This is a genomic window from Butyrivibrio sp. X503 (genome assembly GCF_003625475.1).
Lineage (GTDB): Bacteria > Bacillota > Clostridia > Lachnospirales > Lachnospiraceae > Butyrivibrio.
Genome location: NZ_RAIQ01000004.1, coordinates 115,343 through 230,685 on the forward strand (window position 1 = coordinate 115,343; position 115,343 = coordinate 230,685).

Annotated in this window: 118 protein-coding genes, 1 tRNA gene and 1 other RNA gene (2 of these 120 running past the window's edge); 27 read left to right on the plus strand and 93 right to left on the minus strand. The window is 42.5% G+C overall.

Going from position 1 to position 115,343, the window contains the following annotated elements:
• Positions 1-1,999: the 3' portion of a collagen binding domain-containing protein gene (locus D6853_RS08295; RefSeq protein ID WP_120657545.1), read on the plus strand. The gene continues 1,334 nt to the left of window position 1, outside the view; the window shows 1,999 of its 3,333 coding nt (coding positions 1,335-3,333); its start codon lies beyond the left edge, outside the window; its stop codon occupies positions 1,997-1,999.
• On the plus strand, positions 1,996-2,619 hold the full coding sequence (locus tag D6853_RS08300) for a sortase (protein ID WP_120657546.1): 624 nt from the start codon (positions 1,996-1,998) through the stop codon (positions 2,617-2,619). Before D6853_RS08295 ends, D6853_RS08300 begins: the two co-directional genes overlap by 4 nt.
• Here the strand turns inward: D6853_RS08300 and D6853_RS08305 are convergent.
• Both D6853_RS08305 and D6853_RS08310 read right to left on the minus strand, forming a co-directional pair.
• A complete protein-coding gene (locus tag D6853_RS08305) occupies positions 2,616-3,665 on the minus strand; it encodes a CPBP family intramembrane glutamic endopeptidase (protein WP_120657547.1) in 1,050 nt (349 codons plus the stop codon). The two genes, D6853_RS08300 and D6853_RS08305, sit on opposite strands and share 4 nt — an antisense overlap.
• 148 nt (positions 3,666-3,813) lie before the next feature.
• The gene (locus tag D6853_RS08310; protein ID WP_120657548.1) at positions 3,814-4,164 is read right to left on the minus strand and encodes a PilZ domain-containing protein; all 351 of its coding nucleotides are present in this window, start codon (positions 4,162-4,164) and stop codon (positions 3,814-3,816) included.
• 188 nt (positions 4,165-4,352) lie between these two features.
• On the opposite strand from D6853_RS08310, the gene D6853_RS08315 reads away from it, so the two are divergent.
• Positions 4,353-4,841, plus strand: a complete 489-nt coding sequence (locus tag D6853_RS08315; protein ID WP_120657549.1) for a hypothetical protein — start codon at positions 4,353-4,355, stop codon at positions 4,839-4,841.
• Positions 4,842-5,065: 224 nt separating this feature from the next.
• Here the strand turns inward: D6853_RS08315 and queA are convergent, their stop codons facing one another.
• The 6 genes from queA to D6853_RS08345 all read right to left on the minus strand — a co-directional run bounded on the left by queA (position 5,066) and on the right by D6853_RS08345 (position 12,457).
• Positions 5,066-6,121 carry a tRNA preQ1(34) S-adenosylmethionine ribosyltransferase-isomerase QueA gene (queA, locus tag D6853_RS08325; RefSeq protein ID WP_120657551.1) on the minus strand — a complete coding sequence of 352 codons (1,056 nt, stop codon included), beginning with the start codon at positions 6,119-6,121 and terminating at the stop codon, positions 5,066-5,068.
• A gap of 9 nt (positions 6,122-6,130) precedes the next feature.
• Positions 6,131-7,624, minus strand: a complete 1,494-nt coding sequence (locus tag D6853_RS08330) for an aminopeptidase (RefSeq protein WP_120657552.1) — start codon at positions 7,622-7,624, stop codon at positions 6,131-6,133.
• Between the two features lie 38 nt (positions 7,625-7,662).
• Positions 7,663-10,086, minus strand: coding sequence for a phenylalanine--tRNA ligase subunit beta (pheT, locus tag D6853_RS08335; RefSeq protein WP_120657553.1), 2,424 nt, complete (start codon positions 10,084-10,086; stop codon positions 7,663-7,665).
• 214 nt (positions 10,087-10,300) lie between these two features.
• Positions 10,301-11,323 carry a phenylalanine--tRNA ligase subunit alpha gene (gene pheS / locus D6853_RS08340; protein WP_330541927.1) on the minus strand — a complete coding sequence of 341 codons (1,023 nt, stop codon included), beginning with the start codon at positions 11,321-11,323 and terminating at the stop codon, positions 10,301-10,303.
• Between the two features lie 363 nt (positions 11,324-11,686).
• On the minus strand, positions 11,687-11,809 hold the full coding sequence (locus D6853_RS15540) for a hypothetical protein (RefSeq protein ID WP_256372399.1): 123 nt from the start codon (positions 11,807-11,809) through the stop codon (positions 11,687-11,689).
• Between the two features lie 72 nt (positions 11,810-11,881).
• On the minus strand, positions 11,882-12,457 hold the full coding sequence (locus D6853_RS08345) for a hypothetical protein (RefSeq protein ID WP_120657554.1): 576 nt from the start codon (positions 12,455-12,457) through the stop codon (positions 11,882-11,884).
• A 301-nt stretch (positions 12,458-12,758) separates the two neighbouring features.
• Here D6853_RS08345 and D6853_RS08350 point away from each other — a divergent pair, with 301 nt between their 5' ends.
• Both D6853_RS08350 and D6853_RS08355 read left to right on the plus strand, forming a co-directional pair.
• Entirely contained in the window at positions 12,759-13,808 is a 1,050-nt protein-coding gene (locus D6853_RS08350; RefSeq protein WP_120657555.1) for a PD-(D/E)XK nuclease family transposase, read from the plus strand.
• 15 nt (positions 13,809-13,823) lie between these two features.
• Positions 13,824-14,108 (plus strand): hypothetical protein, encoded by a 285-nt coding sequence (locus tag D6853_RS08355; RefSeq protein WP_120657556.1) that lies wholly within the window; start codon positions 13,824-13,826, stop codon positions 14,106-14,108.
• 72 nt (positions 14,109-14,180) lie between these two features.
• Here the strand turns inward: D6853_RS08355 and D6853_RS08360 are convergent, their stop codons facing one another.
• The 9 genes from D6853_RS08360 to D6853_RS08400 all read right to left on the minus strand — a co-directional run bounded on the left by D6853_RS08360 (position 14,181) and on the right by D6853_RS08400 (position 21,070).
• The gene (locus D6853_RS08360; protein ID WP_120657557.1) at positions 14,181-14,534 is read right to left on the minus strand and encodes a hypothetical protein; all 354 of its coding nucleotides are present in this window, start codon (positions 14,532-14,534) and stop codon (positions 14,181-14,183) included.
• A gap of 40 nt (positions 14,535-14,574) precedes the next feature.
• Positions 14,575-15,009 (minus strand): hypothetical protein, encoded by a 435-nt coding sequence (locus tag D6853_RS08365; RefSeq protein ID WP_120657558.1) that lies wholly within the window; start codon positions 15,007-15,009, stop codon positions 14,575-14,577.
• 329 nt (positions 15,010-15,338) lie between these two features.
• Positions 15,339-15,530 carry a helix-turn-helix transcriptional regulator gene (locus tag D6853_RS08370; protein ID WP_120657559.1) on the minus strand — a complete coding sequence of 64 codons (192 nt, stop codon included), beginning with the start codon at positions 15,528-15,530 and terminating at the stop codon, positions 15,339-15,341.
• Positions 15,520-15,759 (minus strand): hypothetical protein, encoded by a 240-nt coding sequence (locus D6853_RS08375; protein WP_120657560.1) that lies wholly within the window; start codon positions 15,757-15,759, stop codon positions 15,520-15,522. The genes D6853_RS08370 and D6853_RS08375 overlap by 11 nt, the downstream gene beginning before the upstream one ends.
• A 370-nt stretch (positions 15,760-16,129) precedes the next feature.
• The gene (locus D6853_RS08380; RefSeq protein ID WP_207667213.1) at positions 16,130-17,986 is read right to left on the minus strand and encodes a lectin-like protein; all 1,857 of its coding nucleotides are present in this window, start codon (positions 17,984-17,986) and stop codon (positions 16,130-16,132) included.
• 281 nt (positions 17,987-18,267) lie between these two features.
• Entirely contained in the window at positions 18,268-18,969 is a 702-nt protein-coding gene (locus D6853_RS15405; RefSeq protein WP_199713015.1) for a hypothetical protein, read from the minus strand.
• 321 nt (positions 18,970-19,290) lie between these two features.
• Positions 19,291-19,533, minus strand: coding sequence for a GIY-YIG nuclease family protein (locus D6853_RS08390; protein WP_120657562.1), 243 nt, complete (start codon positions 19,531-19,533; stop codon positions 19,291-19,293).
• Between the two features lie 26 nt (positions 19,534-19,559).
• Complete coding sequence (locus D6853_RS08395) at positions 19,560-20,309, minus strand: SIMPL domain-containing protein (RefSeq protein ID WP_120657563.1); 750 nt, start codon at positions 20,307-20,309, stop codon at positions 19,560-19,562.
• A 131-nt stretch (positions 20,310-20,440) separates the two neighbouring features.
• Positions 20,441-21,070: a manganese efflux pump MntP gene (locus D6853_RS08400; protein ID WP_120657564.1), complete on the minus strand. Its 630-nt coding sequence runs from the start codon at positions 21,068-21,070 to the stop codon at positions 20,441-20,443.
• 543 nt (positions 21,071-21,613) lie between these two features.
• Between D6853_RS08400 and D6853_RS08405 the strand changes: the two genes are divergently transcribed.
• Positions 21,614-22,501 (plus strand): DegV family protein, encoded by an 888-nt coding sequence (locus D6853_RS08405; RefSeq protein WP_120657565.1) that lies wholly within the window; start codon positions 21,614-21,616, stop codon positions 22,499-22,501.
• A 275-nt stretch (positions 22,502-22,776) separates the two neighbouring features.
• On the opposite strand, the gene D6853_RS08410 is transcribed toward D6853_RS08405, so the two are convergent.
• The 21 genes from D6853_RS08410 to D6853_RS08510 form a co-directional block, all read right to left on the minus strand.
• On the minus strand, positions 22,777-23,097 hold the full coding sequence (locus tag D6853_RS08410) for a type II toxin-antitoxin system Phd/YefM family antitoxin (protein ID WP_120685498.1): 321 nt from the start codon (positions 23,095-23,097) through the stop codon (positions 22,777-22,779).
• A 225-nt stretch (positions 23,098-23,322) separates the two neighbouring features.
• Positions 23,323-24,048 (minus strand): DUF4097 family beta strand repeat-containing protein, encoded by a 726-nt coding sequence (locus D6853_RS08415; RefSeq protein WP_120657567.1) that lies wholly within the window; start codon positions 24,046-24,048, stop codon positions 23,323-23,325.
• 37 nt (positions 24,049-24,085) lie between these two features.
• Complete coding sequence (locus D6853_RS08420; protein ID WP_120657568.1) at positions 24,086-24,868, minus strand: alpha/beta fold hydrolase; 783 nt, start codon at positions 24,866-24,868, stop codon at positions 24,086-24,088.
• A 36-nt stretch (positions 24,869-24,904) separates the two neighbouring features.
• Entirely contained in the window at positions 24,905-25,837 is a 933-nt protein-coding gene (locus D6853_RS08425; RefSeq protein ID WP_120657569.1) for an alpha/beta fold hydrolase, read from the minus strand.
• A 21-nt stretch (positions 25,838-25,858) separates the two neighbouring features.
• The gene (locus D6853_RS08430; RefSeq protein WP_120657570.1) at positions 25,859-26,797 is read right to left on the minus strand and encodes an alpha/beta fold hydrolase; all 939 of its coding nucleotides are present in this window, start codon (positions 26,795-26,797) and stop codon (positions 25,859-25,861) included.
• Positions 26,798-26,833: 36 nt separating this feature from the next.
• Positions 26,834-27,784: an alpha/beta fold hydrolase gene (locus tag D6853_RS08435; RefSeq protein ID WP_120657571.1), complete on the minus strand. Its 951-nt coding sequence runs from the start codon at positions 27,782-27,784 to the stop codon at positions 26,834-26,836.
• A gap of 34 nt (positions 27,785-27,818) precedes the next feature.
• Positions 27,819-28,898, minus strand: a complete 1,080-nt coding sequence (locus D6853_RS08440; protein WP_120657572.1) for an alpha/beta hydrolase — start codon at positions 28,896-28,898, stop codon at positions 27,819-27,821.
• Positions 28,898-29,638 carry an ABC transporter permease gene (locus D6853_RS08445; protein ID WP_120657573.1) on the minus strand — a complete coding sequence of 247 codons (741 nt, stop codon included), beginning with the start codon at positions 29,636-29,638 and terminating at the stop codon, positions 28,898-28,900. The genes D6853_RS08440 and D6853_RS08445 overlap by 1 nt, the downstream gene beginning before the upstream one ends.
• Complete coding sequence (locus D6853_RS08450) at positions 29,632-30,354, minus strand: ABC transporter ATP-binding protein (protein WP_243108321.1); 723 nt, start codon at positions 30,352-30,354, stop codon at positions 29,632-29,634. The genes D6853_RS08445 and D6853_RS08450 overlap by 7 nt, the downstream gene beginning before the upstream one ends.
• Positions 30,355-30,606: 252 nt before the next feature.
• On the minus strand, positions 30,607-32,757 hold the full coding sequence (locus D6853_RS08455; protein ID WP_120657575.1) for a M13-type metalloendopeptidase: 2,151 nt from the start codon (positions 32,755-32,757) through the stop codon (positions 30,607-30,609).
• 123 nt (positions 32,758-32,880) lie between these two features.
• Positions 32,881-35,025, minus strand: a complete 2,145-nt coding sequence (locus D6853_RS08460; protein WP_120657576.1) for a M13 family metallopeptidase — start codon at positions 35,023-35,025, stop codon at positions 32,881-32,883.
• A 20-nt stretch (positions 35,026-35,045) separates the two neighbouring features.
• Positions 35,046-36,665, minus strand: coding sequence for a hypothetical protein (locus D6853_RS08465; protein ID WP_120657577.1), 1,620 nt, complete (start codon positions 36,663-36,665; stop codon positions 35,046-35,048).
• A 303-nt stretch (positions 36,666-36,968) separates the two neighbouring features.
• Positions 36,969-38,630: a putative bifunctional diguanylate cyclase/phosphodiesterase gene (locus tag D6853_RS08470; RefSeq protein WP_158588702.1), complete on the minus strand. Its 1,662-nt coding sequence runs from the start codon at positions 38,628-38,630 to the stop codon at positions 36,969-36,971.
• A gap of 187 nt (positions 38,631-38,817) precedes the next feature.
• A complete protein-coding gene (locus D6853_RS08475; RefSeq protein ID WP_120657579.1) occupies positions 38,818-39,096 on the minus strand; it encodes an HU family DNA-binding protein in 279 nt (92 codons plus the stop codon).
• 142 nt (positions 39,097-39,238) lie between these two features.
• Positions 39,239-40,498 carry a 6-phosphofructokinase gene (locus tag D6853_RS08480; RefSeq protein WP_092250237.1) on the minus strand — a complete coding sequence of 420 codons (1,260 nt, stop codon included), beginning with the start codon at positions 40,496-40,498 and terminating at the stop codon, positions 39,239-39,241.
• Positions 40,499-40,668: 170 nt separating this feature from the next.
• Positions 40,669-40,872 carry a hypothetical protein gene (locus D6853_RS08485; protein WP_120657580.1) on the minus strand — a complete coding sequence of 68 codons (204 nt, stop codon included), beginning with the start codon at positions 40,870-40,872 and terminating at the stop codon, positions 40,669-40,671.
• A 261-nt stretch (positions 40,873-41,133) separates the two neighbouring features.
• The gene (locus D6853_RS08490) at positions 41,134-42,279 is read right to left on the minus strand and encodes an AI-2E family transporter (protein WP_120657581.1); all 1,146 of its coding nucleotides are present in this window, start codon (positions 42,277-42,279) and stop codon (positions 41,134-41,136) included.
• The gene (locus D6853_RS08495) at positions 42,276-43,037 is read right to left on the minus strand and encodes a YihY/virulence factor BrkB family protein (protein ID WP_120657904.1); all 762 of its coding nucleotides are present in this window, start codon (positions 43,035-43,037) and stop codon (positions 42,276-42,278) included. The genes D6853_RS08490 and D6853_RS08495 overlap by 4 nt, the downstream gene beginning before the upstream one ends.
• 159 nt (positions 43,038-43,196) lie before the next feature.
• A non-coding RNA gene (gene ssrS, locus D6853_RS08500) (6S RNA) lies at positions 43,197-43,404 on the minus strand.
• Between the two features lie 187 nt (positions 43,405-43,591).
• Positions 43,592-45,412 (minus strand): aminopeptidase P family protein, encoded by a 1,821-nt coding sequence (locus D6853_RS08505; RefSeq protein ID WP_120657582.1) that lies wholly within the window; start codon positions 45,410-45,412, stop codon positions 43,592-43,594.
• Positions 45,413-45,430: 18 nt separating this feature from the next.
• On the minus strand, positions 45,431-46,504 hold the full coding sequence (locus D6853_RS08510) for a GGDEF domain-containing protein (RefSeq protein WP_158588703.1): 1,074 nt from the start codon (positions 46,502-46,504) through the stop codon (positions 45,431-45,433).
• 122 nt (positions 46,505-46,626) lie between these two features.
• Here D6853_RS08510 and deoC point away from each other — a divergent pair, with 122 nt between their 5' ends.
• Positions 46,627-47,286, plus strand: a complete 660-nt coding sequence (gene deoC / locus D6853_RS08515) for a deoxyribose-phosphate aldolase (RefSeq protein ID WP_120657584.1) — start codon at positions 46,627-46,629, stop codon at positions 47,284-47,286.
• A gap of 91 nt (positions 47,287-47,377) precedes the next feature.
• Here the strand turns inward: deoC and D6853_RS08520 are convergent, their stop codons facing one another.
• The 3 genes from D6853_RS08520 to thrC form a co-directional block, all read right to left on the minus strand.
• On the minus strand, positions 47,378-48,595 hold the full coding sequence (locus D6853_RS08520; protein ID WP_120657585.1) for an iron-containing alcohol dehydrogenase: 1,218 nt from the start codon (positions 48,593-48,595) through the stop codon (positions 47,378-47,380).
• A gap of 247 nt (positions 48,596-48,842) precedes the next feature.
• The gene (locus D6853_RS08525; protein WP_120657586.1) at positions 48,843-50,216 is read right to left on the minus strand and encodes a citrate/2-methylcitrate synthase; all 1,374 of its coding nucleotides are present in this window, start codon (positions 50,214-50,216) and stop codon (positions 48,843-48,845) included.
• A gap of 73 nt (positions 50,217-50,289) precedes the next feature.
• Entirely contained in the window at positions 50,290-51,783 is a 1,494-nt protein-coding gene (gene thrC, locus D6853_RS08530) for a threonine synthase (RefSeq protein ID WP_120657587.1), read from the minus strand.
• A gap of 64 nt (positions 51,784-51,847) precedes the next feature.
• On the opposite strand from thrC, the gene D6853_RS08535 reads away from it, so the two are divergent.
• The 10 genes from D6853_RS08535 to D6853_RS08580 all read left to right on the plus strand — a co-directional run bounded on the left by D6853_RS08535 (position 51,848) and on the right by D6853_RS08580 (position 58,907).
• The gene (locus D6853_RS08535; RefSeq protein WP_120657588.1) at positions 51,848-52,645 is read left to right on the plus strand and encodes a hypothetical protein; all 798 of its coding nucleotides are present in this window, start codon (positions 51,848-51,850) and stop codon (positions 52,643-52,645) included.
• 153 nt (positions 52,646-52,798) lie between these two features.
• The gene (locus D6853_RS08540; protein ID WP_120657589.1) at positions 52,799-53,404 is read left to right on the plus strand and encodes a hypothetical protein; all 606 of its coding nucleotides are present in this window, start codon (positions 52,799-52,801) and stop codon (positions 53,402-53,404) included.
• A 64-nt stretch (positions 53,405-53,468) separates the two neighbouring features.
• Positions 53,469-54,140 carry a hypothetical protein gene (locus D6853_RS08545; protein ID WP_120657590.1) on the plus strand — a complete coding sequence of 224 codons (672 nt, stop codon included), beginning with the start codon at positions 53,469-53,471 and terminating at the stop codon, positions 54,138-54,140.
• A gap of 41 nt (positions 54,141-54,181) precedes the next feature.
• Positions 54,182-54,754 carry a hypothetical protein gene (locus tag D6853_RS08550; RefSeq protein WP_120657591.1) on the plus strand — a complete coding sequence of 191 codons (573 nt, stop codon included), beginning with the start codon at positions 54,182-54,184 and terminating at the stop codon, positions 54,752-54,754.
• Positions 54,755-54,829: 75 nt separating this feature from the next.
• Positions 54,830-55,477: a hypothetical protein gene (locus tag D6853_RS08555; protein WP_120657592.1), complete on the plus strand. Its 648-nt coding sequence runs from the start codon at positions 54,830-54,832 to the stop codon at positions 55,475-55,477.
• Positions 55,478-55,526: 49 nt separating this feature from the next.
• Entirely contained in the window at positions 55,527-56,150 is a 624-nt protein-coding gene (locus D6853_RS08560) for a hypothetical protein (RefSeq protein ID WP_120657593.1), read from the plus strand.
• Positions 56,151-56,179: 29 nt separating this feature from the next.
• Entirely contained in the window at positions 56,180-56,851 is a 672-nt protein-coding gene (locus tag D6853_RS08565; RefSeq protein ID WP_120657594.1) for a hypothetical protein, read from the plus strand.
• A gap of 27 nt (positions 56,852-56,878) precedes the next feature.
• Entirely contained in the window at positions 56,879-57,523 is a 645-nt protein-coding gene (locus tag D6853_RS08570; RefSeq protein ID WP_120657595.1) for a hypothetical protein, read from the plus strand.
• A 27-nt stretch (positions 57,524-57,550) separates the two neighbouring features.
• Entirely contained in the window at positions 57,551-58,216 is a 666-nt protein-coding gene (locus D6853_RS08575; protein ID WP_120657596.1) for a hypothetical protein, read from the plus strand.
• Positions 58,217-58,244: 28 nt separating this feature from the next.
• Complete coding sequence (locus D6853_RS08580) at positions 58,245-58,907, plus strand: hypothetical protein (protein ID WP_120657597.1); 663 nt, start codon at positions 58,245-58,247, stop codon at positions 58,905-58,907.
• 154 nt (positions 58,908-59,061) lie between these two features.
• Here D6853_RS08580 and D6853_RS08585 read toward each other — a convergent pair whose 3' ends face one another.
• From D6853_RS08585 to glyA, 5 genes are all read right to left on the minus strand, one after another.
• Positions 59,062-59,871 carry a hypothetical protein gene (locus D6853_RS08585; protein WP_120657598.1) on the minus strand — a complete coding sequence of 270 codons (810 nt, stop codon included), beginning with the start codon at positions 59,869-59,871 and terminating at the stop codon, positions 59,062-59,064.
• Positions 59,872-60,022: 151 nt separating this feature from the next.
• A complete protein-coding gene (locus tag D6853_RS08590) occupies positions 60,023-60,694 on the minus strand; it encodes a DUF4956 domain-containing protein (protein ID WP_120657599.1) in 672 nt (223 codons plus the stop codon).
• Positions 60,691-61,416 carry a polyphosphate polymerase domain-containing protein gene (locus D6853_RS08595; protein WP_120657600.1) on the minus strand — a complete coding sequence of 242 codons (726 nt, stop codon included), beginning with the start codon at positions 61,414-61,416 and terminating at the stop codon, positions 60,691-60,693. The genes D6853_RS08590 and D6853_RS08595 overlap by 4 nt, the downstream gene beginning before the upstream one ends.
• 11 nt (positions 61,417-61,427) lie before the next feature.
• Positions 61,428-62,717, minus strand: a complete 1,290-nt coding sequence (locus D6853_RS08600; protein WP_120657601.1) for a glycoside hydrolase family 3 N-terminal domain-containing protein — start codon at positions 62,715-62,717, stop codon at positions 61,428-61,430.
• A 698-nt stretch (positions 62,718-63,415) separates the two neighbouring features.
• The gene (glyA, locus tag D6853_RS08605; RefSeq protein WP_092250860.1) at positions 63,416-64,654 is read right to left on the minus strand and encodes a serine hydroxymethyltransferase; all 1,239 of its coding nucleotides are present in this window, start codon (positions 64,652-64,654) and stop codon (positions 63,416-63,418) included.
• A gap of 132 nt (positions 64,655-64,786) precedes the next feature.
• Between glyA and D6853_RS08610 the strand changes: the two genes are divergently transcribed.
• Positions 64,787-65,761, plus strand: a complete 975-nt coding sequence (locus tag D6853_RS08610; RefSeq protein ID WP_120657602.1) for a diacylglycerol/lipid kinase family protein — start codon at positions 64,787-64,789, stop codon at positions 65,759-65,761.
• 71 nt (positions 65,762-65,832) lie between these two features.
• Here D6853_RS08610 and D6853_RS08615 read toward each other — a convergent pair whose 3' ends face one another.
• The 4 genes from D6853_RS08615 to holA all read right to left on the minus strand — a co-directional run bounded on the left by D6853_RS08615 (position 65,833) and on the right by holA (position 69,301).
• Positions 65,833-66,510, minus strand: a complete 678-nt coding sequence (locus tag D6853_RS08615; RefSeq protein ID WP_120657603.1) for a phosphatase PAP2 family protein — start codon at positions 66,508-66,510, stop codon at positions 65,833-65,835.
• A 33-nt stretch (positions 66,511-66,543) separates the two neighbouring features.
• On the minus strand, positions 66,544-67,569 hold the full coding sequence (locus D6853_RS08620; protein ID WP_120657604.1) for a glycosyltransferase family 2 protein: 1,026 nt from the start codon (positions 67,567-67,569) through the stop codon (positions 66,544-66,546).
• Between the two features lie 8 nt (positions 67,570-67,577).
• The gene (locus tag D6853_RS08625; RefSeq protein ID WP_442861342.1) at positions 67,578-68,174 is read right to left on the minus strand and encodes a DUF1653 domain-containing protein; all 597 of its coding nucleotides are present in this window, start codon (positions 68,172-68,174) and stop codon (positions 67,578-67,580) included.
• A gap of 113 nt (positions 68,175-68,287) precedes the next feature.
• Positions 68,288-69,301: a DNA polymerase III subunit delta gene (holA, locus tag D6853_RS08630; RefSeq protein ID WP_120657606.1), complete on the minus strand. Its 1,014-nt coding sequence runs from the start codon at positions 69,299-69,301 to the stop codon at positions 68,288-68,290.
• A 110-nt stretch (positions 69,302-69,411) separates the two neighbouring features.
• On the opposite strand from holA, the gene D6853_RS08635 reads away from it, so the two are divergent.
• Together D6853_RS08635 and D6853_RS08640 are read left to right on the plus strand one after the other, a co-directional pair.
• On the plus strand, positions 69,412-69,801 hold the full coding sequence (locus D6853_RS08635; RefSeq protein ID WP_120657607.1) for a DUF2752 domain-containing protein: 390 nt from the start codon (positions 69,412-69,414) through the stop codon (positions 69,799-69,801).
• A gap of 10 nt (positions 69,802-69,811) precedes the next feature.
• Complete coding sequence (locus D6853_RS08640) at positions 69,812-70,420, plus strand: DUF4234 domain-containing protein (RefSeq protein WP_120657608.1); 609 nt, start codon at positions 69,812-69,814, stop codon at positions 70,418-70,420.
• A gap of 106 nt (positions 70,421-70,526) precedes the next feature.
• On the opposite strand, the gene D6853_RS08645 is transcribed toward D6853_RS08640, so the two are convergent.
• From D6853_RS08645 to argC, 11 genes are all read right to left on the minus strand, one after another.
• Entirely contained in the window at positions 70,527-72,794 is a 2,268-nt protein-coding gene (locus D6853_RS08645; protein WP_207667215.1) for a DNA internalization-related competence protein ComEC/Rec2, read from the minus strand.
• A gap of 41 nt (positions 72,795-72,835) precedes the next feature.
• Positions 72,836-73,771: a GerMN domain-containing protein gene (locus tag D6853_RS08650; RefSeq protein WP_120657610.1), complete on the minus strand. Its 936-nt coding sequence runs from the start codon at positions 73,769-73,771 to the stop codon at positions 72,836-72,838.
• 14 nt (positions 73,772-73,785) lie between these two features.
• Positions 73,786-75,297, minus strand: a complete 1,512-nt coding sequence (locus D6853_RS08655; protein ID WP_120657611.1) for a sensor histidine kinase — start codon at positions 75,295-75,297, stop codon at positions 73,786-73,788.
• A 6-nt stretch (positions 75,298-75,303) separates the two neighbouring features.
• Entirely contained in the window at positions 75,304-75,987 is a 684-nt protein-coding gene (locus tag D6853_RS08660; RefSeq protein ID WP_120657612.1) for a response regulator transcription factor, read from the minus strand.
• A 31-nt stretch (positions 75,988-76,018) separates the two neighbouring features.
• Entirely contained in the window at positions 76,019-76,675 is a 657-nt protein-coding gene (locus D6853_RS08665) for a ComEA family DNA-binding protein (protein ID WP_120657613.1), read from the minus strand.
• Positions 76,676-76,766: 91 nt separating this feature from the next.
• Positions 76,767-78,269: a sugar ABC transporter substrate-binding protein gene (locus D6853_RS08670; protein WP_120657614.1), complete on the minus strand. Its 1,503-nt coding sequence runs from the start codon at positions 78,267-78,269 to the stop codon at positions 76,767-76,769.
• Positions 78,266-79,465: an aspartate aminotransferase family protein gene (locus tag D6853_RS08675; protein ID WP_330541953.1), complete on the minus strand. Its 1,200-nt coding sequence runs from the start codon at positions 79,463-79,465 to the stop codon at positions 78,266-78,268. Before D6853_RS08675 ends, D6853_RS08670 begins: the two co-directional genes overlap by 4 nt.
• Positions 79,466-79,513: 48 nt before the next feature.
• Positions 79,514-80,410, minus strand: coding sequence for an acetylglutamate kinase (gene argB, locus D6853_RS08680; protein ID WP_120657615.1), 897 nt, complete (start codon positions 80,408-80,410; stop codon positions 79,514-79,516).
• 4 nt (positions 80,411-80,414) lie between these two features.
• Positions 80,415-81,638, minus strand: a complete 1,224-nt coding sequence (argJ, locus tag D6853_RS08685) for a bifunctional glutamate N-acetyltransferase/amino-acid acetyltransferase ArgJ (RefSeq protein WP_120657616.1) — start codon at positions 81,636-81,638, stop codon at positions 80,415-80,417.
• Positions 81,639-81,680: 42 nt separating this feature from the next.
• Positions 81,681-82,124: a GNAT family N-acetyltransferase gene (locus D6853_RS08690; RefSeq protein WP_120657617.1), complete on the minus strand. Its 444-nt coding sequence runs from the start codon at positions 82,122-82,124 to the stop codon at positions 81,681-81,683.
• Between the two features lie 25 nt (positions 82,125-82,149).
• Positions 82,150-83,202: an N-acetyl-gamma-glutamyl-phosphate reductase gene (argC, locus tag D6853_RS08695; protein WP_120657618.1), complete on the minus strand. Its 1,053-nt coding sequence runs from the start codon at positions 83,200-83,202 to the stop codon at positions 82,150-82,152.
• 269 nt (positions 83,203-83,471) lie between these two features.
• Here argC and D6853_RS08700 point away from each other — a divergent pair, with 269 nt between their 5' ends.
• From D6853_RS08700 to D6853_RS08715, 4 genes are all read left to right on the plus strand, one after another.
• The gene (locus D6853_RS08700) at positions 83,472-84,695 is read left to right on the plus strand and encodes an argininosuccinate synthase (protein ID WP_092249867.1); all 1,224 of its coding nucleotides are present in this window, start codon (positions 83,472-83,474) and stop codon (positions 84,693-84,695) included.
• A 3-nt stretch (positions 84,696-84,698) separates the two neighbouring features.
• A complete protein-coding gene (locus D6853_RS08705; RefSeq protein ID WP_120657619.1) occupies positions 84,699-84,992 on the plus strand; it encodes a DUF1294 domain-containing protein in 294 nt (97 codons plus the stop codon).
• Positions 84,993-85,007: 15 nt separating this feature from the next.
• Positions 85,008-85,748: a LytR/AlgR family response regulator transcription factor gene (locus D6853_RS08710; protein ID WP_120657620.1), complete on the plus strand. Its 741-nt coding sequence runs from the start codon at positions 85,008-85,010 to the stop codon at positions 85,746-85,748.
• Positions 85,749-85,829: 81 nt separating this feature from the next.
• The gene (locus D6853_RS08715) at positions 85,830-86,666 is read left to right on the plus strand and encodes a DegV family protein (protein WP_120657621.1); all 837 of its coding nucleotides are present in this window, start codon (positions 85,830-85,832) and stop codon (positions 86,664-86,666) included.
• A gap of 50 nt (positions 86,667-86,716) precedes the next feature.
• Here the strand turns inward: D6853_RS08715 and D6853_RS08720 are convergent, their stop codons facing one another.
• On the minus strand, positions 86,717-87,742 hold the full coding sequence (locus tag D6853_RS08720) for a substrate-binding domain-containing protein (RefSeq protein ID WP_120657622.1): 1,026 nt from the start codon (positions 87,740-87,742) through the stop codon (positions 86,717-86,719).
• Between the two features lie 163 nt (positions 87,743-87,905).
• On the opposite strand from D6853_RS08720, the gene D6853_RS08725 reads away from it, so the two are divergent.
• Positions 87,906-88,403 carry a DUF5721 family protein gene (locus D6853_RS08725; RefSeq protein ID WP_120657623.1) on the plus strand — a complete coding sequence of 166 codons (498 nt, stop codon included), beginning with the start codon at positions 87,906-87,908 and terminating at the stop codon, positions 88,401-88,403.
• On the opposite strand, the gene D6853_RS08730 is transcribed toward D6853_RS08725, so the two are convergent.
• The 20 genes from D6853_RS08730 to D6853_RS08825 form a co-directional block, all read right to left on the minus strand.
• Positions 88,384-88,752: an Hpt domain-containing protein gene (locus D6853_RS08730; RefSeq protein WP_120657624.1), complete on the minus strand. Its 369-nt coding sequence runs from the start codon at positions 88,750-88,752 to the stop codon at positions 88,384-88,386. The two genes, D6853_RS08725 and D6853_RS08730, sit on opposite strands and share 20 nt — an antisense overlap.
• Positions 88,753-88,838: 86 nt before the next feature.
• Positions 88,839-89,906 carry a peptide chain release factor 1 gene (prfA, locus tag D6853_RS08735; protein WP_120657625.1) on the minus strand — a complete coding sequence of 356 codons (1,068 nt, stop codon included), beginning with the start codon at positions 89,904-89,906 and terminating at the stop codon, positions 88,839-88,841.
• 56 nt (positions 89,907-89,962) lie between these two features.
• Positions 89,963-90,805 carry a peptide chain release factor N(5)-glutamine methyltransferase gene (gene prmC, locus D6853_RS08740; protein ID WP_120657626.1) on the minus strand — a complete coding sequence of 281 codons (843 nt, stop codon included), beginning with the start codon at positions 90,803-90,805 and terminating at the stop codon, positions 89,963-89,965.
• Positions 90,806-90,842: 37 nt separating this feature from the next.
• The gene (locus D6853_RS08745) at positions 90,843-91,826 is read right to left on the minus strand and encodes a DUF1385 domain-containing protein (protein WP_120657627.1); all 984 of its coding nucleotides are present in this window, start codon (positions 91,824-91,826) and stop codon (positions 90,843-90,845) included.
• 79 nt (positions 91,827-91,905) lie between these two features.
• Positions 91,906-92,112, minus strand: coding sequence for a 50S ribosomal protein L31 (gene rpmE, locus D6853_RS08750; RefSeq protein ID WP_092249897.1), 207 nt, complete (start codon positions 92,110-92,112; stop codon positions 91,906-91,908).
• A gap of 122 nt (positions 92,113-92,234) precedes the next feature.
• Positions 92,235-92,846 (minus strand): zinc-ribbon domain-containing protein, encoded by a 612-nt coding sequence (locus D6853_RS08755; protein WP_120657628.1) that lies wholly within the window; start codon positions 92,844-92,846, stop codon positions 92,235-92,237.
• A 238-nt stretch (positions 92,847-93,084) separates the two neighbouring features.
• Positions 93,085-94,059 carry a hypothetical protein gene (locus D6853_RS08760; RefSeq protein ID WP_120657629.1) on the minus strand — a complete coding sequence of 325 codons (975 nt, stop codon included), beginning with the start codon at positions 94,057-94,059 and terminating at the stop codon, positions 93,085-93,087.
• 285 nt (positions 94,060-94,344) lie between these two features.
• On the minus strand, positions 94,345-94,971 hold the full coding sequence (sigH, locus tag D6853_RS08765; protein WP_120657630.1) for an RNA polymerase sporulation sigma factor SigH: 627 nt from the start codon (positions 94,969-94,971) through the stop codon (positions 94,345-94,347).
• Between the two features lie 3 nt (positions 94,972-94,974).
• A complete protein-coding gene (gene rlmB, locus D6853_RS08770; RefSeq protein ID WP_120657631.1) occupies positions 94,975-95,724 on the minus strand; it encodes a 23S rRNA (guanosine(2251)-2'-O)-methyltransferase RlmB in 750 nt (249 codons plus the stop codon).
• 53 nt (positions 95,725-95,777) lie between these two features.
• The gene (locus D6853_RS08775; RefSeq protein ID WP_120657632.1) at positions 95,778-96,218 is read right to left on the minus strand and encodes a Mini-ribonuclease 3; all 441 of its coding nucleotides are present in this window, start codon (positions 96,216-96,218) and stop codon (positions 95,778-95,780) included.
• The gene (gene cysS, locus D6853_RS08780) at positions 96,203-97,624 is read right to left on the minus strand and encodes a cysteine--tRNA ligase (RefSeq protein ID WP_092250054.1); all 1,422 of its coding nucleotides are present in this window, start codon (positions 97,622-97,624) and stop codon (positions 96,203-96,205) included. The genes D6853_RS08775 and cysS overlap by 16 nt, the downstream gene beginning before the upstream one ends.
• 48 nt (positions 97,625-97,672) lie before the next feature.
• On the minus strand, positions 97,673-98,224 hold the full coding sequence (gene ispF, locus D6853_RS08785) for a 2-C-methyl-D-erythritol 2,4-cyclodiphosphate synthase (RefSeq protein WP_120657633.1): 552 nt from the start codon (positions 98,222-98,224) through the stop codon (positions 97,673-97,675).
• Between the two features lie 60 nt (positions 98,225-98,284).
• Complete coding sequence (locus D6853_RS08790) at positions 98,285-98,590, minus strand: AzlD domain-containing protein (protein WP_120657634.1); 306 nt, start codon at positions 98,588-98,590, stop codon at positions 98,285-98,287.
• The gene (locus D6853_RS08795; RefSeq protein ID WP_120657635.1) at positions 98,583-99,299 is read right to left on the minus strand and encodes an AzlC family ABC transporter permease; all 717 of its coding nucleotides are present in this window, start codon (positions 99,297-99,299) and stop codon (positions 98,583-98,585) included. Before D6853_RS08795 ends, D6853_RS08790 begins: the two co-directional genes overlap by 8 nt.
• Before the next feature lie 28 nt (positions 99,300-99,327).
• Complete coding sequence (locus D6853_RS08800; RefSeq protein WP_158588704.1) at positions 99,328-100,521, minus strand: alanyl-tRNA editing protein; 1,194 nt, start codon at positions 100,519-100,521, stop codon at positions 99,328-99,330.
• A gap of 72 nt (positions 100,522-100,593) precedes the next feature.
• Positions 100,594-101,112 (minus strand): CarD family transcriptional regulator, encoded by a 519-nt coding sequence (locus D6853_RS08805; protein WP_120657637.1) that lies wholly within the window; start codon positions 101,110-101,112, stop codon positions 100,594-100,596.
• Positions 101,113-101,222: 110 nt separating this feature from the next.
• Positions 101,223-101,786 carry a GNAT family N-acetyltransferase gene (locus D6853_RS08810; RefSeq protein WP_120657638.1) on the minus strand — a complete coding sequence of 188 codons (564 nt, stop codon included), beginning with the start codon at positions 101,784-101,786 and terminating at the stop codon, positions 101,223-101,225.
• A 1-nt stretch (position 101,787) separates the two neighbouring features.
• Positions 101,788-102,225 carry a hypothetical protein gene (locus tag D6853_RS08815; RefSeq protein ID WP_120657639.1) on the minus strand — a complete coding sequence of 146 codons (438 nt, stop codon included), beginning with the start codon at positions 102,223-102,225 and terminating at the stop codon, positions 101,788-101,790.
• Positions 102,222-104,123 (minus strand): EAL domain-containing protein, encoded by a 1,902-nt coding sequence (locus D6853_RS08820; RefSeq protein WP_120657640.1) that lies wholly within the window; start codon positions 104,121-104,123, stop codon positions 102,222-102,224. The genes D6853_RS08815 and D6853_RS08820 overlap by 4 nt, the downstream gene beginning before the upstream one ends.
• A 71-nt stretch (positions 104,124-104,194) precedes the next feature.
• Complete coding sequence (locus tag D6853_RS08825; RefSeq protein ID WP_120657641.1) at positions 104,195-105,505, minus strand: alpha-amylase family glycosyl hydrolase; 1,311 nt, start codon at positions 105,503-105,505, stop codon at positions 104,195-104,197.
• Between the two features lie 156 nt (positions 105,506-105,661).
• Here D6853_RS08825 and D6853_RS08830 point away from each other — a divergent pair.
• Together D6853_RS08830 and D6853_RS08835 are read left to right on the plus strand one after the other, a co-directional pair.
• A tRNA-Met gene (locus D6853_RS08830) sits at positions 105,662-105,735 on the plus strand.
• Positions 105,736-105,829: 94 nt separating this feature from the next.
• The gene (locus tag D6853_RS08835; protein WP_120657642.1) at positions 105,830-106,237 is read left to right on the plus strand and encodes a hypothetical protein; all 408 of its coding nucleotides are present in this window, start codon (positions 105,830-105,832) and stop codon (positions 106,235-106,237) included.
• A gap of 51 nt (positions 106,238-106,288) precedes the next feature.
• On the opposite strand, the gene D6853_RS08840 is transcribed toward D6853_RS08835, so the two are convergent.
• The 11 genes from D6853_RS08840 to D6853_RS08895 all read right to left on the minus strand — a co-directional run.
• Complete coding sequence (locus D6853_RS08840; RefSeq protein WP_120657643.1) at positions 106,289-106,582, minus strand: hypothetical protein; 294 nt, start codon at positions 106,580-106,582, stop codon at positions 106,289-106,291.
• A gap of 43 nt (positions 106,583-106,625) precedes the next feature.
• Entirely contained in the window at positions 106,626-107,978 is a 1,353-nt protein-coding gene (locus D6853_RS08845) for an MATE family efflux transporter (protein ID WP_120657644.1), read from the minus strand.
• Positions 107,979-108,277: 299 nt separating this feature from the next.
• Positions 108,278-110,047 carry an arginine--tRNA ligase gene (gene argS, locus D6853_RS08850; RefSeq protein WP_120657645.1) on the minus strand — a complete coding sequence of 590 codons (1,770 nt, stop codon included), beginning with the start codon at positions 110,045-110,047 and terminating at the stop codon, positions 108,278-108,280.
• 91 nt (positions 110,048-110,138) lie between these two features.
• Positions 110,139-110,774 carry a hypothetical protein gene (locus D6853_RS08855; RefSeq protein WP_120657646.1) on the minus strand — a complete coding sequence of 212 codons (636 nt, stop codon included), beginning with the start codon at positions 110,772-110,774 and terminating at the stop codon, positions 110,139-110,141.
• Between the two features lie 2 nt (positions 110,775-110,776).
• A complete protein-coding gene (locus tag D6853_RS08860) occupies positions 110,777-111,463 on the minus strand; it encodes an epoxyqueuosine reductase QueH (protein WP_120657647.1) in 687 nt (228 codons plus the stop codon).
• Entirely contained in the window at positions 111,456-112,862 is a 1,407-nt protein-coding gene (aroE, locus tag D6853_RS08865) for a shikimate dehydrogenase (protein ID WP_120657648.1), read from the minus strand. The genes D6853_RS08860 and aroE overlap by 8 nt, the downstream gene beginning before the upstream one ends.
• Positions 112,863-112,951: 89 nt before the next feature.
• The gene (locus tag D6853_RS08870; RefSeq protein ID WP_120657649.1) at positions 112,952-113,374 is read right to left on the minus strand and encodes a hypothetical protein; all 423 of its coding nucleotides are present in this window, start codon (positions 113,372-113,374) and stop codon (positions 112,952-112,954) included.
• A 117-nt stretch (positions 113,375-113,491) separates the two neighbouring features.
• A complete protein-coding gene (locus D6853_RS08875) occupies positions 113,492-113,950 on the minus strand; it encodes an Imm30 family immunity protein (protein WP_120657650.1) in 459 nt (152 codons plus the stop codon).
• Between the two features lie 331 nt (positions 113,951-114,281).
• Positions 114,282-114,776 (minus strand): ankyrin repeat domain-containing protein, encoded by a 495-nt coding sequence (locus D6853_RS08885; protein WP_120657652.1) that lies wholly within the window; start codon positions 114,774-114,776, stop codon positions 114,282-114,284.
• Positions 114,769-115,113 (minus strand): hypothetical protein, encoded by a 345-nt coding sequence (locus tag D6853_RS08890; RefSeq protein WP_120657653.1) that lies wholly within the window; start codon positions 115,111-115,113, stop codon positions 114,769-114,771. The genes D6853_RS08885 and D6853_RS08890 overlap by 8 nt, the downstream gene beginning before the upstream one ends.
• Before the next feature lie 12 nt (positions 115,114-115,125).
• A protein-coding gene (locus D6853_RS08895; RefSeq protein ID WP_120657654.1) for a hypothetical protein crosses the window boundary here: on the minus strand, positions 115,126-115,343 show its 3' portion. Its footprint extends 85 nt past the window's final position; the window shows 218 of its 303 coding nt (coding positions 86-303); its start codon lies beyond the right edge, outside the window; it ends in the stop codon at positions 115,126-115,128.

Here is a 115,343-nt window from a genome sequence, read left to right on the forward strand (position 1 = left end):
CAATGACATTAAAGAAAAAACATTGGAATTTGATGTAGTCACTGAGCTTTTGGAATCAGAAAAAGAGTTCTATTCAGGAAATAAAGAGCAAAAATACAAAAATAAAGTTGTCATGAACTCCTATGAAATGAAAAACGTAAGTGACGAAATCGAAAAGACATGTAAAAGTGAAGTCCTTACAAAAAGAATCGTAGGAAATTACAACTACGAGACTCATGAGTTCCAGTACGAAATTGTTGCCAACAAAAATAAGATGGCAATGTCCAAGATAAGTGTAAAAGACGGACTTTCAGAAAGCGGTCTTGAACTTATTATTGCGACAGACAAGCCAATCATGATGAACGGCGTGGAAATACCTAAGGGTTCAGATGATAACCCAACAAGACCGTGCTATACATACAATAACGGTCTTCTTACCGTATATCCCGAAAATACTGTTGCCGGCGAAGCCGATTCAATGAAAACAATCACATTCACCGCAAGAGTTAAAGACGAAAAATACCTTGATAACATTACAAGTTCAAGTATCAGCATCGCCAACAATGCATCAATCGAAACCGAGGATTATCCTACAACTACTATTGAGTCAAAAGATGCAAAACGCGAGATCAAGAACTCAATGTTCAATAAAAAGGGCGAAGTTATCAACGATAAGACTCAGGCCGGATATACTATTTATGTCAATGGTTCACAGCAGGAGTTACGCGACGGCTGTAAAGTAAGAGATATTCTCGGAGCAAACCTCGACCTCGAGGAAAGCTCGGTAAAACTGTACGTCGCCAACATCAATCCTGCTACCGGCGATCTTTCCGAAGGTGAAGAAGCAACAGGCTATAAAACAGATGTTAAGACCAATACCAACGGAACAACGCAGTTGGAAGTTACTCTTCCCAAGAATACCGGAAAGACCAGCTATGTACTTAAATATATAGCTACTCCGGATCTTCCTAAGGTTGCAGGCGGCGATTACTCCAACAGTGCTGAACTTTTGGATTCCGGTATAGATGCTGAATTCAAATCAAATATCGATCTTAGCAATGCTAAATTCAGCTCAGGAAGCTCAACCGGTAAAGCATCACTTACAATAACAAAGGCCGATGACGAAGACTCTTCTGTTCTTCTCAAAGGAGCCGTATTCTCGATCATAGATAAGGCTACTCAAGAAGAAGTTGCACAGCTCACAACAGGAGAAAACGGAAGCGGAAAAGTCGGTCTTCCGAAAGGTAAAGAATATATTGTAAAAGAGATTAAAGCTCCCGACGGATATGAGCTCAATGAAGAGCCATATGAATTTAACACAAATAAAGGACGTGTAAATCTTAACTTTACCAACAAGAAAAAGGAACCCGAGCCGGATGTACCGAATCCCGGAAACGACGACGAAAATAAAGACGATAATAAAAACGGAAACAATTCGGGCAGCAACAACTCAGGCAACAACAGTGATAACAAGAACGGCAATAATTCCGACAACGGATCGGGCGGTCCTTCAAACGGTTCGGACAACAATGGCTCAGGCGGATCATCAGACAGCAAGCACCACAGCAGCGATGATCACCACGACAGCGACAACAACGGCGGAAACGACAGCAACTCCGGTTCAAACACAAATAACGCTGCTGCAAACACCAATGCCGCAGCCAACAATAACGCCGCAAATGCCAATGCAAACAACGACAACAAGCCCAAGATCATCGTTAAAGCTCCTTCAGAATATGATGACAAGCTTATAAGCGATGACGAGATCAAGGCCAACGGATACACTGTTGTAGACGGCGCCACACTTGAAGGCGGCGACCCGAACTACGAGTACATACTTGGTCCCAACGGCGAAGTTCTCGGAGTTAGAAGAAAAGCCGCAGCAGGCGCTAAGCTAGCAAAGACAGGCGGATTTGTGGGTACTCTCGTATCCTACATCATAGGAGGCGTTGCAGTAGTTATCGGAACGGTTCTTTTGGTGATAAATCCAAAGAAAGCTCATAATAGGAAAAGAAGATGAAATTGTTTTTAAGAATAATAGGTGCCATCCTTTTGGTATCCGGACTGGCACTTATTATTGCATCAATATCAATAAACGTAATACAGGCGCAGGAAAAAGAAAGCGCACTTGAATCCTTCTACGAAGCTCTTCCAAATACGGAAAACGGCGAAAGCACGGATGACGAGCTTCAGACCGTATCACTTGAAGACAGCGACGGAAACACTCTTTTGAATTCAAGCGAGATCATCTACGTGGTAAGGATTCCCAAGATAGACTCCAAGGAGCCGGTAAAAGAGGGTACGAATAAAAGCGCCCTCTCCGCTTCCCTCGGACACGAGCCCGGAACCGCTTCTCCCGGAGAAATCGGGAACTGCGTTATCGCAGGGCACCGCAATTATAACTTTGGTAAATACTTCAACAGACTTGATGAAGTTGAGGTTGGTGATGAGATCTTTGTAGATACAAGGGATGACACCTATGAATACAAGGTGACCGAGATCAAGGTCGTTAATCCCGAAGATGTCGAGATCTTAGATCCGACCGATGACGAGCAGCTAACCCTTTATACATGCACTCCTATTTATATAGCTACTCACAGACTTGTTGTAATCGCAAAAAGAACTGAGGAGAACGCTTAAGCGTTCTCCTCAGTCTTTTTTTGGTTAAATATAGGTGCAAGGATGAATACAATCAGCACAAGGAAGCTGATAAGATGAACCGGCACCTGAGAAAGTGTTACCGTCTGATCCTTGATTGCGTCTGCGTTGCCACCCGAAAATACCACTATGTAATTGTTGTTTATGAAATGCATTAAGGCTATGGCCCATATATTCTTCGTCTTCATAAATACATATCCAAAGAATATTCCAAGTCCGATACATGTAATGACCTGCATGAGCAAATACACAGGGCCAGATGTAGTTGTATAGAACATAAAATCAAGGCCGAAATGCCACAATCCCCATACAACACCAAGTATCAATACGCCGAGTCTAAGTCCGAACTTATTCTGAAGAATAGGCTGTAAATAATATCTCCATCCATACTCTTCTCCCCAGAACGCCAAAAAACTAAGCGGAAAAATTAACAGTATGGAAAGAGCGCTGATATAAGTCTGTGGATTGGTAAGTGCACCGATCACTTCCTGAAGATCACCGGCTGCGTCAGGTGATACAAACTTACCAAGGTATGCCGAGATCAACAATCTTACTATAAATAAAACCACAAACAAAAATACCAAAAGGGCACTCATACCTATTTTGTTTCTGGAAAGGCCCACATTTTTTCTTTTTTCCTTACCACATGCCCAAAAAAGGATATAAGCTATAAGGCTTCCTGCCATTAACACATACTGGCTGTACAAATCTATATTTGTAACAGATCCGGCCTGTGTCTCGATCGTAGTAACCGGTACGATCAATGAAGCAATAGACATTCCTATCATAGCAAGCGCTGTGATAAGCACTACTATAAACCCAGCCTTGGGAATCTTTTTCTCCTTATCTCCAAAAAGAAGAAATCCAAGTATAACTCCGCATGCAGGGAACATCATCTGTGCATTGGGAAATACCGAAAGATCTTTACCGGCTCTAAGCCCAAAGAACATGATTAAATACATAAAAAATGTCACGCCATAGGCTACGGCAATAAAAGTTGTCAGTCGTTTCTTAAAAGTATTATCCATTTCAGTGCCTCCAATAGTCGTTTTTTTCACACCTTTCTAGCTTACCATAATGATTATCCTTATTCAAATGAAGCGACCTAAGAAGGGCGTAAAAAAGGCTTTCCCGGGCATCAGTGCATGGGAAAGCCTCATAAACACTCATATTAAATTATTCTTCCAGCTCGGAAAGCGCATCCTCTACGGTTCCGTAGACTCCGATGTGCATCTTGACATCCTCGGGCATACCGATGAACATGCCGCCATAGCAGTAAGTATCGCCCTCTTTCCATGCACGGACAATCTGGATGAAGACATGCACTGTTTCTTTGGTCCACAGCGTAAGATTCGTCTCATAATTGGCGCCGATCATAAGCTGCTTATCGGTTGTAAAGCCGATACCTTCGGTAGATGCATCGATAATCTCAATCTCCACGGTATCTGACTTGGGACCGCTCGTAATTTCTTTTATAACAATATCTCCCGAAAGCTCCAGGCGCTTATTCTTTCTTCTGTCTTCCATAACAAATCTCCAATAATACAATCAATCTTACACGACTTATTATACACCATGCAGCATGATATATGTGATTTTTTTATTTGAGAAACACGGCCTTTTCTTTTTAACATAAACTTTTCACAACCTACAGCAAGCTATACCTGTATAATAAATCATGGCATTATATACTAACATTTATAGGAGACGCTTATATGAAAACTAAATTTTTACCGCTTGCCTTAGCAGCATTTATGGCACTCGCAATGTTTGGGAATACGACTTATGCAAGCGAAAACAGGAAAGAAAAAGACAGCCCTAATATGGAGACCTATTATATCGGCGGATTAAAAAAAGGAAATCTGATGATGTGGGATATAACTTCTCAGTGTTCAAATACCTTTTCCGTTACTATCAAAGACGATGATCAAACATATGTCGAAATCAATAAAAATAATTATGTAAAAGAGCTGAATCTATTATCACATGAGGCTGCCATTTATGAGGGCGGCAGCAATTTGCGTATTGAGGTAGTATTTGATAATGAGAATGTTCAAATAAAAACATCCAACGCATCAGGCTCTATCAGAAACGAAAAAGGCAAGTCAATCGGATGCATATATAATTACAGTTTGGAGGACGGTAATGACAGAGATTATAATGATGCTGTCATCTCTCTAACCTCTTGGAAAAAGAACGGATAAAAAACGGGGCTGTTGAACTATAATCATGATCTGTGATCTGATTTAAGCAACAGCCCATTTTACTTCTGCTTCATTTATCGTCCCTTCTGTAGTTTCTATATCCATCTTTGTTTTTCTTGCTTTTTTCACAGATAGAAGCATATGAAAAGGTGGATTTATCTGGAAAATGATAAATCCACCGTCATATAGAGTTAAGAGTCGCTCGAAGCTCTTTGCTTCCGGGTTCACAGATCCGTTATAAAGCACGCATCGCCAAAAGAAAAGAATCTGTATCTTTCTTTGATTGCTTCCTCGTATGCGGCGAGGATGTTCTCGCGGCCGGCGAGTGCGGCAACAAGCATTACAAGCGTTGACTCAGGCAAATGGAAGTTCGTGATAAGCTGATCCAAAACCTTAAACTTATAGCCGGGATAGATAAAGATCGAAGTGTCGCCACTACACTCCCGAAGCCTTCCGTTTTCATCGGCAGCGCTCTCTATTGTTCTGCAGCTGGTTGTTCCGACGCAGATAACCTTATGGCCTGTCTCTTTTGCCTTATTGATCTTATCGGCGGCTTCTTGCGTCACCTGGTACCATTCGGTGTGCATATGGTGCTCTTTGACGTTTTCTACCTTGACGGGTCTGAAAGTACCAAGACCGACATGAAGGGTCACAAAAGCCATCTCAACGCCTTTTTCGCGTATCTTTTGAAGGAGCTCATCCGTAAAGTGAAGCCCTGCGGTAGGAGCTGCAGCGGAGCCCTCAAACTTAGCATATACCGTCTGATACATGTTCTTATCTTGGAGCTTGTGCGTGATATAAGGAGGAAGCGGCATTTCGCCGAGCCTGTCGAGGACCTCTTCCCAGATACCGTCGTAGTAGAATTTCACAAGTCTGTTTCCTTCCTCAACGATATCGAGGATCTCAGCCTTTAAGATTCCTCCGCCAAAAGAAACCCTGGCACCGGGACGAAGTTTTTTGCCCGGTTTGACCAAAGTCTCCCATATATCATTCTCTTTTCTCTTTAAAAGAAGTATCTCAACAGCTGCGCCCGTTCCCTCTTTTTCACCAAGGAGCCTTGCGGGGATAACCTTGGTGTTGTTAAGGACAAGGCAGTCACCGGGATTAAGATAGTTAATGATCTCACTGAAGATGTGATGCTCTGTCTTACCCGTCTTCTTATCGATAACAAGGAGCTTACACTCATCTCTCTTTTGAAGAGGATCCTGAGCGATAAGCTCCTGTGGAAGATCGAAATAATAGTCAGCTGTTGATAAACCAAGTTCAGCTCTATTACTCATAAAATCATATTACTCATTTCTAAAATCAATGTTTTCAAGGAAAGCAACGTAGCCGCGAAGTGCCTCGTAGAGGTCGGCCTTACTGATAACTTCCCAAAGTGAATGCATGCTAAGAACGCAGATTCCGGAATCGATAACATTCATGCCGTATTTGGCAAGCATGTAAGCGATCGTTCCGCCGCCACCCGCATCAACCTTACCAAGCTCTGCAAACTGGAATACTACCTTTTCTTTATCAAAGACCTTTCTGAGCTCTGCGATATACTCAGCATTGGCGTCACTTGAACCGTACTTTCCTCTTGATCCGGTGTACTTATTAAACGCTACACCCTCTCCCATGTATGCTGAGTTCTTTTTCTCAAACTGCGAAGCATAGTGAGGATCGAATGCTGCCGATACATCGGATGAAAGCATGCAGGAGTTTGCAAGGCATCTCTTTAATGAAAGCTCGTTGTAGCCTTCCTTTGTGAGATTCATAACCTCGGCAACAGCCTTTTCAAAGAATCTGCTCTGCATTCCGGTTGCGCCGTAGCTTCCGATCTCTTCTTTATCAACGAGGATACAGCAAGCCGTTCTCTTAAGGTTCTTGGCTTCGAGAATGGCTCTCATTGAAGGATATGCGCATACTCTGTCGTCATGTCCGTATCCCATGATCATTGATCTGTCAAAGCCCGCATCTCTGGCTTTTCCTGCAGGAACGATCTCAAGCTCGGCTGACATAAAGTCGTCTTCTTCTATTCCGTAGAGATCGTTGAGGATTGCAAGAATACCGCGCTTTACGGCTCCGGAGAGCTTACCGGATTCTTTCTTTTCCTCTTTTTCATGATTAACGGCATACTGCTCGCCTGCTGTTAATTTAGTGCTTGCCTTCTTTTCTTTTTCCGAATCATTGTCGACAACAAAAGGTCTGTTACCGATGATAAGGTCAAGTACCTCGCCCTCTACAACTGCAGAAGCTTTCTTGTTCATCTGCTCGGCTGAAAGATGGATCAAAAGATCCGAGATAAAGAATACCGGATCGTCCTCATCCTCACCGACACTTAGCTGAACGGTCGTGCCGTCTTTTTTTACAAGTACGCCGTGGATGGCAAGGGGTGTCGCAACGTAGAGGTACTTCTTGATACCGCCGTAGTAGTGAGTATCAAGAAAAGCGTAGCCTCCGTCCTCATAAAGAGGATTAACCTTAACGTCGAGCCTTGGAGAATCGATGTGTGCTCCGAGGATGTTAAGTCCTGCCTCCATGGGGTCTGAACCCATCTGGAACATAACGATGCTCTTGTTCATCCAGACGCAATATACTTTATCACCCTTTTTTAGCTTAGTCTTTGTACCGATGAGAGTGTTGAGCTCTCTGTAGCCGGCTGCCTCTATCTCGTTAACGATAGTGTCAACGGCTTCTCTTTCTGTCTTGGAATTATTAAGGAATTCCTTGTAGTCCTCAGCAAATCTGTCGCATGCTTTAAGCTGAGTTTTGTTGTATGTTGTCCATACATTTTTTCTCATTAATCCATGCTCCTTTCCTTTTACCGGTTGAATCATAATTATGAGCGAAGTTCGATATTAAGTGACTCGAGGCCGTTCAATATCTTCTTCATTGCTGCATTTACTTCATCGTCTTCAAGAGTCTTTTCCTTGTCTCTGAATACAAGTGAATATGCCATGGACTTGAAGCCTGCCTTGATCTGCTCGCCCTCGTAGATATCAAAGAGTGAAAGATCCTCAAGCTTCTTGCCGCCGCGCTGACGGATCATCTTCTCGATCTCGCCCGCAAGAACTTCCTTGGGAACGACCATGGAGATGTCTCTTGTAACAGCAGGGAACTTGGCAATTCCTGTGTAGATCGTATCGAAGTTAGCATGCTCAACAACGTGAGGCATGTCGATAACAGCAACATAAACTCTTGTGCCGATATCATAATTATCGCACACAACGGGATGAACTTCACCTAAATATCCGATAACCTCTCCGTCGTAAACAACGTTAGCCTGTCTTCCGGGATGAAGGAAAGACTTGCCTGCATTCGGGTCGTACTCTACCTTATCGAGCATTCCCACACTGTCGAGAAGCTCCTCGATAACACCCTTCATGCTGTAGAAGTCACCGTCTCCGTAGAAACCAAGTGTGAACTGCATTCTCTCATCAGGAAGCTCTGTAAGAGGAAGTGACTTTGCCACATAGATGTTGCCCATCTCATAGAGGCGAACGTCCTTGTTTCTGCGGTTATAGTTGGTTGCAAGGCTGGTAAGCATGCCGTTGAGAGGGATAGTTCTCATTATTGAGAAATCTTCTCCCAAAGGATTGGAAATCTTGATAGCCTGTCTTTCTTTTGCATCCTCAGGTAAAAGAAGCTTATCAAATACCTTGGGACTTTCGAATGAATATGTATAGCCCTGTGAGAAACCGCAAAACTGTGCTACTTCTCTGGCTTTTTTCTCTACTCTCATCTTGAAAGAGATACCGCCTGTTGTTGCGCTGTTCTTGGGAAGAGTTGTAGGAATCTTGTCATATCCGTAGAATCTTGCAACCTCCTCGGCGATATCGCACATCTGGTTAAGATCCTGTCTGAATGAAGGGATGATAACTTCATCGGTTGCAGCATCATAGCCAACTTCTTCTTTATTAAGGATTGCGATCATGTCTTCCTTGGAGATATCTGTTCCGAGGAGCTGATTGATCTTGTCAGCTTCAAGCGCAAATCTCTTAAGAGGTGCGATAGGAAGCCCCTCTTTTACGATTCCGGGAACAACTTTACCGCAGCCAAGCTCGTTTATAAGCTGGCAAGCTCTGTTGATCGCGATCTCTGCATTAGCAGGATCAAGTCCTTTCTCAAAGAAGCCTGAAGCGTCTGTACGAAGACCTACTCTCTTGGCACTCTTTCTGATGTTGGGTCCGTTGAATGTAGCAGCCTCAAAAAGAACTGTCTTAACATCGTCAGTGATCATAGAGTTCTCACCGCCCATGATACCAGCGATTCCGACTGCTTTCTCAGCGTCGCAGATCATGAGAACGTCTTTGTCGAGCTTTCTCTCCTGTCCGTCGAGAGTTACGAAAGTATCGCCGTCAGCGGCTCTTTTTACAACGATCTTGTTACCTGCGATAGTGCTAAGATCGTAAGCGTGCATGGGCTGACCAAGCTCCATCATAACGTAGTTGGTGATATCAACGAGGTTATTGATGGGACGAATGCCTACGCTTGAAAGTCTTCTCTGCATCCACTTAGGTGAAGGCTCGATCTTTATGTCTGTTACGACTCTTGCGCAGTAGTTTGTGCAAAGATCTGTATCCTTGATCTCTACGCTGATCATATCGGAAGTCTTGCCCTCGCCGTCTTCTTTAACTTCGATGGCAGGTGCGTTGAAAGGAAGCTTAAATGTAGCAGCAGCCTCTCTTGCAATTCCAAGAATGCTGTAGCAGTCAACTCTGTTTGAAGTAACTTCGAATTCAAAAACAGTGTCATGAAGGCCGAGTACGTCAACTGCGTCGGCTCCTACTTCCGTGTCCTCGGGGAAGATGTAAAGACCGTCCTCTGGAGCTTCGGGATAGAAATCCTTGGTTGAACCGAGCTCTTCGATTGAGCACATCATACCTGCACTGGGAACTCCTCTTAGCTTTCCTGCCTTAATCTTGATGCCTTCAGCGGGATTGGGGCTTCCGTCGTGACCGCCGGCAACACGTCCGCCGTCAATAACAACGGGAACCTTGTCGCCTTCCTTCATATTCTTGGCACCTGTGACGATCTGGATCATCTCAGTTCCGATGTCTACCTGACAGATAACGAGCTTATCTGCGTCGGGGTGCTGCTCAATTGTCTTGATCTGACCAACCACGATCTTCTCGAGGTTCTTATCAAGTGGTGTGTATGTTTCTGTCTTGGTTCCGGAAAGTGTCATCGCATCGAAGAATTCCTGATCGGTGCATGAAAGATCCGGTACATATGCTTTAATCCATGATTTAGATGAGTTCATTGTTATTCTCCTGTTCTGTGAGTGAAATCTAATCGTATATAACACTACTGTGATATACGGATTGCTCCGCTTCGCTCTCGCAATCCTACAGAAATTCGGAAATCGATATGCTCATTTCATTCGCATATCTTTTTTCCTCATTTCTGTTCGGTCTTCATATACATGCAATGCATTGTGCAAGCACAGCATTGCATGTGCATGAATCCCTATATCACTAAAACTGCTGTAAAAATCTTATGTCGTTCTCGTAGAGAAGTCTCATGTCGTCGATCTCGTATTTAAGAAGCGCGATTCTCTCAAGTCCTACACCAAACGCAAATCCAACGTACTCGTTAGGATCGATTCCGCTCATCTCAAGAACGTGAGGATGTACCATACCGCAACCGAGGATCTCGATCCAGCCCTCACCCTTACAGAAACGACATCCCTTACCGCCGCACTTAAAGCAGCTTACGTCCATCTCAGCTGAAGGCTCTGTGAACGGGAAGTGATGGGGTCTGAACTTAGTCTTGGTATCGGGTCCGAAGAGCTGCTTAGCGAACTCTGCGAGTGTTCCCTTAAGATCAGCAAAAGTAATGTTCTTATCTATAACAAGTCCTTCTACCTGGTGGAAAGAAGGTGAATGTGTCGCATCAACTTCATCGGCACGGAAAACTCTTCCGGGAGCGATCATCTTGATCGGGATTCTGCCCTTCTCCATCTCATGAACCTGTGTTGAAGATGTCTGAGTTCTGAGAAGAAGATCTCCGTTGATATAGAAAGTATCCTGCTCATCTTTGGCGGGGTGATCCGCAGGTATATTGAGCGCTTCGAAGTTGTAATAGTCTTTCTCAACTTCAGGTCCTTCAACAACCTCATAGCCCATGCCTGTGAAGATTCTTTCTACCTCTTCAAGAGCGATGGTGTTGGGATGATGATGACCAACTTTATTCTTCTTGGCAGGAAGAGTTACGTCGATGACCTCAGCCTTGAGCTTGGCATCACGTGCTGCAGCTTCCATCTTGTTCTTGGTCTCTTCAAGTACCTTCTCGATAGCTTCTCTTGTCTCATTTACAAGCTGGCCAACCTTCGGTCTGTCCTCGGGAGCAACGTCCTTCATGCTCTTAAGGATGCTTGTGAGCTCACCTTTTTTTCCAAGAATGTTGACTCTGATCTCATTAAGTTTCTCAAGGCCGTCAGATTCTTTGATCTGTTTAAGGGCCTCCTCTCTAATTTTGTCGAGCTGTTCACTAATCATAATCTTCCTCCATAATGTGATGTCTTTAAAACTGTGCTCTGCACTTGGGATATGTACTAAACTCGACAATACCTCGTCAAGTACATCCCCATGGCTCGCACTAGGCTCGAAACCACCTCGCCAAGTGCTCTGCTCTTGGGATATGTACTAAACTCGACAATACCTCGTCAAGTACATCCCCATGGCTCGCACTAGGCTCGAAACCACCTCGCCAAGTGCTCTGCTCAAAAAAAAATCCCTTGTGCCAAATAGCACAAGGGACGAATTATCGCGGTACCACCCAAGTTCCCGGCATATACAATGCTCGGACACTCATTATATCTGTAACGTAGACATACGTCTCACCCTACTAACGAAATCAATTCAGGCAAGCTGCTCCGGTGCGAATGTTCCGTATATGCTCTCATTAGGAAGCTTCCAGCCGATGACTTCCATTCTCTGTAATGCAAATCCGCATAACATCTTGGGCGAGGCCCACACCTTCATAGCATTTGTTATTTTCTATTTCAACAACTAATTTTATTGGGCAAAAAAACTTTTGTCAAGCCTTATGATGTATCACGCTTCCACTGAGAATGTAGGCATATTATCATATACCTCCGTAAGCGGACTCCAATTCTTTAAGTCAAACTCATCGTCTTCATCATCTTCCGCAGCAGAAAAGACTTCTCCACCCTTCTTTTTCTTCTTATCATCCTCGTCTATGGTATTCGGTAGCTCGTCATATGCTCCCGACTTATGAAACTCAGTCGCCACCCTATTTACCGCGGCAAATATGTATTCCCTGTCGGGATCGTTTTTCGATATGCCATTTAAAGCAGAAGTTATAATACGATCTGCTTCTTCCTTACTCTTTGCATGCTTTAGCTGCTCTTCTACAGCTTCTGCCATTCTTTGAACCCTCAGAGCATGTGCATACATGATTGGATTGTATCTTCTTAAATATTCCATCTCCTCCTGAGAAAGCTTTTTCCCTGATTGAAGCTTGGCGTTTATACGGGCTTCCATCTTGGCTCGGTCCGCTTCCGACATTTTTCCCGTGTCATTTCCTCTTTCCATGATATACCGCGCCAATTCAATTTCTGTAGTGATCTTTTGTGTCTCTTCTTTCTTGAGGTTCAGGCTAATATTCATATAACTCCTCCATATAATAATATTTCGATGCTTATTGTCAAAAGAAAAAGCGCGTTTTTCAATGAACTTCAATCCATTGAGAAACACGCTTCCATCGCTGTTTATTATATCGTCAGATTATATGGTTTTATTAACTATTGCCAGAATATATCCGCGCCATTTCTTAAGAAAACTTAAGAATTATCTACAGCAAATCTTAAGTTTTGTCTGATATCATTGAATATGTCGACGGTCTTTCAACGGCCATTCTCAAGTCGACGCATGGCGGATTCGCCAAATTCTTTTTTTTCGGAGGTGCTGTATGAACAGCCAAAATAATCTTTCTAAATTATTTCCAATGATCAAGACAAGGGCGCAGGTTCTTGAAGAGATTCATTCAAAAGATAATCTTCGCGGAAAATTTGAAACCTGGACTGAAGATCAAAAAGAGAACTTTCTATCAATATGCACCGGTGCCAAAGGCGTAAAGATGCTCTATGACTGCTATTTCAAAGAGATACTCAACCCGGAGTACACACCTGAACGCTTATCGGCATTATTAAGCATCATTATCGGCAAAAAAGTCACTGTAAAATACCAACTGCCAAATGACAACACGCGTATCGGAGATGAACTGTCTCTCGTAATTACCGATATAGTTGTCGAACTCGAAGACGGAACTCTTGCCAACATTGAAGTACAAAAACTCGGTTATGCTTTTACAGGAGAAAGAGCTTCCTGCTATTCAGCAGACTTACTACTGCGCCAATATAAAAGAGTAAGAGATTCTCTTAAAACCAATTTCTCATACAAGAACATAGCACCTGTATATACCATTGTATTCCTTGAAAGCAGTCCAAGGTCATTTAAGGATTACAAGGATACCTTCATCCATAAATTCTCAGCGGTATCTAACAGTGGTCTTGAACTAAATATGCTCCAGAACTATGTATTCATCCCTGTTGATATTTTCCTTGAAAAACTCCATAATAGTGGTATACAAAGCGAATTAGATGCATGGCTTACATTTATTGGATGCGATGAACCGGAATTCATTATCAAACTGGTCGAAAAATATCCTCTATTTAAACCAATGTATCAAGATTTACATAACATGTGTCTAAACACAGAAAGGATGATGGATATGTTCTCTGAAGAGCTTAAGATACTTGATCGTAACACAGTTAAATATATGATTGATGAGCTTCAGGAAGAACTTGATGATACCAAGACTCAACTTACTGATGCGAAAACACAGCTTACTGAATTAAATGCGGAAAAAACCGCTTTTATGCAACTCATAAACCAGCTCGATGATCCAAATGTAGATAAAGAAGCCATCCTTTCAAAGCTTCGTGAACTAAAAAAGTAAAGCGAGGTCGGAACATTGATCTTTGAACTTAATTATGACAATCAAGCAAAAGAAATCTTAGAAGGCCAGCGCCGTTACAGAGAGCAGATGAACTCTCAATATACTGCAGGATACACCGATGCTGAAGAGAAATACGAGCCCGAGCTTGCAAAAAACAAAGCTGAAATTTCCGAACTACGTGATGAAAACACCGAATTAAATGCGGAAAAAGCCGCTTTTATGCAACTCATAAACCAGCTCGATGAGCCGGATGCTGATAAAGAGGCTATCCTTTCAAAGCTTCGTGAACTAAAAAAGTAAAGCGAGGTGGACCACCAACAAATAAATTAATAACACAATGCCGGATCACATGATCCGGCTTTTTTCAATCATTCAATGATTATCGCGCCAATAGTCCTCTGCTGCATCATGGGCTTCCTCTTCATCTTCGTAGTCATCTTCATAATCATAGAACTCTTCGTACTTGTCATCGGCAAATTCCTCTGCTGACTTATAATCATGTACATCGTAGGGATCGCTATTCTTCTTTGATGACTCTGTTTTTTTCTTATTAGAGGTTTTCTTACTGCTTTTAGCCTTTTTCTTAGTATTCTTTTTGCTCTTACTGGAGGAGTAACTACTTGTTGTCTTATTCTTCCCTGCTGCCTCAACAGATACCGAAGCCACTCCTAAAAGTGTGATTATCATCATTAATGCGACCAATAGTTTTAATAATGTTTTCTTCATAATCAATTACCTCCGTTTCCGGAATCACATAGGATTCTTTTCACCCTGCTTCTTCCAAAATCTCTCTGCAATCCAGCATGATCTGTCTGTTTCCGCAGAGGATGAGAACATCATTCCAACAGCTTTCAATTTCGTCGGGAAGCTCCTCTAAGTCTTCGAATCTCCTGGTAACAGCGAAGTCTTCGTAGCCTGTCATGTCATTGAAACCGTTGATTTCTTGATCTTCCAGATCGAAGATATCCTGCCATTCTTCAGAGTTTTCTCCGCAAAAGACTATGTTCTTGCAACCTCTTGTAAGTATGAAATCCGCTATGTTTCTGATGAAAGTATTCTCTGCCATGTCGTCTGTGATCAGGATAACCGTGTAACCTGACATATCGCCATAATTTTTATTAATGTAAAAAGACCTTTTGCCAAGAATCTCATATGTAACGTTATAGCGCAGACAGTTGTCTGTATACAGCATCTGAGTCATAAGTACCTCCTTTGTAATCACCGTTTATCTATTCCTATGATTACATGGTATACCAAATGCTGTACTATAAATCTCCCAGCAATATCTTGTGGTAATGAATTCACTGCTTTTCTGAGACTGACTTCTGGAGAGCCATATACTGTAGCAGAGCTACTAGGCGGAGCATAACTCCGTCTAGTTATCATCCATAAATTTGATAGTAATTAACGCTTAACAAAAACCACTATATACTAATTATATAGCCAATAAAAGGTGCAAACACCAGGATGTGTTCACATATATCGTGATTATTATAAAAGATTCCAATTACATAAACTCAAACTCTCTTACTACCTCAATTGAAAAATCTCATTAACACTCATATTAAAGTGGTTAGATATTTTTATAGCCAACTCTAGCGTTGGATCATATTTATTGTTTTCTATTGCGATAATAGTCTGCCTCGTGACTCCAAGTATGCCTGCCAAGTCTTCTTGTCTCAAGTTCATACTCTTTCGAAGCTCTTTGATATTATTCTTCATCGCTATCCCCCGAGCTTAAAAGTCGCTTGTTTTCAATCATCTTTGTTCCCCAAAATACCAGCCCCGAGAATACGAAGATAAGCCATGCCCATGGCAATTCCCCTGTTTGTAATACGCATATAAGACAGTAAATAGCGAGTGTAAACTCCATAAAGACAAAAGCATTTCGGGCAGCTTTATAGTTTACTGCCAATTCCATCTCATCAGCTTTACGAAAAATTCTCTTCATAGATGCACCTCCTTAATGTAAAAACCTTTTTACATTATTATCATATAAGTTATCCAATTAAATGTAAAGAACTTTTTACATTATTACATCAAAAGTCTTTGCCCACAAAAAAGGAAGCCTATAAATATAGACTTCCTGCACTAACTATAAAAGCTGTGAATAGTAACTCTTGTGGTCAAGGCAAAAAACGCAGCCTATAAGCCACTATATCTTGATTAAAGGCACGCAACTTTTCCGCTTTGAAGCATAGCATGTATACCTCGAACTCAGCTGATTTTCTAAATATCTATGCAGTTCTTTCTTGTCCCTAGATAAAACCAGTATTTATCGTATAAGCTCAAAGCCGTGACAATTTGTCGCGGCTTCGTATTTACTGCTCATATTCACATATATATCCCATACACCCTTTATATTCCGGGAAATCGAAGATTACATCGTTTGGGATGTCATTGATATAGAACTTGTCATCGGATTTTTGGTAAAAGTACTCGGCGTATTCCTCTTTTATCTCCATTCCGTCTGCGAGCTTGCTCCTATAGCTTGGTTCTTTGGCGAGCCAGTGCTTCCTATAGCCGCTGCCCGTGCATTTATTCTGAGTCTGTGTAAGGCCGGGTTCTGTCCAGTGCCACGATCGATCGCCAAGCCTGTTTGCACCTATATAGAAGTAATAATCCTGTTTGCCTTCGGATCTGATAAGAGCATCAACAACGTCAAACTCTTCATCGCAGGTCATGGAGGCGAGATAGCCGCCTTTTTCTTTGCATTTCTTTTCAGCTTCTTTCCAAGTACAATCCTCTATAATGAGTTCATACCTATGATCTGCCGAAGCCATCTTTCCTGTTTTGAGGTATGACATCAGGTCATCTATAAGTAGATAACTCTCAGGCTCTTTTGCCTTATCCTCATCATAGACTTCACGCAGCCTTGAAAGGTAGGTCTGCTCATCAGTCTCTTTTCCATCTATCATATAATTAAGCGTGCGAAATCTGCCCGTTTCTTCGTCATAGGCATCTTCCTGCGACTCATCAATTCCGAAATAATCTCCTTCAAAGGTCGGTATCCACTTCCCATTTTGCAAGCGATAAACATGATCATAATAGAATCCCATGTGTCCACCGTCATTGCACAAAAGACCACTCTTTTCAATATATGAAAAACTCAATCTCGCTGTCTGTAATACATTTACCTGCCCGTCATAATACGTAAGTATTTGGGAGCCTCCGGCCTCAATTCCGGAATAGCATACAAGTTCAGGAACATCATCCTCGTCAACATAAATAAGCGCATAAGAATAATCATCAAACTTATAGTTCTTAGTCTCATCTAAATAAGCAATATATCCTTCCTGCCAGGAAGAATAGCCTTTTCCAAATGCCGTCCCCGCATCGTCTACATAACAGTCTTCCGGATTTTTAGGGCTATATTCCGAAAACGGAGTCAGATCGGGCTGTATTCTGGCTGCATATAATTCATCCTTTGCGGCATTCGCTTCCTTTTCGGATAGTTCGTTTTCATTACTGTATAAGCTATTTCTTTTCCATAATATTTCGTCATTATCGCCTTTATATGACCAGATTCTATCAATACAGTTTATGCCCGATCCACCGTTCGAGAACTCAAACATATAGTAATCGTTGTCCCATTTGTCTTCAGTATCATGAGACTCGGAGCATAACTTGTTATCCTTGCAAAGGTAATAATAATACCACTCAGAGCTTGTAAACATGGGGTATGGCACGTTGTTGTGAATGGTGCTGATAAGGTAGATCATCTTATCGAGTTTCTCATCATCCGAGAGATTTCCGATGAGCAGCTCGCATGTGCCATCATTGTCTAAATCCATAAAGCAAAAGCCGGTGTAATCAAGTGAGCCTTCTTTGTCATAGCCGTCTTTGGAATAAGCGTATGTAGCCATGGTATTAAACGGTTTTTCTATCCAAAAGTCGTCATAGGTCTGCTTGCTCTTTAAGCCATAGTAATAAGCGTCCAGTACCTCAGCATATTCTTCAAGGTATTTGTCGGTATCTACCGGTTGCGTGGTTTCCTCATTGGTTTCCTCTTTGGTATCTTCTTGCTGCTGTGATTGAGTTTGCTGCGTATTCCGGTCCTGTTCTGTGGTTTGGGATTGGGTCGCTTCGGGGGGTGTATAGCTTTTCCCGCATCCAACGGCCGTAATCAGTGCAAATACGGATATTAGTGCAAGCATTCTTTTGAGTTTTCTGTTCATCTGCATGCCTTTCTGCTTTTCACGCATTATCCCTATAATATGATTATCTTACAATGCGCTCTTTTAAGCTAATTAAAATACAATAAAATATCTATAATATACACAAAAAAGGGCGACGCTATGTTGCGTCGCCAATACAAAGACAAAAAATAACTTATCATAAATAAGCATCAAAAAAACCGCTGAAACACTTCTGGCAAAGAAGGAAGTTCTGCTCTCGCATTCGCTCGCCAGAACTAAGTAGTACCGCACGACTCAAAAGAACTGAGTCTGCTGATTACTTACCTTTCCACGTTCTTCATTCCTTCGGTGAGCCACTCGGGGATTACCCAGTCAACGACTTCGCCGTTTCGTACGGAGCAAAGGCCGTAGAAGTGAGTGCCGGTGTAGGAGTAGACCATTAAGTCCTCGCCGGTTTTATGAATGTCGGCCTTTCCTTCCTGTGTGATCACAACGTCCACATCAGGGAAAGAATTGATGGGAGCGCAGGGCTCTGCCTGGAAATCCATATCGCCGCAATCCCATGAGTAGATATTGCAGGTATATTTCTTGGTGTTACCTTCTTCGGTGATGAGTGAATCAAATAAGACTTTATCGCCGTCACGCTGCTCATAGAGCTTACCGACTTCAAGGTTTGCTCCGCCGCCGCTTATTACAAGGTCAGCAAATGCCCCGCCTTCAAGGGGTGTTTCAGGATCGCACTCTGTTAAATTTACCTCGGAAGTATCCCAAGTACATGTAATTGTCGCAAGAGGCTTTGCTACGCTGTCTTCATCATCGGAAGCTGCCTCTGTTGTCTCTTCTTTTGTTGCACTGTCAGTGCTCTCGATAGCAGTTTCGGAAGTCTCTGCCTCTGCAGAAACGGCTGCGGTGCTCTCTTCATCCTGTACTGCGGGCGTCTCGGCTGATGTATCCGAACACCCCATAGCTGTCATGGCAAGCACTGTCATGGCTAATATAAAAGGTATAATTTTCGCTTTCATTTTTAATATTTCCCCTTTTCTTTTTTTCATTTAGCGTTTCAAATGTTACAAATAGCATTTTACAACATTTGACAATTTTTTGCAAATTCCGCGGCGTTTCCGCGTATTATTACAATAAAAGAATAATTTTTGAGATTTTTTCAAAATAATATTTGACAAATATGTTAATAAGTGTATAATAATAATTGAAAAGCTTACATCATAGCTTTTTCCCATATATAGCCATGTGGAGCGATCCGCATGGCTCCCCCCTCATAAAAATAAGTTCACGTACCAACAAAACGGTGTGGATACAGATTGTATCCACACCGTTTTACCGTATTAGCCTTTATTTATAAGTTTAAGCTTAGCTTCTCGTCTTAGCTGTTTGATGTGCCATTCCCTGCTCATGGCCTCTTCCTTGGTGTCGAACTCTTCATGATAGACGAGCTTAACGGGAAGTCTTGTTTTGGTATATTTGGCGCCCTTGCCCGCGTTGTGATCCGCGATCCTCTTTTCGAGGTCATTGGTCCATCCGCAGTATAAGGAGCCGTCGGCACATTCAACTATATATGTATAATTCATACTCTTTTTTCTATATAAAAAATCAATTATTTAAGATCGTAGTCAAGATGAACGGTGATGGTAGCTGTCTTATGTCTTGAAGCCGTATCGAACGCGCCGTCATAAGAATATGTGCTTGTTCCGGAATTCTGAGCTGTGATCTGGAATACACCAAGATTGGAGTTCTTGAGCTTACCGATCTTGGCGCCTGAATTCCTTGCCATGATATCTACACGCTCTTTGGCGTTCTGTGTTGCCTTTTCTATAAGATCGAGTTTTAATGCATCGAGGTCAGAATAGTAATACTCGGGTGTGTCCGAAGTAAACTCAACGCCCTTTTCAAGAAGGCTTGAGATGTCTCTTGAGATCTTCTCGACGTTGTCCATGTTTGTAGAAGTTACAACAACGCTCTGTGTAAGCTCGTACCCTTCGGGCTCGGATCCGATGTACTTGCCCTCGTCATCGTAGATTTCTCTGTATGTTCTTCTGATATCTACAGAATTAAATACGATCTCTTCCTCGGAAACGCCGTTTCCTACAAGATAGTTCTTTACCTCTGTAGCATTGCTCTTAAGTGTTGCATATGCATCTTTTGACGAATAATCAGTTGCAGAAAAAGATCCTCTCCAGATAATAAGATCCGCGTCAAAATCAACGCTCGCGCTGCCCGTAGCACTGATGATGTGCTGGCTTCCGGATCTGAAATTTGAAAGGCCGCATGCAAGAGCCACGCAGCTTATAACCACGCAAACTCCGATGATAAGCGCACTCACCCAACTGTTTTTCTTTTGTTCCATCCTCTTTTCCTCCCGATCATAAGAATATTTTTAAGATACTCCGCCAAAAGAGATTTCATCGGCGGGTAATTTATATGATATCATAATCGCGAGTCATATTGGGAATGAAAACATCGGTTATTTTATATTTTTTAACTAAAGAATATCTCTATCCCAATCGCTATCAACACGATTCCACCAAGTATCTTTGCCTTTCCGGCGAGCTTAGTCCCGAACTTGATTCCAAGCTTAAGACCGATATAGCAGACAACGTGTGTCACCATGCCTATAATAAGTGCGCATATGAGAACTTGGGGGACTTTGTAGGATGATATCGTAAAACCTACTGAGAGTGCGTCGATAGATGTAGCTATTCCTTGAAATATAAGGACTTTGTTGGATAGATTGGATGCTCCGGATTCCCTATGATTGGGGCAATCGGTGTTGGTGCATTCATCGCAGGATAGATTTTCAGAACATTTCTTTTCGCGTATGCCCTCTAAGAGGAGCTTGCCGCCTATTATCAATAGGAGTATCAGCGCAATCCACGGTATAAAGGGTCTGAACCCGTTGAACATTTCCTCTGCGTAATGAACGAAGAACCAGCCTATTACAGGCATCATGAACTGAAATGCCGCGTATACAAAAGCGATCTCGTGTCTTCTCCTTCTCTTAATGTGCGGATGTGTGAATCCGTTGGCCAAGGAGACAGAAAAAGCGTCCATCGCAAGACCAAAGCCCAGCATGGCGCTGTTAAAAAGAAATATTATGTTGGTTGCCATTATTACATCTCCTAATCCTTGAAGTCTAGTAATGTAAATCAAGTATAGTTTTTAAATTATAGCACAAAAAAAGGAGCAATGCGCGCTCAAATGCTCCGTGAAGCAAAAAATATAAAAAAAGACGGGCATCCATTTTCTAAATGAACACCCGGCCTTAATTAAGTATTTCCAATGGCTTGTCCTCTCTTTTCTGTTTTATATATATAAATCACATCCTTAAGCGACACCTTGACATCCCTCGGCTCCTGTGAAGCATCGCCACGCTTGCTGTAGATGTCAGTCGCTCCGATAACCGCTGCTCACTTCCGGTGAAGCTTAAGCCACCTTGGTTGCTTTGGTTTTATCTCCTATGTGATTGTAAATATAATATACCATTATTGAGAACATTTGTCAAACATCTTTTTTCTTGTGCTGCTATATTCAGACAATTCAGACAATTCCAGTGTTTACCTGAGAACAATTCTCACACAATTTACATTTGATAGAAAAGTGATAATAATGTATGATAAAAAAAGTATAAAAAACGTCTGAAAAGGGGACATTATGAGCGATTTTATTTTAAGTGCCTGCTCTACCGCAGACCTTTCACTTGAACATTTTGAAAGAAGAGATATCAAATATATCTGCTTCCATTTTGAAATTGACGGAACCGAATATCCGGACGATCTTGGAAAATCCATTTCACTGGACAAGTTCTATAATATGATGGCTGACGGAGCAATGACCAGAACATCACAGGTCAGCGTCGGCGAATACGAGGAATATTTTGAAAAGTTCCTTTCACAGGGCAAGGATGTGCTTCACTTAACACTGAGCTCAGGAATATCAGGAACTTATAACTCAGCAATGATCGCTAAGCAGCAGCTTGAGGAGAAATATCCCGACAGAAAGCTCTATGTAGTTGATTCACTTGCAGCTTCCGCAGGCTTTGGTCTTCTTATGGACAAGCTTGCTGATCTTCGTGACAGCGGCAAGAGCATTGATGAAGTATACAATTGGGCTGAAGAGAACAAGCTCACATGCAATCACTGGTTCTTTGTTTCAAACCTCAAATACCTTGTAAGAAACGGACGTGTATCCAAAGCTGCAGGTGCTATCGGAAATGTTCTCAGCATCTGTCCTTTACTAAATGTAGATAACGTTGGAAAGCTTATTGTAAGATCTAAGGTAAGAGGTAAGAACGCCGTGATGAAGGCTCAGGTCCAGAAGATGGTCGAGCTTGCCAATAACGGTGCAGATTACGCTGAGGAGTGCTACATCTCCAACTCACACTGCTATGAGGACGCAAGAGCTGTTGCAGATATGATCGAAGAGAAATTCCCCAAGCTTAAGGGCAAGGTCAAGATCTACGACATCGGAACAACGATCGGAAGCCACACAGGCCCCGGTACAGTAGCCCTCTTCTTCTGGGGACAGAAAAGAGTTGATTAACTCAATATGATAAAAGCAAAGAGAGACTTGCGATCGCAGGTCTCTCTTTGCATTCACTCCGGCCGAGCCGGTTGTGATTCTGAGGTGGCATAATGTATAAGACAGTAAATCCTATTCAGCAATGGAATGACGACAAGTTATATATTTTCAACCAACCTACATCTACAATACAAAAAAATCAGCACCTCCGGTTAAGTCGGTGGTACTGATTTTTTAATTCTTTTTTCTGCTTCTTTAGGTCTTTCTTGGCTGCAGAAGTATATTCAATCTTCCATTTAGCCAATTTCCACATCCTCCATCTCATCAAGATCAGCTTGAGATATTCCCAATTCTTCCATTACTTCATTCTGAGAAAAACGTGCACCATTATCATTCGTCTCGCGTTGTATAGCCATTTCCATAAGTTCTGCATTTTCAAGCAATTCCATGATCTCTTTATATTCATCAGGAGAAATAATGACAGCTTCTGGCTCGTTATTCTTAATCACAACCTTGGGCGAACCTTTTTTAACCTCACTGAATATCCTGCCAGCTTGGCCTCTATTAAACATTGTTATCGGAATTATATTATCAAGGGTATAAGCCATATTATGCATACTTTCATCCTCTCTTTCTAATTTTAAGGTATCATTAATCAATAAATATGTCAATAAATAGGTTAATATATTTATCATCGATTTTATTGATATGCTAGCGGTACTGCTCGAAAAAAGTCTCTCTTACCTCTATTTTTAACAATAAAAGCTTACGTATCACTAATTTGGATACGTAAGCTTTTTTCATTATTTGAAGTATAATTAATCACTCATGTGGCTCAACACTCAATCGCCGATTTCCTTACCGTTTATGTAGAGGTTTCCGTTTAAAGTATTGACTGAAACCTTGTTTAAATCGATTGGTCCTTCTGTATTTAATTCTATGTCTCCGTTAATAACATCAACCTTGACTTGATCAAGTTTACCTGAAAGCGTGACATCATCATTTTCAAGTTTAATATCAACATTGGCAAACTCTCCGGAAACATAAAAATCTCCGTCTTGGCAATCAGCGATCAGATTTTGAAATTTGCATCCCTTAATATCAACATCACCGGTACTCTGCTTGAAGGTAACATCCTCAGCGTCAATATTTTCAAGATAAGCATCACAGTTGTTTGAAACGGACTCAATTTTCTTGATGACTGTCCCCTCCGGAATGGTTACCTTGGTCAGATATTCATCCTCTGAGTGCCTTACGCTAACATAATTACTCACGGGAATCTTCTGTATTACACTGAGAACGCCGTTCTCATAAGTCACTTTGGGAAGATCCTCCTTAAGATACAAGGAAGAAACTGTAAGTTCAGGTCCGTAGGCAAAAGAGATATCGCCGTGGTCCATATCGATCTTGACCTCTTTAACTTCCACATTACCAAAGTTTACTTCGTCTTTTATCATTTTCGAAGAATTAATATACTTGACCCCTTCAAAACTCTTATAGTTGTATACAAGTCCAACTATAATGCAAACTGCTGTTACCGCGAACAAAATTAAAGAATACTTTTTCATAACCGTTCAAACCTCTCAATTTATCCCATATTTCTTCTCAGCAAAGAGTCTTAAGAAACTCTTTGATACCACTTACTATTGTGTCCTGTTCATATCTATATACATAATGGCTGCTCTCAAGCTCTACCAGCTTTCCGTTTACAGATGCATCCACAAGCTCCTGGTGTGCGGCCATCCAGTCTGTGCCCGGAAATTCTCTGTTTGATATTTCATTTGTCTGTTTGGAAACAAACTGAAGGGTAGGTGTTGTAGGAAGTGGCATGGTTAAAATCTCATCAATGCTCTCTACTGTGTTGCTATTCTCACTGATAAAATTCTTGTTCATTCCCTCCTTTTGTTCGAGGGCATATCTGATCTTATCATCCTCGGTTTCGAATTCAGGTGTACCCACTAAAACTCTCATGATTCCAAGCTTACATAAAATGTTGAATCCCGAATAAACCAATTTTTCTTTTTTCTCCGAAGCCACGTAAGCTTCTCTTTCGCCGGGAACTTCATCGCTATAGCCATATCCGAATTTCTCAATGATAACTACCTTATTCTCGCCTGATAACTCCTTAGTCATAGGAAGGAAGTCCTGGTAAGGGCTGGTAGTTCCCCAGCCTGAAAGAAATACGATGGTATGATCGCCCTGACCTTCCGAATATACGTGCATATTGTGGCCGTCTACTTCAACCATCTGTCCGGGAACATTTTCCAATAATGGTTTCTCCTGACTTAGCTTGATTCTGTGGTAAACAAACGCGCCTGATACAAATAAGATGATGCAAGCAAGCAATACCAAAAATATGTTCCTTACCACTCTTAAAAGCTTTCTCATAATACTTTTTTGCTCCTCGTTCAATTATTATCACCATCAAAGAGAATTAAGAAATTCTCTGATAATCTCTACTACTTCTTCCTGATCTTCCAAGTAAACATAATGTCCGCAGTTTAGCTTGATAAGCTTGCCCCTTTCCGATGCATCGACAAATACCTGATGTCCGGGTTCCCAATCAGGATAACCGTCACTTGTATCCTTTGATATCACCTGAACTGTAGGTACTGTCGGAAGCGGCTTACTTACTATCTCATCCAGAGCTTCCACAAGATGATCGGATTCACTTGTCTTGTTTTTATTGGCCTCATTCCTATAACCAATGATGTACTTTATCTTTTCAAGTTCGTTCTCAGGGTTCCTGTAAAAAAGCCTGAGAAGTCCGGAATCTCTCATAAACCTGACCATAGGGATCTGGCTCATGTCAGCTAAGCCTTCTGTTAAATACACTTCTCTCATCGAGGGGACCGCAATATCCAGTCCTACGATCCCTTCAACTTCAGAAGGATATTTCTGAGCCCAGAGGGCTACTTCAACTCCGGAGATTGAATGAGGAACAAATATGAAGGGGCCCTCAATGCCTGCTTTCTCAAGTCCTTCTCTGTCCTCCTCAAGGATCTTATCAAAGGTTCTTTCTCCTTCTACGGTATCGCTGAAACCGTATCCGAATCTCTCGAGAATAACGACTCTTGCGTCCTTGCTTAATTCCTCGGCCATAGGAAGGAAATTAGCGTAAGGGCTGGAATCTCCCCACGCGGACAAAAGAACTATGGTGTGATCGCCGCTACCTGTGCTGTAGATATGCATTTTGTGACCGTCTACTTCAACCATCTGTCCCGGGGTGTTTTCCCAGTATTTATCCTCCTGCTTTAGCATGATCCTGTGGTATACAAAAATGCCGGATACGAATAAGATGATGCACGCAAGCAAAACCAAAAACATATTTCTGAGTACCTTTAAAAATTTCCTCATAATACTTTTTTACTCCTATTTTTATTTGAGATTCTTAAGATACTCTCCAATCTCCTGTACTATTCTTTCCTGTTCAAATCTATAAACGTAATGCTGGCAATCAAGTTCTACCATCTTTCCGTTTGAGGAAGCATCCACGATCTCCTGATGTGAAGCCTTCCAAGCCTGAACTTCTTCTTCACTACGTCTCTGCATAGCAACAAACTGCAAGGTGGGTGTTGTCGGAAGCGGCTTACTGTTTATAATATCGCATGATTCATCTATAGCCTTAATTTCATTGATAACTGTTTTGTTAGCCATATTCTTACACTGAATTGCATGCACCATCCTGCTCTCTACAGTGTCATCTTCCGGTGATGATAATAATCTGTATAAACCTGTTGCCCTGATTGCTGCTATAAACTTCAATACAGGTGTTCCCATCTCTTTATCTCCCTTTATAGAAGTATCTGACATATCCATTCCTATGAGAGCTTCTACTTCTTCAGGATAATTCTGAGCCCATATAAGGGATTCAAGACCTGCGATAGAATGAGGGCAAAGCACGTAAGGGCCTTCTATTCCAAGCTGTTTGAGCGCTTCTCTGTCATCTTCAACGACCTTATCAAAAGTTCTTTTGCCACCGACAACATCACTTAAGCCGTAGCCAAATCTCTCGATGATGACCACTCTGTTATCCTTGGCCAGATCCTTGCACAGTGGAAGGAAATTTACATAGGGGCTGGGACTTGTTACTGACCAGCCTGACATCAAAACGATCGTATGCTCTCCTTCACCTTCTGTGTATACGTGCATCTTGTGACCATTTACTTCAACCATCTGCCCGGGAACATTTTCCAATAATGGTTTCTCCTGACTTATCTTGATTCTGTTGTAAACAAACGCGCCTGATACAAATAAGATGATGCAAGCAAGAAATACCAAAAAAATATTTCTTACTCCTTTTAAAAATATCCTCATAATACTTTTTTGCTCCTCGTTCAATTATTATCACCATCAAAGAGAATCAAGAAACTCTTTGATATCTCTTACTATTCTGTCCTGTTCGTACCAATAAACATAATGGCCGCAGTCGAGCTTTATAAGCTTGCCGTTTTCCGAAGCATCAACCAAATCCTGATGACCGGATTCCCATATAGGATCACTGTCCTGCATAGCTATATATTGAATTGTTGGCACAGTAGGAAGCGGCATGCTTACAATCTCATCCAAAGCTTCTACCAGATGCTCATACTCACTTATCTTGTTTTTGTTGTTTCCGTGTCGGCAAGCTATGGCAAGTTCCATCTTATCTGCTTCACCTGCCGGTTTTCCGTACTTAGCCATAATATTTCCGTACACGAACCTAAGAAGCCCGGTCTCTTGAAATATTTTTTCCAAGAAATCCTCACTCACTTTCTGGGTAGCATATTCATCTCTATAGGCAGGAACGGAAATATCCATTCCCACAATTCCTTCTACTTCGGAAGGGTACTTCTGAGCCCAGAGAATTGATTCAGGTCCTGCAATTGAATGTGGAGCCAGAACATAAGGTCCTTCAATACCTGCTTTTACAAGTCCTTCTCTGTCCTCTTCGAGGATCTTATCAAAGGTTCTCTCTCCGTCTACAACATCACTGAGGCCATATCCGAATCTCTCAAGGATAACGACTCTTGCGTCAGCGCTGAGTTCCCTGCAAAGAGGAAGGAAATTGTTATAGGGGCTTACATCCCCCCAAGCAGACAGAAATACAATCGTGTGATCTCCTTCGCCCTCACTGTAAATATGCATCCTGTGCCCGTCAACCTCTACCATCTGCCCCGGAGTATCGATCCAGAAGCTTTCTTCTTTTTTGCACTGAATCTTGTTATATATAATCGACACACATGTTAGAACAATGGCGAATGACAATACTATCAAAAAGATCTTGCTTATTACCTTAAAAACTGTTTTAATACCTTTTTTCATAATTACTCCTCAATTTAAAAACCAAACCACTCTATTACTTACTACTCTCCATCGCAGCAATCTCATGAACTATATCCGAAAATTCGCCCGATCTTACCTCCATAAGTCCATGGGCCATATCCTTCATCAAAAACATTTTCTTTCTCGGAGCTTTTATACTGTCAAAATAATCCTGAGCAAGCTCAAAGTTTGCCTGATAGTCCTTATCACCGTTTATGTTGTAATAAGGAACTTTGTACTCAGTTTCATCCAGTATGGAAAGGCCTTTGAATTCATCCGTTGCATCCCAGTCATAATAAGTTTCTGCAACACCTTGGGTTGTGGCAAACTTAAGACACTTTATCTCATCCCAAAGGTTATAATAGGGATTAAAGAAAAGAGCTGCCATCATACTATAATCACTCTTTTCAGAATCCATGCCATATCCGTATTTATTCATCATTTCCGTTCTTACTTTGATATATTCAACACTCATATTCGGAATTTCTCCCGATGCACACTTTTCAATGAGCTGTTCATCTTCTTCATTTCCCTTTGCCCACTCTTTGGCTGCTTCCCAGAATCTTATCTCATTCTCGATCAGATCAACCGTCATTCCTGTTCCGATATAACAGTCATAGTATTCGGGATGCGCAAGCACAAGCTTTGCTCCGAAAATAGATCCCCATGAATGTCCTATGATCGAGATCTTGTCTTTTCCAAGAGAATTTCTCAAAAACTCAGTCATCTCAAGTCCGTCTTCCATCATAGTGTCAAGATTTATAGGCGTAGTGTCTTTTGTATTTTTTAACCAGCTCTTTCCGGCAGCTCTCTGATCCCAGGTAACAACCGTATATACATCCGACCACTTTCTTGTAAATTCATAGTCTACATAGCTTGTCGCAGAACCGGGCCCGCCGTGAAGATATAAAAGAACGGGGTTGTTCTTATCTTTTCCGTAGATATTGATCCACTGTTTGGTTCCGTTTATGTCAACACAAAGGCTCTTATTTATTCCGCCTTTTGGAGTTCTTGAATTGATTACTTTTCCGACTATTCTTACATCTAAGGCTATGTTGATCAGCCCCAAGATCACGCAAAGAGCTATTATGATAATCTTTTTAAATGTTTTCATTAGAATGTATCCCTCTTTTCAAATACTGTCATTCCAAGGACTGCGTAAACCACTGTTCCGACGATTGCTACTACAAGAACCGCAAAGTGATCAAAAGGAATTGTCACACTTATCTCCTGCGCTCTTGAAACGATGAGATTGCCCGAAAGAATCTGAGCTTCCATCGCGGGTGCAAGTGCCGGGATCATCTGAGCAATCTTTACTTCCGCAAGGCTAAGGAGTGTTCCGTGAAGGTTTCCTGCAGCAATTATCGTAAGGATAATAGGCATTACGTTTCCTCTTGCGACCTCATATATAGCAAGGAATGCTGTTCCGAAGGCCGTTCCGATGAGTGTTTCGAATAATAAGAAGCCTGCAAATGACGCAAGATTACCGATGGCTGCTCCTCTTCCCATCATTCCGATATATGTGGCTGCAGTTCCTGCGATCAAAAGGATCACATTGTAAAGAAAGATCACGGGAATCTTTGATACAAAGATAAGTCTCTTTCTGCCCTTGGATGATCCGAGGTTCTTAAGGAAACCGCTCTTTCTCTCTTCATCGCTGTAAACGGTGGCGAAGATTCCGACAAGCATAAGAACAAGTCCTGAACCGAGAAATTCTCCCGCCATTTCAACTACGCTTCCTTCTCCTCCTACCATGGTAATAAGGAAAAAGAGAATGAACTCAATGATCGTTGTTGTATATAAAGCCTTTGTTCTAAAAAGCCTTGAGATATTCATCTTTATCAGGTTTAACATACTTTCTTTCCTCCTCTTACTACATCGAGATAGAACTCTTCGAGCGCGCCCGAATCGCCGTTGTACTTCTCCATAAGCTCATCGGAAGTAACTTCCATCACGAGTTCGCCGTTTGAGATAATGCCGAATACGTTGGCAACCTTCTGAAGCTCGCTCAGGATGTGGCTTGAGATCATGATGGTCATGTTTCTCTCCGCCCTTAATTTGTGAATAAGCTCTCTTACTTCGATGATTCCCTGCGGATCAAGGCCATTGGTGGGTTCGTCGAGAATAAGGATCTCGGGATCGCCGATAAGTGCAAGCGCGATGCCGAGTCTTTGCTTCATACCAAGTGAAAACTTACCGGCCTTCTTCTTGGGTACATTTGAAAGTCCGACGAATTCAAGGATGTCCAGTAGCTCATCTTTGTTGTAAACGCCCTGCGCCTTTGCCTTTAACATCATGTTCTCAAAAGCTGTCAGGTGTCCGTAGATCCCGGGGCTCTCGATAAGATTGCCGATAACGCCTTCGCCCTTCTTCTCACTGTTTAATACGATCTCGCCGCTTGTGGGACCTGCAAAACCGATGATCATCTTCATGAGCGTTGTCTTTCCGGCGCCGTTGGGACCGATGAGTCCGTAAATGTCGCCTTTGTATATATGAACGTTCATGTTCTTAACTGCTTCAAAAGAACCATATCTTTTATTAAGATTCTTTGTTTCCAGATAACAATTCATTTCATTCATCTCCTCTAATATCTTCAGTTATTCTGTTTACGATAACGGTCAGACGCCATGACCACTTTACAACGTCTGATATACTACGTTGCATTTACTATGTGTGCCGTAGTACATCTAACGAAGTAAATATTACTCCATCAGATGAAGTATGTCAACCCTATTTTCCAAATTTTTTTCAAAAAGAAAAAGACCCTGCAAATCTGCATGTTTGCAAGGTCTTCATCATCTATTTCGTTATTTGATTTCTTTTTACCAGACGATAAGTCTGTCCTCGGGTGCGAGGTACATGTTGTCGCCCTCTTTTACATCAAAGGCTTCGTAGAACTCATCAAACTGCTGAACCGATACGTTGGTTCTTAAGTAGTTAAGCGGATGAGGATCCTGTAAAAGCCTGTTAAGCTCTGTGCTGTAGGTTGAGATCTCGGCTCTCACCTGAGCGAAGGTGATAAAGAACTTCTTATAATCGAAGTTATCAACCTTGGAAGCCATTCTGAGTGCGCACTGAAGTCCTGTCATATCGGCTACCATCTCGGTGTCGATATTGCCTCCCACAACGTGGTTGTCGCCGAAAGCAACAAGAGAATTGAGGTAATTGTCCATCTTTTCAATGCGGCTTTGGAATTCTACTTTATCATCCTTGTTCCACCAATCTCTTAACTGTCCGTCTTTGTCGAACTGAGCTCCGTTACTGTCAAAAGCGTGTGAAACCTCATGTCCTACCCAGCAACCGGCGATTGAAGCGTAGAGTTCCTCTTTGCTCATATCACTTGAGAAGAAGGGCTCGCCCATCATTCCGATGATCATGTTAATACTGTTGTCCTGAGGATTGTAGAAGGCGTTACACTGAGTTACAGCGAATCCGTCTGCCCATTTTTCCTTGTCGACTTTGGTGCCGAGGAGCTTGATGTTCTCTTTTACCTTGTTAAGATTGATCTCCTTGATCGCTCCGATAAAAGAGCATCCGTCAAAGTTTATTCCCGACGTATCGTTGAATTTATCGGGATATGCAGAGTGGATTGTTATATTGTCAAGCTTTTCGATAGCATAATTCTTGGTTTCTTCGGATACCCAGTCGTTCTCGGAAAGAAGCTCTCTGTAGGTGTCGATGACCTCCTGGCAGAGCTCCGTCATTTTCTTTTTGTCTTCTTCAGAACCGTACTTCTCGATGTACACGATCTGCATGGAATCGGGAAGCAAGCTAAGTACATTGTTGTAAGCCATTTCTTCATCGCTTACGGCTCCTGAAGTTCCAAAGTACTTACTGCGAATCTCATTTCTCTTATCGTAGGTATCTTTGTCGAGTGCCATGGCGTATGACAAAATATCATCTACGATCAAAAGAGACTTGATGCCCTCGAGGTTTTCATCCGTATATAATTCATCAAGATGAGTTAAATAGTCGGGAGTTGTCACAAGATACTTACCGTCATATTTATATCCCAATGCCGTGAGAATGTCTTTAAGAGGGAAATTCTTGCAATATGATGTGACTTCATCAAAGGTCATTTCGTTATTAACCTTTTCATAAAAGTCCTCGGCGTATTGCTCATTTGTTGTATAGATCTTGGAAGCAAGCTTGGTCTCAAAGTCTATGGCGTTTTCAAAGCACTTGTTTGCCTCATCTTCGCTCATTCCATACTTCTGAGCCATATAAGCAAAAAGATCCTTGTTATAGCCATACACATTTTCGCCGTTTTCTGTTCTTTGAGAATATTCGGCGGAATCTCCGAGAGTAAGTGCCGGGGTATCAACCAAAGCTAAGTATGTCTCGGGATCGTTAAGTCCAAGCATAGCTCCGAAATTAATAAATTCAAAGTAGTCATAGACTGTTTCTTTGTCAGTGAGAAGCTTGGTGATATCATCAATACTCTCAGCTTCTGCAATCTTGTCGTATTCTCCCTTGATCTCACTGATTCCAAGCTTATTTCTGCTGTCCCAGTCAAGAATAAGACTGTTCAGATTACGGACAAGCTCTGCATCATGACCTTTGATGCTCGTGTCTTTCAAAAGCTCAATACACTGCTTCTTAACTTCAAGGCCTCGCTCATGATAATGAGCCCATGAACCATAACCGTCGGGAATATCAGTCTCGACGAACCAGTCCTTATTGGCGTAGAAATGGAAATCATCCGCAGGATCCGTAGGGGTATCGGCTGTATAGTTATCTTTGATAGAGGAATCCATCCAAGGTGTTCCGCCCGCGCCCTTACCGGCTTCGGCATCGACTGTACCTTCTTCTGCAGATGTTGCTTCAGATGCTGCTGAGCTCTCATTCTGTGCATCAGCCTGAACTGATGCTTCCGTCGTAGCTCCCTGGGGTGCACCGATAGCACCGCAGCCCGCGACAGCCACTGCCAACATACATGTTGCCAGTAGCATAGATACTACTCGTTTCTTCATTTTTCTCTCTCCTTAGTTTTATAAGCCTCTAACAACACCATTGTAACAGGCTCAGCATGTGTTGTCATTGCAAATTCGAAAAAGGTAGTATCTATGATGTTTCCGGATTATCCGAAATCTCTTTTACCAAACAGTAATTCTGTCTTCGGGCGCAAGGTACATGTTGTCGCCTTCTTTTACATCAAAGGCTTCGTAGAACTCCTCAAACTGCTGAACGGGAATGTTGCATCTTGAATAATCAAGCGGATGAGGATCCTGAGTAAGCGTGTCAAGCTCCGAGCTGTATGTTGAAATGTTTGCATTCATCTGAGCGTATTTAGTAAAGAATTTCTTATAATCAAAGCCTTCAACCTTTGATGCCATTCTGAGAGCACACTGAAGTCCTGTTATATCCGCAGCCATCTCACCGTCAATGTTTGATCCGACAAAGTGGTTATCACCAAATGCAACAATAGTATCAAGATAACTATCCATCTTATCCAATCTGCTTTGGAACTCTTTTTTATCTTCCTCTGTCCACCAGTCTTTCAGATTGCCTTCAGCATCGAACTGAGAACCGTCTCTGTCAAAGGCATGAGAGATCTCGTGTCCTACCCAGAAAGCTCCGATTGAAGCATAGAGCTCCTCTGTACTCATATCACTTGAAAAGAAGGGTTCACCCATCATTCCAATGACCATGTTGATACTGTTATCAAGAGGATTATAAAAAGCATTGCAATCAGTTACACTCATATCCTGAGCCCATTTTTCTTTATCGACTTTTGTGCCTATAAGCTTCTTATTCTCATTAATCGTGTTAAGCATGATCCTCTCATCGGCCTCAATAAGAGTGCATCCGTCAATGTTAATGCCGTTTGTATCATTGAATTTATCGGGATATGCTGAGTTGATAGTTATCTTATCAAGCTTCTCGATCGCATAATTCTTAACCTCATCAGAAGCCCACTCATTTTCAGAAAGCAGTTCTCTGTAGGTATCGATTACTTCCTTACAAAGCTCAGTCATCTTCTGTCTTTGTTCTTCAGAGCCGTATTTATCGATGTAAACCATCTGCATTGAATCCGGAAGCTCTTCCTTTACAAATTTGTAAGCCATCTCCTCATCGCTTAATGCTCCGGTTGTTCCAAAATACGTATTCTCAAGCTCGTTTACCTTATCATAGGTATCCTTATCTGTTATGTTTGAATATTTCAAAACAAATTTCACTGTCAAAAGAGCCTTGATATCCTCTACATTTTCCTGTGTATAAACTTCATCAAGAAGCGCCAGATAATCAGGATTGGTATTAAGATATGCTCCGTCATATACATAGCCCGTGCTTGTCAAAATATCTTTTAACGGGAAATTCTTCATCTTGGAAACAGCATCGTTTAATGACATTTCATTATTGATCTTTTCTACATAATCTGCGGAATACTGATCGTTTGAGGTATATATCTTGGTCGCAAGCTTGGTCTCAAGGTTTATTGCTTTATCAAAGCACTCGCCCGCCGCATCTTCAGTCATTCCGAACTTCTGTGCCATATAGGTAAAAAGATCCTTATTATAGCCATAGTACATATCTCCAAGCTCGGTCCTGTTTGCGTATTCAGCGGAATCTGTGAGGATCACCCCGGGATTTTCAATCCATACTATATATTTCTTTGAATCATTAAGCCCCGGAAACGCCGCGTAATTTACAAAATCATAGTACTCATTGACATTATCCTTGTCTGTAATAAGCCCTGTGATATCATCGATACTCTGAGCCTCTGCGATCTTGTTGTATTTATCTGTAAGCTCAGAAACGCCAAGCTTATTTCTGCTATCCCAGTCAAGAACAAGCTTATTGAATGTCTGAACCAGCTCTGCATCATGCCCCGTTAAGCTCGCATCCTTTAAAAGCTCAATGCACTGCTTCTTTACTTCGAGGCTGCGCTCAGCGTAGTGGCTCCATGATGAATAGCCGTCGGGAATGTTATTTTCAAGGATCCAATCCTTGTTTACGTAAAGGCAGAAATCATCCTTAGGATCTGTCTTGGTATCCGCTGTCACATTTTCTTTTATATCGGAATCTATCCAAGGTGTTCCTCCTGTGCCCTTTCCGGTATCATCTGTTCCTTCTTGTGCAGTTGAAGCTTCTTGTGCAGCTGTATCTGAGCTCTGCTCACTTGCCCCAGCCGATGAATCTGCATCGGACGGTCCGAATTCACCCTTAGCACTGCATCCGGTTATAGCTATTGCCATAATACAAATTGATAATAATAAAGAAATTGTTTTCTTTTTCACTTTTACTCTCCTTCTATCATTTATTTAAAATAATTGGTATCTGAAACGTAGCATGCAAGCCATCTCGTTTCACCGACATATCTGTAACCTCTTGCGATATTCTCGGACACATAATCTGTCAGCTTGTTAAAATTTGGTATTGCTATCACGTTTTTTTCACCGTAATAATCAAAGTCTTTTTCCTCGGTATAATAATTTCTTTCAAGATATATGCTCTCGTCTTTGCTTTCGTAACAGGCGTATTTCCTGGTGTCATCCGCTGCCTTACACATGACCGCGGTATCTCTGTCATCGGCGATAAATACTGTATCAACATCAAGTGTATCGAAATACTCGGTCATCTCTACGATATAGTCTTTCTCCGGCATATTATCGCTGGTTTCCTTGAAATTACCTGCAAGAATATAAGCAAATGCGATCAAAAGAACCGACATCACCGGCACGAATTTCTTATCACCAAACCTTGAAACGCACCTGTTAAGCATAATCCCGACTCCCACAAGAAGTAGCGGCAGCCCGATAAAAAGATATCTGTACGGAATGAAATCATTGCTTCCTCTCATATCGCTGACAATAAGAACTGCCATATTAAAAAGTATTACCGTAAAAAAGAGTATGTAATAGTCGTAGTTCTTCTTATTCTTGAACCATTTGACCGTAACAACCATCGTCGCGATAAACAATGCTATGACAAACAATATCTTAAGGCCGTAAAAGAGTCCGAGCTTGGAAAATGCAGGCTCATTTCCGTTTATAAGTACTCCAAAGGATTGGAATACGCCTAAAAATACTTCTCTTAAATTATCAAAAAAATCTTCGGGCTTTACAAGCGTCGTGACAGGCGAGTTTCCTGTATATATCTTTTTATGAATACACAATCCGACAAATGATACTACTACGCTAAGCGGTGTTACCGGCCACAACCCCTTTTTTAACCCGAATCCTTTTTTTACAAAAGATAAATGTCTTACAAAAAGAATCGGAACAACTCCGCAGACAAATGTATAAGCACCTGTGGAAACGCTTGTCACAAACAATAAAAATAAGTATGTGCCCAAAAAAGCATATCTTTTCCATTTGGAAAAAGAACTCTTAAATTTGTCATCAAATGCCATAAGGCAAAGCACCAGCATGATCGGAATAAGAGCCTTGATGCTGTAATTGGCATGTGCAAAAAACAGCATTTTGAAATAATCAAGCCAGTCATAGTTATATGGCGTTATGATAACTGCAAGTGTCAAAAACCTGATTCCTATCCGCACACGGAGCACCCTTAGGATGCTCCATATAACGGTTATATATATAAACACGATCAAAAGGTCGGAGAGACCAACTGCCAAAAAGGCATTGTTCGTGATCGCGTACAAAGGAATTGCAAACAGTAGCGTTGAATCAAACTCCATACTGGTCGTAGCGACCCAATTCGGAAGTATAAGCGTGCCTTTATGCACTATTTCTTTTAAGTGATAAACAACTGTTGCAAAATCGGGGTCAAGCGACAATCTAAGGTCGGACAGGTTGAAGTAAAAAATGCCTGCCATGTTGACTATAAACAGTAGCATCGCTCCAAATTCCCATAAGCGCATGTTCTTTAAGTTATTTAATAAATTGTCTTTAATTCTTTTCCCCAAGTTCTTCATTGTAATTTCCTTTATTTCTGCTCTTTTTTACTACGTTAATTTTACTATGCGTGGCGTAGTACTTCTGACGAGGTAAATAATAGTCTATAAAAAATAGATTGTCAACACTTATTTTTTTAATATTTTTTGAATATGTTTTATATCAGGTGTTATCTCACACAACAAACATGCCAATATTATCAGGAATTATCTGGGTTTACCTTGAATTTAGCTTACAGAACAAAGAGATAACCTTACAATTTTGTAAGATATTGCAATAAAAAAGGACCCTGCGTAAAACAAGGCCCTAGGATTCTGATATATTCAGTTATCATAGTATTTCTTTTCAAGGCGTTTCTCAAAGTCGTCCATCGGCATAGGGTTGTCATACAAGAAACCCTGAACGACATGGCAGCCGACTTCCTTAAGGAGGTCTGTCTGCTCGGTTCTCTCAACGCCTTCCGTCACGACGTCGATTCCAAGCTCCCTAGCCATCGCAACTATGTTCTTAAGGACGATCTCATCGTTCTTGTTGAGGTTGTCACTGCTTATAAAGGATCTGTCTATCTTGATGACCTTTACAGGGAAATCCCTGAGCGTGGACAGTGAAGAAAAGCCCGTTCCGAAGTCATCGATCGCGGTGCTGATATTCATGTCTTTAAGCTTGTTGAGGAAGTTCGTCATAAGACCTCTCTCATCTTCGCTTGCAGTCTCGGTAACCTCTATCTGGATAAACTTTCTGTCAACGCCGTAGTCGTCGATTATCTGCGCTATTTCTTTTGCCAGGTGCTTATAACCAAGGTCGCGCCTTGAGAAGTTGACGGATACCGGAACGATCGGAATGCCCTTCTCCTGCCAGTTTCTTATGTATTCGCAGGCTTTTTTGAGGACGTAGAGGTCGAGCGTTGCGACAAGGCCTTCCTGCTCCAAAATGGGCACAAATTCCGTCGGATAAAGTACGATTCCGTTGCAGAACCATCTAGCCAGAGCCTCGGCTCCAACAATTTCACCTGTTATTGTATCAACCTTGGGTTGCAGATATATTCTGAATTCGTCGTTCTGAAGAGCTTCTTCGTAGCGCTCTTCGATCTGTTTTTGTCTGTATATCTTGGTGCTCATGGCCTTGTTTACGAATACGTATGGCTTATTTGCTACGTTTTTGGCATAGCTGCAGGCCATTCCGGCACGTGAAATTAGCTGTCCAGGCTCTTTTAACGAATCATCAACGGAGTAAACGCCCGCAACAGCGGATATTGTGATCGGCTCCTCTTTTTCATTTCTAAATCCGACAACCTGAATGCCGGATAACAGTTCGAGGAAGTCGTTGGTTCTGTCTTTTTTAATGAGCGCAGTAAAGTTATCTCCGCCGAGGTGAGCCACGATCTCGTCCTGCTCACAGAACTCGCGAAGTTTCTTGGCGTAGCGCTTCATGATCTCGTCGCCTTCGGTAATACCGAAACGGCGGCTTACGAGGCCAAAACTCTTAAGATTAAAGTAAAAGGAATTGTAGTCTTGAATGCGTTCTTCCTCAAAGAGCCTTCCGGCAAACGCAAGGAAGCCTCCTGCATTCGGAAGCCTGGTCAAATACTGAATAAACGTGCTCTCCTTAACGATACCGTTTAGAAGATAACGCTCTAAATGAAAAGATAATATGTCAATGATAACAGAAAAGCTCTTATACTCTTCTTCTGTCCATCTCTTGTCCCCCAATAGATAGATATTGTATGTAACTATCCTCTTGCCTGCCATTTCATTCTTGAAATAATAAGCAGGTGCTTCCCCTTCCGGAACAGGACCGAACAGTGAAATAACCGTGTCCGGCTCGCCTTCTTCATCCGCCCCTTTAGCGAACGAAACAACCGCCACTATAGAACGCAACGCATACTCCTTAGAAATGTCTGCGAGCGCACTGGGGGTAATTTCAGAAGTAACTTCCTCCTCAGATAGAATCTGAACAAAGTTTTCGAAGCTCTTTTCGAAATTCATCTTATCCACCCTCATATAAAAATAGTAGGAATATAATATAATTTTAATAAAAATTTTACGATTTTTCAATACATTAACCGATTAATAGTCTGAAAATTTACGACACGCAGGGGGCTTTGCCTACTAGCTTTTAGCGCACAAAAAAAGAGCGCGTCTAACGACACGCTCTTTTCCGTATGATATTAAATTACTTCTTGTTTACAAGATCCTTAAGAGCCTTACCAGCCTTGAACTTAGGTGCTACAGATGCAGGGATCTTGATAGCAGCGCCAGTCTGAGGATTCTTACCTGTTCTAGCAGCTCTCTTTGTTGTCTCGAATGTACCGAATCCAACAAGCTGAACCTTACCCTTCTTCTTAAGCTCCTTTGTTACTACGTCTGTGAATGCGTTAAGTGCTAAACCAGCGTCCTTCTTTGAAAGACCTGCTTCCTTAGCAATTGCATCGATAAGTTCTGTCTTGTTCATGTAATTTTCCCTCCAAAAAGAAATTTATTTACTACATTGCCCATTTTACCACTATTAAATGCACATAACAACACTTAAATGCAGAAAAATCGCCATATTTAACAAAAAATTTACAAAAAAGTGCCTATTCACAAGGCTTTTATCAAAGTATATCCTGGAAACCGGGCCTGTAGAGGTGTCTCGGGATACCATCAACCATGATAGGTCCCACGTCGCCTTGGATTAGAGGTCTAACATATGTAATAAACTCGCTGGTTACGTATGTTCCGTCCTTGCTGATCCAATTTCTCGGCACGGTACGCTCGTCGTTGGCAATCTTGTGAACGTCCTTTACCTCTGTCCCTGCCTGATAAGGATCGTCGGAAAGTCTCTCGATAACGACCATCTTGCCGCTGTCGCCCTCGTCGGCTGCCTTCATAGCGGCACCTCCGACCTCATAAGCCTCAAGGATATCAACACGTGATGCGCAGTGGCTTGCAGCTCTCTGAAGTGTTGAAAGCTCGATAGCTCTTGTCTTACATCCGCATTCTGCGGAAACTACGTTACAAAGATATCTTGCAGTACCTGTAAGCTGCTTGTGTCCGAAAGCATCTACATACTCAACGGAGTTGTCCATATCGCTTACATACTTGCCGTCCTTGGTCCGGATACCTTCGGATACAGCTACAACAATAGACGCCTTGGTCTTAAGAAGGTTCTTTATCTTTTTAATGAAAGCATCGAGATCAAAAGGAATCTCGGGAAGATAGATAGCATCGGGTCCATCGCAATCCTCACCCTTTGAAAGAGCTGTTGCTCCTGTGAGCCATCCTGCGTTTCTACCCATTACTTCTACGATGATAACCTGTCCGTGGCTTGTCTCAAGTGACCAGCTGTCACGAATGATCTCTTTTACGGAAGTTCCTATATATTTGGCTGCGGAACCATAACCGGGAGTATGGTCTGTCAAAGCCAGATCGTTATCAATGGTCTTGGGGCATCCTACAAATCTGATGTCCGAACCGGTGATTATCGCATAATCCGATAACTTCTTGATGGTATCCATTGAATCATTACCGCCGATATAGATAAAGCAGTCAATTTCCAATTTTACGAGAATGTCGAAGATCTTTTCGTAGATATCTTTGCTTTCAAAGATTTCCGGAAGCTTGTATCTGCATGAACCCAGATAAGCTGAGGGAGTTCTCTTAAGTAACTCGATATCAAGTCCTGACTGAATGTGATCGGAGAGGTCTACATATCGACCTTCCATGAGCCCCTGAACACCGTGGATCATACCGTAAACCTTGTTATACCCACGATCGATGGCGGTTCTGTACACACCGGCAAGTGAAGAATTGATTGCTGCCGTAGGGCCGCCTGACTGTCCAACAATAACATTTCTTTTCTTTTTCTGCACCATTACTCCTGTCCCCTTTCGAAAGATTAATACCTCTTTATTATATGCGAAAAAACGTTTAGTGTCATCAGGAATTGCATCGTCAAAACCCACTAAAATAAAGGGCTCGGAATGGTACAAATAAATAAAAAAGCGCCCGGACGCACTCCGAGCGCAATCAAATCACTATAAACTTAGAAATCTTCTTCAAAAACAGATCTTCTTCCGTGAGACTTGCCGATGCTGTACGCAATGGCGCACACAACAATAACGGAAACGGCTACAACAGCGCATCCGATGAAGAGTTTCTTCTTCTCTTCCGAGAGAGAATCCCATTTATCCATCACGAAATCAATCTTATCTTTTGCAAAAGTAACAGCGTTATCTACAAAATCCATTATCCCCTCGCTCTCTCGAAATACATATGTATTCCGAATCCTTTTATACAACGATTGGTATGATATACACTCTGATGATATACAGAATGTATGATATACGAATTGCTCCATGACTTACGTCATTCTCGCAATTCTACAAACATTCGGAAACCGCTAATTTACTACGTAAATTGCTAATTCCTCATGTTTGTTCGGGTCATAAATCCAAAATGTTTAACATGCAAGCATGTACACATTTTGTCTTTTGACACCTATATCATACTACATATTGTACCGCTGCGAGCGCTTTTCCTCAAGCTTTTTTATCACATAGTCCTTGAAAACAAAGTCGAGGATCGCCGCAAATGGGATCGCAAGCAGGATTCCGGGAACTCCGAAAAGCCTTCCGCCAAGGATGATCGCGATAAGTATCATGAGAGGCGATACTCCGAGGCTCTCGCCAAAGAGTCTTGGCTTAAGTATATATCCGTCGATGGTCTGGAGCACTATCGTAAAGATGATGAACCACAGTGCATACCAGGGATTAACGAGTACCAGGATAAAAGATCCTATGGCGCAGCCGACGATCGGTCCGAAGGTCGGAGCCAGGTTCGTTATCGCAACTATCACGGAGATAAGCACCGAATACGGCTGTCCCGCGATAACCATGTAGATGAAATTAACTACGCCGACAATGATTCCGTCGATAATATCAAAGCTGATGTATCTGATGAGAATGGCATTGCATCTCTCAAAAAGATCCGCGCTGTTCTTATATGTCTTTTCCTTCATGATAAGGCTCATGAACTTGCTAAAGCCCGCAATGATCCTCTTTTTATCTATCATAAAATAGATGGCAAGGATGAATGCGATAACGGTGTCAAAAACTCCCTTACCGGCGCTCACAGAGCCGCTTACGAAGGTGTCCATGTTATGGGAGAAATAGTCGCTTATTCCGTCCAATAACTTTTCACCAAATCCGGCAAGTCCTCTGATATCAAAGCCGAACATGCGTCTTCCGCCGCCGTTTTCAAGGTTTTTCAAAAGCTTCTGCGACGAATCTATATAACCGCCGATATTCGATACGAAGGTTGAGATACTATCGCCAAGCTGCGGAATAAGCGCGGCAAACAAAAGAGAAACCGCCGAGAGTATGATTATGATCGCACCCGCAACGGAGAACTTCCACCTGGTGCTCTCTCTTTTTATCTTCTTAAAGACAGTCCTTTGAAGAAGCTTGGCCATGGGGTCAAAGATATAGGCGATAACAATCGCGATTATGATGGGTCTTATAAAGCTAAAGAACCCTTTTATTATTGAAAACAGCCCCGAGATGTTCGAAAGGATCATGTACAAAATAACTGCCGAACATGTCGCAATCGTGTACGATACCCATTTCTTTTTAAACCACTTGTTATTGAATTTCATCGTGTCCTCCAGTATTTATTGATAAATGCGCCGATCAGGAATATGTATATGCAAAAATACAACCAGAACATCATGATCACCGGTGTTGCCAGGCTTCCGTATAGCGAGTAGCTGTTGGTACTGTTGACATAGATCGAGAAGAACCATGAAAACACATACCATACAACCGCGGAAAACACTGCTCCCGGCAGCTGATATACATATTTCATCTTAACACCCGGAATATATGTATAGGTAAGGGCAAAAAGAAAAATCGCAATACCTATTATCAGTACAAACCTGAAATTGATCAAAAACGAGATGACCACTGCAACCGGTGGATAATAACCAATTAGGAAATTCTCCAGTCTTCTTCCAAAGACCATCAGTATGAGCATCATAAGCACGATAACTATCATAGCCACCGTGTAAAGAGCTGCGATAAATCGCTGATATATGAAGCTACGATGCTCCTTGACTTCATATATACGGTTAAGACCTCTTATAAGCGCCATCATTCCAAGAGAGCCGGACCAAAGCGTGACGATCGCCGATATGGAAAATACCGCCTCGGAATTCCGGTAAGCCTCATCAATAAAGCTCTTTATGGTATCATCCGTAAAGCTCGGTGTGATCCTGACAAATGCCCTGACAAGATCCTCCTTGGTGATAGGTGTGTACGGAATGATCGACGTTATCATGATGAGCAGCGGTATCAGCGAGATTATCAGAAAAAACGCCGTACTACTGGCATATGAATCAATATTCTTCCTCTGCATCTTTCGAGAAAAATCTCTTATCAAAGAAACAATAAAGCCCACCACTTCCATATCTTGTTACCCCTCTCCCATCAATCATAACACCAAACGCGGCTGTTGTCCTCTTTTCCTAGAACAAAAGGAAAAGCAGCCATATTTCTATGACTGCTCTGTTTCCTAAATAATCCCAAAATGCCGGTTCCTGTTATTTGACTCCTAGCTTACGCCAGGTGGGTTACCGCAACCATGATGCCTGTCTTCCTCTCCCATGGCTGGTCTGCGCATGCGCAGGGCCGAAGGCGTGACATTTATTATGGTAATGTAGGAGTCCCGTTCAAATAAATGTAGGTTCAAATTACACAGGAGTTGTCGGACACCCCAGGAGAACTACTAGGTAGTTCCTAATTATTATTATAATCACAGAAATCTATTTTTCAAGCGAAAACCCAGTATTTAACAGACTTTTTAGACATCGCTCACATTTATAAAACAGCAATTATTATTTTATTAAAAAGAGCTTTCGGCGATAAAGCTTATGATGACCTTAGCCGATATTATTAACTTTGGATCCGTCTTTATACCGCCCTTGTAGCCTCTTTAAGCCATGCTTTTATATCTTTGTCCTCGATAAGAGGCTCAATTTTCTTGTAAACCTCTTCATGATATCTGTTCAAAAGATCTTTTGCCTCAGGTTTCATAAACTCGGTATCGATTGCTTCGAGATCGATCGGAACGTATGTAAGATGTTCAAAGCCGTAGAACTTACCAAACTCATTCTCAAGACGACTTACGACCTCAACGATATTCTCGATGCGGATTCCGTGGCTTCCCTCGATATAAACGCCGGGCTCGTCGGATACGACCATGCCGGGTTTAAGGAGCGCTTCACTCACGCCCTCAACATATTTCCATCTGATACCCTGCGGTCCCTCATGAACATTTAAGATATAACCGATTCCGTGGCCTGTTCCGTGATTGTAGTCGATTCCGATATCCCAGAGCGCTCTTCTTGCGTAGATATCAACGTTTCTGCCCGTACATCCGTCCATAAAACGTGCATTTGCAAGCTCAAGCATTCCGGCAACCGTCGCGGTGTAATGCTTCTTGATCTCATCGGAAATCTCTCCGACAACGATGGTTCTTGTTACGTCGGTCGTTCCGCCCATATATGTTCCGCCCGAATCCACAAGGAGCATGCCCTGCGGCTTAACTTCGGCACAATTATCCTCAGTAGCGTCGTAGTGCGCCATTGCTGCATTGGCGTTATACGCACTTATTGTGGGAAAAGAAAGTTCAATAAAGCCGGGGATCTCGGCTCTCATGCTATCAAGCTTCATCGCTGCCGAATACTCGGTCATCGGGATCTTACCCACATTCTTTTTTACCCAGTAAATAAACTCTGTGAGCTTGGCGCTGTCCTTGATATAGACTTCCCTGATATTCTTTAGCTCAGTCTCGTTCTTGACAGCCTTCATAAGCTCCGTCGGATCTTTTTTATTTATCAAAGAAACCTTTGCGGCTGCGGCCTTCTCGCAAAGAGTCCTGTATGTGAAATAGTTCGTGTTTCTCTTATCGTATAAAAGGTCTCCGTCAAAAGAGCTTTCGGATACATATTTCATTACTTCATCATAGTCCTTAAGCTCAATTCCGACCTTGTCGCAATATGCCTTAACCTCAGAAGTTACCTCTTTTGGCTGAATAAACAAGGTAAACATATCGCTTGTTATGTATGCATATGAGAGCGCAACGGGGTTGCACTCCACGTCATTTCCTCTTAAATTTGTAAGCCACATGATGTCATCAAGCTTGGACAAAAGATGCGACGTAGCGCCATACTCTTTCATCTTGGCTCTGACATCCGCAAGTTTCTCTGCAAAAGACTTTCCGCAGAGCTCGTCGGATAAAACATAGATATCATGGCAGGGAAGCGCCGGTCTTCCTGTCCAGACATCCTCCGCAAGATCCTTGTCGATCTTAAGGCTTATCTTTTTATCTTTTAACTTCTTTTCGAGCTTCTCGCCGATAGCTGCCGAAACAACTCTTCCGTCAAAGCCGAGAACCTCGCCCTCTTTCATGTTCTCAAAAAGATATTCCTCGATGGTGGGAACACCGGGGTTGCCCATTTTGTAGAGCTCAACGCCTGTGCCCGCAAGCTGGTTTCCTGCCTGAATGAAATATCTTCCGTCAGTCCAAAGTCCCGCCTCATCTGCACTTACGACAAGCGTTCCGTTGGATCCGTCAAATCCGCAAAAATACTCCCTTACTTTGAAAAAGTCTGCAGAATACTCCGAGTTGTGGAAATCGGATGTAGGCATCATGTAGTAGTCGATGCCGTTTTCCTTCATTGCAGCGCGAAGGCCAAAGAGCCTTCCCTTAATAACTTCATTTTCTGACATTTATCTGTAAATACTCCTTTATGATATTACTTTGTTTCTTCCGGTTTCTTTGGCTTCGTAAAGCCTGTCGTCGGCTTTTTTGATGATATCTACGATAGTCTCGCCCTTCTCATAGTGTGCCGTACCGATGGACACGGTAACGGTAAGCTCATTATTATCGGCGATAAATCCGGTAGTCGCTATTTTCTTATTAAGGCTACGCATTTCTTCGCAGAAAGCCTCGTAGCTAAGGTCGTAGGAACCGAGGATCGCAAATTCTTCTCCGCCCCAGCGAGCGACCATATACTTGCCTTCACCCTCAGACCTGAACATATTGGCAAGATCGATCAGGATCTCGTCTCCTGCGTTATGGCCGTAGGTGTCGTTGATCTTCTTAAAAAAGTCAATATCAAGGATTGCGATCGAGATATCTCCGCTTTCACCGCTGTCCATGCGATCGATCTCTTTATTAAAAAGACCTATCATATATTTTCTGTTATAGAGTCCGGTAAGATAGTCGGTCTCGTTCATCCTCTTGAGTGTTGCATTGTATTTGCTAACGCTGTATGAATAAAAGATAAGCTGGCCAACTACGGTCCCCAGCGAAAGTGATGCGTTTATAAAATACATAACGTTCGCAACTTGGGGAGAAGCATTATATCTGCTTGGCAGCATGCCATGTTCCGAAAAAAACTTAAGCAGCACAAAAATAATACAATTTGATACAACATATACTGTAGCCATTGATCTCAGGAAGACATTGTATAGCGGGATATATAGCGGCACAAAGCTCATAGCTACCAAAGAGAATATCCAAAAGAAGAATCCGCAGTTATATCCCATAAAAACAGAGCCTAAAACCGCATGCAAGAGGATTTCCCACATAGTGCCCCAGACTACATAAAGTTTATGCTTCGTCTTATTTAAGAAAAACAGTCCGACATATAAAAGAATACTTCCTATGTTGATGATCTCCATAGGCGTACAGCTTGAGCCGATGTAAACAACTTCCAGGGCTAAATGAATGCATAGATAAAAGATCATTAACTTCTCATAGCCTTCAGAAGTCTCGTATACGTTCTTTCCCCCATAAAACGAATCCATAAAAGACATAAAAAAAAATCCTCCCACCTGAAAATAACTCAATAGAATTTTACCACATATAACAGCAGCCAAAAATATGGTAAAATACATAAATAACAGATTTAATTTTTTCGAAAAAAGGAGAATTTATCGTGGAAGAAAAAGATATCTTAAAACTTATCGATCACACACTTCTTCAGGCAGATGCCACAATGGAAGGAATCATAGAACTTTGCGACGAGGCTGTTAAATACGGCACAGCTTCAGTGTGCATCCCTCCCACATATCTTAAGAGAGTGCACGACAAATACGGCGACAAGCTCAATCTTTGTACAGTAATCGGCTTCCCTCTCGGCTATAGCTGCCCTGAGTCCAAGGTTGAAGAGGCCAAGGTTGCCATCAGAGACGGTGCTTCCGAGATCGACACCGTTGTTAATGTAAGTGATGTCAAGAATCACAGATATGACGAGGTTAAAAAAGAGCTTGAGATGATCCGCAAGGCTTGCGGCGACAAGCTTCTCAAGGTCATCATCGAGACATGCTATCTCACAGAGGACGAGAAGATCAAGCTCTGCGAGATCGTAACTGAGGTTAAGGCTGATTATATCAAGACTTCAACAGGTTTTGGTTCAGCAGGTGCTACTCTCGAGGACATCGAGCTCTTCAAGAAGCACATCGGACCTGACGTTAAGATCAAGGCTGCCGGCGGAATCCGCACCATCGAGGACGCTCTCGCATATGCAGAGGCAGGATGCAGCAGGATCGGCTCATCCAAGGTTGCTCCTCTTATTGCCGCTAAGTATTCTCTGTAATACAGCCGCATAATTCCACAAAACATAATGAAACCGGCGAGACTGCTGTCCCGCCGGTTTTTTATATTCTTATGATAGCAGATAAAATCTATCAGAAATCTACCTCTGTGTCATAGTAGCAGCACTTGAGGAGCTTTTCCATCTCTTCCTGGCTGGGCTGACGAGGATTGGAGCCTGTGCAGGCATCGAGGATAGCGTTGGCTGCGATGTCGTGGAGTCTCTCAAGGAATACTTCCTCTGATACAAAGCCCTGCTCTGCGGGAAGTCCGTCTGCTCCGTAGTGATTGATGCTATGAGGGATGTTGAGATCGTCATTCATCTTGCGGAGGTACTCGATAAGGAGCTTAACCTTCTCATCGTCATTGGATCCGCCAAGGTGCATGTAATCAGCGATAACGCCGTAACGCTTCTTAGCTGTGGGATCCTTGGCATTGAATGCAACTACCTTAGGAAGGTACATAGCATTAGCTGCGCCGTGGATGATGTGTGCGCCCTGGTCTGCAAATACAGCACCTGTCTTGTGAGCCATTGAGTGAACGATACCAAGAAGCGCATTGGAGAATGCCATTCCGGCAAGGCACTGTGCATTATGCATTGCATCTCTTGCGTCCATATCCTCATTGTATGATTTAACAAGATTGTCCATGATCATCTCAATCGCATGGATAGCGAGAGGATCTGTGTAATCGCAGTTAGCTGTAGAAACATATGCCTCAACAGCGTGAGTCATAGCATCCATACCTGTATGAGCAACGAGCTTCTTGGGCATTGTGTGTGCAAGCTCGGGATCTACGATAGCAACATCGGGCGTGATCTCGAAATCAGCGATAGGGAACTTGATACCCTTCTGGTAATCTGTGATGATAGAGAAAGCTGTAACCTCTGTAGCTGTTCCCGATGTAGAAGAAATAGCACAGAATTTAGCCTTGGTGCGGAGCTTGGGAAGTCCGAATACCTTGCACATATCTTCGAATGTTGTCTCGGGATACTCATATTTGATCCACATAGCCTTAGCTGCATCTATAGGTGAACCACCACCAATTGCTACGATCCAGTCAGGCTGGAATTTCTGCATAGCTTCTGCACCCTTCATAACTGTCTCAACGGAAGGATCTGACTCGATTCCCTCAAAGAGTTCAACTTCCATTCCGGCCTCTTTAAGATAAGCCTCTACTTTCTGTAAAAATCCCCCTCTTTTCATTGAGCCGCCACCTGTGCAGATGATGGCGCGTTTGCCCTCAAAAGTCTTAAGTGCTTCAAGAGCACCCTTTCCGTGGTAAACATCTCTGGGCAGTGTAAAACGTGACATAAAAAATACCTCCTTAGTAAATCGTTAATAAAATAACATACCCATATTATATGTGCATACCACACAAAACTCAATAGCAAAATCCTAAAATCGTTGTTAAAAATTCACCAAAAATAAAATGCAAATTGAGTGCATTTTGCCATATACTTTTCCGAAAAAAAGTATCGTGTATTTTTAGACAAACAAAAAAACAGGCAGAACCTGCTTTCTCCAATAAAGTGAAATCAGAAATCTGTCTGTTTTTGAGTTATCTTCTCTCATCCATAGAGACGTAATCTTTTCTGGGCTCAATCGCCATATATGCAGGACGGATGATCTTACCGTTGTTGGCAAGCTCTTCCATTCGGTGTGCACTCCATCCTACGATCCTGGCCATAGCAAAGATTGTGGGATAAAGCTCCTCGGGAAGATCGAGCATTCTGTATACAAAGCCTGAATAGAAGTCAACGTTTGCGCTGACACCCTTGTACATAGTACGCTCTCCGCTGATGATCTGCGGTGCAAGCCTCTCAACAGCTTCGTAAAGCGCAAGCTCTTTTTCCCTGCCCTTTTCAACCGCAAGCTTCTCTACAAAGCTCTTAAGGATAAGGGCTCTCGGGTCAGATTTGGAATAAATAGCATGTCCTATACCATAGATAAGACCTGCCTGATCAAATGCTTCCTTGTTAAGTATCTTTTCAAGGTAAGCCGAAAGCTCATCTTCATCTTCCCAGTTCTTTACATTCTGCTCGATGTCATCAAACATGTGAACAACCTTGATGTTGGCTCCACCGTGTCTGGGACCTTTGAGTGAACCGATAGCTGCTGCGATAACCGAATATGTATCTGTCATACTTGAGCTCACAACATGCGTTGTGAAAGATGAGTTGTTACCGCCGCCGTGCTCCATATGAAGGACAAGACAGATATCAAGAAGTCTTGCTTCAAGCTCAGTGTATTTGCTGTCGGGTCTTAGCAGCTGTAATATGGTCTCCGCCGTTGAAAGACTCTCAATAGGCGGATGAATGAACAATGTATTTCCCTCATGATAGTGATTGTAAGCCTGATATCCGTAGATGGATAAAAGAGGGAAAAGGCTTATTAGCTGAAGGCTCTGTCTGAGTACATTGGGAAGTGATGTGTCGTCTGCAAGGTCGTCATAGGAGTAAAGCGTAAGCACGCTCCTTGCCAGGGTATTCATCATATCCTTACTGGGCGCCTTCATGATGATGTCTCTTACAAAGCTTGTGGGAAGAGATCTGTAGAATCCGAGAAGCCTGTTAAAATCGGCAAGCTCCGCCTTATCGGGGAGCTTATCAAACAAAAGCAGATAAGCGCACTCCTCAAAAGCAAATCTCTTATCGTCGACCGCAGCCTTAATAAGGTCTTTAACGTCATATCCTCTAAAGTAGAGCTCTCCGTCCTTGGGAATGCTCTTACCGTCAACTTCTTCTTTGGCAATAATCTCTGAAATACGTGTAAGTCCGGTAAGTACGCCCTTACCGTTGAGGTCTCTTAAGCCTCTTTTAACATCATATTTAAGAAAAAGATCGTTCTCTATCTGATCGGCAACTTCCGAAAGCTTAGCAAGTTCAACAATCTGCGGTGTGTTTTCTGAGTAAATGTTTTTTCCGTTTTCCATTCGCACCTCCGTATTTTATTGTATGCGCGAGAGCCCTGCGCAATAAATATGCGGATTCTCGCGACTTTTCTTTTTACATGCCCAGGAAATTCTTAACTGCCTTCTCCATTTCCGTCTTATCGACAACTGTTTTGTGTCTGATCTCGGCTGTTCTGATAGATGAAACCGCATCGGGTATGGCAACGCCCGATACTGCGGAAAGCTCATCAGCAAGCGCGAAATCATCCTTGCTGTCATCGCCCTTTCCAAGTGCGTTCATAACGCTTCTTGTGAATTTGAAGGGGCTTGCTGTTGAAGCAATAACAGTTACAGTCTTATCTCCGGTCTCCTTTACATACTTGCTGTATACAGAGCTTGCAACAGCTGTATGTGTGTCCATAAGATATCCGGTCTTGTCGAACACCTTTCTGATCGTATCAAATGTCTCTTCCTCAGTAGCGAAGCCGCCAAAGAAATCAACAAGTTTGGATCTCATATCATCTGTTATTTCATACTTACCTGTCTCAGTGAGCTGCTTCATATACTCGGCGTCCTTGGAAGCACTGTCGCCTGAGATGTGATAGATAAGTCTCTCAAGGTTTGATGAAATAAGAATATCCATTGAAGGAGAAGCCGTGAGCACGAAATCACGGTTTCTGTCGTACTCTCCCGTCTGGAAGAAATCGAAAAGTACCTTGTTTGAGTTGGATGCACAGATAAGCTTACCGATCGGCACGCCCATGTTCTTTGCATAGTATGCGGCAAGGATGTTACCGAAGTTACCTGTGGGAACAACAACGTTGATCTTGTCATCATCAGCTATTCTGCCCTCTTTAAGGAGCTTAGCGTATGAATAAACATAATAAACGATCTGAGGTACAAGTCGACCGATATTGATCGAATTGGCCGATGAGAACTGGAATCCCTTCTCATCCATCTGCTTAGCAAGCTCAGGATCTGTAAAGAGCTTTTTAACTCCTGTCTGCGCATCGTCAAAGTTTCCTTCAATTCCTATAACGCAGGTATTGTCACCCTTCTGAGTAACCATCTGCTGCTCCTGGATGGGGCTTACGCCGTGCTTGGGATAAAAGACGATAATCCTTGTTCCGGGAACGTCAGCAAAACCTGCAAGTGCAGCCTTTCCTGTATCTCCGCTGGTAGCTGTAAGAATAACGATCTCGTTCTTGGCGTTGTTCTTCTTGGCTGCCGTTGTCATGAGATAAGGCAGGATTGAAAGTGCCATATCCTTAAAAGCAATGGTTGCTCCGTGATAAAGTTCAAGATAGTATGCGCCGTCTGCCTCCGATATGGGTGCTATCTCTTTGGTATCGAACTTGGAATCATATGCATGAGAAATGCAATATTTAAGCTCTTCCTCGGTATAGTCCGTAAGAAGAAGCTTCATTACTTCATAAGCTGTTCCCTGATAATCGAGCTCTGAAATCTCTCTAAGACTCTTTTCAAGATGCGGTATATGATCCGGAACATATAATCCTCCGTCCGGTGCAAGTCCTCTAAGAATTGCCTCAGAAGCCTTAATCTGGCCCTGTGCGCCCCTGGTGCTACTATACAAAACTTCCTTTGCCATTGCTTTTACTCCTCTTTTATTGATACAATATTCCCGTAAAGTATATCATAAAAGAGGTTCTTGTGTGAAAAAAAATAAATCTGTCGGGGTTTACGAAACAACACTTAAAGACGGAACCCCTTCCTACAGGTCTTCAATAACCTATAACGGCAAGCACATAGCCCTTGGCTCATTCTCCGACAAGAGGATCGCCGCCAAGGTCTACAAGGAGGCTTATCGCGTCCTTCATTCGGACAAGGCCACTATCTCCTCTTATAAAAAAGAGATGTCGCTTCCTTTCGAAAAATATGTCTCTCTCATCAACTACAGAGACAAGGGAATGTACATTTCCAATCCCATTTATTTGGAAAAAAAGTATTTTCTTTATTATCTTTCACCCGAAACAGCATATAAATTTGATATAGAGGATCTCTTTTACTACTCATCACATAAAATAATGAAAAGAGGCTCTCATCTTTTTGTCGCGGATTACGGCAGCCAGCTTTCCGTGCTTGCGCGCTACGGCATAAAGAGCTACTCGGTAAGGGGGCGCGATTTTTCTTTTGCCAATGATGACCCTTACGACCTTCGCTACGAGAATATCATTATCTTAAACAGATACCACGGTGTAAGACAGTTTGCGGAAAAAGGTTTTGTGAAGTACAAGACTGTCATTCATATAAGAAGCAACTACGTCGTTGGAAAGTACGCCTCCGAGGCCGAGGCCGCCATCGCGTACAACAAAGCCGCCGATATTCTTAAGAAGAATGGCATTAACAAAAATTTCATCCAGAATTACGTAGAAGAGGTTTCCGCCTCTCAGTATGCCGAGATATACCTCAAGGTCAAAATATCAGATAAAATCTATTCTCTTAAGGGCTGATCATGCCCTTTTTTCCCATTTTTTCATATTCGCTTTTTTAATTATTTTGTAATTATTCATTGACACACGCTTCAGAATGTGATATAAGTGTACTAGCATTACTAATACACTTACACTTGTAAAAGGAAAGATGCTCTTAAAAGGAGGAACTAAATGAAAAAGAGACTGACAGCGACAGTCATCGCGGCGTCTGCACTGATGCTTACACTTATGGGGTGCGCTCACAGCGCAGGGGAAGATCCCTTTGAAAGTGAAGCCGCAATGGAAGAATCCGAAACGGAATCAGCGTCAGAACCTGTAAGTTCATCCGATTCATCAGATGATTTTACAGATGATTCTTTTGTATATAAAGATCAGAACATATCGATCTTAAACGATGCCGCTATCACACTCGGTTCGCTGGGTGATTACGACAAGGACGGTTCCTTTGTCGGAGGCGAGTACAAAAACTACTCTTTTGATAAAGGAGCAATTGCTTTTGACACCACCATTATTGACGGAAAAGAGTCTCCGGTTTACTTATACCTCAAATCTCCTTCCATCAAAACCGCTAAAGGAGTCGGTGTCGGAGATTCCAAAGAGGATATCCTTTCCGTTTACGGTGACCCGAATGATACCATCGACGACGGTATAGTTTATAGCATTGAATACCAATTTGATACTTACAATATCTCTTTTGTATTTGATGATAAAAAAGAAAAAGTTGAAATGGTCATCTACAAAAACAACTACTACTATTCAAAGACCAAATTCAATTAACGCTATGCGCTTATCTTAGCGCTTATCAAAGGAAAGAACTAACGCTTATAAAAGGAGGGTGGACATGAACAAAAGAAAGACAGCAGCACTATTAATGGCATCAATAATGATGCTCACCATGATGGGATGCGGAACTGCCTCATCTGAGTCTTCACCCGAGACCGGCGCAGGCCCTACAACAGACATTGACGCCGGTGTATCGACAGGCCTTGCGGATATGCCTTCGGTTGGTATTTCAGCCGATCTTGCCGCAGATATCGAAGCTTCATCGGTTTCGGCCATCTCAACGGATGAGCCCGCCGCTTACGCTTCTCTCCCCGATGATTCTTTTCTGTATAAAGGAAATGTCATCTCGGTACTTAACGATGTGAAGACAACTATTGATGCTCTGGGCAAAAAGGATTCTGAGAAGACAAGTCTTTACACAAACGAAAACCTGTACAGCTTCGACTCACATGCTATCGAGTTTGAAACATACAAGGTTGACGGAGAAGAGCTTCCAAAATGCATATATGTTATTGCAAGCGGAATCTTAACTCCCAAGAATATCTGCGTGGGCTGCTCCAAAGACGAAGTTATAGCAGCTTACGGCGAACCTAACAAAGTTAACGACGACACATTCAGTGCAATTGAATACAACTTTGATGATACCAATATCGTATTCGATATCTACGAGGAAAAAGTAGACAGGATCACTATTGAAAACGTCGAGACATCATCCAAAGTTGTTCAATAACACGGTAATCGCTTTTGGCGCTTATAAAGAGGATGAATACTATGAGACTTAAAAGAATATTACCCGCATTACTTATGACAGGTACAGTGATGCTCACACTTATGGGATGCACGAGTCTTTCTTCGTTTACAACTCCCAAAAATAACAATACACCCGTTATTGAAACAGTAGATCACACTGCTAACCCATCCGACGATTGTCTTGTGATTTACGGTAAGACTGTTTCGGTACTAAACAACGTTGATTCAACACTTGCTACTCTCGGAGAGCCCGAGTCCACTTTTGCTTACAAATGTGACAAGAGATACAGCTACAAGCTCGCCGGCGTTGAATATGAGACCTATAAGATCAAGAAGACCGAATGCCCTTTATGCTTTTTTATAGATAAAGAGGGTGTTGAAACCTTCAAAGGCATAGGTATAGGCGATTCCAGAGAGGACGTTCTTAATACATACGGCATGCCCGGAGAGCAGGATCAGGACAAGCTGATCTCCTTCCCGAATTCAACGACTTATACACTTGATAAATGTACTCATACTTTCCAGTTCGATGACAACGATAAGGTCATACTTATCTGCGTAGAGAGTTCATTAACTCGCTCAATGATGCCCTGATCTTATTCATAAGTTGATTTCTTTATTTTAAAGGGAATAGCAGTTTTTGCTTTTACACTTATAAAAGGAGGAAATATGAAAACAAGAAAGACAGTTGCAATCTTAATGGCATCAGCAATGATGCTAACGCTTATGGGATGTGGTTCTTCTGAAGAAGTAACTACTGTCGGTGAGGATTTAGGCGAAACCGGGGCGGAAATCTCTGTAGATGTCAAGGCACCGGAAGCCGAAGCAGAAAGCATCGCTGACGCATCTACGGACACGACAAGTGCATCGACATCCGATGATTCTTTTAGCTATAAGGAAAAAGAAATCTCTATTCTGGATGATGTACAGACTGTGATCGATACTCTCGGCACTCCCGATGATACCTATGAAGGATCGGATGACGATAATCCGAATTTTGCAGAAAAAAGATATTACTATCACCTTGCCTGCATTGACGTTTCTACCTTTGTTATAGACGGAAAAGAGAATCTTCTTTCAATTTCCATCAAAACCCCTGAAATTTCCACCCCCAAGGGGATAAAGATTGAAAGCAGTAAGGACGATGTGATCGCGGCTTATGGTGAACCGACCAAGGAAAGCGAAAGTGGCAATTACAAATACATTGAGTACGAGTTTGACAATTACAAGATCATTTTTCCCCTTTCCGAAAAAGGCAATGTAAGCGGAATCACCTATCAGAACTCCGCAACTCATGATATGGTTCCATGGTCATAAGAAATAACGCTTATTACCATAAAATAAACGCTAATTAAAAGGAGAAACGATGAAAACTAAGACAACTATGGCAATTCTAACTGCATCGGCAATGATGCTCGCACTTATGGGCTGCGGTGATTCAGTGGGAAGCGCTTCGGCTTTCGAAGGCATCTCTGCAGAAGAAACCACTTCTCCCACCGAAACTGACACTACCGATGCAGCGGAAAGTCCGGCCAAAGCCACTCCATCTGATATCACAGATGCCGATGCTTCATTTGAATATAACGGACAAAGCGTCTCAATATTTGATGATGACAAGACTATACATGATGTTTTTGGCGAAGAAATACCTGATTATACGTATTCCGATGATAAGAATGTAACTCATTGTTCCTTTGGAACAAAAGAAGATTCTGTCGGCTACAGCGTTTGGGACAACAATGGTGAAAAATATCCTCTCACGCTCACGGTTTGCGACAAAAACGTAAAGACTTCCAAGGGGATCGGTATCGGAAATACCAAAGATGAAGTTATAGCCGCTTATGGCGATTCATATACCGTAGCTCCCAATATGGAAGACGGAATTATATATGACTTCGGATCATTTACAATGGATTTTTGTTTTTTTGACGGAGAATTATATTTAATTACCTTCTGGAATACAGAAAATAACAACAAGGCGCCTCAATAATTTATTTTTGCTTATAAAGGAGAGACAGGATGAAAACTAAGACAACTATGGCAATTATAACGGCATCGGCAATGATGCTCGCACTTATGGGCTGCGGAGAAGCAGCGCCTGAGGCATCTCCCGCTACAAGCGATATTTCTTTTGAAGAGGTCGCTCCAAGCACAGACACAGCCACCGAAGATACTTCAAGTGAAGCCGAAGCAGCTTCAAGTGAAACTTCGACTGAAGAATCTTCTGCTTCCGATGATGCTTCAATCGAAGTTAACGGCAAGAAGGTTTCAATCCTCGATGATTTTCAGACAGCCTTTGATGCTTTGGGACCTGCGGACGGTGACCCCACCTCCGATGCAAGTAAATCAATCTTCTACTCTTTTGCTTCAGGTGCGATCGAGTATACAACAGTAAAGATCGACGGTGAGGAGCTTCCGACAACTTTGGATATCCGTTCAGGTGATTTCAAAACATCAAAAGGTATCGGAATCGGCAGTACAGAGGATGAAGTCGTTGAAGCTTACGGTGAACCCACAGACGTAGATAACGGTGAAGGCGTCGTAGCCGACAACGGAACGCCATTAAAGCTACACGTTACCACCTACGATCTTGACGGCTATTCAATTAGTTTCAAGTATGACGATGACAAAAAGGTAGCGAAATATTGGTTTAACAATACTGCCAACAACGCCAAATATAATAATCAATAAATAGAACATTATGAGGAGAGAGAAAAAATGAAGAAACTATCAACTATCGCTATTTCAACTGCAATGGTGTTTGCACTTATGGGCTGCGGCGCGTCAGGAACAACAGGGGAAACAACAGGAGGCGATGAAACAGCTTCTACCTTGAACTATGATGATTCATCATCTTCTACCGACGCGGGCGAAGTAAAAACAGAGCTTTCCGATGACCAGTTCATGTGCAACGGAAAGGCAGTATCAATTTTAGACGATAAAGATACCATCATGGAAAAATTGGGTGATTGCGATCCGGAAAGAACAACAATCCGCGAAGATAGAGGAGATTATTGCTTCAAAGAAAGCGAAATACATCTGACAACGCTTACAAAAGACGGAACCGAATACCCTATAGAATTCTATATCTCTCAAAATGTAACAACCACTGCACGAGGAATCAAGATAGGTAGTTCCACAAAAGATATTGAGGCTGCTTACGGAGAACCCAATGTCGAGCCTGAAAGGCCACAACATGCAGACGGGACCCCTTTCTCGGATGAAGAAATAGCTGAAACTATTGGAAAATCCTATATATATGATCTGGGTGATATCCAATTAGCTTTCGGCACAGAAGATGATAAGGTAACAGCATTCACTTACCAAAACAAAGAAAACCACGATAAATTCGAATGGAATTAAAAGCGCAAAAAGGAAAGAGATACAGATATGAAAAAGATAACGACCGTTACAATTGCATCGGCTGTTATGCTTATGCTCATCGGCTGTGGGGAAACAACCGGTGAATCAGCAAGTCTTGAGCTGTCGACCACCGCTATCGGTGCTGAAGAAAGCACCGGTATCGATAACTCAAGCGATACTGAAAGTGGATCAGAAGAAGCCGGTGCCGACTCCTCTCTTGCCGGTGAAACTTATGAAGCTTCAGAAGATGCTGAGCAGGAAACTAATTCGGAACTCACCTCCGATCAGTTTAACTACAAAGGAAATACAATATCTATTCTGGACAGCAACGACAGGATTTTAAGCAATCTTGGTGCATTTAACACCGAGCTTACCGTTACTTCGGATATTCAATCGATGTATGTATACGGCGAAGCCGAGATTACCTACAACGCAATGAAAAAAGACGGCAAAGAATATCCGTACATTCTTGATATCGAAACTGACACTGTCAGTACCTCTCGCGGTATCAAGGTTGGTAGCTCAAAAGATGACGTCCTCAATGCCTACGAGGAAGCCGAAGAAGGCAAAGACGGAATGATTTCCTGCAGCTTTGACGGCTTTGACATCATGTTTATAACAGAAAACGATAAAGTCGTCGCAATCAACTACAAGAACCTAGCCACTGCCTCCGATTTCGATGATATGGATTGATTTATACAGATGTAATAAAGGAGAAATTATGAAGAAATTATCGACATTTGCGATCACCTCAGCTCTTGTTTTCATACTTATGGGCTGCGGTGTGACCGAAGAAGACGTAATATCATCAACTGAAGATTTTACTGTAGACGAAGAAACGGTCGAAGCCGTTCAGGAAGCTCTTTCAGACAGTTCGGAGCACAGTGGCGATACAGGTTCTGATATGGCAACAACAGGTGCTTCTGTGACAGTTTCCAAGATCACTTCAATGGAAAAAGACGATCCCACTATCAACTATAAGCAGAACCAGATCTCTGTGCTTGACACTAAGGATCAAATACTTGAGGCTATGGGAAAACCCGATCCTCAGAGTGATCCCGCTCTTGCCGATCACTACTACTCTTTTGACGACAATCAGATCGGCATGCAGACAGTTGATGTGGACAAAACAGAGACACCTCTTACCATAACTGTTTCCGAAAAAGGCGTATTCACATCAATGAATATCAGCGTAGGTACTCCAAAGGATGAAGTCGTTAAGACCTACGGTGATGATTATGAGACTTTTAAGAGTGAGTACGGAATCGGATACAAGTACGAATTCGAAAAATTCGTATTATATTTCACCTTCGATAATGATGAAGTCGTAGAGTTTTACTATACGAACAAAGAAGCTGAAAAAATCGCTTTAAAACAGAAATAAAACAGTACTCGGCACCCGGATCGATATATTCCGAAGATCCGGTTAGTACACCGGCATGGCAATTGCAATGCCTTCACATAAATAAGGGACTAAAGAGTTCACTGCTTCTTTAGTCCTCTTTATTTATATCTTATTATGTCCTAAATCGTACAGATCACATATTGTCTATGTTCTGCATAGCCTGAAGTCTGTCTTCCAAAGGAGCGGCGTTATCCGATGTATTGACATCTCCCGTCTCCACATCTCTTATAACATTCCCTGTTCTCTCCATTTCTCTCAGTCTCTCGGTTTCATCGGCCATATCGTTTGAAAAAGCTCTATCATCCATCTCACGGGCTTTTCTCTGCTCTTCTCTGGCTTCCATCTCGCGCTCATAGCTTATCTGAGATATATCGCCCTTTAGATACATTTCTTTAAGCATGGAATCCGAATAGCTTCCGACCGTCTGATTGGAGTTGGATGAGGAACCATCTATAGAGGCCTCTTTATATATCTCTCTGGCGCTGTCCTTAGCCTTTATAGCCTCCTGTTTGGTCTTTTCGAGGAATTCTCCCGGCTCATAAGGAATGGGCTTAAATTCGAATCTGGGCTCTTTTTCCTTAAGCTCTATTTCCGGAAGCTCTACTTCGGGAACTATCTCCTGCTCTCTCTTTGACGCATCATTCTTGGATACATCGTAGATGGCGTTGTTATCCTTTTTATCCCGCTCGTCTCTGTCCTGTATATCTTCTTTTTTTACCCTGACCGTATCGCCGTCACTGGATCTTGCTATTACAGGTCCGTACTCCTTAGTCCTGATATCCTCGCGCTTGGAAACATCTTCCTTGATGAGTTCCCTGGTTCTATCTTCATGAGGCTTTATAGGTTCCTTTACTTTAACCGGTTCTTTAGGACGCGACACAGGAGTATTTGCCCCGGTGTGTACCGGCTCGGCCATATGCGGCTTAAATTGTACTTCTGCCATAATACTGCCTCCTTTAAATCAATAATAAAAAAACATACCTCTGCAAGTTAATTCTAAATCAAATAAACGTATATTTATAGCTTTTTGGACTATAAATATACGTTTTTTAATACTTTATTGTTTAAAATTCAGATATTGTGGCAACTTTATTTCAGCCGTTATATTCTCCGTTGTACTGGATAAGCGTGATATCTTTTACCTCAGGAATATCTCTGATCTCTTTTTCAAAAGAAAACTCGTCATTCTTGATATATAACTCAACAGCAAGCTCTGTTGTTCCCGCACGAAGTGTCTTGGACTTGATATAGTTCTTAGTGCTTCCGAACGCCTTCATGACCTTATCTCCCGCTTCTGTTCCCTCGTAGTGGATAACGGCAACATATACCTGACCTGTTGAAGCCTTGGCATAGAAAATGATGATCATGATAATAAGAATAACTGCAGCCGCAAGTGTAAGCCAGTACATGCCCGCACCCACCGTAATACCGGTGGTTATCGCCCAGAACAGATACAAAAGATCAAGCGGATCCTTGATCGCTGTTCTGAATCTTACGATTGAAAGCGCACCGACCATACCGAGTGAAATAACGATATTGGTGCTGATCGCAAGTGTTACCATACATGTAAGTACTGTCATGCCGATAAGTGTAACCGCAAAACTCTTTGAGAAAACAACGCCCGCGTAGAATTTCTTGTAAACAAAGTAAATGATCATACCCATGATAAGTGCAATTATAAGGGAAAGAGCTATCTTTCCGAGATCATAGGTTGAATAAATATCCGAATTTAAAATTGATTTCCTTATTACGTCTTTAACGCTCATATAAGACTCCTCTCATCCACATAGTAGTTATTATCAAATAAGTATTTGGTTTTATCACAGCAAAGAACATATTTTGAGGCTGCCACAAATTCGCTTCTTGAAGGAGGAGCCAGTTCTTTTACTATCTTAGGTAAAAACTCCGTGTATTTTATCTCCATGATAAGCTTGTCGGAAGGAAGCGCCGACAATGTCGGAAGCGTATCGTCAAATATATCAAAGCCTCCTATCGCCGCTCTTACTTTTTTGTCAAAAGTAATCCTGACAGTGCCCGCGTCCATGATAAACGGAGTTCTGTCATAGTCCACTATAACTCTCGGCCTCATCATGTTGCTGATACATTCAAAGTAAAACTCTCTGCACAGGTTATTGTCCGAATGCAAAAGAAATTCATAATCGCCGTCTAAAATCTTGTATACCTCATCGCGGGTGAGAGATGCAGATTCCTTGTAAATATAGCTTCCCTGCTTAAGCTTTCTTTCAAGCTTAATGCTTGTGTCGGAGAAATTGTAGATCCTGATCCTGTATTTCTTTCTGAAATACACGCCTACTTCCTTCTCTTCATAAGCCGAATTCCACAGATCGTCAAAGTAAAGGCTTCGGATAAGATATCCGTCACCCTTAGCATTGGGATCAAGATGAAAATATGGTCTCATCTGGCATTTTAAAGACTCGTACTCACCGTAGTTTATGAGATATTTCCATTCATTTCTGAATTGTCTCATATATCCCTCTTTTAGCTATTTCCTAATATTTCCGTTACCTTGCCGGCATATTTAACTCTGTAAATACGCAAAAGCGATTCATCAAGCCTTGCTTCGTCAATGCTTCCGCTGTTAACGGCTTCAAGAAGTCCGTTATAAGCTTCCTCAAAGTTCTCGGGAAGATAGATCATATCCGCTCCCGCCTTGATCGCATTGACAGCAGCTTCCGCAGATGTGTAATACTCCGTTATCGAAGCCTCGTTAAGCGGTCCCGTGATAATAATCCCATCAAAGCCAAGACCGTTTCTAAGCTCTCCGTCTATCATCGCAGAAGACAGAGATGCCGGTGTATTATCACCCGCAGCTTTCTCAAATGATGCGTTGGACATCATTATCGCCGCAGGGTCAGCGTTCTCAATTATCTGTTTGAATATCTCATATTCGCCCGACGCAAGCTCGTCTTTGCTCTTATCTACAGCCGTAAGGCCTGCCGTCGTATCAGTCTTTAACGGAAATGCATTGACACAAACATTCACTCCGCTTTCCTTCATTGTTGATGCAAAAGATGCAGTAATATCCTTGACGCTGCCTGCATCGCTTCCGTACAATCCGTTCTCGCTAAGATCTATACCTGGCGCGATATCCATATTGAATCCATACTTAAAAAGGTTATCTCCAAGTGCCTTGGATGTAGCAGCTGCGGTATCTGAATCAGTAACATCTGTTATTCCATCTATGCTGATCGTTGATGTAACTCCGCCTTTTTTACCCTCGTCAGAAACTAATGTAAAGATAGGATACTTACTCATTGATGCCGTTGTACTCAGCATCTTCGTGATCTGTTCCTCATCCTTGATGTTCTTGGCATAATAAGTAATGCCGCCAACAGCATACTTGGAAAGCGCATCCTGCGTTCCGCTTCCTGCCTGGACCGCCGTAGCTACTCCGGTAAGCTGCTCGGGAGTTACGATGAACAAACCCGCAACCTTATCTTCTATCGAAAGCTCGGCCATACAGCTCTTTGCAAGTTCGTCCAATACATCATCTTCCGTCATCTCGTCAGGCTCGATCTCCACAGACTCCGGAGTCTCTATAACAACTTCTTCCGAGCTTCCCTCGTCGGCCGCAGCCTCCTGAGATTCCTGACTTCCGCTTGTAATACCCAATAAGTCTTTTATCTTATATACAGAAAAAACCGCCACACCGGCAATAAGTAAAATAAAAAGTGCCAGAATAACAAAAGCCGTTATCTGACTCTTTTTCCTCTTCTGCCTGCGTGCCAGTCTCTTTTCATCAAAATCCTGCTCATCAAATTTACTCATAACTTCCCCGTATGCCACAATATTTTTCAACCTATTTTACCATAAAAAAAGGCATAACAAAAGGGCAGAAGCTTCATCTATGATACCTACTTCTGCCCTTATACCGAGTACTTATCTTCTATAAATATTTCTTCGTCCAATGGACCGTCCTCCTAAACTCTCAGCACGTCTTTCCATTAACATTTGCACTCGTATGCTGTGGTTGCAAGATATTGATATTGTCAGAACCACGTCTCATGTACAGGAAGTGCTGTTTTTCTACATCTTAGATAAAACGATTATTTTAGTTAAATACTAAAAATTTCCGGTGGTCTGTACCATCCTTTCCTTGAATATTTAAACTAACCTATCCCTTTGGAGTGTACCTGCCTTTCTTTCTCCCCATTTACCGATCCGGGAGAAGTATTTTTATATTTTTTAATCCCTTTATCTGATTTCATTATATTGGCGGGCTTCTAATTTGTCAATACATTTTATCCAAAATCTTTATTTATTTTGAATAATTAGTTTATAATTGTAAAATAATCTGTGTATTTTCAAAATTGTATGTTCATTATAATCAATTCTGCATATTCTCTTTTTCAAATGTTAAGTTCAGTGATCGTGGGAAAAAATAAAGCCAAAATTGTCACACATTTAAGATGCGAACAATTTTGGCTTAAAATTATTTACTGAAATCTTGGCCTACTAATAGAAAATTAGTCAAGGGGATATTTGTCTGTGAGCTTCTTGATGATAGCGCGTGCCTCATCGTTCTTCTCACCCTTGTTCTTGATAACCACTGCGATTGCCTCAGCGATCTGATCCATATCCTCTTCGTTCATGCCTCTTGTAGTTACGGCAGGTGTTCCGAGACGGATTCCGCTTGTAACGAAAGGAGACTGCTGCTCGTTGGGGATAGTGTTCTTGTTGGCTGTGATATGTGCATCGTCGAGCCATGCCTCAACCTCTTTACCTGTAAGACCGAAGTTTGTAAGGTCTACGAGCATAAGGTGATTGTCTGTTCCGCCTGATACGATCTGCACTCCTCTCTTCATGAGACCTTCGCAGAGAGCCTTGGCGTTGGAAACAACCTTCTTACCATACTCTGTGAACTCAGGTGTGAGAGCTTCCTTGAAGCAAACAGCCTTAGCAGCGATAACGTGCTCAAGAGGTCCGCCCTGGATTCCGGGGAATACAGCCTTGTTGATCTTGAACTTGTCCTGAGCTGACTGGTTCCAAAGGATAAGTCCTCCTCTGGGTCCTCTGAGTGTCTTGTGAGTTGTTGTTGTAACAACGTCAGCATAAGGGAACGGGCTCGGATGAACGCCTGCGGCAACAAGTCCGGCGATATGAGCCATATCTACCATGAGGATAGCTCCGCATGCATCTGCAGCCTCTCTGAATTTCTTGAAATCAATTGTTCTGCAATATGCAGAAGCACCTGCGATGATGAGCTTGGGCTTGTTCTCTACAGCGAGCTTGTACATCTCTTCGTAATCAAGAACACCGTTCTCATCTACGCCGTAAGGGATAACCTTGAAATAAGTTCCCGATATATTGGCCGGACTTCCGTGTGTGAGGTGTCCGCCCTGGCTAAGATTCATACCCATGATGGTGTCACCGGGCTGTAAAAGTGCAAACTGTACAGCGAGGTTGGCCTGTGCACCTGAGTGAGGCTGTACATTGGCATAATCACAGTGGAAGAGTTCTTTCGCTCTCTCAATTGCAAGCTTCTCAACTTCGTCAACTACGTGGCATCCGCCGTAATATCTTTTACCCGGAAGTCCCTCTGCATATTTGTTGGTAAGAGGGCTGCCCATAGCTGCCATAACGGCCTTGCTGGTCCAGTTCTCTGAAGCAATAAGCTCAATGTGGTTGTTCTGACGTTCAACCTCCGCTTCGATAAGGGAAGCAATTTCGGGATCGATTTTCTTAACTTCTTCCAATGAATACATCTTAGCTCCTCCAAAAATAATGATATTTCGTCAATTTAATGTATTAAAGCAAACATCTTGCATATCGTACCACACAACGACAAAAAATGCTATAATATTTTCGATTAATCAAAATTTTTACAGAGGAATTGTATGTACTACTGCATAGTTAATCCATCAGCACGTTCCGGTAAGGGAAAAGAAATATGGGAAAGGCTTGAGAACAAGCTCATTTCAGCCTCAATTGATTACAAGGCGGCTTATACAAAGGGCCCCGGAGACGCAACGGCTCTCATGGAGAAGCTCACCGTAAATGCTCCGGATGACATGGAATATCCCGTAAGGGTCATTGTCCTGGGCGGAGACGGTACCTTGAATGAGGCGATCAACGGAATCCACGATTATTTTGATAAGGTAATCCTCGGATTTATTCCCATAGGTTCAAGTAATGATTTTGTCAGAGACCTCTCATATCCCAAGGATTTCGACGAACTCCTTGAACGGATAGCTGCCGGTAAGGTCGTAAGGACTCTCGATATAGGTAAGCTTACCTATAACTCCAAGACGGTTCCTATGTCCAGACTTCACAGCGAGGAAATAAGCGATGTCCGCTATTTTGATGTCAGCTCCGGGATCGGATTTGACGCGGCGGTATGTGAAGAGGCTCTTTCATCAGGAACCAAGAATTTCCTTAACAAGATCGGACTGGGCAAGCTTACATACGGCGCAATTGCCATAAAACAGCTGATCAAAGCGGATAAAATACCATGTGATATAGAATTCGATAACGGCAAAAAGCTGCATCTGTCGCACTTTATGCTGATCACCGCAATGATACATCACCACGAAGGCGGCGGCTTTAGATTTGCTCCGAAAGCAGATCTTACGGACGGTCTCTTCGATCTGTGTATAGTCGGCGATCTTCCAAGAGCTAAGATGTTCCTTGCGCTTCCTTTTTCGATATTCGGTTTCCATTATATCTTTAAGGGAGTTTACAAATACAGAACAGCCAAATTTACGGTTAGAACGATGATACCCATGTGGGTTCACACAGACGGTGAGGTTTCGGTGAAGTCAGATAACATCACGCTGGAATGCTTACAGCAAAAACTACAGCTTATGAACTGATACGATCATCATTTATAATATCGGATACAAAAAAGCGGTCCGCAGAATTAACTGCAGACCGTCTTTTAATTTCAGTCATATCTAAATGCGAGCTTCTCTTCTCTTTTCTTGCAAAAGCTCTCAACAACAGTTGAATGATAGAATACAAGATAAAAGATAATAGCCATGGAGAACGCTGTGAGCACGTCATAAACTGAGTGCTGCTTGATAAACATAGTTGAAAGTATGATCGATACTCCGAGAATATCGCTGAATATCTTTCCAACTTTCTTGATCCTCTTACTGTTACGCACCGCGATCATTGTTCCCAGCGAATTATAAACATGGATACTGGGCCATAGATTGGTAGGCGTATCCGTCTTGTACAATGTCTCGATCATGTGAGTAAATACATTATCCCTTGGCATAACTGCGGGACGAAGCTGGTGCATGTTCGGAAATACCGTTGAAATAAGGAGGAATAATGTCATCCCCGTAACAAGGAACATAACGTCCTTGTAGTAATCTTCAACCTCCATTGTAAACATGAAGTACAACACCGTTCCCGAAACATAAAAGAACCATAAAACATACGGTATAATAAATACCTCACAAAACGGTATCTTATCATCAAGCGTCGTATGAATAAGCGCGTAATGTGAAAATCTGTGTTTCTCCAATAATGAAAACCAAATTCCATATATGGGCAGATACATAAGTATCGGCGCGGCCAATCTTAAAATCTCTCTTACCTTTATTTTTCCTTTCATAGTAGTTCCCCTAATTCTGTAAAAAGCGCCCCGTCAATTGAAGTGGAAAATCTTCTGCAAAAGCTTGTAGCCCGCGAGCGTGATCTTTCTTCCTCCCTTTCCGGGTAAATAAATATATGTTCCTTCAATACTATATCTAATCTTAAGATAAAGCAAGAAACTTTTGTTCTTAATATAATCAAGAAGCTCTTTTCTCTTGGCAAGATTCTCGGGAGTATCCTCAGTTATCAAAAGAACCGATGAAACCGCCGTGATTATCTCAAGATAGTTAAACATATACTTGTGTCTTTCGTGCTGAGAACGGATCATTCCGATATTCTCAACATAATAGTCGATCATAAGCTTGTTGACTCTGAGCTGCTGATCGATACGTGAGAGCATGATCTTCTGGTTTACAGACTGATCTTCGCGCCCAATGTAATAATAGTAGAAATTCACATCCAGATAATACATGTTCTTAACGAACGGAAGCGGGTTATAAACATAAATATTATCTACATAGAATGTGTGCTCCGGAAGCTTAAGTCCGCACTCGCGAAGGAGTTTGGTCCTAAAGATAACGGAATGCATAAGAAGATATTTCCCCTTGGGAGTTCTCTTAATGTCTTTCCATGTAAAGAGCTCCTCAATAGGGAACATGTTGGCATAACGCATTACCTTATGCTTCTTCTCTCCGACCTTGTTATAAACAAAGTTGCTGATGAGAAGATCAAGCTGTTTGTCACCGCCCGCAAGCTCTGCAAGTGTAGAAAGAATCTTGCGGTATGCGATCTCTTTTACCCAGTCGTCGGAATCGACAACCTTAAAGAAAAGACCTGTTGCATTCTCAATACCCGCATTAACGGCACTTCCGTGTCCGCCGTTGGGCTTATGAACAGCCTTAACGATAGTGGGATATTTGCTTGCATAGTCATCTGCTATCTGAGCAGTTCTGTCCTTGGAGCCGTCATCGACGATAATGATCTCAACGTCTTCTCCTCCGACCAAAAGTGATTCTATACATTTCTCCATATAACTTTCGGAATTGTAGCAAGGAATCGCAATTGAAAGTAATTTCATAATTTTATTTAGCTCCTTAATCTGGTACTTTCGTATTTTTCCATTGTTGTAAGGCAGGTACGAAGATCGTTGAATCTGTCGTTTACATCGCCTTCATTTACGACTACGCCAAGCGACATAGCCATGATATCAATCATATCGTTTGTTATTATAGGGCGAAGCTTGGACAAAATGTCATTCTTCTCGACCGCGAGATCCGCGTCAAGGAACTTGATAACAAGGGGATCCAAGTTAAGGTCCTGCGCCTCTTCGTCAACGCTCTTTTCCATGACCGCAGACGGCTTATAAGGCTCGTTTCTGAAATTCTGTCTGATCTGCGCCTTCTCCGAAACGGGTTCGGAAGGCGTTATACTTACCTTCGGAGCAGTAATTTCCGGCTTCGGTGTTACCACCTCAGGTTGTACGCTTGCCGCGGGCTCTTCAAAGACTTCCACTTTCTGGAAGCGGTATCTCTGCGCCACGTCCGGATATTTATTTCTGTCGACTTCCGACATAAACATATCTAGAGGTCTTACATAGAATCTGTAGTCCCCGTAAAGTGCCTGATAGACAACCATTTCTTCACGTGTCTCCGAGTGAGTCGCGATCGCGATCACCTGGTACATATTTCCCTTAAAATGTCTGTAAATTTCCTGTGGTTTTGGTCTGTTCAAAACTCTCCTCCTTTTTCAAGAAAAGTTAACTTATAGTATAAGCCCTGGGAAGATGTTTTTCAAACTCAATTTCCCGTACAGCCGATAATTACGATCTCAACGCTAATAACATAATCAAGCTTACCCGTTTTGACGGCTTCGTCATTGGAAGCGCACAGTTCAAGCGCGTCCTTTAGTTCCTGATATGAATAGTTCTTGGCCCAGTTTACGTACTTCCCTACAAGAAAAGGCATAAGTCCCACCGCGCTCGCAATCGTTCCCTTGTCCTTCCTGTTGTCATCCATTTCTTTTATCTGAAGCATAAGATTGAACTGCCTTGTGATCAGCGCAAGTATCTTGGCCGGAGGCTCTTTAAGTGCAAGAAGATCGTAGTAAAGATCTATCGCCTTTTTTCTGTTCTTCTCAACAATGGCGTCGGTCATCGCAAATATCCTGCTGGTGATCCAGTTCGCACAAACCGCCTCGATGTCGGCACTTGTAACTTCATCTCTGTCGATGCAGTAGCAGACAAGCTTCTCTATCTCGGTACTGATATTGGACATGTCGGTTCCGACCCTGTCTATCAAAAAAGCTACCGCTCCGCTCGATATGTTTTTTCCCTCGGATCTAAACTTGGATGCGATCCATCTTTTCAGTGTATCCTCATCCTGCTCGTCGCAGTTTATATCAAGTCCGAGCTTGGCTGCGGCCTTATAGATGTCTTTTCTTCTGTCTACTTCTTTTTCAACAAAGATGAAATATGCGGCCTCCGCAGGCTCTTTCAGATAATCGGCAAGCTCCGGACATCCGCTTTTAAAAAAGCCGCTGTTCTCAACGAGAATGACTCTTTTGTCCGATAAAAAAGGCATCGTCTCAGCCATATCAATGATGGCCGCAGGATCACAGGCATCGCCCTCATATCTGGTGAAATTCATCGAAGCACTGTCCCCGCCCAGTGCCTTTACGAGCTTATCCCTGTTCTGCAGACGAAGATACGCCTCTTCTCCGTAAACAAGATAGCACTGCTTGAGGTTTCCCGATGTTATGTCCTCATTGAGTTGTTTTTGTTTTACCTTAAAATCCGATGATTTCGCTGCCATTTCATTTCACACTCCAGACTTTATGTTACCATAGAAACAATAAAAACTCACCATAAACAGTGCTTTTTGGGTTTAATTAAAGCCTTTGTTATGTTATACTTTAGCATGTTATGAAGAAGAAGGATTTTTGGATAGCCGTTATAGCAGTGGTTGCTCTATATGTTTTTTTTCATTTTGTCGGAATCGGCTGCCCCATAAGATTTATAACGGGGGTATCTTGCATGGGATGCGGAACGACAAGAGCTGTTCATTCTGCGCTCAGGCTTGATATGAAATCCGCTTTTGATTATCATCCGCTTTTTTGGGTTCCACTTCCCGCTCTTGTTCTTTTGCTTAATAAAAAGAGAATTCCCAAAAAGATCTTCAATTTTATAATTTGCAACATTATCGCTCTCTACGTTGTTGTATATGTATACAGACTTCTGGACCCGAGCGATACAATAGTTAGCTTTGAGCCCCACAACGGGTTCATATATAAAATTTTTAATTTAATTTTTTAGGAGGATGCTTATGTTTTGCAAAAATTGTGGTCACGAATTGCCTGAGGGAACAACTGTATGTCCCAACTGTGGAAAGGAAGTAGAGGCTGATACAATCCAGCAGCTTGGGGATGCTGCCAACAAAGCTTTTAATTCCGCAGAGCAGGATTTTACAAGTGCTATCAACGATGTAACGAATACTTTTAACGGTAACAATAACGCTTTTACAGGAAATGCGCCGCTTAATACTGACAGAAATCTTTTTATTGTAGTTCTTCTTACAATTATTACATGTGGTATTTATGCTTATTATTTTACTTATACCGTTGCAAGAGACATGAATATTACCTGCGCAGGCGACGGTGAGGAGACTCCGGGTCTTGTTGCATATATTCTTCTTAGCATGGTTACTTGCGGAATCTACTCATACTATTGGTACTACAAAGTAGGAAACAGACTTAGTAAAAATGCTCCCAGATACGGAATGACTTTTGAAGAGAGCGGAACAACAGTACTTCTTTGGATGGTTGTCGGAACACTTCTTTGCGGTGTAGGTGTATTTATCGCTCTTTACATCGTGATCAAGAATTTAAATGCCATCTGCGAAGGCTACAACAGAGCAAACGGCTATTCATTCTGATCTGTGTGATCACTTAATTCGATATATTATGAATAAAGCAAACAGGCATGGCGTTTTGGAACGCTATGCCTGTTTTTGTATAAAACAATATGAAATTCCTTTTTTGCTACGGAGAAATCATGCTTTTTACCCTGACATCGCCTTTGGCTGATACTGTAAAACTTACAGCGCCCATTTCATCGGTGCGGTAAATTCTTGTATTTTGGCTTTCAAGCCTGTCAAGGAGCTCCTCATGCGGATGTCCGTAGGTATTGTTCACGCCGCAGCTTATAACGGCAAGCTTTGGATGTGTCAGTTCAAGAAATTCTTCGTCTGTTGTATACTGCGATCCGTGATGCGCAACTTTAAGCAGTGTTATATCGCCATATTTTGCCGTATTTTGGCTTATTGTCTGTTTGAGTTGTTCCTCTCCCTCTTTTTCCACATCCCCTGTAAAAAGAGCTGTAAACGCGCCATATCGCATATGCAAAACCGTAGAATATGCATTAGCGCCTTCAGTATACATTTTTTCCGTAGGATTAAGACAGGTCATCTCCAGCGTTTTGGTCTGTATGCCGTCTTTTACCTTAAGACTAAAGCTTTCTCCTTTGCTAAGGTATGTAACGGGAATCTTCAGTTCTTTTGCCCGCGCTTCAAGCTTATGATAGTTATCTCCTCTCGAAATGTCGGATACATCAGGTAAAACAAGCGCTTTCACCCGTATCCCGCCTTTCTCCATGCCATCCATAAGCTCTGATATTCCGGAAATATGGTCTTCGTCCTCATGGCTTACGATAACGGCGTCAAGCGAACCGATCCCTTCATAGCACAGATACGGTATTATCGAATACTTGCCGACTTTATTGTTACTGCTGCTTCCCCCGTCGATAAGGACATTGCTGCAGCCCGTCGATACAACTATTCCATCGCCCTGACCGACGTCAATAGCTGTTATCTTAAGACCGTGCGGGACGCTTATTATTAAGACAAATAATGCAGCCGGAAGCATGGCAATGTGTGCAATCCTCATGATTTCAGTGCGTCTGAACTTTTTAGCTTTGCTCACGATGATCCACGATCCGAGCAGGATATAATAAACCACTACTCTATACCACGCCTTATGCCCGAGATACAGAGTGTTTCCGGGTATGACATTCTGCATTCCGCATAGAATTTTATAAAGCGCAAGGATGTAATGAACCGCAATTGCAGGAATATTCAGGAAATGGATTGCCAGCGCCGTCCCCAAAAATCCCCCCACTATCAGGCACAATACGCCGCATACCAACAGCACACCCATCAGCGGGATCACAATGACATTCGTTAAAAGCGAATAGATCGGATACGTATAATAGAATTCAAGATGAATCGGAAGCGTTACAAGCATAACGGATATTCCGGCCATAAAGCCCTGTGTCACAAGGTTTTTGCAGATTCTTTTGTTTGAACTTACCGCAAAAAGAATCGCCTCTTGAACCATAGGCTTAACAACGGTTATTCCTATGATCGCGCCAAACGAAAACAGAAAGCCGCTGTTACAAAGATATAGCGGCTGATCGACGATCAGAAGTATCTCGGCGAGCGAAAGTGCGGATAAAATATCATATGTTCTTCCTACAAGCGGCGCCATAAGCCTAAGCGCGAACATACAGATAGCACGAAACGACGATGAAGATATTCCGCACATCTCACCGTAGAGATACATGAACAAAAGCGAAACAACAGTACATGCAACGGGATGAAGCCTTACTTTCTTAAGAAGCTTATAGATTCCCATTCCCATTATCGAGATATGAAGTCCGCTGACCGCCAGGATATGGACAATTCCGCTGTTCTTGTACAGTTCTTTTATCTCATCGTCCATAAACGCCCTGTCTCCCAACAGCATAGCCTTCATGACCGCGCTGTCTTTTTCATCAAGACTTTTATCGAGTATATCTTCAAGTCTGTATCTAAGTTTGCAGAGATTATCTCTTAAAATATCCTTCTTTCCGTTACCGGCGACAACTTCAGTATTTTTAATTCTATATGCAATTTTTAATGTTGAATAATACTGACGACTGTCAAATTCACCGGGATTGCGCGGAGGCTTAAAAGTATATACTTTTCCCTTAATAAGCACTTCTTCGCCGATATGAGGGATCACTTCGTTGCCGGGATCCAGGTAGCACTCAATATACTTAGCTTTGCAGCGCATTTTTTCTTTGGGCACAAGATAGATAACATTTACGATATCGCCCGAATATAGGATTTTTAATTCTTTTTTGGAAACCACTCCGATGCACTCCGCAAAAGAGCCGTCGAGCTCTTCTGCGGGAACATAGATTTTTTTATCAAAAGAAATTACAAGATAAATAAAGACAATCGCCGTGATCATCAAAGCTACAACAACCAACGGCCTTTTCATATTATATAAACAAAAAACTCCTTAAAACATTACTGGACAAGATCCATATTTCTTTCGTATTCACCCGAGATAAGAAATTCTCTGAAGGTAAACTCTTTTTGACCGTCCACCTGAATCTCAACCTTGTCCACACTCGGAAATTCCGTAACCGTATTTACTATCGAATATAGCGCAAGCTGAGGATCCACATCAAAAGGCTCGGACAAAAAATCTTTTGAAAAATCAATATGACAAACTCCGTCCTTTATACTTAAGTTGATTACTTTGGTATCGGGTGAGATCGTCGGAAAAACCTCATTGCTCCTCGGTCCTTTAACAATCTGCTCAACAGCCATTTTTTCAACGGAAGCACTGCTGTTATATACAACGGTTCTGTATACGGGAACAAGCTTGTCGTTGGACTCGTTTACAAAGTAAAGCTTTATTTGAAGCTGTTCATAAGAACCGATCTCGTTTCCGATGTTATAGATAAAATCATCGGCTCTCATGTTACCGACAGGATTTCCAAGGTGATCGGTGATCGGCTCGCCTTCAACGGAAATAGAGACACACTCTATCTTCTTAAGCTGAGTAAGCGTCCTGACTATTGCCGCTCTGTGGAGCACTTCCTCGATTCTTCCCAGATCCTTATATCCTGCATAAAAATCAAGGTTGACCACATCTTCATCGATCGTAAAGCTTTTAAGTCTGACAGAATCGGAAATAGCCGGCTGAGACTTGGATGTAACGATGTCCTTGGACAATTCATCAAGCAGCTCTCTGACAGCCTCTTCGGTCTCGATGGTATTGGCTTTTACATCGCTGTCCCAGCAATCAAGCTTGCTCTCATTGGCTGCGATATAGTATACCTTCACATTATTGACAGAAGACTTCTCATGATAGCAAGATACCGATGATAAAGCCATGACAACAACACCGCAGATAACAGCTATTCTGTTGTATAAACCTCTTTTAGCAAATATCATATCTCACAATCCAATCATTTCTCAGTGGCAACTATCAAAGGAATCTTAACTGTAAATGTAGTTCCGACTCCAAGTTTACTCTCAACATCTATCGTTCCTCTGTGCATAAGAACGGCACTCTTTGAAATGGCAAGACCAAGTCCCGTACCTCCGATCTCTCTGGATCTCGACTTATCCACACGATAAAATCTTTCAAATACATGTTCAAGCGCATCCTCAGGTATTCCGACACCCGAATCCATTACCTTAACGGTGAAGTACTGGTGATCGGCATCAAGAATAACCTTCACGCTTCCGCCGTCCTTATTATACTTAACGGCATTCTCCACGAGGTTCGTGATAACCTGAGATATCTTAACTTCATCAACCTCCGCGGTAACGGTACGCTTGCAGACAAATACAAGCTCTATATCTCTTTGCATCGAAATCGGCTTGATTCTCTTAAGTACACCTTCGATAAGAGCCTCAATATCAACCTTTGTGATCTCAAGCTCCGGAGATTTCTTATCCATCTTTACAAGAGTAAGGAGATCTCCGATGATCTTATTTTCTCTGTCAACCTCTTTACCGATATCTTCCATGAAATCTCTGTAAAGCTCAACAGGTGCATCCTCTCCCATAGACAAAAGAGAATCCGCGAGAACCTTCATCGATGTGATAGGCGTTCGAAGCTCATGTGACACATTCGAAACAAACTCCTGTCTCGAGTCATCCAAAACTTTCATTCGTCTTAAGAGGGCATTAAAAGCAATTGCGATATGCTTCGCCTCTGTAAGCTTCGGAATATCGATGGAATCCTCTGTATATCCCGCTTTTACCTCATTGATATCAGCTGTGATTTTATCAAAAGGCTTCATTAGATTCTGAGAAAGCGCATATGCTATACACAGGATAATGAAAATTATGAGTCCTTCGTAAACAGCAATCTTTTTGCTCATCTTGCCGAGCAAACGATGAACGGGATCCATTGATACGCTAAGCATTATCGCTCCGCGAACAACTTCGTTCCTTTCGGCATCAATAACATCGTTTCCATCTGCATTCTCGGTTCCCACTATCGGAACAACAACTTCCAAATATCCGTTTTCTTTGTCATATTCGGAATAAGCTCCTCTTGAACCGGCCTTCAGACAGTTTATGGTCTCTTCGGACACAATATGCTTATTAAGGCTGATGGAATAGGTATCCATAACAACCTTGAGATCGTCATTGATTATGATTATTCGGCCGTTATTAAAGTTGGACAAATAATCGATCTCAGCGTTAATAACGGGATCATCCGTATCCTGCATATAATTGTATTTAATAAGGCGATTTGCTAAGAGATTGAGCTGCCTTTGCATCTCAGTTGCTCTTATATCGACGGAACGTTCTTCATACTCATTAAAGATCAGGACATGCATGGTGAAACAACATGCAAGTCCTGTCAAAAAAATCGCTATAAAGAATTGTCCCTTTAGACTTCTGAATATTTCTGTGAATTTGGATAGCTTTGAAGAGCTATCTGATGTAGTGTTATGCTTCATATCAAATTAGTTCATCTGGAAATAATAACCACTGCCCCACTTAGTCTTTACATACTGAGGATCACTTGCGTTCTCTTCGATCTTCTCACGAAGTCTTCTGATATGAACGTCAACTGTTCTTGCGTCTCCGACAAACTTCTCGCCCCAGATTGCATCAAGAAGCATATCTCTTGAATAGATTCTTCCGGGATGAGATGCAAGGAACTCAAGAACTTCGTACTCACGTCCTGTGATATTGATTTCCTTATCTTTGATATAAACACGTCTGTATTCCTGGTTGATCTTGAGATTACCGAATACCATGCTATCCTCATCGGGATTGTTCTTGGCAAAACGTCTCATGATCGCCTTGATTCTTGCCTTAAGCTCAAGTACGTTGAAAGGCTTTGTAAGATAATCATCAGCACCGTAATCAAGACCGAGGATCTTATCCATATCTTCGCCCTTAGCTGTAAGGATTATGATCGGCACATCAGAAAACTCTCTGATCTTCTGACAAACCTCGAATCCTGACATTGCAGGAAGCATAACGTCAAGAATGACAACGTCATAACTTCTCTTAGATGCCATTGCTACAGCATCTTCGCCGTTATACGCGCATTCAACCATAATGTCGTCCTGCTCGAGACTGTACTTGATTCCTTTCACGATACTTCTTTCATCATCAACTACCAGCGCTACTTTTCCCATTGCTCCACCGTTCCCTATAAATTATTTTTTGTTATGATGTAGTTATTTTTTCCTTGATCTTGGAAAAAAGTTTATCTTTAATTCCGGATACCTTCATGATATCCTCAATACTTTTAAAATTCCCGTTCTTCTCTCTGTAATCGATTATCTTCTTGGCGTAAACATCTCCCACACCCGGCAGTGTCTTAAGTTCTTCGGCTGATGCTGTATTGATGTTAATAAGACCCTTTTCGGTAGAAATGCTCTGATATGTATTATTCTGTCCGCCATCTTCCGTAGCTGAGGCTGCTTCTGCGATATATCCGCCGGAATTTGCAACTTCTTCCTTGGTTGGGATAAAAAGCTTGGTTCCATCAGCTATAGGGGCTGCCAGATTGACATAATTAACATCCGCTTCATCCGAAAAACCACCTGCTGAATTAACCGCATCTCCCGCTCTGCTGTTTGAAGATAGTTCATATACTCCCGGATCGTTAACCGCTCCGCAGACATAAACAACAATGCCGGAAAGCTCGGAAGTATCGACTACTGATGATCCGCTATTACCATCCTCATTATCAAGATCCACAGACTCCAAAGAAGATGCTTCCGGCGCGCTTTCTGTGAAAACCAGCTCAGAACCGCTTCTCTCGGCTGTACAACCTGTAAGTACGATAAGTAATATGATCGGTATTAATAATTTCCGCATGTATCCTCCCTGTTAAGAAGGACCCCACCATGCTTCCTTTATTCTATTCTAATTTTGCAAAATGTGCAAGCCTAATTAATACTTCGTAACATTAATCACTCTCTTCTTTTAGTCCGGCAGTGATTACATCGTCGTTTGGATCGGGTATAGATTCTTCACTGTAATCTTTTCCCGTAACTTGCGTCATTATATTCTCGGAGACCTGCTTCAATGTGCCGTTACAGTCAGCTCCGTTCCAAATCTCGGTAAATGCAATCTCAAGCTCCATCCACAGGTTGCTTGTCTCAATAGTCTTGGGCATGGGAACCGAATCCGCATATACATCCACAAACGTATCAAGATTGGGATTGCCGTATTTAACGTTATAATGTGCGGCGAGTTTACCGCTCATCTTATAAATATCACCTGAATTATCCTTACAAAGATATTTAGCAAATGCATTGGCCTCATAAGGATGTTCCGAATATCCGTTAACAACAATACATTCTGTAACAGACATTGTTCTTGTCTTAAAATCTCCGGTAAGTCCGGGCATATCCGCAACACCGAAATCAAATTCGCACTCGCCCTTTGCCTTGGCCTCTTCGATCCTACGAAGAATATCTGTCGTTGCAACGGTAAATACGATCTTTCCGTCGATAAAGTCCTGAACCACGCTATCATAATCCACAGACTTGGAATCGATAGCAAAGAACTGATTAAGCTGCTGATAAATCTTCATGCAGCTGATAGTATCCGTATTGTATATATCGATCTGAGAAACATCATCTCCTGCGTCTCCGCCGACATTCATATAATTTCCTACAAAGAAGTAGTTGTAGAAAATATCGGTTACGTCCCACTTAAATACCGCTTCTACCTGATCCGGAGCGTTGTAATTCTGAGCAAATGAAAGAATTCCCGAGATGGTATTGGGGATAGAATCCGAAACTGTCTCTTCAACCGCCTCTTCGGAAATTGAATTCTCTATCTCCTCTTCCTCGGCCTCCATAGCTTCAGCCGCCTCTTCTTCAGCCATGGCCTCTGCTGCGTCAGGAGACTGATCAGGCAAAGACTCAAGCTCTTTTTGCGTCTCAAGCTGCTCTTTGGCCATATTCTCAAGATAAGTCTTGTTATAGACAAGTGAGCTGGTCTCAAAATAAAAAGGATAGCCGATGTATCTTCCGTTATAAGTAACGCTATCTACAGCAGCCTTAGGAAACGATTCGTCGTTAAGGAAATTGCCGGAGTTGTCTATCTCAAGCGCAAGCCCCGCCAAATAAGCCTTTTCAAGCGAATCATTTGTTATTATAAAAAGATCCGGGTAATTACTGTTTTTAAGAGAGGCCTTGTTTATTGCCTCAAGATACTCAATACCGGAGACCAGTGTGGGTTCAATCCTGACTTTACTCATGGTCTCCGAATAAGCTACAGCCTTGCTCTGAAGATAGGGCGTAAGAGCATCATCGGTGTACCATACTCTAACAGTGGTCTTACCACCGGTAAAAAGTGCGTGCTCCTCAAAAATGCTCTGTCCCGATTGAGCGTACAAAACCGCTCCCAAAACTGTGCAAAGTATAAGTATTATAGAAAAAATTCTGGTTCTAAGCTTCATAAATCCCCTAAACATGAATCAAGAATCGTGATCATGTCGTCTACATCTTCCTTGGTAATAATAAGCGGCGGCACAAATCTGATAATCTCGGCACCTGCGTTAATAAGAATAAGTCCCTTTTCGAGCGCCTTATTTATCACATCGCCTACAGGTCTGTTAAACACAAGTCCCTGCATGAATCCGGCACCTCTTCTGTCAATGATGAAATCATATTTATCCTTAAGCTCATCAAGACGTTTTTCAAGATAAGGTGCCACCTTATTCACATTCTCTATTATATTGTCCTCCTTGAATAAATCAAGGACTTTGTTAATAGCCGCGCAAGCAAAGGGGTTTCCGCCGTATGTTGTTCCGTGGTCACCCGCAACAAGAGAATTCTTTCCAACCTTCTCGTTTAATAAAAATGCTCCGACCGGTACTCCGCAGCCAAGTGCCTTGGCTGTAGTCATGATATCGGGCTTTATTCCGTACTTCTGCCATGCGAACATATAACCCGTTCTTCCCATTCCGCACTGGATCTCATCAAGGATGAGAAGAATGTCTTTTTCATCGCAGAGCGCTCTTACCTTGGTAAGGAACTCTTCAGTAGCAGGGAATATTCCGCCCTCTCCCTGAACAGTCTCCATGATGATCGCGCATGTCTTATCATTAACCTGAGCAAGTACGCTGTCAAAATCATTGAGATCCGCAAACCTGATATTTCCGATCATAGGCTGGAAAGCCTCTCTGTAATGAGGATTGCCTGTTACAGAAAGCGCGCCGAATGTTCTTCCGTGGAAAGAATGATTCATTGCGATGATCTCATGATCGGTCTTGCCGTCCTTGAGATATGCATATTTCCTGGCCGCTTTGATAGCGCCTTCAACAGCCTCAGCTCCGCTGTTTGTGAAAAAGACTCTGTCCATTACGGACACTTCTTTGATCTTCTTGGCAGCTTCTATTGCCGGAACGTTGTAGTAGTAATTTGATGTATGAAGAAGCTTATCAATCTGTGCCTTCAACGCATCATTATATGCCTTGTTGTTGTATCCGAGAGCGAATACAGCGATTCCGGATACGAAATCAAGATACTCTTTTCCGTCGATATCGTAGAGGTGAACTCCGTCTCCTTTGTCCAAAACGATCTGATAACGGTTATATGTATGAAGAAGAGCGCTTTCAGCCTCTTCTATATATTTTTTCATAGTCTCACTCATAATAATCAAGTCTCCTCGCAAATAATGCACTAAACAGCCGTGACCGGCTTATTCCGCTCTCGCCAGAGCGTCGTCATCCGACATAAACATGGTTCCGACACCCTTCTTGGTAAAGATCTCAAGAAGAAGGCAATGAGGAATTCTTCCGTCAAGAATATGTACGTTGTTAACGCCCTTTCTAATGGCATCAGTGCAGTTGTTGAGCTTTGGAAGCATTCCGCCTCCGATATTTCCCGAAGCAATAAGAGCATCTGCCTCAGAGCATGTAAGTCTTGAGATAAAGGATGAAGGATCTTTGATATCCTTGTAAACTCCCTCAATATCCGTAAGGAAAGCAAGCTTGTTGGCTCCGACAGCCTTAGCTATCGCGCAAGCCGCGTCATCCGCATTGATATTATATGTGTCAAAATTATCGTCAAGTCCGATGGGCGCAACGATAGGAAGATAGTCATTATCAAGAAGATCAAAAAGAATCTTTGGATCAACCTTATCGATATCTCCGACAAATCCGATATCCTGCCCGTCGGAGAGCTTTTTATTAACATGCAAAAGACCTGAATCCTTGCCGCTGATACCGATTGCCTTAACGCCAAGCTCCTGAACCATAGTCACAAGCTGCTTGTTTACACGTCCGAGCACCATCTCGGCAATTTCCATTGTCTCACTGTCCGTAACTCTAAGTCCGTTAACGAACTCAGCTTCTTTTCCGACCTTGGAAACCCAAGAGCTTATTGCTTTACCGCCACCGTGTACGATAATGGGCTTAAAGCCTACAAGTTTAAGAAGCGTAACATCTGTTATTACATTCTTCTGGAGTTCTTCATTGCTCATGGCACTTCCGCCATACTTAACAACGATGATCTTTCTGTTGAATTTCTGAATATAGGGAAGCGCCTCAACAAGCACCTCCGCCTTTTTTAATACTTCCTGCATATCCTTATCCATTTTATCAGCTCCTGTAATCTGCATTTATTTTGACATAGTCATAAGTAAGGTCGCATCCCCAAGCCGTAGCCTCCGCGGTTCCCTCGTTCATATCAACATAAACGGTAACCTCGTCCGCCTTCATGATCTTGAGTGCAACGTTCTCATCAAAATCAAGCGGTACACCCTTGTGGAATACCTCTATTCTTCCGTTGGGACTCTGGAAATAGAGCTCAACATCGTTCTGATCAAACTCTGCCCCCGAATAGCCCATAGCGCATAGGAATCTTCCGAAGTTCGCATCACATCCGAAGATTGCGGCCTTTGAAAGATTTGAACCAACGATCGCTCTTGAAAGTGTTCTTGCATCTTCGAGTGTCTTGGCGTTTACAACCTTGGCCTCAAAGAGCTTGCTTGCTCCCTCTCCGTCCGCAGCCATCTTCTTTGCCAGGAATCTGCAGACATGTAAAAGAGCCTTCTTAAATATCTCGTACTCTTCTCCCTTAGACCTGATCGTCTTGTTTCCGGCCTCTCCGTTTGCCATGCAAAGGAGCGTATCATTGGTCGATGTATCGCCGTCAACAGTGATCATATTGAAAGTCTCCGCAACGACTTCGCTTACAGCCTCCTGTAAAAGACTCTTATCTATCGAAATATCTGTTGTAAGGAATGCAAGCATGGTACACATGTTGGGATGGATCATTCCGGATCCCTTACTCATTCCTCCGAGTGTAACTGTCTTTCCGTCAATCTCAAAGGTAACGGCAATTTCTTTATTTACGGTGTCTGTAGTCATGATAGCCTTGGAAGCCGCTGTTCCCGCTTCTATTCCGCCATCTAATGTCTTACTCATCTTCTCGACGCCCATAACAAGCTTATCTACGGGAAGCTGCATTCCGATAACTCCGGTAGAAGCAACCGCAACGGAATTGTAATTTACTCCGAGACATCTCTCAACCGCCTTGGCCGTTGCTATACATGCATCAAAGCCTTCTTTACCCGTACAAGCATTGGCTATTCCTGAATTGATAACAACCGCTTGCATTGGATCGCCCGATTCTACAATCTGTTTGTCCCACTGAACACAGGCAGCTTTTACCACATTGGTAGTAAATGTTCCTGCACAAACACAGGGAACCTCTGAATAAACAAATGCCATATCGGTTCTGTCTTTGTATTTGATATTAGCTTCGCAGCTTGCGGCCATAAATCCTTTGGCAGCGGTTACTCCACCCTGAATATCTTTCATATCTGATGCCGTCCTTTTCCACTAAAATTCTTTTAACCGGTATTACTTGTTGAAAACCGTAAGGTTCTCCTCATTTAAAGTAAAATCATAATAATTCATGTCAGATCTCAGGGTCCATCCCATCTTCTGCCAGAATTTATTTCCAACAACATTAGTTACGAATGCATTTAAGCAAACCTTATTGATCTTTTCTTCCTTAAGCCGCTCACAGCAAAAGTGCACCATCTGCTTACCGATTCCGTGCATTCTGTACTTCTCACTTACGCACACATGATAAAGACAAGCTCTTCTGCCGTCATGTCCGCAGAGGATTGCTCCGACTATCTTGCCATCTTCCACGGCAACTGCGCTCGTATTCGGATTTCTTTTTATGAATCTCTCTATTCCTTCTCTGGAATCGTCCATCGATCTCATTCCGAAACCGTGAATGGACATCCAAAGTGCATAGACATCATCATAATCTTCCATAGTCATAGTACGAACCATTTTCTATCTCCTAAAAGCTCAAGCATTAAGGGAAGCTTGGAACAAGATCCAGTCCCTTCGCCTCATCAAATCCAAACAAAATGTTCATGTTCTGAACAGCCTGTCCTGCGGCTCCTTTTACAAGATTATCAAGTGCGCCCATCATGATAACTCTGCCTGTGCGCTCATCAATCTTAAATCCGATATCCGTAAAGTTACTTCCTTCAACCCATCTTGTCTCAGGATATACGCCGTCTTCCAAAATTCTTATGAATTTCTCTTTTCCGTAATACTTCTCATAAGCTGCGCGAATATCAGCCGCTGTGGGAAGCACTCCGTCTTTTTTCACCAAAGATGCATACTCTGTTGCGAGGATACCTCTGTTCATGGGAACAAGATGAGGTGTGAAATTGATCGTGATCATCTCGCCTGCCGCATAACCGAGCTGTTCCTCAATCTCGGGAGTATGTCTGTGAACGGCCACTCCGTAAGGCTTGGCGCTCTCGTTTACTTCGCAGTAGAGATTTGCAACCTTTCCGCCTCTTCCGGCACCCGACACACCGCTAAGCGCGTCTACAATAAGTGTCTTGGGATCGATAAGTCCTTCTTTTATAAGAGGATATGCCGTCAAAATAGAACATGTCGTATAGCATCCCGGATTGGCGATAAGTCTTGCGTTCTTTATCTTATCTCTGTTGATCTCGCAAAGTCCGTAAACCGCTTCTTCTATATACTGAGGAGATTTGTGCTCGATCTTGTACCACTCCTCATATACCTTTACATCTTTTAATCTGAAATCAGCGGACAGATCGATGATCTTTACCTTATTAAGAATGTCATCATTGACAAGCGATGCGCAAAGTCCCTGAGGCGTTGCCGTGAAGATGACATCAACTTCGTTTGCAAGCTCTTCCATATTGTCATCAAGACACTTGGCATCAACAAGCTTATAAAAGTTTCCGAATGTCTCGCTGTACTTCTTATCTATATAGCTCCTTGAACCGTACCACACAACCTGTGCGTCGGGATGAGCCTGTAAAAGTCTGACTATTTCCGCTCCGGCGTACCCGGTAGCTCCTATTATTCCTACCTTGATCATTTCCGATTAACCTCTCTGAAGTCTAGCTTTTCCTAGATTTAATATGTATAAACTTTTTTCAGTATACGACCGCCAATAAAAATATGCAACAATAAATTTATATTTATGCATTAAAAATGTATTTTTTAAATATTTATGCATTTTACTATTGCATTTTTTTATAGGTCGGAGTATATTATGATAGACAACGCGAAAAAGGGCATTCGCCCGCGTTTCTTAATTATATCACCAATAATATTGAATAAACATTATGAAAGAAGGATAAAAACATGGCTAAGGAAAAAGTTATTTTGGCTTATTCAGGCGGACTTGATACTACTGCTATCATTCCGTGGCTCAAGGAAAATTTTGATTACGAAGTAGTTTGCGTATGTATCGACTGCGGACAGGAGGAAGAGCTCGACGGACTTGAAGAGAGAGCTGTCAGCTGCGGTGCAAGCAAACTCTATATCCTCGATGTTGTAGATGAGTTCTGTGACGAATATGTAGTTCCTTGCGTAATGGCTCATGCCGTATATGAGAACAAGTATCTTCTCGGAACATCAATGGCACGTCCTCTTATCGCCAAGAAGCTCGTTGAGATCGCAAGAAAAGAAGGCGCTACAGCAATCTGCCACGGCGCTACAGGTAAGGGTAACGACCAGATCAGATTTGAGCTTGGTATCAAGGCTCTTGCACCCGACATCAAGATCATCGCTGCTTGGAGAAACGACAAGTGGACACTTGATTCACGTGAGTCAGAGATTGAGTACTGCAGACAGCACGGAATCGATCTTCCTTTCTCAGCTGATTCCAGCTACAGCCGTGACAGAAACCTTTGGCATATATCTCACGAAGGTCTTGAGCTTGAAGATCCCGCTCAGGAGCCTAATTACAAGCACCTTTTGGTACTCGGCAAGACACCTGAGGACGCACCCGATACACCTACTACAGTTACAATGACATTCGAGGCAGGCGTTCCCAAGTCAGTTAACGGAAAAGAGATGAAGGTTTCCGATATTATCCGCACACTCAACAAGCTCGGTGGCGAGAACGGAATCGGTATCGTAGATATCGTCGAGAACCGTGTTGTTGGTATGAAGTCTCGCGGCGTTTATGAGACACCCGGCGGAACTATCCTTTACGAAGCACATCAGCAGCTTGAAGAGTTGATTTTAGATCGCGATACCTATACAATGAAGAAAGATATGGGCAACAAGTTTGCCGATATAGTATATGAAGGGAAATGGTTTACTCCTCTTCGCGAGGCCGAGCAGGCGTTTATTGAATCAACACAGAAGTATGTAACCGGTGAAGTTACATTCAAGCTCTACAAGGGTAATATCATCAAGGCAGGTACTAAGTCACCTTACTCTCTCTACAACGAGAGCATTGCATCATTCACAACAGGTGACCTTTATGACCACCACGATGCTGAAGGATTCATAAACCTCTTTGGACTTTCTTCAAAGGTTCGTGCAATGAAGATGCAGGAAGTAGCTAAGAATAAGTAATTTATGAATTCACTCACTCTACTTATAATTTATATTGCAGCAGTGAATATTATAGGGTTTGCCTTAATGGGAATCGATAAGAGAAAGGCGCGCAAAGGCGCCTTTCGAATTCCCGAGGCGACCCTTTTTGCATTTGCGTTCATAGGCGGAAGCATCGGTTCCACCTTAGGCATGTTTATTTTCAAGCACAAGACCAGACACTGGTATTTCAAATTCGGAATGCCCCTGATCATTCTGTTACAGGTCGCCTTTGTACTTGCTCTGTTCTTTTCACCCATTAAGTTCAGTTTTATTTAAAAAAAGAGGTATCCCATGTTTATTGCAGTTTGCGATGATAATATTGCCGACAGAAAACAGACCGAAAGACTTCTCGGAAGACAGTCTGACAGATTTATGAAAGAATTCGGTGACAGGTTATACATAGATTCTTTTGGAAACGCAGAGGCTTTTATGTATAAGCCCGAGATGTATCACGGGCTTTTTATCGACATGACAAGCAGCAAAGAAAACGGTGTAGAGATTGCCCGTATGCTCGTGGAAAAAGGCATCACAAGCCCTATTATCATGTGCTGCTCTTCTCTCGATTACAGAACGCTTATTCCTGCGGCAGGCATTGTAGCAGATAATATTCATTACCTCGATAAACCCATAAAAGTTGCCGATCTTACCGATATTATCAACTTTATCAAGAGCAGCATTAAAACTGACGTACCGAGGATCGAACTCAGAGATAATGATGAGACTCTCTATGTTAGTGGAGATGACATTGTCTGTGTAAAAGAGATTGGAAGAAAAATCAGGATTTGGCTCACAGACGGAAGAACACTCGATCAGCTCGGGACCGCCTACAATTTTTACAGCCAGTGTGTGAAATTTCCGCAGATATGTCCCGTCAACAACTCCTGCCTTGTTAATGTCAATTATGTAAAAAGCAAAGGTCCGCTTCATGTTACAATGAATAACGGATGTTCTTTTATAATTTCTTTTGAATACCGCAAGACTATCAATGAGACTAAAGCAATCTTAGAGGCTATTGATACATCCTCTCATTAAGCTTTACTGATAAGTCCATCCGTGGTATCATCTTCATGTAGTATTAAATACTACGTATGCAAGTTTATACGTGGAGGCACTATGAGTTATAAGATTGTAGTAGACAGCTGTTGTGATTTACCTGCTGAATACAAGAATGATCCAAGATTTGAGTTTGTACCGCTTATTTTGCAGGTTGGTGACAGCGTTATCGTGGATGATGACACCTTTGATCAGGCTGATTATCTTGCCAAGGTTGCGGCATCCGAGGATTGCCCCAAGACTGCATGCCCTTCTCCCGATCTTTTTGTAAAAGCATATCAGACGGACGCAGACGATATTTATGTTGTTACGCTCACATCCAAACTGAGCGGAAGCTATAACAGCGCACTGCTCGCCAAGAATATATATCACGAAGAATACGGTGAAAAGAATATTTATATAGCGGATTCTCTTTCCGCAAGCTGCGGAGAGGCTCTGATCGCTCTTAAGATAGCAGAGCTCGCCGATAAGGGTCTTAAGTTTGAAGAAATAATACCGGAAATTGAAGCATACAGAGATGAGATGCTCACATATTTTGTCCTCGATTCACTTGATGCACTTCGTAAAAACGGACGCCTTACGGGAATGAAGGCTCTCGTTGCTTCTACTCTCAGTATCAAGCCCGTATGTTACGGTCTTAAAGGTGAGATTGTTCAGAAAGCTCAGGGAATCGGTATCAGGAAGGCTCTTGTTAAGATGACGGAGCTAGTGGCATCGGAGATCAAGAATCCCGAAGAGAAAAGGCTTATGATCTCTCACGTTAACTGTTTTGAGCGTGCGGCGGTTGTAAGGGATCTCATAATGAAAAAAGTTCCTTTCAAAGACGCTATCATCGTCGATACCGCAGGTGTTTCAACAACATATGCCGCGGACGGAGGAATCATAGTAACTTGTTGAAAAAGGCCTCACAGATATCAAAATCTGTGAGGCTTATTTATTATCGTAATTTACGGATCAATTCTCTTTACGCTCTCTCCTTCTATCATGTGACCTTCTATAATGGTTACGCCCTGTCTGTAACGTTCTCCGCTTATTTTGCGAATCAAGTTAATAACTGCATTGCGGCCCATTTCGTAACTATCGACACCGAAAGTAGTTAGTTTTAGGTCACACAATCCGGGGAAAAGATAGTTGTCATATCCGACGACCGATACATCCTCGGGAACTTTGTAACCGTTCTCACGAAGTCTTTTTATCATCATGCTCGCCGTAAGATCGCAAGTGCAGACAAACGCCGAAGGCATATCTTCAGGCAGAACAAAGAACCGATCATAATCCATCTCACCCGTTTTAAGATCCCTGTCAGGAATGATCCAGTCTCGAACGAATGGATGTCCGTGCTCCAGAAGTGACTTGGTATATCCAAGATACCTGTCGGTGATCGTTCCGGAAGCCAGTATCGTTCCGACAAAGCCTATATACCTATGTCCCATATTAAACAAATGATTGGTAAGAACATACGCGCCATGGTAGCTGTCAGAAACAACCGCATCCTCATCTCCGCTGTGGTTGCAGAAATCAAGATAGATCATCGGAGTATTGCTCTCTTCTTTTATCATATTAAGATAGTCTTCGCTAAGTCTTCCGATAACTATAACACCGTCGACTTTGTTATCACTTATGATACGGGGAAGAACCTTCTTTTTCTCATTTTCAGCGGACACAACTTCCAGCATGGTAAAACAGCCCTTATCCATTGCAATCTGCGAAACCTGCTGATGCATCCTGTTGTAAAAAGAGCTGTATTCGCTCATAAAAGCCTCAGAAATAAGAACACCCAATGTATAACTCTTTACGGTATTTCCCATCTTCCTTGATACCGAAGGAACATACCCCATCTCATCGGCAAGGACATTGATCTTGTTCCTAAGTTCTTCGCTCATTCCCTTTTGACCGGAAAGAGCCTTAGAAACCGTAACCGTACTTACTCCGATCCTGTCCGCGATATCCTTTAATCTTACCAGTTTAGCCATTTTAAAACCCCTCAAACAAACTTTATTGCTTTCTTGTAAGTATAAAGTATATTTATACGAATTAAAACAGATAAATTTAACCACTTAAAAAATAAACACAAACGACTTTTTTTATCATATAATTATCCAAGAGAAAATAAGCAGATAGGAATATATAATACCAATGATCTCAGTTAAAATATCAAACAACAAAGCTTTCATGAAAAGCTTACTGACAACCGAACTATTTGATAATTTCTATGTCGAGGAAGTTGCGATCGACACCTTCAACAGCTTCTACATCGACGGTCATCTTCACAAAGAATTCTTCAACGACGAAGAGAATACGGATACTTCCGCACTTGCTGATTTTTCAACGTGGTCCGAGCTCCGTCCCATCTGTCTTGATCTTATAAAGGGCAAAAGAACTCCCTTAAAATTTAAGTTTGTCTTTCACTTAAACGAAAGCGAAACCGCAAAGATCATTGAAAAAGCAGGCGCAGACCTCTTTCCTTCCGATATAAAGCTTGCAATAAACATAAGATTTTCAAACGGAGAGCTCGTGATAACGACAGGAACCGCTTTTAGCGTCTTTACCCTGGATAAGAGCATAGAAAAAGCCTGGGACTGTTACTTCCCAAGCTTTCTTGAATCCAACGAAATCACACTGCAGTATCTTTAAATTTATTCAGTATTGTCACAAGCTCATCGTATTTGGGCTTGATGATATTGTACTGCTCTTCATAGCCTTCCATCGAACCGGCTCTCAAAATCTCCGTAAGCTCACATACGGCGCCAAGCATTCCTTTAAGACCCAGATTGGCGCTCACTCCCTTAAGCGCATGCACAGCCTTAAATGCCTCTGTGACATTGCCTTCTTCCAAGTATTTGGTAAGCTCTCCCATGTTCTTGTCTGAGAGAAATTTGACCATGAACTTGGCGATAAGATCCTCATTTCCCATGAATCTTCCAAGAACATCGTCCCAATCAACGCCCCATGCAATTAATTCAGATTTGAATCCTGCATCCATATGTTCACTCCGTGTTTGAATTAGTATTCAAATATTGACTATATATTGATTTTACACCATAAAAGAACTTACATCAACGAAATACTTCAGTCGTTTGCAGCCAGCATTGTCGCCTGATCTGCGGCGATAAGAGAGTCGATTATCTCATCAAGATCTCCGTCCATGATCTGGTCGATCTTATAAAGAGTAAGATTGATCCTGTGATCGGTAACTCTTCCCTGATGGAAATTGTAGGTCCTTATCTTCTCAGATCTGTCTCCGGAACCTACCTGGCTCTTTCTAAGCTGAGACTCTTCGCTGTGCTTCTTTTCCCTCTCCATCTCATAAAGCTTGGCACGAAGAACCTTGAGCGCCTTAGCCTTGTTCTGCTGCTGGTTCTTCTCATCCTGACAGGAAATGACTATTCCTGTGGGAAGGTGCGTAAGTCTTACGGCCGAATCGGTAGTATTGACGCACTGTCCGCCGTTACCGGAAGCTCTGAACACATCAAATTTACAATCATTCATATCGATATCAACTTCTACATCCTCAACTTCAGGCATAATAGCAACTGTTATCGCTGAAGTGTGGATTCTTCCGCCCGATTCCGTCGCCGGAATTCTCTGAACACGGTGAACTCCGCTTTCAAATTTAAGTCTTGAATATGCGCCGTTTCCTTTGATCATAAAGCTGACTGTCTTGATACCGCCAATACCTATATCTTCGACGCTCATCGTCTCAACGCGCCAGTTTTGTCTCTCGGCGTACCTTGTATATGCTCTGAACATATCAGCCGCAAATAAAGCCGCCTCGTCGCCTCCGACACCCGCTCTGATCTCAACGATAACATTCTTCTCATCGTTGGGGTCCTTGGGTAGAAGAAGGATCTTGAGCCTATCCTCAAGCTCTATCTTCTTGTCTTTTGCCTCGGAAAGTTCTTCCTTAAGCATTTCTCTCATGTCTGCGTCGGACTCTTCATCCAGCATCGATTCGCTGTCCTCTATCGTCTCGTTGCACTTCTTATACTCAAGATAGCACTCAACAAGCTCTTCCAAATTCTTTTGTTCCTTCATGAGGCTCCTGAACTTGTCCTGATCCGAAACGACGGCCGGATCGTTAAGCTCCATTGTGATATCCTCATATCTTCTTAAAATATCTTCTAATTTATCAAACATAATCTATCCTTTTATCTTAAGTCACGGGTCAAATGCAGCATAACAGGCGCCTTACGCTAATAATAGCAGGCCCTTACGACTCTGTCGTTTCCCGCATAGTCAGCTATCACCTCTATGTCGTGATACTTACCGTTCTCGGTCAAAAGAGCCTTCACTGCCTCCGCCTGATCATATCCAATCTCCATGATAAGATACCCGCTGGAAAAAAGGTAATCTCCCGCATTCTCAATTATGCGCTTATAGAATATAAGACCGTCATCGCTTCCGTCAAGCGCCAGCATCGGCTCGTAGTCCTTAACTTCGGGCGCAAGAGTCTTTATTACCTCTGTCCTAATATAAGGCGGATTGGAAACTATAACGTCAAATTTCCCAATCTCTTTTTCAGGGAAAAGATCCGTCTCAATAAACTCGATTCTGTCATTAAAGCCCAGTATATCCGCGTTTTCTTTAGCCACCTTAAGCGCAGCTTCCGAAATATCGGTACAGACCGCCTTCGTGTCATTGGTATAATTAAGTATGCTGAGCGCAATGCATCCCGATCCCGTGCAAAGATCAAGAATACGCATCTTATCCTCGCAGTATCTGAGCGCTTCCTCGACCAGAACCTCCGTATCCTGCTCAGGGATAAGCACATCTTTTGATACGTTAAAAGAAAGCCCCATAAATTCCCATTTACCGAGTATATAGGCAACAGGCTCTCTCTTTTCCCTTCTTGAAAGAAGCTCGTTGTACTTTTGCTCCTCAACCTCCGAAACTTCTCTGTCGGGATGCGCATACAAAGTACTGTGGTCCGTTTCACACACATACTCTAAAAGGAGCCGGGCATCAAGCTTAGCTTCTGTGATTCCGGCTCTCTCTAATGTTTCTATTCCTTTTTCCAAGATATCTTTGTATATCATAGGCAAAATCTCTTTTTACTCTGATAAAGAAAAGATATTACGGCTCCTCGTCCTGAAGCCAACTATCGTCAACCTCGTATCCGAATGAATCCTTGAGGAACTGCTTCCAGTCAAATACTGCCTCAACCGACTTGATGGCAACCTCTATCATATCATCATCGGGCTCCTTGGTCGTAAGTCTCTGAAGCCAAAGACCGGGCGCCGAAATAATCCTTACAAGGATGAAATCTGTTCTTCCCGCAAGCTTGATGATCTCGTAGGAAATACCGGAGATCACGGGAATAAGCAGGATTCTGAGGCCGATTCTCAAAAGATAAGAATCAACGCGAATAAAGAAGAACAGAATGATGCTGACAAACATAACAAACAGAATAAAGCTGCTACCGCATCTCTTGTGAAGTCTATTGCTTCTTCTTACATTCTTAAGTGTGAGAGGTCTGCCCTTCTCGATACAATTGATGCACTTGTGCTCCGCACCGTGGTACATAAACAGCCTCTTAATGTCCTTCATCCTGGAGATCAAAAGAATGTACAGGATAAAGATAACAATTCTGAGAATGCCCTCTATGATCGCTATGAGCGAAGCATTTCTCACATACTTGCCAAGCAGCTCGGAAAGAGCATAAGGAAGTATCATGAAAAGAACTATCGCAAAAGCAAAAGATATAATTGTCGTTGCGATCATAAGGAATGTGTTCTCATGTCCGCTGCTGACCTTGTCGATGCTCTCATCAAGCTTGGTAGGCTTGGTATCCTCTTCCTCGTAAAAAGACGAAGAATAGTTAAGTGCCTTAAGTCCCAGAATAAGGGAGTTGATGAATACAAATACACCTCTGACAAAAGGTATATTAAGGAGCTTGCTGCCATAAGCAACTCCATGGAATTCATCTATTTCTACCGCTATGTCCTTATCGGGCTTCCTGACTGCAACGGCATACATATCCTTGTTGCGCATCATAACGCCTTCCAAAACAGCCTGTCCGCCGATACCTGAATAATGGCTTACTTTACGTCTCTTCATAGTTGTTACCTCTTAAAGCGTGATTACTTATAAAAAAAGGCTGAGGCCATAGCCTCAACCTCTCCTAAATGTCTTGTAATTACTGATTGTTCATGCCGTATTTCTTATTGAACTTATCAATACGTCCACGAGCAGCTGTAGCCTTCTGCTGTCCTGTATAGAATGGATGACACTTTGAGCAGATTTCTACGTGAATCTCAGACTTAGTTGATCCAACTGTGAATGTGTTACCGCAGTTGCATGTAACTGTAGCCTGGTTGAACTCGGGCTGAATATCGTTCTTCATATCTTCTCACCTCACTGTCTATATTCAATGAATCTTCTTATTAACTATAGTTAGTGCTATTTCACAACAGCTATATCACTATAGCATAATTTAAATTCATATGCAAGCACTTTTTGTAAGGCTTATTGGTAAGTAATTACGCCCGTCTGAAGGTAGGTATCATATGCATTCTTTAGTTTTGTTGTCACAGAGCAAAGGATACAACCGCCTATAACATAAAGAAGTCCTACAGGTTTTCCTGTTGTAAATATTCCGTATACAACAGAGAAGATTCCGAGTATCAAAACCGCAATTGCAGCTCCGAGGCTCTTGGTCATACGCAACACTATACCGAGTACCAAAAGAAGAAGACCATCGATAGGATAAACTCCCATAACAAGCTCGATGAGCAAATTTATAACACCCATAACGATCATGAATATCGTCCAACCGTTAATCGTCTTATTCGCCTGATTAAACGTAGGCAACTCAAACATTTCCTTCTTGCTCATCTTAAGCCCGATATCAACCGCACCTGTATATCCAGTATTATATCCGGTATTGAAACCGTTTGCCTGCGAACCAAACGCCGCTCCGTTCGCGGCATTTACTGTATTTCCCGAAAACATTCCGCCGTTATTGACGTTCCCCATCGTCTGTACGGCAGCTCTTTCATCCCCCATAAGAGGTTGTCCGCAATTCTTGCAAAAGCTCATTGTTTCGCTGTTTTCTGTCCCACATGTTTTACAAATCATTCTCTTTCTCCTCGCTTCCCAAAATGTTTTCTTTTACTAATAACACAATTGTCTCTAAGGAAACGTTGCATTTTTTGAGAAGATTTTAGTGCGGGCAAATGAATGTGCAATAAAAACTGTGCACCTGCATGATCTTTCTGCAATTAGCAAAAAGTCTCACAGGCGCACAGATCAAAGTCAATTAACTATTTATATTGATATAAGTATTTCTGTATACTTATTTTTAAGTCGCTTTTTATTATTCTAGTGTTACCGTTACTGTCATGTCTACTGTGTCATAATTACCCTCACCGGAAAACAAACGAGCGTATATTTCTAAATCTCGACCACTGGAAACTCTATACTTGGTATTCCTAGATATTCCCGCTCCATTAGCCTCCAATGCCAAGTTTGCGCCTTTATGAATATCAACCGATACTGTGTACGTGCTAAATCCTTGCAAATTAGCCTTCGGAATAGTCATTGTCCCTGAAACTTTGTTTTTATTTGAAGTTGCACCATTAAATCTCATTTTATAAGTATTTCCATGTCCTTTTCCAATTCCTTCATTGATCCATTTATCTTTCTCAGCATTAATCGCTGAATCATAACCTGTTTTTACCCATTTATCTTTTTCTTTTTCAATAGCTTCATTATAACCATCTTTCTTGCCATCTTGTTTTCCGGCCTCATAGCCTTCCTGGCGGGCTGCTTCATATAAAGCTGACACATCAATAGTGCCGCCATCATAATAGCCGCTTTCCAGTGTATATGTATCTTTGCTGTCAAGAGTGATATCTACGGTTCCCTTATAGTTAATATCATTGATCTTATCAACAACATCTTCAAAAGAAGCATCTGAAGATATATTATTCTGCGCATATACATTGCTATTCAATGCACTAATAATATTGCTCTTATACTGAGATAATGAGGCCTTAAGTGAATTAAAGCTGCTCATGATACTTGAGAGTAAACCGTCAAGAGTACCAATCCCATCTGATATAGTTGATATCTGATCTGAAAGCTCATCATCCGAATTATTCTCATTAAGAGTATCAACCTGGTCGCCTAGAGTATCAATTTCTTCTGACATTGTCGTGATGTCTTCCGAATTTACAAAATCATCAAGCTCTTCGGCATAAACAGTTGCAGAGAACAATAATGACATAGCAACTGCTGCTCCGATAAGTTTCATAGAATTTTGTTTAATATCAATATTTCTTTTTTTCATAGTCTTTTTTCCCATCCTGTCTTTAATTTTTGTTTGAAATTGTTGATTTGCGAAACCAGAAAACTTTAGATACAGAAATAATAGATATTACCTATGGATAACCTGAATATAATCTCTTCATGCCATCACCCCCTTCCGGCCAAATACCCAGATTTTTTTTAAGGCTAAATACAGATAAAAGCTCCCAATCCCCCGGTTTTATCTGGATTTCATGAAATCAAGGCTCTCCCACAAGTTTTGAACAGATTGTATAAGTAAAAATGGACAGTGCACACGGTCTACTGTTTACTTCTTCAGATACTTCTTCAGCTTAGACTTTATCCTCTGCATGGCGTTGTCGGTTGATTTCTCGTCGCGTCCGAGCACGGCGGAAACTTCCTTTACGCTCATACCTGTTATATATAGATCAAGAACCTGGCGCTCAAGATCGCTGAGGTCGCGTTCGATGGCTTTTTCCAGATCTTCGAGATTCTCTCTTTCAATGACCTGTTCTTCAGGGATCGAGCTTGAATCGGACTCAAGTACGTCTTCGAGAGCAACCTCGCTATCGTTAGAGCTGTCCTTGTTCTCGGCGTAGAGAGATATATAGCTGTTAAGAGGAGCATGCTTTTTACGAGCCGAAGCCTTGATCGCCGAATACATCTGCCTTGAGATGCACAGATCGGCGAAAGTGGCAAAGCTTGCGTCTCTTCCGATGTCGTAGTCCCTGATAGCCTTAAAAAGACCTATCATACCCTCCTGGATAAGGTCATCCCTGTCGGCACCGAGGATGTACATAGAGGCAGCCTTTTTGCGGACAAGGTTCTTATATTTGTCCATAATAAAATCCATGATGCCGGTTTCCTTATCACCCGCATCATGGAACTTCACTATCAGCTGTTCATCACTCTGTCCTTCGTAGTTATTTTTCATAGCTCACCCAAGTCTCTGCCTTACTATTTCAAACGCCAAAACTCCGCATGCTACCGAAGCGTTCAGTGAATCAATGTCACCCTTCATGGGAATTGATGCCACCATGTCACAGTTCTCTTTTACAAGTCTGGAAACGCCGCTTCCTTCGTTTCCTATCACAAGTCCTATAGAGCCCTTAAGATTAAGGTCGTACATTCTCGTTCCGCCCATGTCGGCGCAAACAAACCACATTCCTCTATCCTTAAGCTCTTCGATCGTCTTAACTATATTAGTAACCTTGGCTACAGGTGTATAGTTGATCGCACCTGCCGAAGCCTTGGCAACAGTTGCCGTAAGTCCCACAGCTCTGTGCTTGGGAATGATCACGCCATGCGCACCCGCAAGATTGGCTGTTCTTATGATAGCTCCCAAGTTATGAGGATCCTCTATATTATCCAAGATAATGATAAAAGGATCTTCATTCTTTGCTGCCGCTCTCTCAAAAATATCCTCAACCTCAGCATACTCATAAGAAGCCGCATAAGCTATGACTCCCTGATGCTTTCCGGTCTCCGAAAGCTGATCCAGCCTCTCTTTTTTAACAAAGCTGACAACCGTATCCTTATGCTTTTTCGCTTCACGCATAATGGTCTGTACAGGGCCGTCCTTACAGCCATCCAAAACGAAAAGTCTGTCTATAGTTTTTCCGGATCTGAAGGCTTCAAGAACCGCGTTCCTGCCTTCGATTATCCTGCTCTGAATCTGTTCTTCCATAATTATTCCTCAAAAATCATATGCCATAACATTTATCATGCGCATATGCCAATTCACTCCAAGATATCCAGCGAAAGCTTCTCAATTCCCTTCTCTATCAGCTCGCATATCCTGTCCATATTATCCGTAAGGTAAAGGTAACCGATAACCGCCTCAAAGCCGGTTGCATCAAGATAGTCCATAGTCGTTGCATTCTTGGCCTTGGTATGTGGCTTGGAGTTACGACCTCTTCTGTAAACGTCCGCTTCTTCTTCGGTAAGATTATCCATAAGAGCCTTGATAAACGCAGCCTGTGTGCCGGCTTTTACAATATCACTTGCTCTTTTATGGAGCTTATTGACCGCAGTATTTCCTTTGTTTACAAGGATCGATCTGATGATGACATCAAAAACCGCATCACCGATATAAGCAAGCGTAAGAGGCGAATACGTCCTGATATCCTTACTTTCTATTCCGAATTTAGCATTCAAATAATCATTTAAATGATCTGCCATTTTACTCCCTCACGAGTATCCTTGATCTCAACTCCCTTCTGAAGGAGCTCGTCGCGGATAGCGTCAGCGGTTGCAAAGTCTTTTGCCTTCTTGGCCTGTGCTCTTCTCTCGATAGCATCAAGCACATAAGCCTCAAGCTCTGGATCAACCTCTTTTTCCTCCTTGGATGCAGCTGCATGTCCGAGAAGATCAAGAGAAAGAACCTTATCAAAACTCTTTACAAGATAGAGCTTGGTAGCATCGTTAGTATCAGCCTTAAGAACATCGTAAAGAAGCGTGATGGCCATTGATGTGTTGAGATCGTCAGAAACGGCATTTCTGAAATCATCCTCAAACTTCTTTACAACTGCCTCATCTACACTGCCTTCTTCCTTAAGGTCGGCAATCTTCTTAATAAGCTTATTAAATGCTCCCGTCACGTTATCAAGCGCCTCATAAGAAAACTCGAGAGGCTTACGATAATGAGACTGTAAGCAGAAAAATCTGTAAACAAGCGGATCATAGCCCTTTTCCTTAAGAACGGAAACCGTAAGAACCGCACCCTTGGATTTGGACATCTTTCCGGATTTATCATTTAAGTGATTGCTGTGGAACCAGTATTTGCACCACTCATGTCCGAGAAAGCTCTCAGACTGCGCTATCTCATTGGTATGATGAGGGAAAATATTGTCAACACCGCCGCAGTGAATATCGATATATTCTCCGAGGTGCTTCATGGAAATGCATGAGCACTCAATGTGCCAGCCGGGATAACCGACGCCCCAAGGACTGTCCCACTTAAGCGCCTGCTCCTCAAACTTGGACTTGGTAAACCAAAGAACAAAGTCTGTCTTGTTCTTTTTGTTGGTATCCTCTTCAACATCGTCGCGAACGCCGACCTGAAGCTGTTCCTTCTCGATATCGGATGAGAAAACATAGTAATCATCAAGCTTGCTGGTATCAAAATACACATTTCCGCCCGCTTCATAGGCATAGCCCTTCTTCAAAAGAACCTCTACCATATTGATGAACTCAGGAATGCAGTTAGTCGCAGGCTCAACAACGTCGGGACGCTTGTTTCCTACAGCATCAAAATCCTTGAAGAAAGCATCCGTATAATACTTCGCGATCTCCATAACGCTCTTGTGCTCTCTTTTAGCTCCCGCAAGCATCTTATCTTCGCCCGTGTCCGCATCTGATGAAAGATGTCCCACATCAGTGATGTTCATGACACGCTTAACATCATAGCCTGCATACATAAGCGACTTGATAAGTACGTCCTGCATGATATAAGTACGGATATTACCGATATGCGCATAGTGATAAACGGTAGGTCCGCAGGTATACATTGTAACCTTGCCCTCTTCTCTGGGCACAAAATCCTGAACCGTTCTTGTAAGTGTATTGTAAAACTTAAATGCTGCCATTTTATCTACATCTCCTTGATAAAAGAATAATTGTCAAAGTCTCATTTGTCACTGCTCACAACCGCCGCAACAGCTTTTGCCCTTGGCTTCTCCCGTATTAAAAGTAACATTGGTCGTATGAAGCTCAATAGGACTTGTCAAAAGACATATCGCCTGCGAAGAGATTCCCTCTCCGCTTCCGGTAAATCCAAGGCCTTCCTCGGTCGTCGCCTTGACATTGATCTGTGAAAGTTCGATTCCAAGTGCCTCCGCAATGTTCTCTCTCATCTTATCAATATGAGGTCTCATCTTGGGAGCCTGTGCAATTATTGTAGCATCGATATTCTCTATAAGATAGTGGCTTTCGTCAAGCATCTTCCCAACTTCTTTAAGAAGCGCCACAGAATCGGCACCCTTGTACTTGGGATCCGTATCAGGGAAGTGCTTTCCGATATCTCCAAGCGCCGCCGCGCCAAGAAGTGCGTCCATTATCGCGTGTAAAAGAACGTCTGCGTCCGAATGACCGAGAAGTCCCTTTTCGTAAGGTATATTAACACCGCCGATTATAAGGTCTCTGCCCTCAACAAGGCGATGCACGTCATAACCCATTCCTATATGCATCTTTTTCCTCCGAAAAACTAATATCCCGCCATAAATGCGTGATACATTTGAAATCATTTGTTATCTAATAAACAGCTCTACTATGAAGGCTGCCGCACACGCGCAGCTTGCAACTGTCAAAAGACTCTTCTTGTTAAAAGCAAGTATCATTGCAACAGCAAATCCTACAACGGAAGACATCCAGTAATCCGTCGCGGACAAAATAGCCGGAAAAGTCATTGCCGCCAAAGTTGCGTATGGCACGTAATACAGAAACGACTTTATGAATTTACTCTTTATCTCTTTTCTTATAAGAGTAAGAGGAATCGCTCTGATCGCGTAAGTCACAACCGCCATAACAAGGATGTATGCGTATACTTTACTCATCTCCATCCTCCTTAATCGGCGCGATCACGGACGCTGCCGCCGCTACTGCCACTGTTACTATTATAATCCTAAATCCCGATGAAATGTGATTAAGTATCGGTGCGTAAGTAAAAAGTGTAGAAAGAGCCATCGCTGACGCCACTACAGCCATTACTGCACTGCTTTTCCTCGTATCGGGAACAATGATTGCAATAAACATACCATATATTGCAAGCCCCAGGCAACTGATAAGTCTGTGCGGCATCAACTGCCCCGACTCAGCCCCCAGAAACGTTCCGAGAACCCATCCGAATACCGATACAAAAATTAGCCCGTAGGAATACATGGGATATAGCTTGCCCTTTTTAAGTACGCTGACTCCGAAGATCTCATCGGTAACACCGTATGAAATACCGAGTCTGTAAGGCGTCGGAAGCTCAGGATCGAGCTTTTGCGAAAGAGCCGTCGACATAAGCATATATCTTAGATTGATGATGAACTGAAGAACTATAAGCTCAATAAAGCTTCCCTGCGCCTCGATTATCGACAATGCCGAAAACTGCCCCGCGCTCGTCACATTAAGAAGCGACGTCATGACTGCCTGCAAAGGCGTCAGTTGAGCCTTAGAGCTCTCAATTCCAAATGCAAAAGAAACAGCTATATAGCCAAGACAGATAGGAATCGCATCTCTGCATCCGTCCCTGAAATCACTGATTTTACCAACTTCCATTTTTTCATATCCTCAAAGATTGATAATCTTATTTACTGCATTTTTCGATAACTTTCGAAATATCCACGCTACCGATACTCCCCTGTATCATAGCACCGCTTCCGCCGCCCTTGGCGTCAAATTCCGATTTGAGCATATCCATCAAAGTCTTGCAGTCTTTTTTATCCGTACCAGATGCGATGATAAATTTGTAACCGCCTTCATCACCCGCGAACACTCCGCAATAGCCGGAATGCTCGGCAGCAAGCTTATTTACCGTATTTCGCATAAGGTTCTGGTCAAACTCTTTCTCTTTTACCAAAAAGACATCGGAAAGTCCCTTGTCTATAGCATTAAGCTCATATTCCATAAGCTTGTCATTAGCCGCATTAAGCTTGTTTTTCAGACTGTCGTTGTCTTCGGACAGCCTGTTTACCGAAGCCATAACCTTGTCCGCTGACGTCGTGAATCTATTCGACAGCTCGGTAACCATATCATGCTCTTTCCCAAGGAACAAAAGAGCTCTCTTACCGCACAGAATGCTGACTCTTACGCCCTTTTTATAGTTCTGAAGTCCTACAACCTTAAGTAATCCGATCTCGCCCGTATGTTCAACGTGCGGCGCACAACAAGCACAAACATCGTAGCCTTCGACGGTAACGATCCTGACATCGCCCGTCAGCTCTTTCTTGCTGCGATAGTCCATCTTATCAAGCCTGTCCTTATCGGGGAACTCCGCGATAACACGCACATTCTTCCAAATTGCTCCGTTGACTTCAAGCTCGATCTCTTTTATATCTTCAGGAGTTAAAACACCGTTATAATCCATCGTAACTTCGGAATCGCTTAGGTGAAAGCCCACATTGTCATAGCCAAACTTCCTTGAAACAATACCCGAAAAAATATGCTCACCCGTGTGCTGCTGCATATTGTTAAACCTATGCTCCCAGTCTACACTTCCGTGAACCCTGCTTCCGACAGCAATCTCACCGTCCGTAATGTGCCTGATAACAGTCCCTCCGCCTTCCTCGGAAATCGAAGTATGAAGCACAGTGTAAGTCACGCCGTTATCATCTATGATGCTTCCGATATCAGAGCTCTGACCGCCCTGCTCCGGAAAGAATGCCGTCCTATCCAGGATCAACTCAAATCGGCCATCCTCAGTCCCTATACAAGCGATAACCTCCGCATCAAACTCCATTATATATGCACTTTCATAATAAAGTTCCGTCGTCTTATTCATAGCAATAAACATTTTATCATATAAGCTGCTTTTTCGCTTGCGAATTTATCTCGCAAAAAAAGAGACTGCGCATCACGCAGTCTCCAAAGGTAGATGTGAAAGTTCAGTTAGAACTCTGTCCTTAACGATATCTTTTTCAGTTTTAAGAGCAAAAGCCATCTCAGTATAGAGAAGCTTCTCGGCAATATTCAAGTATTTTTCATTAAGAGCGGCAAACTTCTTACCCTCTGATTCACGAACTGCCTTGATCTTGTGAAGTGCTTTCACAAGGCTCATCATTTCATCTGCAATGTTTCTTTTGATAATTGCGGCAATCTCAGGCTCCGCCTTCTTGCCCTCCGGAAGTTCGATCTCATCAACTTCCTCAATGTCAACGATCAGTTCTTCGGCATCATCAGCGCTCATTACATCGCGAACCTTATCATCAGCCCCATCAACGGGAACGTAGATAACACTGCCCGCATCGACAGCAGAGACCATCATGTAATACTGCTTCTCATTTCCCCTCTCAAGAAACGATGGTACAAGTACCTCCCGTATCTTGCACAAACCATGGTTACCGTAAATTACGCACTCGCCTACATTTAACATATTGTTCCTCCTTTTCAAAAAAACAATCTGCTATCCGTATTGAAAGCGCTTTCACCAAAGAACAAAAAAATTTTACTCGCGGTTTTCTCGCGAGAGACGAACTTATTATATCACAATTTCGTATTTTTTGTAAGCTCCCAATCCTTTTTTGTGAGAACATTTACAAGCTCGCATCTCACCTCGCCAAGCAGCTTTACTTCGCACCTTTTATTGACGTGACTCAGCTTAAAACCTAGCTTTTCCTGCACTCTCTTCGACTGCTCATTGCCAAAAAAATATGCGCAGTAGATCTTCTCAAGACCTATGTCCGAAAAGCCGTGCCTGATCATTTCCGCGGCTGCCTCTGTCGCAATTCCGTTACTCCAAAACGGGTATCCGACCCAATATCCAAGCTCCGCTTCATCGACTTTAGTCGCATTGTTGCTGCCGTCCGAAAAAGTAAGTCCGATGCTTCCGATAGGCTCGTTGTTTCCGCCTTTAAGGCAGATAGCGTATACCTCATCTTTACTAAGCACCGTCCTTATTATCGCAAGGCTGTACTTCTCGCTCTCGTGCACAGGCCAACCCGCAGCCGGCCCCACTCTTTTGTCTTTGGCGTATTTAAAGAGGACTGAAGCATCATCTTCAGTCCACCCTCTTAATATTAATCTTCCCGTTTCAAGTACTATGCTCATATCACACGCTCGTATAGCTAAATCCCGTCTTTTTTTCAAATGCATCAAATGATTTTTTAAAAAGGATCATATAGGCGCTTTCCTTATGCGCGGCCTCCGCCGTCAGATAAAAGATAACCTTGCCGCTCTTTATGTCAAACTCGATGTCATGCTGCGGATCGAGCGCATCTATATCCTTAAAAGAAATACCATATTTTTCCCTGCAAAATTCATCTCTGTTCTCAAGATTCATCGCATACTCTATTATCTTACCCTTGAACCTCAGCATTGCATCAAGCTGTTCAAGCATTATCTGATGCGCAACGTTAAATGCATTGATCTCATAGCCCACGAGGCGCATATCTGAAACTATCCTGTTAAAATCCGCACTCGTACTCATAAACGGATCAATCTTGTCTTCACCACAGCCAAACACAGCATCGTACAATCCTTCGTTCATTGTGCTCTCCTTTCGTTATCCTTAAGGAATTCTATGAAATCAGTTTCATTTACAGGTCTTGAGTAGTAAAAACCCTGAAGATACTCTACTCCGCTATCGATAAGCACCTTGGCCTGCTCCAAAGTTTCAACACCCTCGGCAAGAATATGAAGTCCGTAGTCTTTGAGGAAATTTATCGTATACTTAAGCATCCTTAAATTCTCGGGCTTCTTGCTGTCAAGACACTGCCAGACAAACTCTTTGTCAAGCTTAACGAGCAGATAATCCATCTTTAGAAGCTCCAAAAGATTGGAATATCCGGATCCGAAGTCGTCCATCGAGAACGTGCTGCCTCTTTCTTTGAGCCTTTTGACATTCTCTTTAAATACCTCGTCGTTGTTGATGTATGACGTCTCAGTGATCTCAAAGTTGATGAATTCAGGCGGGATATTATATTTTTCCATCTTGCATATGAGTCTGTCGTGGGTCTTAATATCAACCGCCTCATTACCCGAAAGATTGACTTCTATCGTCCTTATGCCGTATTCGGATATCTTTTCCCTGGTTATAAAAGAGCAGACTTTTTCAAATACAAGATCGTCCATTTCAATGATAAGTCCGCATTTCTCGGCAATAGGCACAAACTCTTCGGGCGAAATGTACGCTTCCCCATCCGGGCGGATCAGCCTTACAAGCGCCTCCGCAGATGAAAAAGATCCGTCTTTTACATTTAAAATAGGCTGATAATAAACCTCAAATTTCTTATTCTTTATCGCATCTCTTACCACGTCCTCAATGCTGTTTCTGTAGATCATCTTATCAATTATCTTTTGATCGACAACAAGATTCGGCGAAGACTGCGTATGCACATATTCTCCCGAAACGAAATTCAGAACCTGCATCGTCTTATCAAGCTCTTTTACGCACCTCGGAATATCGAGTACGGAAAAGATCATCTTGTAGTTTCCAAGATCCCCCTTGTAATTATTGATGAGATTCATAAACGTCTCGACATTGGTTCTTTTCTTGGTGATAAAGCTAAGCGTGTTCCAATCAGAAAGATATCCGCTGATACCGATCTTTTTTGAAGCCATGTTTGCAATGGCACCTTGAATCGTGAAAAGATCATGCGTATCCGTTCCGGTAAACACCTTGGTCTTTCCGGTAAAAATAACAGACATTATGTAAAAAGGCCGCTCATAGCCGAAGTATTCGGCGAGCATTGATATAAACGAATCCTTGTTTCTTACATTCGGAATATTCTTTTCATAAAACTCTTTTGGATTTTCCAGAGAGATAAAAAGAATCAGCGCCATCACCATTACGGCAAGCGAAAAAATCTGGACACCCTTGGTATAGAACTGGAAGATTGCTATGCAGGCCCATATAAAAAGACCTATCTCAATCGCCGCAAACTCGTCTTTTCTCATCCTTCCCCTATAGATAAACGCGACGATAAGAGCAACTAAGATATACGCAAATCCCGTGGCATAAGCATATGTGATCGCAGATCCGATGCTGTAATAGTACCCGGGCGCAGTCCTTGAATAAGAGATCTCGCCCATTATAACAACACCGATCGCAATTAAAAGGGGAATAGCCATGATCGCCATGTAGATGAACATGCGGCGATACCTATAGCAGATCTTGGAACACAGATATGCGCACACGACAAAAACAGTGATAAGAAGCGTTATAATATAGAAATTCTGAGATAACCTTCTTAGCACGGCATAGACCTTATGAAGGTAGATGAATACTGTACATTCAAATATCTCACAGAGCACATTTACAAAAGCGGTTATAAGGAAAAATAGATATATTCGCGAAGAAATAAGCTCCGGCATGTTCCTTCTAAGATACATGCATATCAGTATTCCAAGTACCAAAATTGCAATAAGTGGTGTACGTATTTCCATAAACTAATTATATTATACTTTCTGCACGTCAACAACAGAAATCAAGGTTTCAAATAAGACCATAGGTAGCGTTACTGCAGCTTAGAAATGATATAGGCAGTGTAAGGAGGAAGCTCAAGTCCTCCGCCAAAATCAATCTCTTTTCCGCTGATAAGATCCACGCCCTTTCCGGCCCTTGCATCAAAGTTCGCATGAAAAGACCCTTCGTCTGCATTTATTACAACCAGCGCCCTATCGTCCTCGCACTCTCTTTCAAATATGCACTGTCTGTTGGTCAAAAGAAGTGACTTAAAGCCGCCGTAGTTAAGCGCTTTCGATTCGTTTTTTGCCTTGCACAAAGAAGCTATTGTATCCGTGAGCTCGTTCCACTGCGGTTTTTCAAAGCACGGACGAAGTGCCGGATCGCCCTGCGATTTATCGGCTTTTTCGCCCCACTCGCTTCCGTAGTAAACTGTGGGTATTCCGGGCATTCCGAACATTATAGTGTAGATCAGCTTAAGATGCTCCGGTCTGTTCAGTATCGAAGCGATCCTGCTGACATCGTGGTTGTCGACAAAGCTTATGAGATGTCGTCCCTTATACAGCGTCCAATTTTCAGGTCCGAACTGGCGCAAAAGAGAATGGATTATCTCGAACAGGTTCATGCTGTTGAGCGCAGAAAACATGCCCTTGTAGCACTCGTAGTTGGTAGCACTGTGGCACAGCTCGTCGCCCATAATTCTGTTGTAATCTCCGCCTATCATCTCTCCTGTAAGGAAAAAGTCCGATTTAAAGCTGTCCGTCTCGCGGCGAAGTCTTTTTATAAACTCGGTATCAAGGCAGTAAGCCACATCGAGCCTAAGCCCGTCAATATCAAATTCCTCGATCCAGCTTTTTACGCTGTCTATCAAGTAATCCGCAACCTCCGGGTTTCTTAAGTTAAACTTTACCAGATCGTAATTGCCCTCCCAGCCTTCGTACCAAAGGCCGTCATTGTAATTGCTGTTCCCGTCAAAGTTTATATTGAACCAGTCCTTATACTTAGAGTCCCATCTTTTTTCAAGGACATCTTGAAAGCCAAAGAAACCGCGGCCCGCGTGATTAAACACACCATCAAGAATGATGCGTATTCCCTCTTTATGAAGCGCCTTGCAGACCTTGGCAAAGTCCTCATTGGTTCCGAGCCTCACATCGATTTTATGGTAGTCCCTGGTATTGTAGCCATGCGTATCCGATTCAAATATTGGATTAAAAAGAACCGCTCCCACTCCGAGCTTTTTAAGATGCTGAATCCAATCGATCACCTTGAGTATTCTGTGCTCGAGCTTTCCGTCATTTTCAAACGGCGCTCCGCAAAAACCCAGCGTATAGATCTGGTAAAAAGAAGTCTCATAAGCCCACATATTTTAGCCCCCTCATATGGTTGATTTACTTCCAAACGTGTATATAAAATATTATATACCGATTTCTGTCTTTTTTTCCAAATTCCTTGTTGACAACAGTGCCCCTGCTGAGTTATATTATCTAAGTCGGCTGTGACATGCAGCTTTGACATATATGGCGAGATAGCTCAGTTGGCTAGAGCACGCGGTTCATACCCGCGGTGTCGAGGGTTCGAATCCCCCTCTCGCTACTACGTAAAAAACAGGAATTCAGTAAATATCTGAGTTCCTGTTTTTGTATATATATTTTTTTACAAAAACCATTGATAATGAGGCTTGTTACAAATGGATATGATAATTATTGGAATTTTATATTTTGCAGGATGTTTAATGTTTGCCGGTTTGGGCATATGGTATGTACACCTGGCACTATCATGCAAACACATGGTAACCGCAACACTGATGAAGATAGAGTATAGATCCGCTCCCAAAAGCTATTCTATGAATGGCTTTGGATGTACACTTCATTTTCATGTAAAAGGAGATCAAGCCCGGAAATATAAAGTAGACAATGTTTTCTACTGGATTGGAAACAGAATGGAGAAGCACAAGAAATATAGCATTTATGTCTCATCCGATGGAAAACATGCTATATTAAACAGACTTACGTATTCTCTTCTCGGAATACTATTTATCTCATTAAGCATATTTTTCATCTACCAAGCAATACCAATAATTTTAGTTGCTATTTAACAAACAAAAGCCGCAAGAAATGCATTAGTCATGCAATCTTGCGGCTTATATTTATCCCTGAAGTCCTGCGGACTGTCTTACCATATCTTCCACTACAATGTCGTAGATCTCGCCTACGGTGTTGCAGTATTCAAGCACCTTCCAAGGGTAGTTGGTATGGAAGTGGATCTTGATAAGATCCTCGTCGCCTGCGACTATGAGGCTGTTTCCCTCAAAGTTCTCAGTGATGTAATCCGTTATCGCATCCTCATCAAGGTCCTCGTCTCTTCTGTCAATAAGAAGCTGTGTATCATAGCGATACGCAAGTGCATCCTCCTCGGGATCGATGTTAACAAAGTCTGCCATTTCTTTTTCCTCCGAATAATTTATTTGCCAAGTGTCCTACCTTTTAAACAACGTTATGTATCCACTTCTTACTTATAAAGCGGATTGTAAAGATGATCGCGCGAAGTCCCCAATCACTGAACATACCGATCCAAACACCCATAGCGCCGATATGTGCTACACGAATGAGGTAAGTCGCAAGCGTAACCCTGCAAAGCCACATGGTAAGAGTGGACACAAGCATAGAGAACTTAACGTCTCCCGCTGCTCTCATACCGTAAGCCGTTATAAATGACGGAGCCCATAAAATAGGCTTAAATATTGTAACCCAGCCCATCATGTATACGCACTGCATTGCACTCTCGACGGGCATTCCCGCAAGAGCGGTAACGGGACGCGATATCGCATAAACCAAAAGACAACTTGTTATGATCGCGATATATCCCCATTTGATCATCTTCTTTGTATAATATATTGCCTCATCTTTTAATCCCGCACCGAGGCACTGTCCGACTATTGTCATAAGGCCGATTCCGACACCGACTCCTGCGACGCCGTTGACGTTCTCAAGGATAACCGTCATTGACTGTGCCGCTATCGCTATTGTTCCGAGCGTTGAAACGGATGACTGTATCGCAAGTCTTCCAAACTGGAACATCGAGTTTTCTATTCCGTTGGGTACGCCCATCGCAAGTATCTTTTTGATACTATGTCTGTGAGGCCGGATCTTCAAATAGTCTTTTACCGAGATCTCATTCTTATCGCTTCTAAGAAGGATCAAAAGAACTACCGCATTAAATATTCTGGAAACAAGCGTTGAAGTAGCAGCACCTGCTACTCCCAGTTTAAATACATAAATAAGTGTCGCATTTCCGGCAACATTAAGTAAGTTTGAAATAATAGCTATATTCATGGGAAGTCTGGTATTGGACTGGGATCTGAATATAGCACTGCTGGCCGCCGCTAGCGCAACAAACGGATATGACAATATGGTCAAAAGAAAATAAACCTGCGAGGCTCTCATGACATCGGCCTCAACCTCTCCGAATATAAGGCTTAACAGGCCGTTTCGGAATATAAGGCCAAGAATTGTCATAAAAAGCGAAATGGAAAGTGAAACAAGAAGCACCTGTCTTGCCGAGTCATTGGCCTTTTGGAGGTTTCTCTGACCGATATAATTAGAGCAGATGATGACACCGCCTGTCGCCATGGCATTAAATGCCTGCACGACAAGTAAGTTTACCGCGTCAACAAGAGACACTCCGGAAAGAGCTGCCGGGCCGACGGTACTAACCATCATTGAGTCCGCCATACCCATAAGGGAGGTCAGGAATTGTTCCGCTATAATAGGAATCAGCAACAGGAGTAACTGCCTGTTGCTGAACATATGATTGGTTTTTTCATTTGTATTTTCCATATTTTGTCCCTATAAGAAAAAATAGAAAACTGTACGCTTTTCTTGTTCGCGAGCCTTCGTCACGCTACTTCGTTCGCGAGCCTTCGTCACGCTACTTCGTTCGCGAGCCTTCGTCACGCTACTTCGTTCGCGATAATACGGATTGCTACATGCTTCGCATTCTCGCAATCCTACGTACATGAGGAAATCGACCTGCTCACTGCGTTCGCATGTCTTTTTTCCTCATGTACGTTAAGTCCTTTCATAACCAAAGTTTTTTGTGCAAGCACAAAACTTTGGTTACTCATGACTTTTATCGCTCACATCCGCTCCGGCGCACTAAATCCAAGTAAATCGATTCCTGTTTCAAGAACTTTAAGTGTTATTGAAAGGAGGGCGATATAGCTGCTCTTCTTATCTTCGTCAGCTTCCGAAAGGATCTTGGTTCCGTGATAGAAGCTGTTAAATGCATTACTGAGCTCATAGATATAAGCACAAACTCTGTTGGGAGAAAGATCCTTGGCAGCGCTCTCGATGGCGTCCGCAAATCTTGTGATGATGAGCATAAGGCTCTTCATTGCGTCGCTGTCGGGGTTACCGAGCTTAGCGTCCTTGACACTTCCGCCCTCGTTCTCATACTTCTTAAGGATCGACTTGATTCGAACCATTGTGTAGAGAATGTACGGGCCTGTATCTCCCTCAAATGAAGTGAATTTATCTATGTCAAAAATATAATCCTTGGAAGGCTGATTGGAAAGATCGCCATACTTGATCGCGGAAACCGCAACCTTGTGAGCTGTATCTTTTGCCTCCTCATCGGAGATATCGGGATTACCCTCTTTGATCCTGCCGAGCATCTTCTCATCGATCTCAGCGATAAGGTTCTCAAGACGCATTACGCCGCCTTCTCTTGTCTTGAAAGGCTTTCCGTCAGTGCCGTTCATTGTACCGAAGCCAACGAAGTGAAGCTCTGTCTCGGGCATAACAAGCTTGGTCTTTCTTGCGCAGCGGAACACCTGTGTAAAGTAGAGTTCCTGTCTCTTATCAACGACATAGATGATTCCTTCGGGATGATTTTCATCCATACGCTGTCTGATGGTCGCAAGGTCTGTCGTGTTGTACAAAGAAGCTCCGTCTGACTTAAGGATCATGCAAGGCGGGATCTCTTTTGTATCCGTCTCCTCAGCAACGTCAACGACAAGAGCGCCCTGGCTCTCATGCGCATAGCCCTTGGTCTTCATGTACTCAACCATATCAGGGATAGCAACATGTGCGTCGGACTCACCCTTCCAGAGGTCAAAAGAAACTCCGAGTTTGTTATAGTTCTTTTTAAGGTCTTCAACAGACACATTGAGGATGTGGTGCCAAAGAGCTCTGTAAGGCTTGTATCCGTCCTGCAAAAGCTTGGTAGCTTCCATTGCCTCAGCCTTGTAAGCCTCGTCCTCTTTGGACTTCTTGCTGGCTGCGGGATAGATTTCCTCAAGCTCGGATACTGTGAAAGGTGCTTCCTTGGGATATGCACCGGTATAATCGGGATCAAAGTAGCAAAGATCGGGCTTTCTCTCCTTGAGACCTGTGATAACAAGTCCCATCTGAAGTCCCCAGTCTCCGAGATGCACATCGCCGATAACCTTGTTTCCTGTATAACGGAGGATTCTCTTGATACTCTCTCCGATAACGGCTGAACGAAGGTGGCCTACGTGAAGAGGCTTCGCAACGTTGGGTCCGCCGTAATCAATGATGTATGTAGGTTCGTGGCCGGGCATTGTAACACCCATGTGCTTTTCGTGAAGCATCTTAACTATATAGCTTCTTGCGAAATCGCCGCTTACTATGATATTAAGAAATCCGGGCTTAACGGACTCAACCTTTTCAAACATCTCGTTGCCTGTAAGATTTGCGGCAACATCATCAGCGATCATGAAAGGAGCCTTGCCGTACTTCTTGGCACCTGCCATCGCTCCGTTACACTGATACTCACAAAGGTCGGGTCTGTTGGAAATGGTCACTCTTCCGAGTTCCCTGTCATATCCTGCCTTTTCGAATGCGTCTCCGACTTCCTTGGAAATAATCTCTAATACTTTATCCAAATCAAAACCTTCTTTCTAAAAGCTTTTTCTTTTCATAAATAGACTACACGATTTTATCAAAATCTTTTATCTCCTGCAACGTCAAAACTTGCTATGACAAAATCAAAATCGCAAATCTGATCAGTACAATAAAAACAGCGAGCTCACCGATGTAGATCCATTGCAAAACCTTCCCGAATTTATTGTATTTGTACTTAACTCTTGAAATTATCAGCAAAATATACGGTCCGAACAGCAAGCAAAAAATAAGCAGCACAACCACCAAAACTGTCTGAGCCGGATAAAGATTATCGGACAAAAAATAAAGAAACGGATCAAGTGCGCTGTCGTCAATCATAAGGCTGACTATAAGACCTCTGAGCGTAAGCCAAAGAAACAAAGATATAATTCCGAGCCAAAACGCTGCTTTACTCTGATTGTCGGCAATCTTTTTCTGCGCAAGATACTGTGCTTTGGCGGGTGTCCATATTCCGCTTGCCCGCATTGCCTTGGGCAACATAGGCGGTACCATATTAGGGCGAATCGCTTGTCCTGCCTGCGGCATCGGTCCCATCGGCCCCATCTGTCCTCCGTATCCTACAGGCGGTATATTATTCTGAGTCCTACGCGCATACTCTTCCTGCGTAAGCTTAAGCTCGGTAACTGGATCAAGCTGCACCTGACTCAGATCCTCCGTGGGCAATATCGGCTCGCCCGTTATGGGATTGTGTTTTATTTCGTTTCCCATGATTACTTCTCTTTATCCTCCGCCTTTTGTCTTTCTCTTTCGGCTTTTGAAAAGCCGCAGCCGCAGTAATCCTGTCTGTATAAACAAAATCTCTGCGATAACTCTATCGACCGCTTATATCCGTCCTTCTTTTTAAAATCAGATGGCAAAAAAGAAACTGCTTTTCCCGCTACTTTTTCACCGATTTCATTCAAAACATCGGCATTCTTAAGAGGACTTATCGTAAGCGTCGTCGTGAAATACTCAAATCCCTCCTTAGCCGCGGTTTCCGCAGTCTTACGAAGTCTCAGTTCAAAGCATTTCCTGCACCTTTCGCCGCCCTCGGGGATATCCTCGTATCCCTTCACGGCTTCAAAGTACTCCTTTGGATCGTACTCGCCCTCGATGATAGCTATCTTTCTTGCGTGTTCATCGGAGTGCATTCCTTCAAAGTTCTTTTCCTCGACCTGACGATTGTACTCCTCTATCAGTCTCTTTTCCTCAGCAACTCTCTTGTGATATTCCCTATCCTCAGTGATGTTCGGGTTGTAAAAAAAGACCGTCACATCAAAGTACTGCCTCAGAAACTCCAGGCAGTGCGATGAACATGGTGCGCAGCACACATGCAAAAGAAGCTTTGGAACCACGCCATTTTTTTGAAACTCATCTATTTTATTTTCCAGTTCTTTGTAATAGTTTCTTTTATTCAATGCCAAGACTTCCTATAATCTCACTAACAATCTCTTTTGGAGTCTTTCCATCGGTGTCGATAATGATATCAGCTGCTTCCTCATAGAATCCGCCGCGCTCTTCCTGCATCTTCTTTATCTTGGAAAGCGGGTCGTCGCCGCGAAGAAGCGGGCGCGATGTATCATCTTTTATCCTGTTATAAACTTCCTCGGGGCTTGTCTTAAGGTAAACTACTTTGCCGCATTTCTTAAGAAGCTCGCGATTTTCTTTCCTAACGGGAAGGCCGCCGCCAAGGGAGATAACCATCTCTCTTACGTGCTCATCAACAAGCATCTTTATAAGATCCGTCTCCATGTCTCGGAAAGCCTGCTCACCTTGAACGTCAAAGATCTCAGAAATCGAGCAGCCCTCAGCCTCCGAAATCGCTTCATCTGTATCGATAAGTTCAAGCTCCAGCTCCTCTGAAAGAAGCTCGGATACTGTCGTCTTACCGCTTCCCATAAAGCCTTCGAGAATTATATTTGTCGCTCCCATAACATCCATCACAAGCGATTTGTAGATGATATCAGCCTCTTCCTTGCTGATCTTGATATTATCTTCCTCAAACCAAAGCTCAAATGCATCGATTCCCTGGTAAAGAAGCATCTTAAGCCCGGAGAATGTCTTTGCTCCGGCTGCTTTTGCAAGCTTCATAAACTTAGTCTCAAGCGGCTTATACACAACATCAAGCGCAGCATGCACATGCTTGTAGAACTCCTCATCCTCGATAACCGCACTGTTAACATCGGGGAAAAGACCTACCGACGTGCACTGGATGGCAAAAAAGCTGTCTTCTTTTGAAAGGAGTTCTTTATAAGAATCAAGAGGCATAGGGATAACCATATCACCAAGGTCTTCGTCTAGCGCTTCATTGACCTCTTTTGCCACATTCTCTGCTTTCTCGTAAGTTCTGTTAAGAACATAGACTTTCCTTGCGCCTTTTGTCGCACAAAGATAAGCGACAGGTCTTGCAACACCGCCGGCTCCGAGGATAACTACAGTCTGTCCGTCAAGAACTATTCCCTCATCCTGCATAGCGTGGTAAAGCCCCGTCATATCCGTGTTGTAGCCCTTAAAACCGCCCTCACATCTAACGAGAGTGTTGACCGCGCCGATGCCCTCCGCAAGAGGATCTATCTCCACAAGATGGTCGATAACATCGCTCTTGTACGGAACCGTCACGTTAAGACCTTTTATCCCGAGCGCATTTGCGCCTCTTACGGCATTTTTCACGCCACCCTTCGGAACTTCAAAGGGAACGTAAACAAGGTTAATGCCCTTCATCTGCGCTATTGAATTGTGTATAAGCGGTGACATTGTGTGATGTACCGGATTTCCGATAAGCCCGCAAGTCAGCGTATTTCCGTCTGTATAATTCATAAACTTCCTCCGAAGTAAATCTCTTTAGTCCTTGATAAATTGTACATTAAAAAAAGAGGCCCTACAATAGGGCCTCCCTGAATTCGCTTTTAATTTAGTTTCAGAACGACGCCGTCGTCTGAGCTTGTGATGATGTTTCCGGTCTTGCCGGAGAGATCTTTTCCTACGAAGTACTGATACTCGTGGAGGATTGAATCCTTCTGCATTCCGGAGATGGCACGCTTCATGTCGTCGGAAGCAAGTCCGCCGTAAGTCATGTAAGAAGAATCCGCGGTGCCTTCACCGATCGATAACGATACGCTTTCTCCGAATATATCTTCACGTATAGGCTTGGGCCCTTCGAACGGTCCCTGCTGCGCTTCTCTCGGCTGTGCCTCAGCTCCCTTGGTGTCGGGACTTACCGCGCCGGGATTAACGGCTCCGGGCTTTACACTCAATTCACTGTCTTTCGCGGAGGGAATATTATATGCATTGTACTTAGGTGCAAAGCCATTTATTGTATTGTATGCCATAAATACGTCCTCCTTCCCGAAAATTTGGTTTTACATAATATATATCGGCGTAAATAAACAAAAATTAAAGATAAATCTATTAAAAAACTAAAAAACAAACACTTCTCCGCATATATATTAGTCATTTGCAATCATCTTTTTCATATAATCAATCTTATCTGCAAATCGTTTTGGATCGTCTTTCTTAATATTATCGAATAAAGCTATTATTTTTTCTTTATCATCAACGTTCATGTTTCTAATAACATCAATATACATTTCTGTATATTTTGGGTTATTTAATATTCGTATATTCAAGATTTTTGCCCAGTCACGAGCCTCTGACATATTCGGCGAGCAATTTGCTATCATTCTTAAGCATTCACTTCCCTCTAAAGATTCTATCAAATGAACAAGCCCAAACATAACTTCATCATCTTGCGTGTCATCCAAGAAAGCGCCACATAGCATTTCTATATCACTTGGCAATATACAATCTTGCAACGACAATATTGCTTCATCAAAAGCGATACACTCTTCGTTAGTACTAAGCTTTCTAGATTCTATTAGTTTTTGTACTAATGCCGTTTTATCCATGAATTATATCAGCTTTCTTGTTTTATCCAATCTTCGTGTTCACTATTCCTATAAGCTACCCATCCCAAAGGTAAATCAGAAATTTGATTAACAATCGGATCGATACTGACTATTTCGTATAATGAAATCGTATTTAATATTAAGATACTTTACAAGTTCTATTTGTCCTTTGCTTGCTGCAACCTCCAACCACGTTCCAAATGGTGTTTCGGCAAAAAGAAGTTCTTGATCATTTTTCAACACTTCTTTCACCTCTTCACTATTTCCTTGTTTAATCAACTGTCGCACTTTTTTTAATCTTCATTATTCATCCTGAAAACTCTAAGTATATTTACATTTTCTCTTTAAGATAATCTGCTATCTCAGTTCGACCATACAGCTTGGCGTAATCATATGCATTTACATTATCATAATCACCTATTCCATAGCATGGTGTGAGATCTATTCCTTTTTCTACCAAGAATTTGACCACATCAAAATGATCATTATATATAGCTGCAATCAAAGGATTTCTTGCAAAAGTGCTTACATCAAAGATGGCGCCATTATCATAAAGCAATTTAACCATATCCAAATCACCTTCAAACGCTGCATCTGTCAACGCTGATACATCTCCTGCTCCACCTGTTTTATTGATATCAATTCCTCGTTCAATCAAATACCTTGCTACATCAAACAATCCAAACGTCGCTGCATCTTGTAAAAATGTCCCACAAGGAGTAACCTCTTCCAAAATTCCCTGATTATTATCAATCAATTCTTTTATATGCTCTAAATCATTGCTCTTTATAGCTTTCCGCATTTCCTTTAATATTTCTTTATCCATCTATTCTCTTTTTCCACTTTTCAATCAACTCATCCAGCTTCTTTATTGCCGCATCAAGCTCAGAGATATGAGTACTTGTAGCTTTCATAGCTTTTCTTGTATTCTCATTCGTTTCGTTCTGGAACTGTGCCGCTTCTTTCTCTCTGTCCCCCCTCCACTTAGAGGTCCTTGTCATGTCATAGATCTTGAAAGGATGATAGGCATCGTTTTCGACCAGGTTTTTCTTATCTGATATACGACCTCGTCCACCTTCAAAGATTCCCTTTAAATCTTCTGCCCTTCCGATTTTATCCCAGAGGCTGTCAATCTCTTCCTGTATTTCTTCTATTGATCTCATCTTTATTCCCCATTAATTCTTATCTACATCAACTTCTAAACTCTCACTTGCGACTTTATCGACTCTTATCATGCTGTCGCGCAGCTTAATAAAAGCAGTAGGTAGCACCACTGCCGATTCTGCGTTGTAGGCCTTCGAAGACTTAACGACATCCTTTAAAAGCTTCGTCATCTTCTTGCCCACAGCAAGATTGTCCCAGATTTCTTTGTTATTAAGTACTGAATCGGAAA

Coding starts and splice junctions, on each gene's coding strand:
- D6853_RS08300 (WP_120657546.1), top strand. CDS start 1,996: ATGAAATTGTTTTTAAGAATAATAGGTGCCATCCTTTTGGTATCCGGA.
- D6853_RS08305 (WP_120657547.1), bottom strand. CDS start 3,665: ATGGATAATACTTTTAAGAAACGACTGACAACTTTTATTGCCGTAGCC.
- D6853_RS08310 (WP_120657548.1), bottom strand. CDS start 4,164: ATGGAAGACAGAAGAAAGAATAAGCGCCTGGAGCTTTCGGGAGATATT.
- D6853_RS08315 (WP_120657549.1), top strand. CDS start 4,353: ATGAAAACTAAATTTTTACCGCTTGCCTTAGCAGCATTTATGGCACTC.
- queA (WP_120657551.1), bottom strand. CDS start 6,121: ATGAGTAATAGAGCTGAACTTGGTTTATCAACAGCTGACTATTATTTC.
- D6853_RS08330 (WP_120657552.1), bottom strand. CDS start 7,624: ATGAGAAAAAATGTATGGACAACATACAACAAAACTCAGCTTAAAGCA.
- pheT (WP_120657553.1), bottom strand. CDS start 10,086: ATGAACTCATCTAAATCATGGATTAAAGCATATGTACCGGATCTTTCA.
- pheS (WP_330541927.1), bottom strand. CDS start 11,323: ATGATTAGTGAACAGCTCGACAAAATTAGAGAGGAGGCCCTTAAACAG.
- D6853_RS15540 (WP_256372399.1), bottom strand. CDS start 11,809: ATGAAGGTGTGGGCCTCGCCCAAGATGTTATGCGGATTTGCATTACAG.
- D6853_RS08345 (WP_120657554.1), bottom strand. CDS start 12,457: ATGAATATTAGCCTGAACCTCAAGAAAGAAGAGACACAAAAGATCACT.
- D6853_RS08350 (WP_120657555.1), top strand. CDS start 12,759: ATGAACAGCCAAAATAATCTTTCTAAATTATTTCCAATGATCAAGACA.
- D6853_RS08360 (WP_120657557.1), bottom strand. CDS start 14,534: ATGAAGAAAACATTATTAAAACTATTGGTCGCATTAATGATGATAATC.
- D6853_RS08365 (WP_120657558.1), bottom strand. CDS start 15,009: ATGACTCAGATGCTGTATACAGACAACTGTCTGCGCTATAACGTTACA.
- D6853_RS08370 (WP_120657559.1), bottom strand. CDS start 15,530: ATGAAGAATAATATCAAAGAGCTTCGAAAGAGTATGAACTTGAGACAA.
- D6853_RS08375 (WP_120657560.1), bottom strand. CDS start 15,759: ATGAAGAGAATTTTTCGTAAAGCTGATGAGATGGAATTGGCAGTAAAC.
- D6853_RS08380 (WP_207667213.1), bottom strand. CDS start 17,986: ATGAACAGAAAACTCAAAAGAATGCTTGCACTAATATCCGTATTTGCA.
- D6853_RS15405 (WP_199713015.1), bottom strand. CDS start 18,969: ATGAAAGCGAAAATTATACCTTTTATATTAGCCATGACAGTGCTTGCC.
- D6853_RS08390 (WP_120657562.1), bottom strand. CDS start 19,533: ATGAATTATACATATATAGTTGAATGTGCCGACGGCTCCTTATACTGC.
- D6853_RS08395 (WP_120657563.1), bottom strand. CDS start 20,309: ATGGAACAAAAGAAAAACAGTTGGGTGAGTGCGCTTATCATCGGAGTT.
- D6853_RS08400 (WP_120657564.1), bottom strand. CDS start 21,070: ATGGCAACCAACATAATATTTCTTTTTAACAGCGCCATGCTGGGCTTT.
- D6853_RS08405 (WP_120657565.1), top strand. CDS start 21,614: ATGAGCGATTTTATTTTAAGTGCCTGCTCTACCGCAGACCTTTCACTT.
- D6853_RS08410 (WP_120685498.1), bottom strand. CDS start 23,097: ATGCATAATATGGCTTATACCCTTGATAATATAATTCCGATAACAATG.
- D6853_RS08415 (WP_120657567.1), bottom strand. CDS start 24,048: ATGAAAAAGTATTCTTTAATTTTGTTCGCGGTAACAGCAGTTTGCATT.
- D6853_RS08420 (WP_120657568.1), bottom strand. CDS start 24,868: ATGAGAAAGCTTTTAAGAGTGGTAAGGAACATATTTTTGGTATTGCTT.
- D6853_RS08425 (WP_120657569.1), bottom strand. CDS start 25,837: ATGAGGAAATTTTTAAAGGTACTCAGAAATATGTTTTTGGTTTTGCTT.
- D6853_RS08430 (WP_120657570.1), bottom strand. CDS start 26,797: ATGAGGATATTTTTAAAAGGAGTAAGAAATATTTTTTTGGTATTTCTT.
- D6853_RS08435 (WP_120657571.1), bottom strand. CDS start 27,784: ATGAAAAAAGGTATTAAAACAGTTTTTAAGGTAATAAGCAAGATCTTT.
- D6853_RS08440 (WP_120657572.1), bottom strand. CDS start 28,898: ATGAAAACATTTAAAAAGATTATCATAATAGCTCTTTGCGTGATCTTG.
- D6853_RS08445 (WP_120657573.1), bottom strand. CDS start 29,638: ATGTTAAACCTGATAAAGATGAATATCTCAAGGCTTTTTAGAACAAAG.
- D6853_RS08450 (WP_243108321.1), bottom strand. CDS start 30,354: ATGAATTGTTATCTGGAAACAAAGAATCTTAATAAAAGATATGGTTCT.
- D6853_RS08455 (WP_120657575.1), bottom strand. CDS start 32,757: ATGAAGAAACGAGTAGTATCTATGCTACTGGCAACATGTATGTTGGCA.
- D6853_RS08465 (WP_120657577.1), bottom strand. CDS start 36,665: ATGAAGAACTTGGGGAAAAGAATTAAAGACAATTTATTAAATAACTTA.
- D6853_RS08470 (WP_158588702.1), bottom strand. CDS start 38,630: ATGAATTTCGAAAAGAGCTTCGAAAACTTTGTTCAGATTCTATCTGAG.
- D6853_RS08475 (WP_120657579.1), bottom strand. CDS start 39,096: ATGAACAAGACAGAACTTATCGATGCAATTGCTAAGGAAGCAGGTCTT.
- D6853_RS08480 (WP_092250237.1), bottom strand. CDS start 40,498: ATGGTGCAGAAAAAGAAAAGAAATGTTATTGTTGGACAGTCAGGCGGC.
- D6853_RS08485 (WP_120657580.1), bottom strand. CDS start 40,872: ATGGATTTTGTAGATAACGCTGTTACTTTTGCAAAAGATAAGATTGAT.
- D6853_RS08490 (WP_120657581.1), bottom strand. CDS start 42,279: ATGAAATTCAATAACAAGTGGTTTAAAAAGAAATGGGTATCGTACACG.
- D6853_RS08495 (WP_120657904.1), bottom strand. CDS start 43,037: ATGCAGAGGAAGAATATTGATTCATATGCCAGTAGTACGGCGTTTTTT.
- D6853_RS08505 (WP_120657582.1), bottom strand. CDS start 45,412: ATGTCAGAAAATGAAGTTATTAAGGGAAGGCTCTTTGGCCTTCGCGCT.
- D6853_RS08510 (WP_158588703.1), bottom strand. CDS start 46,504: ATGTCTTTTATGGATTCGTTTTATGGGGGAAAGAACGTATACGAGACT.
- D6853_RS08520 (WP_120657585.1), bottom strand. CDS start 48,595: ATGTCACGTTTTACACTGCCCAGAGATGTTTACCACGGAAAGGGTGCT.
- D6853_RS08525 (WP_120657586.1), bottom strand. CDS start 50,216: ATGGAAAACGGAAAAAACATTTACTCAGAAAACACACCGCAGATTGTT.
- thrC (WP_120657587.1), bottom strand. CDS start 51,783: ATGGCAAAGGAAGTTTTGTATAGTAGCACCAGGGGCGCACAGGGCCAG.
- D6853_RS08540 (WP_120657589.1), top strand. CDS start 52,799: ATGAAAAAGAGACTGACAGCGACAGTCATCGCGGCGTCTGCACTGATG.
- D6853_RS08545 (WP_120657590.1), top strand. CDS start 53,469: ATGAACAAAAGAAAGACAGCAGCACTATTAATGGCATCAATAATGATG.
- D6853_RS08550 (WP_120657591.1), top strand. CDS start 54,182: ATGAGACTTAAAAGAATATTACCCGCATTACTTATGACAGGTACAGTG.
- D6853_RS08555 (WP_120657592.1), top strand. CDS start 54,830: ATGAAAACAAGAAAGACAGTTGCAATCTTAATGGCATCAGCAATGATG.
- D6853_RS08560 (WP_120657593.1), top strand. CDS start 55,527: ATGAAAACTAAGACAACTATGGCAATTCTAACTGCATCGGCAATGATG.
- D6853_RS08565 (WP_120657594.1), top strand. CDS start 56,180: ATGAAAACTAAGACAACTATGGCAATTATAACGGCATCGGCAATGATG.
- D6853_RS08570 (WP_120657595.1), top strand. CDS start 56,879: ATGAAGAAACTATCAACTATCGCTATTTCAACTGCAATGGTGTTTGCA.
- D6853_RS08575 (WP_120657596.1), top strand. CDS start 57,551: ATGAAAAAGATAACGACCGTTACAATTGCATCGGCTGTTATGCTTATG.
- D6853_RS08580 (WP_120657597.1), top strand. CDS start 58,245: ATGAAGAAATTATCGACATTTGCGATCACCTCAGCTCTTGTTTTCATA.
- D6853_RS08585 (WP_120657598.1), bottom strand. CDS start 59,871: ATGGCAGAAGTACAATTTAAGCCGCATATGGCCGAGCCGGTACACACC.
- D6853_RS08590 (WP_120657599.1), bottom strand. CDS start 60,694: ATGAGCGTTAAAGACGTAATAAGGAAATCAATTTTAAATTCGGATATT.
- D6853_RS08595 (WP_120657600.1), bottom strand. CDS start 61,416: ATGAGACAATTCAGAAATGAATGGAAATATCTCATAAACTACGGTGAG.
- D6853_RS08600 (WP_120657601.1), bottom strand. CDS start 62,717: ATGAGTAAATTTGATGAGCAGGATTTTGATGAAAAGAGACTGGCACGC.
- glyA (WP_092250860.1), bottom strand. CDS start 64,654: ATGTATTCATTGGAAGAAGTTAAGAAAATCGATCCCGAAATTGCTTCC.
- D6853_RS08610 (WP_120657602.1), top strand. CDS start 64,787: ATGTACTACTGCATAGTTAATCCATCAGCACGTTCCGGTAAGGGAAAA.
- D6853_RS08615 (WP_120657603.1), bottom strand. CDS start 66,510: ATGAAAGGAAAAATAAAGGTAAGAGAGATTTTAAGATTGGCCGCGCCG.
- D6853_RS08620 (WP_120657604.1), bottom strand. CDS start 67,569: ATGAAATTACTTTCAATTGCGATTCCTTGCTACAATTCCGAAAGTTAT.
- D6853_RS08625 (WP_442861342.1), bottom strand. CDS start 68,174: ATGTACCAGGTGATCGCGATCGCGACTCACTCGGAGACACGTGAAGAA.
- holA (WP_120657606.1), bottom strand. CDS start 69,301: ATGGCAGCGAAATCATCGGATTTTAAGGTAAAACAAAAACAACTCAAT.
- D6853_RS08635 (WP_120657607.1), top strand. CDS start 69,412: ATGAAGAAGAAGGATTTTTGGATAGCCGTTATAGCAGTGGTTGCTCTA.
- D6853_RS08640 (WP_120657608.1), top strand. CDS start 69,812: ATGTTTTGCAAAAATTGTGGTCACGAATTGCCTGAGGGAACAACTGTA.
- D6853_RS08650 (WP_120657610.1), bottom strand. CDS start 73,771: ATGATATTTGCTAAAAGAGGTTTATACAACAGAATAGCTGTTATCTGC.
- D6853_RS08655 (WP_120657611.1), bottom strand. CDS start 75,297: ATGAAGCATAACACTACATCAGATAGCTCTTCAAAGCTATCCAAATTC.
- D6853_RS08660 (WP_120657612.1), bottom strand. CDS start 75,987: ATGGGAAAAGTAGCGCTGGTAGTTGATGATGAAAGAAGTATCGTGAAA.
- D6853_RS08665 (WP_120657613.1), bottom strand. CDS start 76,675: ATGCGGAAATTATTAATACCGATCATATTACTTATCGTACTTACAGGT.
- D6853_RS08670 (WP_120657614.1), bottom strand. CDS start 78,269: ATGAAGCTTAGAACCAGAATTTTTTCTATAATACTTATACTTTGCACA.
- D6853_RS08675 (WP_330541953.1), bottom strand. CDS start 79,465: ATGAGTGAGACTATGAAAAAATATATAGAAGAGGCTGAAAGCGCTCTT.
- argB (WP_120657615.1), bottom strand. CDS start 80,410: ATGGATAAGGATATGCAGGAAGTATTAAAAAAGGCGGAGGTGCTTGTT.
- argJ (WP_120657616.1), bottom strand. CDS start 81,638: ATGAAAGATATTCAGGGTGGAGTAACCGCTGCCAAAGGATTTATGGCC.
- D6853_RS08690 (WP_120657617.1), bottom strand. CDS start 82,124: ATGGTTCGTACTATGACTATGGAAGATTATGATGATGTCTATGCACTT.
- argC (WP_120657618.1), bottom strand. CDS start 83,202: ATGATCAAGGTAGGAATAATAGGAGCTACCGGGTACGCCGGAGCGGAA.
- D6853_RS08700 (WP_092249867.1), top strand. CDS start 83,472: ATGGCTAAGGAAAAAGTTATTTTGGCTTATTCAGGCGGACTTGATACT.
- D6853_RS08705 (WP_120657619.1), top strand. CDS start 84,699: ATGAATTCACTCACTCTACTTATAATTTATATTGCAGCAGTGAATATT.
- D6853_RS08710 (WP_120657620.1), top strand. CDS start 85,008: ATGTTTATTGCAGTTTGCGATGATAATATTGCCGACAGAAAACAGACC.
- D6853_RS08715 (WP_120657621.1), top strand. CDS start 85,830: ATGAGTTATAAGATTGTAGTAGACAGCTGTTGTGATTTACCTGCTGAA.
- D6853_RS08720 (WP_120657622.1), bottom strand. CDS start 87,742: ATGGCTAAACTGGTAAGATTAAAGGATATCGCGGACAGGATCGGAGTA.
- D6853_RS08725 (WP_120657623.1), top strand. CDS start 87,906: ATGATCTCAGTTAAAATATCAAACAACAAAGCTTTCATGAAAAGCTTA.
- D6853_RS08730 (WP_120657624.1), bottom strand. CDS start 88,752: ATGGATGCAGGATTCAAATCTGAATTAATTGCATGGGGCGTTGATTGG.
- prfA (WP_120657625.1), bottom strand. CDS start 89,906: ATGTTTGATAAATTAGAAGATATTTTAAGAAGATATGAGGATATCACA.
- prmC (WP_120657626.1), bottom strand. CDS start 90,805: ATGATATACAAAGATATCTTGGAAAAAGGAATAGAAACATTAGAGAGA.
- D6853_RS08745 (WP_120657627.1), bottom strand. CDS start 91,826: ATGAAGAGACGTAAAGTAAGCCATTATTCAGGTATCGGCGGACAGGCT.
- rpmE (WP_092249897.1), bottom strand. CDS start 92,112: ATGAAGAACGATATTCAGCCCGAGTTCAACCAGGCTACAGTTACATGC.
- D6853_RS08755 (WP_120657628.1), bottom strand. CDS start 92,846: ATGATTTGTAAAACATGTGGGACAGAAAACAGCGAAACAATGAGCTTT.
- D6853_RS08760 (WP_120657629.1), bottom strand. CDS start 94,059: ATGAAAAAAAGAAATATTGATATTAAACAAAATTCTATGAAACTTATC.
- sigH (WP_120657630.1), bottom strand. CDS start 94,971: ATGAAAAATAACTACGAAGGACAGAGTGATGAACAGCTGATAGTGAAG.
- rlmB (WP_120657631.1), bottom strand. CDS start 95,724: ATGGAAGAACAGATTCAGAGCAGGATAATCGAAGGCAGGAACGCGGTT.
- D6853_RS08775 (WP_120657632.1), bottom strand. CDS start 96,218: ATGGCAGATCATTTAAATGATTATTTGAATGCTAAATTCGGAATAGAA.
- cysS (WP_092250054.1), bottom strand. CDS start 97,624: ATGGCAGCATTTAAGTTTTACAATACACTTACAAGAACGGTTCAGGAT.
- ispF (WP_120657633.1), bottom strand. CDS start 98,224: ATGCATATAGGAATGGGTTATGACGTGCATCGCCTTGTTGAGGGCAGA.
- D6853_RS08790 (WP_120657634.1), bottom strand. CDS start 98,590: ATGAGTAAAGTATACGCATACATCCTTGTTATGGCGGTTGTGACTTAC.
- D6853_RS08795 (WP_120657635.1), bottom strand. CDS start 99,299: ATGGAAGTTGGTAAAATCAGTGATTTCAGGGACGGATGCAGAGATGCG.
- D6853_RS08800 (WP_158588704.1), bottom strand. CDS start 100,521: ATGAATAAGACGACGGAACTTTATTATGAAAGTGCATATATAATGGAG.
- D6853_RS08805 (WP_120657637.1), bottom strand. CDS start 101,112: ATGTTAAATGTAGGCGAGTGCGTAATTTACGGTAACCATGGTTTGTGC.
- D6853_RS08810 (WP_120657638.1), bottom strand. CDS start 101,786: ATGAGCATAGTACTTGAAACGGGAAGATTAATATTAAGAGGGTGGACT.
- D6853_RS08815 (WP_120657639.1), bottom strand. CDS start 102,225: ATGAACGAAGGATTGTACGATGCTGTGTTTGGCTGTGGTGAAGACAAG.
- D6853_RS08820 (WP_120657640.1), bottom strand. CDS start 104,123: ATGGAAATACGTACACCACTTATTGCAATTTTGGTACTTGGAATACTG.
- D6853_RS08825 (WP_120657641.1), bottom strand. CDS start 105,505: ATGTGGGCTTATGAGACTTCTTTTTACCAGATCTATACGCTGGGTTTT.
- D6853_RS08835 (WP_120657642.1), top strand. CDS start 105,830: ATGGATATGATAATTATTGGAATTTTATATTTTGCAGGATGTTTAATG.
- D6853_RS08840 (WP_120657643.1), bottom strand. CDS start 106,582: ATGGCAGACTTTGTTAACATCGATCCCGAGGAGGATGCACTTGCGTAT.
- D6853_RS08845 (WP_120657644.1), bottom strand. CDS start 107,978: ATGGAAAATACAAATGAAAAAACCAATCATATGTTCAGCAACAGGCAG.
- D6853_RS08855 (WP_120657646.1), bottom strand. CDS start 110,774: ATGGGAAACGAAATAAAACACAATCCCATAACGGGCGAGCCGATATTG.
- aroE (WP_120657648.1), bottom strand. CDS start 112,862: ATGAATTATACAGACGGAAATACGCTGACTTGCGGGCTTATCGGAAAT.
- D6853_RS08870 (WP_120657649.1), bottom strand. CDS start 113,374: ATGGCATACAATACAATAAATGGCTTTGCACCTAAGTACAATGCATAT.
- D6853_RS08875 (WP_120657650.1), bottom strand. CDS start 113,950: ATGGATAAAACGGCATTAGTACAAAAACTAATAGAATCTAGAAAGCTT.
- D6853_RS08885 (WP_120657652.1), bottom strand. CDS start 114,776: ATGGATAAAGAAATATTAAAGGAAATGCGGAAAGCTATAAAGAGCAAT.
- D6853_RS08890 (WP_120657653.1), bottom strand. CDS start 115,113: ATGAGATCAATAGAAGAAATACAGGAAGAGATTGACAGCCTCTGGGAT.